The organism is Bacillus sp. PK3_68, assembly GCF_003600835.1.
Taxonomy (GTDB): Bacteria; Bacillota; Bacilli; order Bacillales; family Domibacillaceae; genus Pseudobacillus.
This window is the reverse complement of sequence record NZ_NQYC01000001.1, coordinates 1,147,312-1,262,654: the sequence shown is the minus strand read 5'-3', so window position 1 is coordinate 1,262,654 and position 115,343 is coordinate 1,147,312. Positions and strand designations below refer to the sequence as shown.

Genomic DNA, 115,343 nt, shown 5'->3' with positions numbered 1-115,343 from the left:
GCGTGGATTCTTCGGTTGCCGCCCTTTTATTGAAGGAGCAGGGCTACGATGTCATCGGGATTTTTATGAAAAATTGGGATGACACAGATGAATCTGGCGTCTGCACAGCAACAGAGGATTACGACGACGTCATACGTGTGTGCAATCAAATCGGCATTCCTTATTATGCCGTTAATTTTGAAAAGCAATATTGGGAAAAGGTATTTACGTATTTTCTCGATGAATATAAAGCAGGACGTACGCCAAACCCGGATGTAATGTGCAACAAAGAAATTAAGTTTAAAGCCTTTCTCGAGCACGCCATGAGTCTCGGAGCGGATTATTTGGCAACAGGCCACTACGCACGGGTAGATCACAGCGGCGAAGAAGTGAAAATGCTTCGTGGCGTGGATGAAAATAAAGATCAAACATACTTTTTAAACCAGCTGCAGCAAGATCAGCTTGAAAAAGTGCTTTTCCCAATTGGGGATATCGATAAGAAGCGTGTGCGTGAAATTGCAGCAGAAGCAGGCCTCGCGACAGCGGCGAAAAAAGACAGTACGGGCATTTGCTTTATCGGAGAACGCAATTTCAAGGAATTTCTAAGCGGTTATCTGCCGGCACAGCCAGGATTGATGACTACAATGGACGGAGAAGTAAAAGGCCGTCATGATGGATTAATGTATTACACGATCGGACAGCGTCACGGCCTTGGTATTGGCGGATCGGGCGAGCCTTGGTTCGTAGTGGGAAAAGACCTAGAAAAGAACATCCTATATGTTGAACAAGGATTTCATAATGACTTGTTGTATTCCAATTCATTGATTGCTGATCAAGTAAGCTGGGTCTCAAATCAGCCAAAGCCGCAGTCGTTTGAATGCACGGCAAAATTCCGTTATCGCCAGCAGGACAACAAAGTGACGGTTCATTTACTTGAAGATGGAAAAGTAAAAGTGGACTTTCATGAGCCTGTCCGGGCGATTACGCCGGGACAAGCCGCTGTTTTCTATGATGGAGAAGAGTGTCTTGGCGGCGCAACGATTGACCAAGTGTTTAAAAATGGAGAAAGACTGACATATGTCGGGTAAAGAGACAAGATAAAACCTTTAAAGCGGTGTTCTGCTTTAAAGGTTTTATTTTTTGCTCAATACATCCAGAATTTTAGGCCGTAATCTTCTGAATCAGTGAAAATAAATAATTTAGCTCTTTGTCTCATATTACCTGTCATAAGTCGATTTACTAGAGAAATTATCAATGAGCGTTTAAGGATAGACAAACAAGCGCTGCGCTTGCCTTCATTAAAAATGAAGACAGGGACTGATTCGTTGAGCTGTCTTCGTTTCTTTTTCAAGCTAATCTCTTCTGTTAAGAACGATGCGGCTCTGTGGTATAATTTTGATGAATATAACTATAGAGGTGACCAATGGACAAGAACTTACAAGGTATTGAATATTTGCAGCAAGGAAAAGTGGAGGAAGCGTTAAAGCTATTTTCAGAGCGAATTGAAGAAGCTCCGGAAGATCCGACGGCATATATTAATTTTGGTCATGTGTTATCGACAGTTGGTGAGCTTGAGCGGGCTGAGCGATTTTATAAAAAAGCTATTGAAGTAGAGCCAGCAGCAGGTGCTGCGCATTATGCACTCGGTACATTCTATTATGAGCAAGAAAGACTAGAGGAGGCGTGCCGTGAATTTGAACAAGCGGTTAAGTCAGGAATAGAAGAGAGCGACGCCTTTTTTATGCTTGGCATGACGTTTGCTCAGCTAGATCAACCCGTCCTTGCCCTTCCATATTTACAGCGTGCAGTGGAGTTAAATGAAGCTGATACAGAAGCCCGCTTTCAACTGGGCCTTTCTTTAGCGAAGGTGCAAGCCTATGATGAAGCGATCCGCCAGCTAGAGAAAGTGGTTGAAGAAGATCCGGGGCATGCGGATGCTTACTATAATCTTGGTGTTGCCTATGCGGGACATTTGAAAGATGCAGAAAGAGCTTTAGCTATGTTCAACCGTGCGCTTGAAGTTCAGCCAGATCATATGCTGGCTGGCTATGGAAAGAAAATGATAGAAAAAGCTAATGACATATAAGGAGTGCCTCCGATGGAACAAGGCTCAATGGATTTGTTTGCAAATGGAGAAAAATATGTAAAAGGGCGGCATCTGGTGACGATTTTCCATAATGAAGAGAACTTTTACTCAGTTATGCGGATTCGAGTCACTGAAACGAATGATGTCTGTGAAGATAAAGAAGTGGTTGTTACAGGGTACTTTCCACAAATCCATGAACATGAAGTGTACTCTTTTTATGGCGTGTTTAAGGAACACCCTAAATTTGGCCGTCAGTTTCATGCGCGGCATGCTCAAAAGGAAATCCCGCAGACGAAGCAAGGGGTTGTCACATATTTATCGAGTGACTTGTTTAAAGGAATTGGGAAAAAAACAGCAGAAACCATTGTAGAAACGCTGGGAGAGGGAGCGATCTCCAAAATTCTCAATGACCCTTCTTCGCTTGAAGAGGTGCCACGACTCCCTGCAGACAAGGCCCAGTCGCTTTATGAAACGCTTCTTGAACATCAAGGGCTTGAGCAAATTATGATCGCACTTAGCCAGTATGGTTTTGGCCCACAGCTTTCCATGAAAATTTATCAGGCTTATCAGCAGCAGGCCATTGAAGTGATCCAAAAAAATCCCTATCAACTTGTGGAGGATATCGAAGGAATTGGCTTTGGTCGGGCAGACGAGCTTGGTGCGCAAATTGGTATTGGGGGTGAGCATCCCGACCGTATTAAAGCAGGAATTTTGTTTACTGTCGAACAGCAGTGCATGCAGGAAGGTCACTGCTATTTGGAAGCAGAACCGCTGTTAAAAGAAGTGAAGGCGCTTCTTGAAAAGAGCGGAAAAGAGCAAATCGCCTTTGAGGCGATAGCGAAGCAGCTGATTGTTTTGGAGCAAGAGGAAAAAGTGGTCGGGGAAGATAACCGTGTGTTTCTGCCCTCTTTATATTTTTCGGAAAAAGGCCTTGTTACAAATATTGAGCGCTTGCTTAAGCAAACAGAGTATGAAGACCAGTTCCCTGAATCAGAATTTCTGTTGGCACTTGGCGATTTGGAGGAAAGAACAGGCGTACAATATGCACCATCACAAAAAGAAGCCATTCAAACAGCATTGATGTCGCCAATTATGCTGTTGACGGGAGGTCCAGGCACGGGAAAGACGACGGTCATTAAAGGCATTGTGGAGCTTTATTCGGAATTGCATGGCTGTTCGCTGGATCCTAAAGCGTATGGAAAGGATGAACCGTTTCCAATTAAGCTTGCCGCACCAACAGGCCGGGCAGCAAAAAGGATGGCTGAGTCAACCGGTCTGCCCGCGGTAACCATTCATCGCCTGCTCGGGTTCAGTGGACAGGAAACGATGGAAGGGGAAGAGGGACGGGAGGTTCCAGGGCGGCTGCTGATCGTGGACGAAGTATCAATGGTGGATATCTGGCTGGCTCATCAATTGTTTAAAGCATTGCCGGATGATATGCAAGTCGTGCTAGTAGGGGATGAAGACCAGCTGCCTTCTGTAGGACCTGGCCAAGTATTAAAGGATTTGCTCGCATCCGGTGTGATTCCAACTGTAAAGTTAACAGATATTTACCGCCAGGAAGAGGGATCTTCGATCATTGAAATGGCCCATGAAATTAAAAGCGGTTTGTTGCCGTCTAATTTGACGAAGCAGCAAAAGGACCGTTCTTTTATCCCCTGCCATGTTCAGCAAATCCCTGATGCAGTAGAGCAAGTTGTAAAAAGCGCCATTAGGAAAGGTTTTACAGCCAAAGATATCCAAGTGCTTGCTCCGATGTATAAAGGGCCGGCAGGCATTGATCGGCTCAATGAAATTTTACAGGAAATCCTCAATCCCAACCCGGATGGTTCCCGTAAGCAAATTGACTTTGGAGACATTCATTACCGGATCGGTGATAAGGTTCTTCAGCTCGTTAATCAGCCGGAACAAAATATTTTCAATGGGGATATCGGAGAAGTAGTATCGATCTTTTTTGCAAAAGAAAATACCGAAAAGCAAGATATGGTGATCGTCTCTTATGAAGGAAATGAAGTCACCTACACGAGGCAGGATTTGAATCAAATTACGCACGCTTTTTGCTGCTCTATCCATAAATCTCAAGGAAGTGAATTTCCGATCGTTATTTTGCCGGTAGTGAAAAGTTACTACCGCATGTTGCGTCGCAATTTGCTTTATACCGCGATCACTCGCAGCAAGCAATTTTTGATCCTGTGCGGGGAGGAAGAGGCATTTCGAATTGGGATCGAGCGCAATGACGACCTGATGCGTAAAACAGCGTTAAAAGAAAAGTTAATAAAGGTGTTAGCGGATGACTGTGCAGAAGAAGAAGCGGCTGATTCAATCTTGCTAACGGAAGAAACTATGATGGCTATTGATCCAATGATCGGGATGAAAACCATTACACCGTACGACTTTTTATAATTGAGCATGTATAAAAGTGGGAAAAGCTGGGCACCCTGTTTGCAAAAAACGTGCGAGGTGACGCCCATGATTACATGCCCAAACTGTCAAAGCAAAGAAATTGGAAAAATTGGCACAACACAGTATTATTGTTGGAATTGCTTTATTGAGCTCTCCGTCGAAAAAAATGTGATCTCTGTTCATCAAGTTGAAGAAGATGGTTCCTTAAGCTCTCTCAACGATCTATTCGAAGAAGAAAAAAGAAGAATGGGGTAATTGGAAAAGCAGAGCCGACTGTTCTGGGGCGACAAGCATAAGCTAATCTGACGAATGGGCGTTTTTTAGCCACTCAGTCAGATTGGCTTATGACCTCGAGCCCCAAGAGGCGGAGCTAGACAAAGAAAAGCGGAAGCGACCCGATTAGCCAGCTAGACGGCTGGAGGACTCGACAAGGAGTCGTTTTTTGACTCCGTCAGAGAGACCGAAGCCGGCGTACGGGCTGGCCGCTGAGCGCTCTGGCCGGCATCATATAGATTTGGGCTGAAAAAGCTTGTGAAGGAATTCCTTCACAAGCTTTTTTAAAAGAAAGTCTGTTGAGGCAATGGATCGATCTTCTTAATTGGATGAATAAACAAATGGCATCTAGCTGCAAACTAGATAAAACGGTTTATTAAAGGATGTCGGATCCGATGGAAAATAAATTGAAGTTGAAGTGGCTGTATTTAGCTTGTGCAGGACTGCTAATGTTGCTGACGGTGTATGTTTTGTATTTGTTAAATCCTGTGTTGAGTCCGCTGTTGCGGGGAGTGCTCGTGAGTCTTATGCCTTTTTTATTAGGCGGATTTATAGCCTATTTGCTGCATCCGCTTGTAGAAAAAATGGCTGAGCGGGGCGTGTCTAGAACCATGTCAATCTTGCTTATTTATATCTTGTTTTTTGGCATCATCGGTATTTGCTTATTTCGAGGTGTACCTTTATTTATCGATCAGCTTAGAGAATTGTCACAAAGTGCTCCTGAGCTGTCAAAGATGTATGAAGAACAGATCATTGCTCTTGAAGCAGAAACATTGACTTGGCCGGATGGAATACAAGAAAAGATTCATAATCGCATTGTCAGCTTTGAACTTTGGCTTTCAGGCCTTGTGGAAGCATTTATGAATGTGCTCATGAAAATGGTCAATTTCCTTCTGCTGCTAGCCGTTGTGCCTTTCATCTCTTTTTATTTATTGAAAGACATCGATCGGGTAAAAAAAGCCGCTTGGACCTTTACACCAAAAAGGTGGAGAACAAGGGCGTTGCGGTTTATCAAAGAATTGGACAGATCATTAGGAGGATATATCAGAGGCCAGCTGTTGGTCTGCTTAGTTATCGGGGCTGTGGCAGCTCTCCTCTTCACATTCATAGGTCTTAAATATGCTATTTTGCTCGGCTTGATCATCGGAATTACGAATGTCATCCCGTATTTTGGGCCAATTATTGGGGCTGTTCCAGCTGTTTTTGTGGCATTAACTATATCCGGGAGATTGGCTATCTATACAGCAATTATCGTGCTTTTTTTGCAGTTTATCGAAGGGAATGTGCTGTCCCCGTGGGTCGTCGGAAAAAGTGTCCATCTCCATCCATTATTCATTATCGGGGCCCTGTTGCTTGGTGGGGAGGCAGGAGGGATTATCGGCCTTATTATTGCTGTGCCGGTTCTCATCATTTTTAAGGCAGCCTTTATGGCGGAAAGGCGAGTGAAGGTCCGTTTGCAAAAAGCTCCGCATTGACAAACAGGTTCAGAGTTTTTTATAATTCGATATATCTCAACAAATATAAATCAATGATGGATCGAGTATGTTATAGTCCACCTAAGTGCCGAGCATGTCAGAGAGGAGTTTCCATGGCTGGAAGAAGCTCCAGGTGAAGGGTAACGGAAAGCTAGTCCGGAGAGCAGCTAATCCCTGCCGTTTGCCGCGTTAAGGCCTTTGAGAGATGAACTGGCAAGCTTTGGTTCATAATCAGGGTGGTACCGCGAAAAGCTTCGTCCCTGTCCGGGGAACGGGGCTTTTTTTGTTGCCTTGAAATGACCGATCCCATTCATTATTTAACAGGAGGAATTGTATATGAAAACGTTGACTGGTGCTCAAATTCGTCAGATGTTTTTAGATTTCTTTCAGGAGAAAAATCACCGTGTGGAGCCGAGTGCCCCACTCGTACCCCATGATGATCCAAGTTTGTTGTGGATCAACAGCGGTGTAGCCACTTTAAAAAAATATTTTGATGGCCGAGTGATCCCTGAAAATCCGCGAATCGTCAATGCTCAAAAGTCCATCCGGACAAACGATATTGAAAATGTCGGAAAAACAGCCCGCCACCATACTTTCTTTGAAATGCTTGGGAATTTCTCAATTGGAGAGTATTTTAAAAAAGAAGCGATTCATTGGGCTTGGGAATTTTTAACTGATGAAAAATGGATGGCTCTTGAGCCCGACAAATTGTCCGTGACTATTCATCCGGAAGACGATGAAGCCTTTGTTATCTGGCATGAAGAAATAGGGCTGCCAGAAGAGCGAATCATTCGATTGGAAGGGAATTTCTGGGATATAGGTGAAGGGCCAAGTGGACCAAATACGGAAATCTTCTATGACCGTGGCGAGTCATACGGAAATGATGAAACGGACCCAGAGCTTTATCCAGGCGGGGAAAATGAGCGTTATTTAGAAATTTGGAACTTAGTATTTTCTCAATTTAACCACAATCCTGATGGAACCTATACGCCACTTCCAAAGAAAAATATCGATACTGGGATGGGGCTTGAGCGGATGACATCTGTTATCCAAGAAGTGCCGACAAACTTTGATACAGATTTATTTATGCCAATTATTGAAGCAACAGAAGCTATCTCCGGCGAGAGATACCGTACAAGTGAGGAGAAAGATGTGGCATTTAAAGTAATTGCTGATCATATTCGTACGGTTGCTTTTGCTGTAGGAGATGGAGCCCTTCCATCCAACGAAGGCCGCGGTTACGTACTTCGTCGTTTGCTCCGTCGTGCTGTCCGTTATGCGAAGCAAATCCACATTAACCGTCCGTTCATGTTTGAGCTTGTTCCGGTTGTCGGTGAAATCATGAACGATTTCTATCCCGAAGTGAAAAATAAGCAAGAATTTATTCAACGTGTAATTAAAAATGAGGAAGAGCGTTTCCACGAAACATTGCACGAAGGATTGGCTATTCTATCAGCGGTTATCCAGTCGGCTAAAAACAACGGTTCAGACACCATTGCAGGAGCTGATGTGTTCCGTTTGTACGATACGTACGGATTCCCTGTTGAATTAACAGAAGAATACGCTGAAGAAGAAGGCATGAAGGTTGACCATGAAGGTTTTGAGAGAGAAATGGAGAACCAGCGCGAACGTGCCCGGGCAGCCCGTCAAGACGTAGGTTCCATGCAGGTCCAAGGCGGCGTGCTTGGTGACATTACTGTGGAAAGTGAATTTACTGGGTACGATGAATTAACCGCTGAAGCAACAGTGGAAGTTATCATTGCCAACGGTGAAATGGTAGAGAAAGCACAAACGGGTGAAGCTGTTCAGCTTGTGTTAAGCCGGACTCCATTCTATGCGGAAAGCGGCGGACAAACAGCTGATAAAGGAATTATTGAAGCGGATGGTGTACGCGCTGCTGTTCAAGATGTGCAAAAAGCACCAAATGGTCAAAACATTCAACACGCTATTATTGAAAGCGGCACATTGACAACTGGCCAAAAAGTGACTGCACGCGTCAATGCTGCTGCCCGTAATAAAATTATTAAAAATCACACAGCGACCCATCTTTTACACCAAGCCTTAAAGGATGTTTTAGGGACGCATGTAAACCAAGCGGGATCCCTCGTTGAGCCTGAACGCCTTCGTTTTGACTTTTCTCACTTTGGGCAAGTGACACCGGAAGAGCTTGAGAAAGTTGAAGAAATTGTCAATGAAAAAATCTGGAACAGCCTGCCTGTTGGCATTGCCCACAAGTCCATTGATGAAGCGAAGAAAATGGGAGCAATGGCGTTGTTCGGAGAGAAGTATGGAGATATTGTCCGTGTCGTTTCCGTCGGTGATTATAGCTTGGAGTTATGCGGTGGCTGCCATGTGCCGGATACATCGGTCATTGGTTTGTTCAAAATTGTCTCTGAAAGCGGCATCGGGGCCGGCACACGCCGGATTGAGGCGGTTACTGGAGAAGCGGCGTACAAATTCTTGAACAGCCAGACGGCTCTTCTAAAAGAAGCAGCCAATAAACTGAAGGCCAATCCGAAAGATATTTTAACGAAAGTGGATAGTTTGCAGGCAGAAATAAAAGAATTGCAACGTGAAAATGAATCACTTTCCCAAAAATTGTCCAATATAGAAGCAGGCAGTCTCCTTGATCGTGTACAAGAAGCCAATGGAGTGAAGTTCCTCGCTGCCCGTGTGCAAGCAGCAGATATGAACAACTTGCGCTCAATGACAGATGAATTAAAGCAGAAGCTTGATTCGGGCGTTATTGTGCTCGCTGCATCTACTGGAGATAAAGTAAACATCGTTGCTGCCGTAACAAAAGATTTGGTTGAAAAAGGATATCACGCCGGCAAACTTGTGAAAGAGGTCGCTACACGCTGTGGCGGAGGCGGAGGCGGACGCCCGGATATGGCACAGGCGGGAGGAAAAGATCCTGAAAAAATAGAGGAAGCGCTCAATTTTGTGGAAGAGTGGATGAAATCCATTTGATTCCATGAAAATTTATTGTACAATGGAAATAACTTGTACAAGAGGGAGTTTTCACTTTCAAGCCTAAAGCGAGGTGCTATTAATGAGCTCTTTTGATCAGACGATGAAATTTAATTTTCCAGAAGAACCGTTTGAGCAGAACGTGGAAGAGGTACTTTTTAAAGTATATAAGGCTCTTCAGGAAAAAGGATATAATCCGATCAACCAAATTGTTGGTTATTTGCTTTCCGGCGATCCCGCATATATTCCAAGGCATAACGATGCGCGCAATTTGATTCGCAAGCTCGAGCGTGATGAAATTATCGAAGAACTTGTGAAAACGTATTTAAAACAGCAGCGAGAGGAATAAACTTTTATGAGAGTTATGGGGTTGGACGTCGGTTCAAAGACAATCGGCGTTGCCATTAGCGATGAATTGGGCTGGACCGCGCAAGGCGTGGAAACGATTCGTATCAATGAAGAGAAGTATGATTTCGGCTTAGGACGCATTGAGAGCTTATGCAAAGAATATGGAGTTGAAAAGTTTGTCGTTGGACTGCCTAAAAATATGAACAATACGATAGGTCCACGCGGTGAGGCTTCCCAATCTTTTGCAAAAAAATTAGAGAAGCGCTTTTCGCTGCCAGTCGTTCTCTGGGACGAACGGCTAACCACAATGGCAGCGGAAAGAGTTTTGCTTGAAGCAGACGTGAGCCGAAAAAACGCAAAAAAGTGATTGATAAGATGGCTGCCACTATGATTCTACAAGGATTTTTGGACAGCCAAAAATAATGAGGTGAAGAAAATGGACCACGGAGAAAAACAAATTACGATTATTGATGAAAACGGCAATGAACAGCTATGCGAGGTACTTTTCACGTTCGATTCTGATGAGTTTGAAAAGTCCTATGTGCTTTATTTCCCTGTTGGAGCAGAAGAAGATGACAACGAAGAGATCGAAATTCATGCTTCTGCCTTTATTCCTGGTGAAGACGGCGAAGATGGTGAACTTCAGCCGATTGAATCTGATGAAGAATGGGAATTAATTGAGGAAATGTTGAATACATTTCTTGATGAGGAAGAAGAGGAATAATCAAGCAATCAAAAAAGACCGGGGCTGCCCCGGTCTTTTTTCAATTCTATCTTTTCTCAAAAGATGTAGTATAATAAAAAAGCAAAGAAAGGCTCGTTATTTGTTGAAAGGGGTAAGTGTATGTCGAAACAATCATATATCCAGCCGCCTGGCAAAAAGAGACGGTTAAAAAAAGCTATTTTTTTGCCATTATTTTATTTCTGCTACTGATTGGCGGACTGGCAGCGGGCGGATACTTTTTCATTCAATCCGCATTAGAGCCTGTTAACAAAGCAGATCATACTCCTGTTCAGGTTAATATTCCAATTGGATCTAGCCTATCAGTGATCGCTGAAAAGCTGGAGCAAAAAGGGATCGTTAAAAATGCCGAAGTCTTTAAATATTACGTAAAATACAAAAATGAAGATAACTTTCAAGCTGGAGAATATTCCTTTACACCTAGCATGACAATGGATGAGTTAATCAAAAGCTTAAAAACAGGAAAAGTGATTGGGCAAGGTCAAGTGAAGATCACCGTTCCAGAAGGTTATCAACTAACCCAAATTGCTGCTGTTATCGGCAAGCAAACGGGCCATTCGGCAAGTGATGTGCTGAAAGTAATGAATGATCGGGTGTTTATTCAGGAAATGATGAAAAAGTATCCAGAGCTGCTCACTGAGGAAGTACTTGCTAAAAACATTAAGTATCCGCTTGAAGGTTACTTATATCCCGCTACTTATCACTATGGGAATAAGAATAAGCCGGTCAAAGAAATAGTGGAAGATATGCTCGAAAAAACAGATAGTGTGCTTGTTCAGTATCGGACAGCTATGGCTGCAAAAAAAATGAGCACTCATAAATTGTTGACTCTCTCTTCCTTAATCGAGGAAGAGGCTACGGAAAAAGCGGACCGCCATAAAATTTCGAGCGTATTTTATAATCGTCTGGCAGCGGGTATGCCGCTACAAACAGACCCAACAGTACTGTATGCACTCGGCAAACATAAAAAACGTGTTCTGTATGAAGATTTAAAAGTGAATTCTCCATATAATACTTACAAAGTAAAAGGATTGACACCAGGACCGATTGGCAATAGCGGTGTCTCATCTATGGAGGCAGCTTTAAATCCTGAAAATACGGATTTCCTTTATTTCCTTGCTTCTCCTGCAGGGGATGTATACTATGCTAAAACTTTAGAAGAGCATAGCAAATTAAAGGAAAAATACATTACGAACTACCAAGAACAGCAAAAGCAATAGACAGAAGGATCGCTTTTCCTATGCTATTGTGATAAAATAGTTCAAGTGTTTTTGGGAAAGACAAGTTAATGAAATACCATCAAGCAGAAAGCTGACAGGCTTTCTTCTTTTTCTTGTCAATGGAAATGTGGCTTCCCCATTATTTAATTTGAACAGGAAAGTTTTTTGTGATAGCCATGCCTGCCTCATAAGGATGGAGAAAGGTTCGGTTGCAGGAGATCGTCGCAGTTACATAAGGCACAGTCAGGCCTTTTGGAGAAGGGGTGTATTATGGACAATATTATTCATCATTATATAGAATCATTGATTAAAAGCCGTGCCCCATTATTTATTGAAATGGAAGCTTTTGCTAAGGAACATGGAGTGCCAATTATGGAGCCAGCCGGCATAGAAGCCATGCTGCAAATCATGCGTATTCAGCAGCCAAAGCGGATTTTAGAAATAGGAACGGCTATAGGCTATTCAGCCTTGCGGATGGCTGCAGCCCTTCCAGAGACAGAGATCATCACCATTGAAAGGGATGAATCGCGCTATCAGCAGGCTATTGATTATATCCATCGTTCAGATTGCAAAAGCCGGATAGAGGTGTTATTCGGTGATGCGCTCGATTTAATCGCAGAGGCAGGAAAAAAGGGTCCGTACGATGCGATTTTTATTGATGCTGCTAAAGGACAGTACACTCGATTTTTTGAGGGGTATTCCGCTTTTTTAGTGCCAGAGGGCACGGTATATACAGACAATGTGTTGTTCAAAGGCTATGTTGCCGGCATCCCGGTAGAGTCAAAACGAATGATTAATTTAGTAAAGAAAATTCAATCTTACAATGAGTGGCTGATGAATCATCCGGACTTTGATACGGCAATCATCCCGGTCGGAGATGGTTTAGCAGTTAGCCGCAAAAGAGGTGGGAAATAACGTGAAAAAACCAGAATTGCTTGTTACTCCGCATAACATAGAAGCGATTGAGCTTCTTGCAGAGGCAGGAGCTGATGCATTTGTTGTTGGCGAGCAGCGCTATGGATTGCGCCTTGCGGGAGAGTTTGGCAGAGAAGAAATTAAAAAAGCAATTGAGAAGGCTCATAGCAAAGAAAAGAAAGCTTATGTGGCAGTTAATGCTATTTTTCATAATGAAATAGCTAATGAACTGGATGAGTATATCGCATTTATCAAAGAAGCAGGAGCCGATGCCATTATTTTTGGAGACCCTGCTGTACTAATGGCTGTTCGTGAAGTAGCACCTGATATGCCGCTGCATTGGAATACAGAAACTACAGCAACAAATTACTTCACTTGTAACTATTGGGGAAAACGCGGGGCTGTGAGAGCTGTTCTTGCCCGTGAATTAAGCATGGATGAGATGATTGATATAAAAGAGCACGCGGAAGTTGCCATTGAGGTGCAAGTACATGGCATGACATGTATGTTTCAATCTAAACGGCCGCTTTTAGGCCATTATTTTGAGTATCAGGGGAAAGTGATGGAGATCGAAAATCGCAGAGAAGCGAAAAACATGCTTTTATACGATAAAGAGCGCGGAAATAAATATCCGATCTTCGAAGATAAAAACGGTACCCATATTATGAGTCCCAATGATATATGCATGATCGACGAGCTTGAGGAAATGGTAGAAGCGGGGATTGACAGCTTCAAAATTGATGGGATCCTGCATTCACCGGAATATTTACTGGAAGTGACGAGGCTTTATCGCCAGGCTATTGATTTATGTGTAGAGGATTCTGAGCAGTACGAAGAAGTGAAAGAAGAATTACTCGAGAAAATTGAAGAGTTACAGCCGGAACACCGCCCATTAGATACAGGCTTCTTCTTCAAGGAAACGGTTTATTAAAAAGGAGGAACAAACGTGAGTGCGGTTATAAACGATAAGATTTCAACCGTCGTTGACGGCAAGCGGGTTATTGTGAAAAAACCAGAATTGCTGGCGCCAGCAGGCACACTTGAGAAATTAAAGATCGCTATTCATTACGGAGCAGACGCTGTGTATATTGGCGGTCAAGAGTATGGCCTTCGTTCAAATGCGGGAAACTTTACATTAGAAGAAATGAAAGAAGGCGTGGAGTTTGCTCGAAAATATGGGGCCAAAATATATGTAACAACTAACATTTATGCGCACAATGAGAACATAGACGGGCTCGAAGACTATTTGCGAGGATTGCAGGAGGCTGGCATCACCGGTATTATCGTCGCAGATCCGCTTATTATTGAGACATGCCGGCGTGTTGCACCAAAAGTGGAAGTCCACTTGAGCACACAGCAATCTTTGTCTAACTGGCGTGCAGTTCAGTACTGGAAAGAGGAAGGGCTGCACCGGGTTGTTCTTGCTCGAGAAACAACAAGTGAAGAAATGCGTGAAATGAAGGAAAAGGTTGATATTGAAATTGAAACATTTATTCACGGTGCAATGTGTATTGCTTATTCAGGCCGCTGTGTTCTGAGTAATCATATGACGGCCCGTGATTCAAACCGGGGAGGATGCTGTCAGTCATGCCGTTGGGACTATGACCTTTATTCACTTGAGGATAACGGCGAACAGGCTTTATTTTCTGAGGATGATTCGCCTTTTGCGATGAGTCCAAAAGATTTAAAGCTTGTTGAATCGATTCCAAAGCTCATTGAGTTAGGCATAGACAGCTTAAAAATTGAAGGCCGTATGAAATCCATTCACTACATTGCGACAGTGGTTAGTGTCTATCGAAAGGTAATTGATGCTTACTGTGCCGATCCAGATCATTTTCAAATCAAGCAGGAATGGCTCGATGAACTTGAAAAATGTGCGAACCGCCCAGCAGCTCCGGCTTTCTTCGAAGGCACTCCTGGCGTAGAAGAGCAGTTATTTGGTGTTCATGGGAAAAAAGCTTCATATGATTTTGCCGGACTTGTTCTTGATTATGAAGAAGAGACAGGAATCGTTACTCTGCAACAACGGAACTTTTTCCGCCCGGGAGACGAAGTCGAGTTCTTTGGTCCGGAAATTGAAGGTTTCACACAAACGGTAGAGGTGATATGGGATGAGCAGGGGAATGAGTTGGATGCCGCTCGCCACCCGCTGCAAATTGTCCGTTTTAAAACAGCAAAACCAGTGTACCCAAATAACATGATGCGAAAGGGGCTTGAATAAGTTTCATGGACCAAAAGCCAGTTGTCATCGGTGTTGCCGGCGGTTCCGGTTCCGGCAAAACGAGCGTTACAAAGTCAATTGCCGAGCATTTTAAAGGACATTCTGTTATGGTTATTGAGCAAGACTATTATTATAAAGATCAAAGTCATCTGCCATTTGAAGAACGGCTGAAGACGAACTATGATCATCCCCTTGCTTTTGATAACGATTTACTCATCAGTCATATTGAAAATTTATTGGAATACAAAGCAGTCGAAAAGCCGGTGTATGATTATGCTCGGCATACACGTTCGGCTGAAACGATCCGGATGGAGCCGAAAGATGTCATTATACTTGAAGGCATTCTCGTACTGGAGGATGAGCGTCTGCGTGATTTAATGGATATTAAGTTATTTGTTGATACGGATGCAGATTTGCGCATTATTCGCCGGATGATTCGGGACATTAAGGAGCGGGGACGTACGTTTGAATCTGTCGTTGATCAATACTTAAATATAGTCCGGCCGATGCATAACCAGTTCATTGAACCAACGAAGCGCTATGCAGATATTATTATCCCGGAAGGTGGCCAAAATCATGTAGCCATCGACCTCATGGTAACAAAAATTCAAACGGTTCTTGAACAAAAAGCCATTTTATAGTATCTTTTTATGAAACAGACATAATCTTTTAAAAACAAAGGCTGTCTCAACCATTGGAGCGGGCTTATGGCGCGCTCATATATAGAGGAAAACGCTTTCCCTATATATGAATGCGGCAAAAGCTGCTCTAAATGAGGCAGCCTGCTCATGTTTACTTGTTTTCCTCACCAAGGAAGGCAGCGAGATGAAAAGGAGTGGAAGGGACTTGTCAACAGAAAAAGTATACCCAATGACTAAAGAGGGGAAAGAAAAGTTAGAACAAGAACTAGAATATTTAAAAACCGTTAAGCGCAAGGAGGTTGTAGAAAGAATTAAAATTGCCCGCAGTTTCGGGGATTTATCGGAAAACTCCGAGTACGATTCAGCGAAGGAGGAGCAAGCCTTTGTTGAAGGGCGCATCGGCACAATTGAGGCAATGATTCGCAATGCGGAAATCATTGAAGAGGATAACAGCAACGTCGTTTCTTTAGGAAAGACAGTTGTATTTATTGAGCTGCCGGATGGTGAAGAAGAAGCTTATACAATCGTTGGTAGTGCAGAAGCCGACCCATTCGAAGGGAAAATTTCAAACGATTCTCCGATTGCGAAAAGTCTGCTTGGCAAAGAAGTGGGCGATGAAGTCATCGTGCAGACACCTGGCGGAGAAATGAAAGTGAAAATCGTCTCAATTAAATAATGAATAGAAAAAAGCGCTAAAGACAGTAGGTCTTTAGCGCTTTTTTCGGTTAAAATAACTTCATGTTCAAGTAGAGACATGATAAAATGTGAATGATGCCAAAGAGAGAGGAGTCGTAACATGGCACAGCCATCACGTACAGAAAGAAAATCTAAACGAAGAAAAACAAATCGAATTTTAAATACCGCCATTGCTGTTGTCGTTCTTTTAATTGTTGTTGTTGCGTTCACTATTTTTTCAGGCGGTGGAAAAGAAGAAGCTGCACAGCCGCCTAAGCCGAAAACGGAGACGCAACAATCTTCGGCTAATAAGCAAGATGAGCCGTCATCTGACGTAACAGATGAGGAAGAAGACACAACAGACCAAGACACAACAGACGAAGAGAAGAAAGAGGATGAGCAAGAGAAGAAAGAAAATGATCAAGAAGGAGTCATCGAAAAAGAGAGCGATGAGCCAAATGTTGAAAAAGAAATAGAGAACCCAAATTGGACAGGCGTCGGCACTTCGCAATCAGGACAGCATACTTCTTCATTTGATAGCAATTCAGTGGATTGGAAAGAGAAGAAAGAAGCGTTATCTTATGCAACAGGTATTCCTCAAGAAGAAATGATCGTCTGGTATATTAGCGGAGATGGCCCTCAAGGAGCAATCGGAACCATTTCGCCAAAAAGTGACCCGAACAACGCCTATCGTGTATATATAAACTGGGTGGACGGCGAGGGTTGGAAGCCGGTAAAAATGTACAAGCTAAAGCATAATGATAAAGGGCGGTAAGTTTTGAGAGGGGACGCGCATTGGCGGGTCTCCTCATTTTTTGTCTATCAGGCCAAATAGGAAGTTCTGTTTTTCTTACTTGGCTTTAAAGTGAACGACAGCTGAAAAGTGCTTATGACCATCTGCATCAATTTGCATCTGATGGCTGACCGAGTGGACACCTAACAGAATAGCTCGGTTTTGTTCGATTTTTTCAGCAATTTTTTTCTCTAGAGAAGCGAGGGTAGTCGCTTCAAAAAATTCAATTTTATCTTCAATTAAGTCGAGTTGAAACTGCATGCTCTTTCCCCTTTCAAATTAGTTTAGTTTCTTCTTATGTATACAAGATAAAAGGAAGAAGTGGCAAGCAGTTCTGTGAAAAAAATGCTAAAATGAGACAGGTACATGGAAAGAACGGAGGAGAAGAAAGTGAAAATAGCAATTATTGGAGCAATGGAAGAAGAAGTGGTAATTTTGCGCGAGCAAATGGAAAATCGTCAAGTGGAAACGATAGCTAATAGCGAGTTTACAACTGGAACATTGAATGGGGCTGAGGTCATTCTGCTGCGCTCTGGTATTGGAAAGGTCAACGCTGCAATGACGACAGCCATTTTACTGCATCATTTCCGGCCGGACGCTGTGATCAATACAGGTTCAGCGGGTGGGCTAAATCCTGCGCTTAATGTAGGGGATGTTGTAATTTCTACAGAAGTGCGCCACCATGATGTAGACGTGACGGCGTTTGGTTATGAGTACGGCCAGGTACCACAGCTTCCTGCTGCTTTTGAAGCGGATGAAAAGCTGATTAGCATTGCCGTGGGCTGTGCGAGCGAAGCTGGAGAGGAACATGTAGTGAAAGGGCTGATCGCGACAGGAGATGCATTTATGAGCGATCCAGCGCGTGTGCTTGAGGTAGGAAAGAAATTTAATGGGTTGCAAGCTGTTGAAATGGAGGCAGCGGCCATTGCTCAGGTAGCTTATCAATTTGGTGTTCCATTTGTAATTATTCGTTCGATCTCCGATATTGCGGGCAAAGAATCCGATGTGTCATTCGAGCAATTCCTGCCAAAAGCAGCCCGCCATTCGGCCAATCTTGTCGTGGGGATCGTCAATCAATTGTCCCGTCAATGAAATGTGAATAATTTGTGAAAAGCGTGCTACACTACATTCCATTTGTGGTACATTAATAGTAAATAGCTTTTTGAGTATGTAAGGAGTGAAGAAGAATGGTCATGATGATTATGGGATTGCTGCTTGCTACAATTATGGGAGTGCTAGTATCCATTACAATTGATTAAAACAGAAAAGCGGAAGGCGCTTGCCGAGCAGCGTATAGAAGACTGGACAGCTTCGCAGGAGATAAAGGAAACACGAAGAGCGAAAGCGATTCGATGTGGACTTATCGAAGGAAGGAGCAGGAAGTCTACTAGCTGCTAAGCGCCTGCAGCTGGACAAGAAAAGCGGAAGCAGCCTGTTTGGCCCGATAGGAGGTTGGAGGCCTCGACAAGGAGGCGCTCTTTGGCTCCGCCCGAGAGGACGAAACCGCCGTACGGGCTGGCTGCTGCAGCTGGACAAACAGAAAGACAGAGCTGTCAGCTTATCGCTGAAGGATGATCTCGATAGATATTTTTATTTTTCTAAGAGCGGCTTCTCTCGTGGAAGCCGCTCTTAGTTCTCTAATGCCCCCTACCTTTTTCTTCACGATAGAACTCATGGAACATTTTCATAAGGGCACGCTTTTCAATTCGTGATACGTAGCTGCGGGAAATGCCAAGCTCTTTAGCGATCTCCCGTTGGGTTTTTTCTTCATTTTGATTTAAACCAAAGCGAGCAATGATCACCTCTTGCTCGCGTTCATCCAGGACTCGTAAAAATTTCAATACTTTTTTCAGCTCGATTGTCAGCAGAATATGCTCCAACACATCCTCATCTTCCGACTTTAGAATATCGAGCAGGTTGATTTCATTTCCTTCTTTGTCGTGTCCGATTGGGTCTTGAAGGGAGACGTCTTTTTTTGTTTTCTTCAAGGCACGCAAATGCATTAAAATTTCATTTTCAATACATCGCGCGGCATATGTAGCTAATTTTGTCCCCTTTCCTCCTGAGTAGCTCTCAATCCCTTTAATTAAACCAATCGTTCCGATTGAAATAAGATCTTCGGAATCCTCTCCAGTATTTTCAAACTTCTTCACAATGTGTGCGACAAGCCGAAGATTGTGCTCGATCAACTTGTTGCGGGCCTCTGCATCGCCTTTTGCCATTTTCTCTAAGTAGATCCTTTCTTCTTTAGGAGACAAAGGCTGCGGGAAGGCGTTATTTTTTACATAGGAGACAAAGAAAATTAATTCTTTTACCGCGTAAGATAGAGCAGCAAGAATGCCGAGCATTGAACCTCCTCCTTTGGTAAATCCGCTGTTGTCCTAAGTGTATGAGAGAGGGGCCGCTGATTTGCCTGTCCTCTTGAATTTTCGAAGAAAAGGCGAGGAATGTCATATGAAAGAGAAAAAGGAAGGCGAGAAAAGCAGATGGTTTTTACTAATGGCAATAAAAAACCCCGGGGATTTCCCGGGGAGGTTTAAACCTTTTTTAGTTTAAAAGGGCTAATCATCAATAAGGATAAGCACATAATAATAACCATGAATGAAGGCATGGGAAGATAAGGAATAGCTAAATAGCTAAGGGTGAGCAAGCATCCAGCTGCTGTGATCGGCAAGCCGTGAAAATAGCCGTTGTTCTCAGAAATATTGAAGCGAGCTAGCCGAAAAGCTCCACAGCCGATGTAGAAGACCGTGAAAAAGGATCCAGGAAAGCCAAACTCAGATAAGATTCCTATATAAAGTAACAGAGCGGGAGCCACCCCAAAAGAGATAATGTCGCACATCGAATCCAACTGCTTGCCTAATTCAGATTCAATATTCATTCTGCGGGCAACCATTCCATCAAAACGATCAGCAAGGGCCGCTATGAAAATAAGCAGCAGGCCAAGATGGTACTGAGCGTGCATCGTCATTAAGATAGAAAAGCCGCCTAAAGCTAAATTACCTAATGTTAGCACGTTGGCTGTTTGAGCTTTTGCTTTCTTTATAGTGATATCTATAACTTGAGAAATAAACAAATTTACACTCTCCTCGAATTTAGCAGGAAATCTGCTGATAGTTTATTATATAATAATATTTTGATGATGATCTATTATACCATAAAGTGGATAGGATTTTTTAAATTTTTGGAGGTTGAATCGTGCAACGCTACTTATATCGCTTTTTTATTGAACTGACAAATAAGAGGTGGTCTTCACGACTCCTTGAACGATATACAAGTTCTTCCCTAAGTAAGCCGATGATCCGCCCTTTTATGAAAGCATACAGGGTCAATGAGCAAGAAATGGCTCATCCGGTTGAACATTATCAAACACTTCATGATTTCTTTATGCGCCAGTTGCTGCCGGACGCAAGGACGATTGATTATGGAGACGATCATGTTGTGAGTCCTGTCGATGCGCTGCTTGCAGAAAAAGGTATGATTACGAGCGGCCATGAAATAATGGTGAAAGGAAAGCCTTATTCTGTGACTGAAATGCTTGGTAACAGTGGAAAAGCAGCTGGTTATGAGAAAGGGACATTTCTCGTTTTTTACTTGAGTCCAAGCCATTACCATCGAATTCATAGTCCGATCAACGGCCGGGTCGTTCAAAAATGGACGCTTGGCAAACACTCTTATCCTGTCAATAGTCACGGTTTAAAATACGGCAGAAAACCTCTTGCTAAAAATTATCGAGAAATTACGGAGCTGGAATTTGATTCTGGAAAAATGGCGGTAGTAAAAGTAGGAGCCATGTTTGTAAATTCGATTGAACGCTCTCATCACGGGCTAACTTGGAGACAGGGGGAAGAAGTCGCTTATTTTAATTTCGGCTCGACGGTTGTTCTTTTGTTTGAGCCCGGGACATTTGCATGGAATGAGCGGCTGAGTGTGCCTTGCGAAATAAAGGTTGGTGAAAAAGTGGGCACACTCGTATAAAAAAGCACTGCTTAAGCAAGTGCTTTCTATTAGTGTGCTTTTACTTGATAGTAAAGAGCTCTCTTTTTTAATTCATCTTCAATCAACAAGATAAAGTCACGGCTAAGCTCGAGCTTGCGTGCTTTTGCATAAGCTTCCAATAATAAATCATCTGAAATGCGGTTCATTCTTTATTCACCTCCAAAAAAATAAGTGGTCTATAATAGATGAAGTCGCATAAGATGTTAGGTTCAAGTAGTTTACTACCCCACTTTACTAAATATAAACAAAAAGAACAAGTGTTCCTTTATCCACAGGATGAAGTGGATAAAGTGTGGATAGGTTGTGTTTAAGTAGGTGGAAAGGGTAAAAAACTAAAGGGATAATGTGTATAAAGTTATCCACAATAAAGAGATGAAAAAAATGTCGGAAAATATTTCTTATTTATTGTAAAAATTTAAATATTGTTGATGTACGTTTTATTTTGTCACAATAGCTAAAATCCGCTATGATAAAGGCAATGAAAGCCAAAAGAACGGGGTGCAGGGATTGTTAAAGAAATTTTTGCCAAGCAGGTATGTAAAAAGCATTTTCCATATTACACCGGAGTATCTGAAGTCCAAAGGAATGAAAGCCATCATTACCGATTTGGATAATACATTAGTAGCTTGGGATCGACCGGATGCTACACCAGAATTGTTAAACTGGTTCGATGAGATGAAAAAAGCAGGCATTAAAGTACTAATTGTTTCCAATAATAATCAAAAAAGGGTTAGTGCTTTTTCGCAGCCAATTGAGATTCCTTATATTTTTGAGGCTCGCAAACCAATGGGAAAAGCATTTCGAAGAGCTGTTAAAATCTTAGGAGTGAAAAAGGAAGAAACAGTTGTTATTGGCGATCAGCTGCTAACGGACATATTTGGCGGCAACCGCAATGGTTTTTATACGATTTTAGTGGTGCCTGTTGCCCAGACAGATGGCTTCTGGACAAAATTCAACCGCCGGATTGAACGGCGGATCATGAATGCCTTTAAACGAAAAGGTTTAATTCAATGGGAGGAAAGTAAGTGAATAACGAAAACATCATTTGTATAGGATGCGGGATCAGCGTGCAAACAGAGGATCCTGCAGGACTTGGCTACGCACCGGCTTCAGCTCTTGAAAAAGAAGAGATCGTCTGCCAGCGTTGCTTTCGCTTAAAGAATTATAACGAAGTGCAGGATGTCTCATTGACAGATGACGACTTTTTAAAAATTTTAAATACACTGGGACAGACAGACAGCTTAATCGTAAAAATTGTTGATATTTTTGATTTTAATGGAAGCTGGCTTCCGGGGTTGCATCGTTTTGTTGGAAAAAACCCTGTCCTATTAATCGGCAACAAAGTGGATCTGCTTCCTAAATCAGTGAAAAAAAATAAGCTAGTTCATTGGATGAAGCAGCAAGCAAAAGAGCTTGGCTTAAAGCCGGTCGATGTGCTGCTGGTCAGCGCAGCTAAAGGAGCTTCTATGAAAGAAGCCATGCAGGCAATCGACGGTTATAGAGACGGGAAAGACGTATATGTGGTCGGCTGTACAAATGTAGGAAAATCGACGTTTATTAATCGAATCATCAAGGAGGGGACGGGAGAGAAAGATGTCATTACTACCTCCCATTTTCCAGGCACGACGCTGGATATGATCAAGATCCCGCTGGATGACGGCCATTTTCTTGTTGACACGCCGGGGATCATTAATCATCATCAAATGGCTCACTTCGTAGATAAAAGGGATTTAAAATACATTACACCGAAAAAAGAGATCAAGCCAAAGATCTTTCAGCTGAATGAACAGCAAACGTTGTTTTTTGGAGGGCTGGCCCGCTTTGATTATCTTGCGGGCGGCCGCCGTTCCTTTACTTGTTATTTGTCAAATGAATTAACGATTCATCGCACAAAATTAGAAAAAGCAGATGAGTTGTACAACGTGCATGCCGGGGAGTTACTGACTCCGCCACGGAGGGAAGAAATAGAGACATTTCCTCCATTGATACGCCATGAGTTTATGATTAAGGAAGACAAAGTGGACATAGTCTTTTCTGGGCTCGGATGGGTTACTATCAATGAACCAGGGGCCAAAGTGGCTGCTCATGTGCCGAAAGGTGTCAATGTATTTTTGCGGAAATCTTTAATTTAGGGGAGAGAAGCAATGAGAAAATTATTTGGTGTCATCGGTGATCCAATTGCCCATTCGATGTCCCCTGCCATGCACAATGATGCGTTCACTCGCCTCGGCATTGATGGCTACTATCATCCTTTTCATATAACGCCTAATGACTTAGCCACGGCTGTTCAGGGAATGAAGGTAATTGGCATACAAGGATTTAATGTAACGATTCCTCATAAATCAGCGATTATGCCTTTGCTTGATCAAGTCGATCCATTGGCAAAAGCAATTGGAGCGGTGAATACGGTTGTTCGTGAAAATGGAGGATGGACAGGGTACAATACAGATGGAGCAGGATTTGCCCGTGGACTTCGAGAAGCCTATGGAGCGCCTCTTGAAGAAAAACGGGTGTTGCTTATCGGAGCAGGAGGGGCAGCACGTGCGATTTATTACACGCTTGCTTCAGAGAACGTAACCCGGATTGACATGGCTAACCGAACGTCTGAAAAAGCAATGAACCTTGTGGAGAGCTGTCCTTATCCTGTGAAAAGCACAGTAAAAACAATCAATGAAGCAGCAGAACAGCTGGGAGAGTACGATATTATTATCCAAACGACGTCGATCGGAATGTCGCCGCTTATCGGGGAGAGTCCTATTTCAGTTGAAAAGATCAAGCCGGGGCATTTGTTTCGGATATTATTTATAATCCCTTGGAAACCAAGCTTTTACAAGAAGCGAGAAAGCAAGGAGCTCGCATCCAAAATGGACTAAAAATGTTCGTTTATCAAGGAGCGCTTGCTTTTGAAAAATGGACAGGCCAAACGCCTGATATCAATAGAATGGAAGAAATTGTACGTCATCAATTGGGAGGCAATTATGTTAACAACTAAGCAAAAATCTTTTTTACGCTCGAAAGCCCATCATTTAGATCCAATTTTCCAGGTGGGGAAAGGCGGAGTAAATGAAAATATGGTTAAACAAATCGCCGATGCGCTTGAAGCGCGTGAACTGATTAAAGTGAGCGTTCTCCAAAATTGCGGGGAAGACAAGCGTGAGGTAGCAGAGGAGCTAGCTAAAGGAGCCCGTGCTGAGCTTGTGCAGGTGATTGGCAGCATCATTGTGTTATATAAAGAATCCAGAGAAAGCAAAAGGATTGAACTGCCGCGATGAAAAAACAGACGGGCATTTTAGGTGGCACATTTAACCCGCCGCATCTTGGTCATTTGATCATAGCCAATGAAGTGCTGGAGGCTCTTCATTTAGATGAGATCCGCTTTATGCCTAACTATGTTCCGCCGCACAAGGAGATTGATCATCGTATCAGTGACGAAGATCGTATTTGCATGCTGCAAGCAGCTATTGATGGGCAACCATATTTCTCCACGGAATTAATAGAAATTGAGCGGAAAGGAACCTCTTATACGTTTGATACGATGAAAATGTTAAAGGAGAGGGAGCCTGAAACCGAGTTTTACTTTATCATTGGTGGTGATATGATCGAATACCTGCCCAAATGGTATAAAATTGATGAACTGAGCCGTATGATCACATTTGTTGGAGTGCGCAGGCCGGGATATTCAGTAGAGACGCCATATCCAGTGCGGCTTATTGAAGCACCGGAAATCCACCTTTCTTCTACGATGCTGAGGCAAAGAGCGGCGGGCGGAGGAACATTGCGTTATTTATTGCCCGAACAGGTCATCGATTATATAAAGGAGAATCGTTTATATGAAACGTGAGGAGGCGCTTTCGCTAGTAAGAAAGCAAATAACAGAACATCGCTACGTTCATACGCTTGGTGTAGTAGAAACGGCCATTATGCTGGCTGAAAAATACGGAGCGGATGTTGAAAAAGCCGAACTCGCTGCCATTTTTCACGATTATGCAAAGTTTCGTCCAAAAGAAGAGATGGCGACGATCATTGAACAGCAACAGATGGACCCGCAATTGCTGGCCTTTCATTCGGAGCTGTGGCATGCTCCGGTAGGCGCTTATTTAGTGCAAAAAGAAGCTGGTATAGAAGATGAAGAAGTATTGGATGCTATTCGTTATCACACATCGGGAAGAATAGGAATGACTTTGCTTGAAAAAGTCGTTTATGTTGCGGACTATATTGAGCCGGGGCGTCACTTTCCGGGCGTGGAAGAGGTACGCGAATTAGCAAAGAATAATTTAGACGCTGCTTTAATTCAAGCGTTAAAAATACCATTCAATTTTTAATGAAAAAAAATCAGCCGGTTTATCCGGATACCTTTCATACGTACAATGATTTAACGATGAAAAAAGAGGGGGCTAATTAATGGGTCAACCAGAACTTTTACAACGAGTTGTTAATGCAGCAGATGACAAGCGAGCGGAGAATATTGTCGTTTTAGATATGCAGGGAATTTCATTAATGGCGGACTATTTTATGATCTGTCATGGGAATTCTGATAAGCAGGTACAAGCTATTGCCCGTGAAGTTAAGGAGCAGGCGGAAGAGCTTGGCTACGGAGTGAAACGGATGGAAGGATTTGATGAAGCGCGATGGGTATTGATTGACCTTGGCGATTTGATTATCCATGTATTCCATCGAGAGGAACGGCTTTATTATAATCTTGAGCGGCTTTGGGGAGATGCGCCTGAGCTGGATGTGGAGAGCGAGTTGCTTTCATGACATATGAACGTTTTGCCAGTGTGTACGATTTTTTAATGGAAGACGTTCCCTATGATAAGTGGATGGATTTTTTTCAGCAGCATACATCCGGGCTATCTGGGAAAAGCGTGTTAGACCTTGCTTGCGGTACGGGCGAATTTACCTGGCGTCTAGCAAAAGCAGGATGGGATGTGACGGGCGTCGATTTATCGGACAGCATGCTGCTCGCAGCCCGGCAAAAAGCAGAGAAGAAACAGCTGTCTATCCCTTTATTTCAGCAGGACATGCGTAACTTGGAAGGGCTTGGACAATTTGATGCGGTAACGATTTTTTGCGATTCTCTTAATTACCTAACAGAAGAAGAGGACATAAAGCTTACACTTCGAGCGGTACAAAGACATCTGAAGCCGGGTGGATTGCTGTTGTTCGATGTCCATTCTTTATATAAAATGCGTCGCATTTTTAAGGACGGGACTTTTACAGCTGTTGATGATACCGTCTCTTATATCTGGAATTGTTTCGACGGCGAGCAGCCAGATAGCATTGAACATGAACTTACTTTCTTTGTCCGTGAAGAAGGCTTGGAGTTATATGAGCGGTTTGATGAATGGCATGTCCAGCGTTCGTTTGCAAGTGAACAATATAGAGGATGGCTTCAAGAAACTGGGTTTACCGACATTGAAATAACGGCTGATTTCACTGGGCAGCCTCCAAAAGAAACGAGCGAGAGAATATTTTTCGCTTGTAAAAACAGTCCCGCCTGTTAGTGAAGCAAGAATCCAGTGATATAGCTTTTCATTCTCAAACTGGAGGAACAAATGCATTTTCGTTCCTCCAGTTTTATGTTTTAAAATTATTATTTCATAAAATAAAGAGGATTTACTTACTAGAGAGCGAATAGTATTAAGGGATTCCAAATTGCGCTGCTGTTTCTTGTTTATCTTCGGCAAACTTCTCATGAGTCGCTTGAAAAAGTTTTGTGAACATATCTCCGGTTTCTGCTTCTAACACAGCAATTCCTTTTCCTGTTACGCCTCCTTTTACACATACTTTTTCCTCTAATTGAGCAAGAGTGTATTCCTTTTGTTTAAATAGTTCTCCCAATCCAGCGAGCATCGATTCCGCTAACTTTTCTGCTGTTTGTGGGTCCATTCCCGTAGTCTCTGCCCCCTCAATAAACTTTCTCGTTAAAAAACTAATAAATGCCGGACCACAGCTCACGAGGTCTGAAGCAGCGCGGGTGACAGACTCGTCGATTTCTACGGCCTCTTTGCACAGTTTATTCATCCGCTGCTCCATTTCTTTTTTCCAATCTTCTTCGCATTTCTCTCCATACGTATAAAGTACGGTTCCTGATAACACTTTATTTGTAATACTTGGAATCATCCGCATGCATGAACAGGGAAGGACGGATTCAAGCTGAGCGGTGCTAACCGGGCTTGTAATGGATACGACGCATTGTTCAGAACGAAATAAATGCCGGACCTCTTGAAGAAGCGGGTGTATATCATGCGGCTTGACACAGATAAATAAAAGATCGCATAAATCAACAAGCTCAGAAACGTTCCCGCAAACATGTATATCAGGATGTCTTTTTGAATGCGTTCAGCTTTTTCCCTCGTCCGGTTCATAATCAATAAATCAGAGGCAGACGCAGCTCTAGATGCAATTAAGGCATCAATTAAAATTTCCCCCATATTGCCTGTTCCGGCTACTCCTATCTTCATTCAGCATTCCTCCTTATGCAAGTTGCTCTTACAATGTATGAAAAAAATTGAAGTTTATGAGAAAGAGGTGAAGACGATGGATGTAAAAGCGTTGATTAGCAAGTATAAAATGTACTTGTGGGCAGGAGGAGCCCTCGTTGCATTTGGCCTTTATCAGCTGACTGAAGAAGCGCCCTCACCGGAAGAGCCGATAATGAAAGAAATGGTACCGGCCGAACAAAAGGAGGTTTCCTCGCCGCCAGTGCCTTCACAAGAACAGCAGGAGCCCTCCATTGTGATGGTTGATATGAAAGGGGCTGTCGTGGCTCCCGGAATTTATTCGTTGAAAAGTGGAGAACGGATTAACGATGCTGTAGCGAAGGCAGGCGGCTTTCAAAAAGAAGCGGACCGGACAGCGATTAATCTGGCCCAAAAACTGCAAGATGAAATGGTTATTTACGTACCAAAAATCGGAGAAGAACCGCCGGAAGAACTAGCAGCTGTCATTCCACCGCAGGAAAGCGCACAAGGACATTCATCAGACAGCAGCGGAAGTGCGGTTAATATAAATGAAGCCTCCGTTGAGGAGCTCCAACAGCTGCCCGGTATTGGAAAGGCGAAAGCACAGGCGATTATTGATTATAGAGAGACGACAGGATCATTCTCAAAGCCAGAAGATTTAAAAAATGTGTCAGGTATCGGAGAAAAGACGTTTGAAAAGATGGCTTCGCTCGTTGTCATACAGTAAGAGGGATTGACGAAAGCTTTTTCTTGCCGCTACACTAAAGAAAAATAATATTGCTAAAGAAAGAGTGAGAATGAATGAGCAGAAAGAGTTGGGATGAATATTTTTTAGACATTGCAGAAGTAGTTTCCACCCGTTCAACATGCAACCGTCTCCATGTGGGCTGTGTGATTGTGAAAGATAAGCATATTATTGCAACAGGGTACAATGGCTCTATTCATGGCCATGACCATTGCGATGAAGAGGGCTGCCTTTTGTCAGATGAAAAGCGCTGTATCCGGTGTCTGCATGCGGAGTTAAATGCTGTACTTCACGCAGAAAGAGATAAGCTTAAAGAAGCCGCTGCATATGTTACTCATGAACCTTGTGAAAATTGTGCAAAAACATTGGCGCAAGCCGGAATCAAAAAAATTGTCTACAGAAATGCCTATCCAAACAAGTGGAATCAGCATTTTTTGAAAGATATTGAAGTTGTCCATCTTTCTTAAAAAATTGTAAGGAGATATCATGCGTGGAAAGCTTATTTACATGGCAGTCGGCCTGCTTTCAGGTTTGATATGGGGGCTTCCTGTTCTAGGAAGCATCCGTTTTCTGCTGTCTGCTACTGCTTTCTTTTTTATCTTTAAATTTGATCGAGGAGGAAGAGTAGCTTTTTTAGTTGTGTTGTTCTTGGCTTTTTAGTGGGTCAATTCTCTGAAGAACGGAATGTAACAGCTTTTACTGGAAAAGAAGAAAGCTGGTCTGTGTTATTCTCTGATGAAACATTGATCGACGGTGACCGGCTGAAAGCAACCGTAACCGCAGGAAATAAGGAGAATTTGCGTCTTCTTTATCGGCTGGCTTCCTCTGCGGAGGCAGAAGAACTTCAGGGAATATTGTTACCAGGTACGATATGTCGTGTTTCTGGAAAACTTGAAGAGCCAGAAGGGAAAAGAAACCGCAATGGATTTGACTACCAATTGTTTCTCAAGCGTAACCATATCTTTTGGCAGCTTGAAGTTGATCGCCTGTCGTTATCGTCGTGTGTAAAAAAAGAAAAATCTGTTAAAGAGCGCATCATCCATTGGAGGCTAAAAGGGATCAATCATTTAAAGACAGCTTTTCCTGAAAGCTTGCAGCCGGTTGCTGCTGCCTTATTATTTGGTGACCGCTCATCAACAGAGGAGGATGTAATGGAGGCTTATCAGCGCCTCGGTGTTATTCATTTGCTTGCTATCTCAGGCCTTCATGTTGGTTTGATTACTTCCCTTGTTTATTATGCGATGATACGAATCGGTATTGTGAAGGAAACGGCACAGCTTATCTTGCTTATCTCGCTTCCGGTCTATGCACTCTTAGCTGGCGGGTCTCCTCCCGTAATCAGAGCTGTGTTGATGACTCTTCTCATATTATTAGCCGTGCGGTTCCATCATAAATTCACGGCCCTTGATGCCCTCAGTACAAGCTTTATTCTCGTTATTTTGTACGATCCTTACTTTATTTACCAAGCAGGCTTCCAACTTTCTTACCTCATTAGTTTTGCTCTGCTCCTCTCTTCGAAAGTGATTTTATCTTCTTCCGTCTCTCCCTTAAGAAATATGCTCATTGTCACGTCTGTTTCTCAAATAGCCGGTTTGCCAGTGTTAATGTATCACTTTTTTGAGGTTTCCCTCTATTCTTTTGCTGCTAACTTATTTTTTGTCCCTTTCTATTCCTTTTTCGTTTTGCCGTTCCTTTTCATTGCTTTTTTGTTAAGTATCATATTAGGTCCTGTTGATCTCTTATTAGAGCCGCTCCGCTTTTTGCTTGAGCAAGTAGATCGAGCAGCAGTGAAGATTAGCCAGTGGCCAGGAGCTGTTATGACGACTGGCCGGCCAGACGACTTTTTACTTATTTTCATATGTCTTTTCGTTGCTGCAGGCTTTCTCCAATGGGAAAAAACTTTAAATGGGAAGCGGATTAGCGCCTTTCTGGTAGTCATCATTGGTGTGCCCGTTATGCTTCCTACGTACTCTGCAACGGGAGAGGTGTCCTTTGTCGATGTCGGGCAGGGAGATGCCATTTTAATTACCCTTCCGTTTAACAAAGGAAATTATCTAATCGATACAGGTGGGTTGCTGCCATTTCAAAAAGAAGAATGGCAAAGGCAAAAGAGAAATTTTTCGATTGGAAGTGATGTTCTTCTTCCTTACCTAAAAGGGAAGGGAATTACCCGCATTGATAAATTAATTCTTACGCATAGCGACTATGACCATATAGGAGCTGCGGAGGAGCTGCTCGGTCATATTGCTATTAAGGAGATAGTCATTAGTCCAGGATCAGAATCCAAACCTGTCATGAAACAAACGATTGAACGGGCTGCCATGCATAGGGTTTCTGTTCGCTATGGAAAGTATATGGAAAGCTGGCAGGAGGGAGAGGCTTACTTTCAAATTGTGTCCCCTGCAGATAATCATTATGAAGGAAACGACGATTCAATCGTGATTTATGCAGTAATAGGTGAAAAGAAGTGGCTCTTTACCGGAGATATGGAGGCAGAAGGAGAAACACAGCTTCTCAAAAAATTTTCTATGGATGTAGATGTATTAAAAGTCGGACATCATGGAAGTCGGTCTTCAACAACAGCCCCTTTTATAACCAACATGAATCCTGAAACAGCTGTTATTTCTCTTGGGAAAAACAATCGGTATGGGCATCCTCATAAGGAAGTTATTGAGCGGCTTCAGGACCAGGGAGTTGCAGTTTGGCGAACAGATATTCACGGGGAGATTGTATATGCGTATAAGAATGGAGAAACAGGCACATTTTCAGCCGTCTATCCGTAAAATATATAAAGAAAAATGACTAGCTCGGTAAATAGAAAAAGCCCGTCAATTGTCGGGCTCTTGCGGCAGTTATCCAATGAATTTGATAACCTGTGCGATAATGAAGATGATGGCGAAAAACGCGAAAGAAACACCAAAAGCAACGCCAGAGTCTATTGCGTCATTACGTTTTGATTGGACATTTTTTTCAAATTCGTTCACAACTACCCCTCCTATTTCATCTATAGTATAGACGAACCTTTATAAAAAATCCAGACTGTCCTTGCTAATTCCTGCATTGACAAGAGTTAACTGCAATAAGATTCACAAATCCGGTGAAAATACAACTAACATGATCACCGTCTGCAAAGCTGTTTCCTGGGGCAGCGTTGCTGGCGTTTATATAGATCACGGGGGAGCTTCTTTGGAAGTTTCCCCTTGTCAAATGGGAATAGCTTTTTTAACATGAGAGTATCATACATGAAAACGGAGAGAAAAGCCATTGATGCCCATTTGGAAAAAAATCGATCAAAAACAATTGTCAGCAATTTACTTGCTGTATGGAACTGAAGAGTTTTTAATTAATGAAACCAAGCACAGGTTGATTCAGTCGGTGCTGACAGAAGAAGAGATGGATTTTAATTTTTCGGTCTATGATTTAGAAGAAATCCCCGTGGAAACAGCTCTTGAAGAAGCAGAAACTTTTCCCTTTATAGGAGAGAAAAAAATAGTCATTTTAAACAATCCAACATTTTTGACGGCTGAACGATCTAAAGATAAGGTTGAGCATAATACGAAAAAGCTTGAGGAATACATAGCCGATCCGGCACCGTATACGATATTGGTCTTTTCAGCTCCTTATGAAAAATTAGACGAGCGCAAAAAAGTCACAAAGCTGCTTAAAAAAAATGCAGAAGTGATGGAAGCAAATAAATTGAATGAAAAGGAGCTAAAAGCTTGGCTTCGCGCTCGTGCAAATGCCAGTCAGGCGCACATAGACGAAGAGGCGTTAGACCATCTCCTCGCTATTGCGGGTACAGACTTGATGATGCTTGCTTCAGAGCTTGATAAATTATCTCTTTACACTTCCGGAGAGCAGCCAATCACAGTAGAAGTGGTGGATCGTCTAACAGCTCGCTCTTTAGAGCAGGATATTTTTGCTTTGGTTGATAAAGTAGTAACGGGGAAAGTGGAGAAAGCTTTTCGTATTTACTATGACCTACTGAAGCTGAATGAGGAGCCAATTAAGATCCTGGCAGTGATCGCTAATCAATTCCGGTTGATTTATCAGACGAAGGATTTAGCGAGAAAGGGATATGGTCAGCAGCAAATAGCTAGCTTTCTAAAAGTCCATCCCTTTAGAGTGAAGCTTGCTGCTGGTCAGGCCAGAAATTTTTCAGATGAGCAACTGGCCTCGATCATGATGATGCTCGCCGACAGTGACCTGCAAATGAAAACGAGTGCGATGGCGAAACCGCTTATTATTGAGATGTTTTTATTTAAGCTTCAAAGCTTGATGAAAACAAGCAGATAAAGGATACTTACTGAAGTCAACAGTGTCACCCACGGCCCGGAGATGATACTCGGCTAAATAAAAAAATCCTTCAAGATTCCTCTTGAAGGATTTTTTTATTTAGCGAAACGTTAATTGATTATGCGTTTAGCTTTTTCAATAAACGAGACTTTTTACGGTTTGCTGCATTTTTATGGATTAAACCTTTAGCGGCAGCTTTGTCAAGATTCTTTGCTGCTTCAGCGAAAAGATCTTTTGCGTTTTCCTCGTTGTTGGCAGCTGCTGCTTCAAATTTCTTTACAGCTGTACGCATTGCAGATTTCTGTTGGTTATTGCGCTCTGTGCGCTCTTGGATCGTTTTTGTGCGTTTGATAGCAGATTTAATATTTGGCATTCCGGTCACCTCCTAAAAGCGATCGAGATTCTATCTTTTACTCGACTTCCATTTTTCCTTATAAGAACAAAAGTTATTCTATCAAACAGAAGGTGAGATTGCAATAGTTACATTTGTAATTTGTGTCAAGGAATGAACTTTTACACAGTCGGGCAGACTAAAGTAAAAGTTTATTTATAAGGGGGAAGACATAGTGAAAGAATCATCACTTGATTTAAGTCAGTATGCGGTAAGGACAGATCTGGTTGTAGAAGCAAAAGCCATGGCCGAGGAGCGGCAGGGAAAGACTAGGCAAGTCGTTGGTGTACTAACAGAAGAACGGAAAATGAATGACATAACAGTCACTTCCGTTACGATCGATGAAGAGGGAGAAAAGGCGACAGGGAAAAAGGCAGGACTTTATTTGACAGTAGAATCCCAGGGTATCCGCACCCACGACACGAGTCATCAGCATGAAGTAGAGAAAGTGCTGGCGAATGAATTTGCCGCTTTTCTAAAAAAGAAAGGTATTCAAGAAAACGCAAGCTGCCTTGTTGTGGGCCTGGGCAATGAAGATGTGACACCTGATGCTCTCGGTCCTCTTGTATGTAGAGAGATCATGGTAACGAGACATTTATTTGAGTTGCAGCCGGACCAAGTAGAGGAAGGGTACCGGCCAGTAAGCTCTCTCATTCCTGGAGTGATGGGAATAACGGGGATTGAAACGAGTGATATTGTATTTGGAGTGGTTGAAAAAACCAAGCCGGATTTTTTAGTAGTTATTGATGCGCTTGCCTCACGATCGATTGAGCGGGTTAATGCCACCGTGCAGATCGCAGATACCGGTATTCAACCAGGAGCAGGAGTAGGCAACAAAAGAAAAGAACTTAGCGAAAAAACACTCGGCATTCCAGTTATTGCAATTGGCGTTCCTACTGTTGTAGATGCTGTTTCAATTACGAGTGATACGATTGACTTTATCTTGAAACATTTAGGAAAAGAAATCCAGGAGGGAGACAGACCTTCCGGTGCGCTCGCGCCTGCCGGTTTTTCTTTTGGTAAAAATAAACTGACAGAGCAACACTTGCCTGATGAGGAAAATCGCCGTTCGTTCCTTGGCATGATCGGTATATTGCCTGAAGATGAAAAACGGCAGCTTATTCGGGAAGTGTTGTCCCCGCTCGGCCATAATTTAATGGTTACACCAAAGGAAGTAGATTTATTTATTAAGGATACAGCGAATTTATTAGCGAACTGTTTGAATGCGGCCTTACACTCAGCAGTTGACCAAGGAAATACCGGTTTCTTTACAAAATAGGTATTGTTGCTGGTGTTCAGCGGCATCGAACCGTCTCCGCTTTTTGTTGTTCAGCTGCAGGCGCTAGCACGTACGGTGATTTCGAAATTTCTACAGGAGTCAAAAAGAGACTCCCATAGAAATTCCTCCAATCTCCTATCGTACTAATCGAGCGCCTTCCGCTTTTCGTTGTCCAGCTACGCCTCCTTGCTCCTCGAGGTCATAAGCCGATCTGGCTATGTGGCTGAAGAACGCCACTTCGCCATTTCGTCTTATGCTTGTCGGGGCAAAGCAGTCGGCTCCGCTTTTCTTCATAAAATTGTTCTGCTTTTTCTGATGAAGTCATACGATAGTACAAGACTTTTGCAGAAAGGGTGGAGCAATGAAGGAGAACCAGCCGTATGACCTCTTTTCAATTAATTTGTCGACGATCTTAAAGGGAATGATGATTTTTACGATCTCTCTCCTCACACTTTTTTCAGTTGCCGGTTTATTAACGTCCTTTACTTACAACTATCGAATTTCTTCTCATTCAGTTAATGAAGCAGCTGAACACATATCTGGCGGTGCGCTTTACTACTTGTATACGATGGAGAACAAATTGTTTGCGACGCACGCGCCTGAAGATGCTCGGCCTCCATCGCTGAGCGAGCTCGCCTTTCGTTACGCGACGAATGTCCGTTTCCAGGACCCGCGCAGCTTTCTGGGAAGAGAAGTACCGGGGTTTTCTATTTATGATGGAGAAATATTGGTAGCTGGGGAAGGTACAGACTATACAAATATGCCAATTGAGTCGGAGCCGCCGGATGAGGCATTAGATAAGGGAAATGATGCAGTAATAACCCCGGCTAAAGAGATTCCAAAAGAAAAGGATAGCCCGCCGCCTTCCCTGACAACGAACGGAAAAAAGAAGGTATACGTATATTTCACTCATACGAGAGAGTCCTACTTGCCGTATTTACAGGGGGTTTCTTCTGCTGATTCAGCTCACCATTCAGCCTTAAACGTCACGAAAGTTGGCGAAATGCTGCAGGAGGCACTGGAGTCTAAAGGAATTGGGACAACAGTAGACAAAACAGACATTGTCGCTAAGCTGAATCAGACGGGAAAAAAATACAGCCAGGCTTACCAGGAATCGCGTACTGTTATGGCTTCTGCACAATCTAATAATCGTGATTTACAGTATTTTATCGATATTCATCGTGATTCTCAACGCAAGAAGGTAACGACTGCTACTGTGAATGGCAAGAGCTATGCAAAGCTCGTATTTGTTGTCGGTGCCGAGCATGCCAACTATGAAAAAAATGTAAAACTGGCAACGGAATGGCATAACTTACTAGAGAAAAAATATAAGGGATTATCTAGAGGAGTTATTTTAAAGCAAGGGAAAAATACGAATGGAAAATTTAATCAGGATTTATCTGAAAAAGCAATGCTAATTGAGTTTGGCGGAGTAGACAATACATTCGAAGAGCTCAATCGAACAGCAGAGGCCTTTGCAGATATATTTGCAGATTATTACTGGCAGGCGGAGGCAGTACAATCCCAGTAAACGCCAGTAAGAAAGGATATTCTGATGAAAACTTTTCTGATGAAAACTTGCCTTATGCTCGCTATTTTCTTTATAGGTGTATTAATCGGCTCTTTCCATAATAATAAAAATTGGCAGGAGCCGTCTCCTTATAAGCAAATGGTTGCTAATCAAAAAGAAGAGCCCGCTTTTTCTTTTTTGAAAAAGATGAAGCCGAGGTTGATTTGTATATAAAAAAAGAAAGACTAAAAGAGGAAGAACAGGTGAATGTATTTTCAAAAGTTGGACAATCATTAGCTGAAGCGGTGACTTTTGCTGCCGCTTCGTTATTTAGTAGTTAGAGCCCGCTGGCCGTTTTTCACGGCAGCGGTTTTTTCTGATTAAGAAAGTAAACCGTGTTTCTGTGCACTTTCGTCTCCCCTTCACTTTCGCACTCTTTAAAGCTGACTAAGATGCTTTCACTTTTGTAAATTGTCAATTGCTTTTCTGGCTGATATAATCAATGCTAGTATACATGCGCCGACTAACAGGAGTGAAGAAAAAACATGAATAATGAAGAGAAACAATTAAGACAAGAGCATATCAGAAACTTCTCGATTATTGCTCATATTGACCATGGGAAGTCTACTTTAGCCGATCGGATATTGGAGTATACGAATGCTCTGTCTTCCCGGGAGATGAAAAGCCAACTGCTCGATTCAATGGACCTTGAGCGTGAGCGGGGCATTACGATTAAGTTAAATGCTGTGCAATTGAATTATAAAGCGAAAAATGGAGAAGAGTATATTTTCCATTTAATCGATACACCAGGACACGTCGATTTCACTTATGAAGTGTCTCGCAGCCTTGCCGCCTGTGAAGGGGCAATCCTTGTAGTAGATGCAGCACAAGGAATTGAAGCCCAAACACTGGCGAATGTCTATCTCGCTTTAGACAATGACTTGGAAATTCTACCGGTCATCAATAAGATTGATTTGCCGGCAGCAGAACCGGAACGCGTTCGTCAAGAAGTGGAAGATGTCATTGGTCTGGATGCTTCAGAAGCGGTTCTTGCCTCCGCAAAAGCTGGTATTGGGATTGAGGAAATTTTAGAGCAAATTGTTGAAAAAGTGCCCGCTCCAACAGGTGATTCATCAGCTCCATTAAAGGCGCTTATTTTTGATTCTTTATATGATGCTTATCGAGGCGTTGTTGCCTATATCCGCGTCGTAGATGGTTCAGTAAAAGCAGGGGACAAAATTAGAATGATGGCAACTGGTAAAGAATTCGAGGTCACCGAAGTGGGGGTCTTCACGCCGAAAACAACCGTACGCGATGAATTGACTGTCGGGGATGTTGGCTTCTTGACTGCTGCTATCAAAAATGTAGGCGATACGCGGGTGGGGGATACGATCACTTCAGCCCATAATCCAGCAGTTGAAGCGCTGCCTGGATATAGAAAGCTGAATCCGATGGTTTATTGCGGGCTTTATCCGATCGATTCATCAAAATTCAATGACTTGCGCGAAGCTCTGGAAAAATTAGAGCTAAATGACTCCGCCCTTCAATTTGAGCCGGAAACATCACAGGCGCTTGGATTTGGCTTCCGTTGCGGGTTCCTTGGACTCCTCCATATGGAAATTATCCAAGAGAGAATCGAGCGTGAGTTTAAAATTGATCTGATTACCACAGCACCGAGCGTTATTTATAAAGTGCGGATGACCAATGGCGAAGAAATAAACGTAGATAACCCTTCCAATATGCCGGATCCGCAAAAAATAGATGCGGTGGAAGAGCCATACGTGAAAGCGTCGATTATGGTGCCAAATGACTATGTTGGCGCGGTCATGGAGCTTTCCCAGAATAAGCGCGGTATTTTTATTGATATGCAGTATATGGACGAAAACCGGGTAAATGTGATTTATGAAATCCCGCTTTCGGAAATCGTTTACGATTTCTTCGACCAATTAAAGTCCAGTACGAAAGGCTATGCTTCCTTTGATTATGAACTTATTGGATACAAAACATCCAAGCTTGTAAAAATGGATATTTTACTCAATGGCGACAAAGTGGATGCGTTAAGCTTTATCGTCCATCGTGATTTTGCTTATGAGCGTGGCAAGGTAATTGTTGAAAAGTTAAAAAGTTTGATTCCAAGACAGCAATTTGAAGTGCCTGTACAGGCGGCCATCGGCCAGAAGATTGTGGCGAGATCCACCATTAAATCGATGGGTAAAAACGTTCTTGCTAAATGTTACGGCGGAGATATTTCCCGTAAGCGTAAATTGCTTGAGAAGCAAAAAGAAGGGAAAAAGCGCATGAAGCAAGTTGGCTCGGTTGAAGTACCACAAGAGGCCTTCATGGCAGTCTTGAAAATGGATGACGATAATAAAAGTAAATAGGAAAAGAGAGAGGGAAAGCACAAATGCTTCCCCTTTTTCACGTTATTGAACAAACAAAGAGGAGTTTTCTTACATGATACGTTCCGCATACATTCACATTCCCTTTTGCCAGCAAATTTGCCATTACTGCGATTTTAATAAAGTCTTTTTAAAAAACCAGCCGGTGGACGACTATATAAGGGCGTTGGCTGATGAAATGAAAATGACCATGGAACAGGCCCCCTCTGATCAGCTGGATACCATTTTCGTCGGCGGAGGAACGCCTACGGCTCTTAATGCTGCGCAACTCGATAAGCTGTGCCAAGCTATCCGAGATTATTTGCCTTTTGCAAATGGGGAGTTCACATTTGAAGCAAATCCAGGTGACTTAACGGCTGAGAAGTTGAGAATGCTGAGAAGTTACGGAGTAAATCGCTTGAGTCTTGGTGTACAGTCCTTCAATGATGAATTGCTTCGTGCCATCGGACGTACGCATTCAAGCAGTGATGTGTTTGCTACGATAGAAGATGCAAGAGCATCTGGCTTCGACAATATTAGCATTGATTTAATATATGCCCTACCGAATCAGACGCTTGCGGACTTCCGGGACACTTTAAAGCAAGCACTTAGCTTGCAGCTTCCGCATTATTCCGGCTACTCATTGATTATTGAACCTAAAACTGTGTTTTATAATTTAATGAGAAAAGATGCCTTGCCGCTTCCGAAAGTGGAAACAGAAGCAGCGATGTATGAATTGCTTGAAGAGGAAATGGCCGCTTCAGGTCTTCAGCAATACGAGATCAGCAATTTTGCCCGTCCTGGGTTTGAAAGCCTTCATAATCTTGTATACTGGAATAATGAACAGTATTACGGATTTGGCGCCGGTGCTCATGCTTATATAAACGGAGTTAGGCGATCCAATCATGGGCCGCTGAAAAAGTATATGACTCCCATACAAGAAGGGCAGCTGCCTTTGCTGCATGAAAGCAAGTTAACTGAAAAAGAGAAGATGGAAGAGGAGATGTTCCTTGGGCTCCGCAAAATTGCGGGGGTGTCAGTTTCTCATTTTGAAAACAAGTTTGGTATCTCTCCGTTTTCCTTATTTAAAAAGCCGATTGAGGAAATGATTGGGAGAGAATTGCTCGTGGTAGAGGATAATGAATTCCTCCGACTGACAGCGCAGGGGAAACTTTTAGGAAACGAAGTGTTTCAAGCATTTTTGCTCACTGAAGAGAATGAATAACAGAGCGGTGTAATAAGTGCTCTGTCGTTGACATTAATCGCTGATTTTGATAATTTATTTATAGATTTAGCACTCCTGACAATCGAGTGCTAACAGAGGTGATCAACGATGTTAACCGATCGTCAACTTTTTATTTTGCAAATAATTATTGATGATTTCATTCGATCTGCACAGCCAGTTGGCTCCCGCAGCCTCGCGGAAAAAGAAGAAGTAACGTTTAGCTCAGCTACCATTCGCAATGATATGGCAGAGTTGGAGAATCTCGGTTTTATAGAGAAACCTCATACATCTTCAGGGCGTGTGCCGTCAGAAAAAGGATACCGTTATTATGTGGATCACTTGCTGCGGCCGAAAAAGTTGAACTATCAGGAAGTGGAAACAATCAATTCCATTTTTGTGGACCGCATCTATGAATTGGAGAAAGTTGTTCAGAAATCGGCAGAAATCCTATCGGAGCTGACAAACTATACGGCAATTGTGTTAGGGCCTGAGTTGAAAGATAATAAGCTAAAAAAACTGCAAATTGTGCCACTCGGCCAAGATACAGCAGTTGCGATTATTGTCACTGACACGGGTCATGTTGAAAATCGGACGTTCTCCTTGCCTGAACGAGTAGATGCTTCCGATATTGAAAAAATGGTCAACATACTAAATGAAAAGCTTATTGGTGTTCCGCTTTCCGAGCTCCATGATAGATTATATAAAGAAATTGTTGTGCTGCTGCGTCGGCATATTCGTAACCACGATGCATTATTATCTATGTTTGTAAAAGCAGTAGATTTGCATGCCAATGAAAAGCTTTTCTTCGGTGGGAAGACGAATATGTTGAATCAGCCAGAATTTCACGATGTAGAAAAAATTAGACTTGTGATGAACATGATTGATCAGGAAGAGGGAATATACCGACTGATCAGTGGTGTTCCAGCCGGTATTCAAGTGAAGATCGGAAAAGAAAATAAAAATGCTGCTATGCGGCATTGCAGTTTGATCACCGCTTCTTATTCCGTTGGAGATGAACCAGTTGGTACCATTGCTATTCTTGGTCCGACAAGAATGGAATATTCGCGTGTCATTAGTCTTGTAGACTTTTTAAGCCATGACATGACAAAAGCTTTAACAAATTTGTATCATAGTTAAAGAAAGTATGAAGCAGGCGGAAATTAGCGTGTTTATGCTAATTTCCTTCTCTTTATGCAAAAAGGCGGAATCAAACCGTCTATTCTTTAAAGGAGGTGAAACACGAATGGCAGAAGAGAAAGAACTGAAGAAAGAAGAAAAGCAAGAAATGGAACAACAGCCTTTAACAGAAGAAGCTCCTGTGCAAGCAGAGGATGCTCCAGCTGAGGAGGAACAATCTGCAGCAGACGCTTCTCTTGAAAAAATAAATGAGCTTGAGCAAAAACTTGAAGAAGCTGAAAACCGTTATTTGCGCTTGCTGGCTGATTTTGATAATTTTCGCCGCCGTGCACAACTAGACCGTGAAGCAAGTGAAAAATATCGTGCTCAAAGCTTAATTTCTGATCTTCTTCCGCTGCTGGACAATTTCGAACGCGCATTAAAGGTGGAAGCGACAAATGAACAGACCCAATCCGTACTCCAAGGAATGGGAATGGTGTATAACGGTCTGGTTTCCGCGCTTGAAAAAGAAGGCGTCGAGGTGATTGAAGCAGTTGGCAAAGAATTTGACCCGAACTTTCATCAAGCTGTTATGACAGACAGCGATGACCAATACAGCCCTAATGAAGTGATTGAAGAGTTTCAAAAAGGGTATAGGCTGAAGGATCGCGTTATCCGTCCGTCGATGGTAAAAGTAAATCAGTAAACCAGTACATATTTTCAAAGGAGGCAAATCGCAAATGAGTAAAATAATTGGTATCGACTTAGGAACAACAAACTCATGTGTAGCGGTTCTTGAAGGTGGAGAACCAAAGGTTATTCCAAACCCGGAAGGTAACCGGACAACACCATCTGTTGTAGCATTCAAAAATGGTGAGCGCCAGGTAGGGGAAGTGGCTAAACGCCAAGCGATTACAAATCCTAATACGATTATTTCTATTAAGCGTTACATGGGAACAAACCATAAGGTTGAAGTAGAAGGAAAAGAATACTCTCCTCAAGAAATCTCAGCAATGATTTTACAATATTTAAAATCATATGCAGAGGATTATCTGGGAGAGAAAGTTGAAAAAGCTGTTATTACTGTTCCAGCTTACTTTAATGATGCCGAGCGCCAGGCAACAAAAGATGCGGGGAAAATTGCCGGTCTTGAAGTTGAGCGGATTATTAACGAGCCAACAGCAGCAGCTCTTGCTTATGGAATGGATAAAATGGATGAGGATCAAACCGTGCTTGTTTATGACTTGGGCGGCGGTACATTCGACGTATCGATTCTTGAGCTTGGTGACGGTGTATTTGAAGTTCGTTCGACTGCAGGCGATAATCGCCTTGGAGGAGATGACTTTGACCAAGTCATTATCGATTATTTAGTCCAAGAGTTCAAAAAAGAAAACGGCATTGACTTGTCAAAAGATAAAATGGCGATGCAGCGTCTAAAAGATGCAGCGGAGAAAGCGAAAAAAGACCTTTCAGGTGTTACTTCTACTCAAATTTCCCTGCCGTTCATTACAGCAGGCGAAGCAGGGCCGCTTCACTTGGAATTAACGTTAACTCGTGCAAAATTTGATGAGCTATCAGCTGATTTAGTTGAGCGCACAATGGGACCTGTGCGTCAGGCGCTTTCTGATGCAGGCATTTCAGCATCTGAGCTTGACCGTGTTATCTTGGTTGGTGGATCTACTCGTATTCCTGCTGTTCAGGAAGCGATTAAGAAAGCAACAGGAAAAGAACCTCATAAGGGGGTCAACCCAGATGAAGTAGTGGCAATGGGAGCTGCGGTACAGGGCGGTGTATTAACTGGCGACGTTAAAGATGTTGTTCTTCTAGACGTTACACCACTTTCACTCGGAATTGAGACGATGGGCGGCGTATTTACTAAGTTAATTGAACGTAATACAACTATTCCAACATCTAAGTCCCAAGTGTTCTCAACGGCAGCGGACAATCAAACAGCGGTTGATATTCATGTTCTTCAAGGGGAACGCTCTATGGCTTCTGCCAACAAAACACTCGGTCGCTTCCAACTGACTGATATTCCGCCAGCACCACGTGGTATTCCACAAATTGAAGTAACATTTGACATTGACAAGAACGGAATTGTAAATGTCAGTGCGAAAGATCTTGGCACCGGCAAAGAGCAGAATATTACTATTAAATCTTCTTCCGGCCTATCTGATGAAGAAATCGATCGCATGGTAAAAGAAGCGGAAGAAAATGCAGAAGCGGATAAGCAGCTGAAAGAAGAAGTAGAATTGAAGAACGAAGCCGATCAGCTCGTATTTACGACTGAAAAAACATTGAAAGAGCTGGAAGGCAAAGTAGATGCGGCTGAAGTAGAAAAAGCGGAAAAAGCAAAAGAGGAATTAAAAGCCGCGCTTGAGAAAAATGAATTGGAAGACATCCGCACGAAGAAAGAGGTGCTTTCAGAAATTGTGCAGAACTTATCAGTAAAATTATATGAAGAGGCAGCGAAACAGGCACAGCAAGCTCAAGGAGGAGAAGAGCAAGCATCTGGTCAAAAAGGCGATGATGTCGTTGACGCTGAGTTTGAAGAAGTAGACGATAAGAAATAATTGCCATACACGTCTGCCTTTCAGACATTGAAAAGTCAAAGTCAGGGGTTTCTTGACTTTGGCTTTTTTCAATGAATAATATTCACTATTGCTAAGCAATTATGTTAAAATAGCCTTTATGTGAAATGAATCGGGGAGTGGGCAATGATATGAGTAAACGAGATTATTATGAAGTGCTCGGCGTTGAAAAAGGCGCCTCAAAAGATGAAATAAAAAAAGCATACCGAAAGCTCTCTAAAAAATACCATCCGGATATTAACAAAGAAGCCGGTTCAGATGAAAAGTTCAAAGAAATAAAAGAAGCTTATGAAATATTAAGTGATGAACAAAAGAGAGCACAGTATGATCAGTTCGGCCATACAGATCCTAATCAGGGCTTTGGCGGACAGGATTTTGGCGGCTTCGGCGGCTTTGAAGATATTTTTAGTACATTCTTTGGCGGCGGTCGCAGAAGAGATCCAAATGCTCCGCGTCAGGGAGCTGATTTGCAATATACGATGACCATCAGTTTTGAAGAAGCGGTGTTTGGCAAAGAAACAGACATACAAATTCCAAAAGAAGAAACGTGCGACACTTGTAAGGGCACAGGTGCCAAACCAGGAACAACCCCTGAAACATGTAACCATTGCCATGGGACAGGAGAGCTGAATGTCGAGCAGAACACACCGTTCGGCCGCATTGTCAATCGCCGTGCGTGTCCTTATTGTCATGGCACAGGCAATATTATTAAAGAAAAATGCTCCACTTGCGGCGGTGATGGCGTAGTTACAAAGAATAAGAAGATCCATATTAAAATCCCGGCAGGCATCGATGATGGCCAGCAGCTTCGTGTAGCAGGCCAGGGAGAACCAGGGGTTAATGGTGGTCCGGCGGGCGACTTATTTATCGTTTTCCGTGTGCTCCCTCATGAATTGTTTGAACGGGAGGGGGATGACATTTACTGTGAGATCCCGATTACTTTTGTTCAATCCGCGCTTGGTGATGAAATTGAGGTGCCAACCATCCACGGCAAGGTTAAACTGAAGGTGCCAGCTGGCACGCAAACGGATACGAAATTCCGTCTGCGTGGAAAAGGGGTGCCGAATGTGCGTGGGTATGGCACGGGAGATCAACATATTCGAGTGAAAGTCATCACGCCAACAAAGCTTAGTGAAAAGCAGAAGCATTTGCTGCGTGAATTTGCTGAAGTAAGCGGAGAAGTGCTGGATGAACAGGAAAAGAGCTTTTTTGATAAAGTAAAACGTGCGTTAAAGCGCGACTAAATGAGAATGGAGCTGGCAAGACGTGAAGTGGTCTGAGATTAGTATTCAAACAACAAATGAAGCCGTGGAACCAATTTCAAACATTTTGCATGAAGCAGGTGCAAGCGGAGTTGTGATTGAAGATCCAGTTGAACTGATAAGGGAAAGGGAAGATCAGTTCGGTGAAATTTATGAGCTCAATCCTCATGATTACCCGGAAGAAGGCGTAGTTATTGTTAAAGCTTATTTGCCTGTCAACAGCTTTCTCTCTGAAACAGCGGAAGAAATAAAAGAATCCATTAAAAACTTGGCTAGTTATGACATTGATATTGGCCGCAATGAAGTAAAGATTACGGAAGTTTATGAAGAAGACTGGGCTACAGCCTGGAAACAATATTATAATCCGGTTAAAATCTCTGAAAAATTTACAATTGTGCCCACATGGGAGCAATATGAACGAGTCAGTACGGATGAGTTAATCATTGAACTTGATCCCGGCATGGCGTTCGGTACAGGTACACATCCGACAACTGTTATGTGTCTACAAGCATTGGAGCGTTATGTTAAAGCTGGAGATTATGTTGTAGATGTGGGCACTGGCTCAGGCGTGCTTAGTATTGGAGCCGCCCTGCTCCAGGCAAAGAGAGTTACGGCTCTTGATCTTGACGAAGTTGCTGTAGAAGCAGCAAAGGAAAACATTCAATTGAATCAAGTGGACGACATAGTAACCGTATTGAAAAACAACTTGCTTGACGGCATCGATGAACAGGCGGATGTCATTGTAGCGAACATACTTGCTGAAGTCATTCTTTCTTTTACGGGAGATGTAGCTAAAAAGGTAAAGCCGGGCGGCTACTTTATTTCGTCAGGAATTATCGGGCAAAAGAAAGAGCAGGTAAAAGAAGCTGTGCAAGCAGCTGGGTTTGATGTCGAAGAAACACTTTTGATGGAAGATTGGGTAGCCATTATTGCTAAAAAGAAATAGAAAATAGCATAAAACATATAGGCAAATTTGACCGGTCGGCCGTTTGGCCACGGCCTGAACGATATTTTTGCAGACGGGGTGACAACTGTGCAGCGATATTTTTTAAATGATAAGCCAGGAAATGATAAAAGAGTAACGATTGAGGGGGAAGACTTCTATCATTTAGCGCGCGTAATGCGTGCCAAGGAGGGAGACTGTGTATCTGTCGTTTTTCCGGATGGGGAGTCAGCGGTGGTGGAGCTTGAAGAACTTTCCACTGACCGTGCCCTTGCTTTTGTCGTAAAATGGCTGCATGATGAGAAAGAGCTGCCGGTTGCTATCACGATTGCGAGCGGCCTGCCGAAAGGGGATAAACTGGAACTCGTCATTCAAAAGGGAACCGAGCTTGGGGCAAGCAGGTTTGTCCCTTTTCATGCGGATCGCTCCATCGTTAAGTGGGATGAGAAAAAGGCAGCCAAAAAGACAGAACGCTGGGCAAAAATTGCCAAAGAAGCGGCTGAACAATCTCAGCGGAACCGCGTGCCGGAAGTAAATGTGCCGGTGGATTTTCAACAGTTAATTCGAATCGGACAAGAGTATTCGTTTAAATTATATGCATTTGAAGAAGAAAGCAAAAAAGGAGAGAAGACGGCGTTCCATCACCTGTTGAGCAACATGCAACAGGGGGATGAACTGCTAATTGTCTTTGGACCAGAAGGCGGAATATCAGAGCAAGAGGCAGAAGAGCTAAAGAGCAACGGATTTATCCCTTGTGGACTCGGCCCTCGTATTTTACGGACCGAAACAGCGCCTCTTTACGCCTTGTCTGCTATCTCCTACCATTTTGAACTAATGAGGTGATGACCATGCCTACAGTGGCATTCCAAACACTTGGATGTAAAGTAAATCATTATGAGACCGAAGCCATCTGGCAGCTGTTTAAGAGCCAGGGCTATGACCGTGTAGAATTTGAATCAACTTCTGATGTGTACGTCATTAATACGTGCACAGTAACTAATACAGGCGATAAAAAAAGCCGACAAGTCATCCGGCGTGCTGTCCGCAAAAATCCCGATGCAGTTATTTGTGTAACTGGCTGTTATGCCCAAACTTCTCCGGCGGAAATTATGGCTATTCCCGGAGTAGATATAGTCGTTGGGACGCAAGACCGCGTAAAGATGCTCGAGTACATTGAACAATATAAGAAAGAACGCCAGCCTATTAATGGTGTCGGCAATATTATGAAAAACCGAGTATATGAAGAACTCGATGTTCCGGCTTTCACAGATCGTACGCGCGCTTCTTTGAAAATCCAAGAAGGTTGCAACAATTTCTGTACATTTTGCATCATTCCATGGGCGCGTGGCTTAATGCGTTCCCGAGACCCGGAAGAGGTCATTCGCCAAGCTCAACAACTTGTGGATGCCGGCTACAAGGAAATCGTACTCACGGGTATTCATACTGGTGGTTATGGTTCGGATATGAAAGATTACAATTTAGCTATGCTGCTGACGGATTTAGAGGAGAAGGTAAAAGGCTTAAAGCGTATCCGCATTTCTTCGATTGAAGCGAGCCAGCTTACTGACGAAGTCATCGAAGTGATTGACCGCTCTAAAATTGTCGTTAGACATTTGCATGTACCGCTTCAATCCGGCTCAAATACAGTTTTAAAAAGAATGCGTCGTAAATACACGATGGAATTTTTCGCTGATCGCTTAAACCGTCTTAAAAAAGCTCTTCCTGGATTGGCTGTTACTTCAGATGTCATTGTCGGTTTTCCAGGTGAAACAGAAGAAGAGTTTATGGAAACATATAATTTTATTAAAGAGCACCAATTTTCCGAGCTTCATGTTTTCCCATACTCCAAGCGTACAGGTACGCCAGCAGCTCGCATGGATGATCAAATCGATGAAGAGGTCAAGAACGAACGTGTTCACCGTCTGATCGAGCTTTCTGACCAGCTCGCAAAAGAGTACGCTTCCCGTTTTGAAGGGGAAGTGCTGGAAGTCATCCCTGAAGAACCATTTAAAGAAGACGGAGCAGCAGAAGGATTGTACACAGGGTATACAGACAACTATTTAAAAGTTGTTTTTCCTGCAACAGAGGAAATGGTTGGTCAAATTGTGAAAGTGAAAATTACAAAAGCAGGTTATCCATTTAATGAAGGACAATTTGTTCGTGTGATGGATGAAGAGCTAGAGCCGACCGTTTAATATAAAATCAAAGCCTTTCATACAAATTATGTATGAAAGGCTTTTAATTTTCTTGAAAAAGGGTATGTTAAAAGGAAAATAAATAGAAAGCTATTAAAGAAACTCGCCATTTTGCTCATTCGATGGTACGATAGAAGAAGAGGTACGTACAACTTGTTGAAAAGGAGATTAGTCACTTGATAACAGATCAATTTGGGGATATAGCAAAAGCGATTGACCATACTTTACTAAAAGCAGAAACAACGAAAGAAGAAGTGAAGAAGCTTTGTGAAGAAGCAAGGGCTTATGAATTTGCGTCTGTGTGCATCAACCCTGTCTGGGTAGCGTATGCGGCCGAGCAGCTCAAAGATACGAAAGTTAAAGTATGTACAGTTATTGGGTTTCCACTAGGAGCTACAACAACAACCGTAAAAGCGTTTGAAACGAAAGAAGCCATCGAAAATGGAGCAACGGAAGTGGACATGGTTATCAACATCGGCGCGTTAAAAGCGGGAGATGACGAGACGGTTTTAAAAGACATCCAAGCGATTACTGCTGCTGCGCGGGGAAAGGCTTTAACTAAAGTCATCATTGAAACGAGTTTGTTAACAGACGAGGAAAAAGAACGGGCTTGCCGTCTGTCTGTTGAGGCGGGAGCTGACTATGTGAAAACATCTACCGGTTTTTCTACAGGCGGAGCAACAGAAGAAGATGTCCGTCTCATGAGAAAAACAGTCGGTCCAGACGTTGGTGTAAAAGCTTCTGGAGGGGTGCGTAGTCAAGAAGATGCTGTTAACATGATTAAGGCAGGAGCCACAAGAATTGGGGCCAGTTCAGGTGTAAAAATTATTCAAGGATTAAAGGGAAATTCAGACTATTAAATTCCGAATAAACATATCGGTGGTTGAAAAGGAATTTCTTGACCGACATACTGGCTTGTATTATAATTATTTGGTACATGGAATTTCCGTTACGGAACATGTAATCGTAAGTGTTCGGAGGGAGGGAAAGAGATATGTCAAAAACAGTTGTTCGTAAAAACGAATCGCTTGAAGACGCTCTACGTCGGTTCAAACGTGCTGTTTCCAAAACTGGAACTTTACAAGAAGCAAGAAAACGTGAATTTTATGAAAAACCAAGCGTAAAGCGTAAAAAGAAATCAGAAGCGGCTAGAAAACGTAAGTTCTAATGAGAGAGAGGGTATTACTTTGAGTCTTCTCGAGCGTTTAAACGATGACATCAAGCAAGCGATGAAAAACAAAGAAAAAGAAAAATTAACTGTGATCCGCATGTTAAAAGCTTCCTTGCAGAATGAAGCCATTAAAGCAGGCAATGAAGGATTAACAGAAGATCAAGAGTTGGCAGTTCTTTCTCGTGAAGTGAAACAGCGCAAAGACTCCCTCCATGAATTTGAAAAGGCGGGGCGTGCTGACCTCGTTTCAAAAATTCAAACTGAACTGACTTACGTGAACTCATATATGCCAAAACAGCTTTCAGATGAAGAGCTAGAAGCAATTGTTCAGGAAACAATCGCTGAAGTAAATGCTTCCTCTAAAGCAGATATCGGCAAAGTAATGGGCGCTTTAATGCCGAAGATAAAAGGCCGGGCTGATGGCGGTCTCGTCAACAAGCTCGTTCAGCAAAAACTTTCATAAAAAAAGATGACAGGATTCTTCCTGTCATCTTTTTTTGTCGTTATTTATAGCAGATAGTAATCTACTTAAAACAGATGGTGAGTTTGTCTCTTGCCTCCTCACACGCCTTCTGCTTTTTCCCTTGCTCAGCTACAGCGTCTAGCTCGCACAGCGGTTTCGGTCTTTCGAGGCCGCCTCCTTGTCGATCCCTCCAACCTCCTATCGGGCTAATCGGGCTGCTTCCGCTTTTCTTGTTATATTTTTGAAACTTTTCCTTTACACTATACGTATAGAAGAAAAAGGAATCCTTGAGGGGGTGAGTTTGATAAGAAAGTGGTCTGCTTTATTGTTTGGCTTGTTGCTCTTTTTTACAGGACTGAGCTTTCCGGTTTTTTCGCAGACTAAGGAGAAGCCTGTATATGTGGTACCTGTTCATCATGAAGTAGAAAAAGGGCTGTATGCCTTTATGAAGCGTTCGTTTCAAGAGGCGGAGGAAAATGGAGCTCAATTAATTGTTCTTGATATTCACACACCGGGCGGGGCGGTGGATGCAGCCGGGGAAATTGGCAAGCTTTTAGATGAGACAGATACGCGAACCGTCGCTTTTATTAACGACCGAGCATTATCGGCAGGAGCTTTTATCTCTCTGCATACGGACGCGATTTACATGGTGCCTAATGCTCAAATAGGGGCAGCTGCTGTCATTGATGAGCAGGGCAATATGGCTGATAAGAAAGCACAAAGCTACTGGCGCTCTGCTATGAAAAGTGCTGCACAAACGAACGGTCTTGATCCTAAATATGCAATTGCTATGGCAGATCCGGATATAGATTTGCCGCAATATGGTGCCGAAAAAGGCAAACTATTAACCTTTTCATCAAAGGAAGCACTGGAAACTGGCTACTCCAAAGCGACTGTCAGTCAATTGAAGGAAGTTTTGCAGCATGAAAAGGCAGCGGAAGCTCCGGTAGTGGAAGTAAAAGAAAGCTGGGCGGAAAAGGTAGCCCGCTTTGTGACGAATCCCATCATCGTTCCTATTTTACTAACACTAGCCAGCTTAGGTCTGGTTCTTGAGTTATATTCACCTGGCTTTGGCTTGCCGGGTTCCATCGGTCTTGCTTCTTTGTTGTTATTCTTCTATGGCCACCTGGTTGCTGGCCTTGCAGGATACGAGTCTCTGCTTTTATTTATTATTGGAGCGCTTCTCGTTATAGCTGAGCTTTTTCTTCCGGGCGGGATTGCTGGCATATTGGGGATATCTGCAGTAGCTGCAAGTATTTTACTTGCTGGGGATAATGTAAAATGGATGGGACTGTCTCTGGTGATTGCTATGGTCATCTCTATAACGGTTATGATTTTAATGGTAAAGGTGTTTGGTAAAAAGATGAAATTTTTCAAAAAAATCATTTTAACGGATTCTACGAGCACGGAAAGCGGCTATGTATCAAATGTGAACCGGTCAGAGCTTCTTGGCAAAACCGGTGTTACAAAAACGCCTTTTCGGCCAGCAGGTACAGTCATTATCAATAATGAGAGAATAGATGCTATTAGCGAGGGCGGCTTCATTGAAGCAGAAAAAGAAGTAACCGTAGTAAAAGTGGAAGGAGCACGAATTGTCGTGCGGGAAACTGAATAATAAGGGGGCAGAATAATGGATCTTAGCTTTGCATTTATTATTGCAGCAGTTATCATTGGCATTATCATTTTATCGGTGTTTTTTACATTTGTTCCTGTTATGCTGTGGATTTCAGCCTTAGCAGCGGGAGTAAGAGTTAGTATTTTTACACTCGTAGGGATGAGGCTTCGCCGGGTTATCCCAAGTCGTGTGGTCAATCCAATGATTAAAGCGTCAAAAGCAGGACTCAATGTTACAACGAATCAATTGGAAAGTCATTACTTAGCTGGAGGAAATGTTGACCGAGTAGTAAATGCCTTAATCGCTGCACAGCGGGCCAACATTGAATTGTCTTTTGAAAGATGTGCGGCAATCGATCTCGCGGGCCGTGATGTACTTGAAGCTGTACAGATGAGTGTTAACCCAAAGGTAATTGAAACACCGTTTATCGCCGGTGTGGCAATGGATGGGATTGAAGTAAAGGCGAAAGCACGTATTACGGTTCGGGCTAATATTGAGCGGCTCGTTGGGGGAGCTGGAGAGGAGACAGTCGTGGCCCGTGTCGGAGAGGGGATTGTATCGACGATCGGATCCAGTGACAACCATAAAAAAGTTCTTGAGAACCCGGATATGATTTCTCAAACAGTTTTAAGCAAAGGGTTGGATGCGGGAACGGCGTTTGAGATTTTGTCCATTGATATTGCCGATGTAGATATCGGTAAAAATATCGGAGCTGAGCTGCAGAGAGAGCAAGCGGAAGCAGATAAGAATATTGCTCAAGCAAAGGCAGAAGAACGCCGTGCGATGGCTGTGGCGAACGAGCAGGAAATGAAAGCCCGGGTACAGGAAATGAGAGCTAAGGTAGTAGAAGCCGAGGCGGATGTGCCACTAGCTATGGCCGAAGCCCTACGAACAGGCAATATTGGTGTGATGGATTATATGAACTACAAAAACATTGATGCAGATACAGGCATGAGAGGATCAATCGGCAAAATGGCCGGCGGTAACAAAGATGGAAAAGATCAAGGTCAGTAAAGCCTGTTTTTAAAGGAGGTCCGTAATGGAATCCATTATTATAGCTATCATTATCGGAGTCATCTCGGTTGTGACTAACCGGTTAAAGGGTGAAAAAAAAGAGGAGAAAAAAACGGCAACACAACCGAAACATACAGATTCTCCTTCTGCCACCGATATTTTTACACAGGTAAAAAAGGCGAGTCAGCCTCGTGAAACAAATCGTCCGGAAATAAAAGAAAAGTATGAAGAAATAAGAAAAAAAACCGCCCGCAGCGAAAGAACGGACGGCCGTCTCCGCCGCTTTCAGGAGGAAAATAAAAGAGAAACAGTCTCCGCTGAACCTCACTTTGAAGCGGAAGCCGATGATTTAGTAAAAGGAATCATTTTAGCAGAGATCTTAGCTCCGCCTAAAGCGTTGAGGCGGAAATAAACTGACATGTTCCCCCTTCTCCTTTCATACATTTGAAAGGAGAGGGGGGTTCTTTTTTTATGACAAAAAAGTGGGGAGAGCAAATGAAGAGCTGGCTGACAAAATCGCTGAATCTACCCGAAGATGTCATGATGGACCTTCCCCGGATCACGATGATCGGTCAGCTTCATATCTATATTGAAAATCATAGAGGACTGCTTGCTTTCTCTGATAAAGAAGTAAGATTAATGCTGACGAAGGGGCAACTGTTAATTAAAGGACAGTCATTTACGATTAAAACTATTTTGCCGGAAGAAATATTAATTGAAGGAAAAATCGAAAAGCTCGTTTATTTGGATGGGTAAGGGGGAAAAAGCTTGAACAATCAGTGGCTTGCTTTTTTTCAAGGAATCATTTTTGTAAAGGTGCAAGGGCAAGGAGCAGAACGTTTTATTAATCGCTTAATTCGTTCCCGCGTTCCCATTTGGAATGTAAGCAGACAAAGTGAACAGGCTGTTTCATTTTCCTGTTCACTTCAGCATATTCACAAGGTGAGAAGGGCCGCACGTACATTCGAAGGGGACATATACTTTTATAGGGGAGAGGGCTTCCCTTTTTTGCTGAAAAGGCTGTGGAAAAGTTCAGGGTTTTTAATTGGAGCGATTGCCTTTCTTGTTGTTATTTTATTATTATCGAACGTTGTCTGGCGGATAGATATTCGTGGAGCCAGCCCGAAAATGGAACACCAAATCCGTAAAGAGCTGGCTGACATTGGTATTGAGAAAGGCCGGTTTATCTTTAGCATGGATGATCCAGAAACGGTCCAGCACAAACTATTGAACCGTATCGAAGGAGTAACATGGATCGGTGTAGAAGTGAAAGGCAGCACGTTTCATTTCCGGGTCGTAGAAAAAAATGCCCCCAAGGAAAAGAAGCGGAATGGCCCTCAGCATCTCGTCGCGGCAAAAGAAGCGGTTATAGTAAAGCTGTTTGTGAAAAAGGGACAGGCTGCTGTAAAAAGAGATCAGTTTGTTCATAAAGGCCAACTGCTTGTTTCTGGACTAATCGGCACAGAAGAGAAATTAAAAGAGGTAGCTGCTGATGGGGAGGTGTTTGGGGAAACCTGGTACAAAACTACAGTAGAAATGCCTATAGAAACTGAGTTTCAAGTGCTGACCGGACAGCAGGTGAAAAAGCATATGCTTCAAGTAGACACCTTTAGATTCCCTATATGGGGATTTAAAAATCATTCTTTTGCTAATCATAAGGAGGACGAGCAAGTGCACTCTGTTTCCTTCCTCGGAATGAAATTACCGGTCAGCTATGTAGAAAAAACATACTATGAAAGCAGACGAACGAGCCGTTCTTATACAGAAAAGGAAGCGCAGATTCGTGCTCGGGAAATTGCACGAAGGGATCTAGAGGCAAAACTTCCTGAGAAAGCAGAGATTCATGGTGAAAAAATTTTGCAGAGACAGTTTACGAATGGTAAAGTTAAATTATCTATACACTTCCAAGTACTAGAAAATATAGCCGTAGCCAAACCAATCACTCAAGGAGACCAAAAGAATGCCAGAAGAAAAAAACATAATGAATATCCAACTCGAGAACCCGAATGAGGCAGCAGCATTATTCGGTGTATCGGATAAAAATCTGACTATTTTAGAGGAAGAATTTGATGTATCTCTTATAACAAGAGGGGAGACGCTTCACATAGCTGGTGCAGAAGCAAACACCGCATTAGTCAGAGAAATTATCTACCGCTTGCTCCTTATTATTCGCAAAGGCATCAATATTGGAGAGCGGGATATTATGAACGCTGTGCAAATGGGGAAAAATGGGACGATTGAATACCTAGATGAGTTATATGACCAGGAAATCACTAAGAATGCGAAAGGAAAACCTATTCGAATCAAAACGCTTGGCCAGCAGGAGTATGTAACAGCTATCCGTAGGCAGGATCTTGTATTCGGCATTGGCCCGGCAGGTACGGGAAAAACTTATTTGGCGGTAGTTATGGCAGTCCATGCATTAAAAACCGGGCAGGTTAAACGAATTGTACTCACAAGGCCAGCCGTAGAAGCAGGAGAAAGCCTCGGGTTTTTGCCTGGGGACTTAAAGGAAAAAGTAGACCCATATCTACGACCGCTTTATGATGCTCTCCATGACGTATTGGGTACAGAGCAAACGCAGCGGCTCATTGAGCGGGGAACAATTGAAGTAGCGCCACTTGCCTATATGCGTGGCCGAACGCTTGACGATGCATTCGTTATTTTAGATGAAGCCCAAAATACAACGAAAGCCCAAATGAAAATGTTTTTAACGCGGCTTGGCTTTGGGTCAAAAATGGTCATTACCGGCGATCGAACACAAATTGACTTGCCGAAAGGAGCACAATCAGGACTCGTTTCAGCAGAGCAGATTTTGAATCGAGTGCCCTCTATTTCTTTCGTTCACCTGGAACAAAGCGATGTCGTTCGTCATCCGCTCGTTGCCCGTATTATCCAAGCTTATGAAGAACTTGAGAATTGACAGGCAGTCTGAGGGCTGGCTGTTTTTCTTTTCCTAGAGCCGCACATGATTTTTTCGGAGAAACCTGTTATGATTTTACGTACAAGAGAGTGATACTCACCAAAAATACAATGATCACTCTGTCCATTGGCAGATGGAATGTTAAGGAAAGAATGGAGGAAAGAGATGAGTCTGATTATAGATATGGTAGATGAAACGGAAGAGTTAAAGGCAGAGGCTTTCCAACTCGTCGAGGCATTGTTAGAATTAACAGCCGAGAAGGAAGCGGTAGCAGAAGACAGTGAGGTCTCAATAACTTTTACGAATAATCCGAGAATCCAGGAGATTAATCGTGAATACCGTGGGAAAGATACACCAACAGATGTTATTTCTTTTGCATTAGAAGAGATGGGGGAAGAGGAAATAGAAATCAGTGGAGCGGAAGGCTTGCCGCGGGTATTAGGAGATATTGTTATTTCTGTCGAGCGGGCAAAAGAACAAGCGGTTGAATATGGGCACAGTTTTGAAAGAGAGCTGGGCTTTTTGGCAGTCCACGGGCTTCTCCATCTGCTTGGCTATGACCATATGACTGAGGAAGAAGAAAAGGTTATGTTTCAAAAGCAGAAGGAAATTTTAAATGAATACGGATTACAGCGGTAGAAAAAACTTTCAGTGGAAACGGTTCCTATCTTCTTTTCGGTTTGCGTTGAACGGCTTGCGCATTGCACTAAAAGAACCTAATTTCCGGTTCCATTTAACCGCTGCAGCAGCCGTCGTAGCCGCAGGTTTTTTTTTCGCATTGTCGCCGATAGAGTGGTTATTCATTCTAGTTATGATCTTTGGGGTTCTGACGCTTGAGGTAATCAATACAGCGATAGAGAAAACAGTTGATTTAGTAACGAAAGACTATCAGCTGCTGGCAAAACAAGCGAAAGATTTAGCTGCAGGAGCTGTTTTGCTGTTTTCCCTCCTCGCGGTGTTAGTAGGGATGATCATTTTTCTGCCAAAGGCATTGGAGTTGCTTTAGACAATTTGAACTTTTCTGAAAATTTTTTGCTAAATGGATTACAATTAAGCTATTTTATATTAAAATAGAAAGTGAAGGAGCATAAAAATTGAAACGAGAACAGTTAATTAAGGAAGCGGCAGTCGCAAGAGAGAATGCCTATGTTCCTTATTCAAAATTCAAAGTAGGAGCGGCACTTTTGACGAAGGATGGCAAAGTCTTTCGCGGATGCAATATCGAAAACGCTGCCTACAGCATGTGTAATTGCGCAGAAAGAACAGCTTTGTTTAAAGCGTGGTCAGAAGGGGAAAAAGAATTTACAGCGCTTGCGGTTATCGCTGATACGGAGCGTCCGGTGTCTCCGTGTGGTGCTTGCCGTCAGGTGATCTCCGAGCTTTGCAGTCCTGATATGAAAGTAATCTTGACAAACTTGCAGGGTGCTGTGCAGGAAACAACAGTTAGAGAATTATTGCCAGGAGCATTTTCACCGGAGGATCTACATGAATAAAAACGAAACGAACTCAACATATAAATCAGGCTTTATTTCAATCATTGGCCGTCCAAATGTAGGGAAGTCTACTTTCTTAAACAGGGTGATTGGCCAAAAAATCGCTATCATGAGTGATAAGCCGCAGACGACGAGGAACAAAGTCCAAGGTGTTTACACAAAAGAGGATGCCCAAATGATTTTTATCGATACTCCAGGCATTCATAAACCAAAGCACAAGCTTGGAGATTTCATGATGAAAGTGGCTGTTAATACGTTGAAGGAAGTTGACCTTGTGCTTTTTATGGTCAATGCCGAGGAAGGTTACGGCCGTGGTGATGAATTTATTATTGAAAAGTTAAAAGGGATTCACACACCAGTTTTTCTTGTTGTTAATAAAATTGACCGAGTGCATCCGGACCGGCTGCTGGAGTTGATTGATCAGTACAAAAGCTTGCATGCGTTTGCGGAGATCATTCCAATCTCTGCTCTCGAAGGAAATAACGTAGAGCGTCTTCTTGGTCAGATTGAGGAAAATCTTCCTGCTGGGCCGCAGTACTATCCAGCTGATCAGGTAACCGACCATCCAGAACGCTTTATTGTATCAGAGTTGATTCGGGAAAAAGTGCTGCATTTGACGAGAGAAGAAGTGCCGCATTCTATTGCGGTTGTGATTGACAAAATGGAGCGCCGCGGGGATAAAGAAATTATTAATGTCATGGCTACCATTATTGTAGAGCGAGATTCGCAAAAAGGAATCGTTATTGGCAAGCGAGGAGCTTTACTAAAGGAAATTGGCCAGCGAGCACGACAGGATATTGAACACTTACTCGGATCCCAAGTATTTTTGGAGCTGTGGGTGAAAGTACAGAAAGATTGGCGCAACAAAGCGTCTAATCTTCGCGATTTTGGATTCCGTGAGGATGAATATTAATCAGTGGATAATTAGAAATTTTTGCTCCTCATAATCAAAAGGTAATCGGTGAAGCTATTAAGGAAGCCAAGGGTAAATGCCAGTTTCAATTAAGAAAGGCGGGAAAAAGCATGTTGGATTTTACGTGGAAAGTCTTTTCTGAGACAGGAAGTGTTGAAATGTACCTTCTATATAAGGAGATTGAAAAAGGCGGCAAGTATCCCCCGTTTGAACAGGAGCAGCAATTGGCTAGTCCCGACTTCCCGGTTGCCGGAATGACGAATTGAGGAGGACGAAAGGACGGCCTTCTCATGCTTCAAAAGATTGAAGGGATCGTAATTCGAACATCCGATTATGGAGAAACCAATAAAGTAGTAACGATTTTTACACGGGAGAAAGGAAAAATTGCTTTCATGGCGCGAGGAGCTAAAAAGCCCAACAGCCGTCTTTCTGCCGTTACTCAGCCATTTACACACGGCAGTTTTTTAGTTCAGTCAGGTAGCGGACTTGGCACGCTGCAGCAAGGTGAGATGCTTTCATCCATGAGGCATATCCGTGAGGACTTGATCATGTCTGCGCATGCTGCTTACATGGCTGAACTGCTTGATAAAAGCACGGAAGAAAAGAAGCCGAATCCATATCTATATGAACTCTTTGAGCAGTGCCTTCACTATTTGAATGAGGGGTATGACGCGGAGATTTTAACGGCTATTTTCGAAATGAAAATGTTGCAAGTCATCGGCCTGCGTCCCGAGCTATCCAGCTGTGTTAATTGTGGGAGCCGGGACGGCCGATTTGCTTTTTCTATCCGAGAAAACGGTTTTCTATGCCATCGCTGCTTTAAAATCGATCCTTATTTATTGCCGTTATCACAGGCCGCTATTAAGCTTTTACGGTTATTTTATTTTTTCGATTTGAACAGGCTGGGTAATATTAATGTCAAGGAAGAGACGAAGAAAGAATTGCGAACGGCCATTTCTCTTTACTATGATGAATATTCTGGTATTTATTTAAAATCACGCAGGTTTCTTGATCAAATGGAGAGAATGCAGTCTTTTCTACATAAAGAGCAAGAAGAGGATTGACAAATTGTCTGTTTTCGATTAAGTTTTTTATATTCAATTGAAATCAATAATTAGCTGCAGTGAAGGAATAGAGTACATGGTTTCCTCTTTTACAAGCGAACCCGGGATGGTGAAAGCCGGGGAAAGAGCATCATGGAAAGGCGGTCTGGAGCAGCGCTTTGGAAAAGAGGCCGTAAGTTACGGCAAATAGGGTGGAACCGCGGGTAACTCTCGTCCCTATGTACAATTATGTGCATAGGGACGAGAGTTTTTTATTTGTCAAAGAAGCAAGCGAGCGCTTTTAGTAAGAGCGTGGAAAGCTGCTAATCACCAACTACAGAAAGAGAGGCATAGCTATGAATATTCAAGAAATGATTTTAACCTTGCAAAAACATTGGTCCGATCATGGCTGTATTTTAATGCAGGCTTATGATGTCGAAAAAGGAGCCGGTACGATGAGTCCGTATACTTTTTTACGCGCGATTGGTCCGGAACCGTGGAACGTTGCCTATGTGGAACCGAGCAGACGTCCGGCAGATGGTCGTTACGGGGAAAATCCGAATCGTCTGTATCAACATCATCAGTTCCAAGTTATTATGAAACCTTCACCGGATAACATCCAAGAAATGTATTTGGATTCTTTAAGAGCTCTTGGTATTGAGCCGCTTGATCATGATATCCGTTTTGTGGAAGATAACTGGGAAAACCCATCCCTTGGTTGTGCAGGACTCGGTTGGGAAGTATGGCTGGACGGCATGGAAATCACGCAATTTACGTATTTTCAACAAGTCGGCGGTCTGGAGTGTAAGCCGGTTTCCGTGGAGATTACATATGGGATCGAACGGCTTGCATCTTATATTCAAGAAAAAGAAAATGTCTTCGATTTGGAGTGGACGGAAGGTTTTACTGTAAGAGATATTTTTTATCAGCCTGAATACGAGCATTCGAAATACACATTTGAAACGTCAGACGCTGATATGTTATTTAATCTATTTACTATTTATGAAAAAGAAGCAAAGCGCCAAATGGATGAAGGGTTGGTTCATCCTGCTTATGATTACGTTTTAAAATGCTCTCACGTTTTTAATGTCCTTGATGCCAAGGGAGCCATTTCAGTAACAGAGAGAACAGCTTATCTTGGACGCATGCGCAGTATGGCTAGACAAATCGCCAAAACATTCTATGAAGAGCGTGAGAAACTAGGATTCCCAATGTTAAAAAAGAAAGGAGAGGCGGAATATGAATAAGAGAGATATATTATTAGAAGTTGGCTTGGAGGAAATGCCAGCCCGCTTTGTAACTGATTCGATGAATCAGCTTGGCAGCAAAGTGGAAGAATTTCTTCAGGAGCAGAAAGTCGCCTATGAAGGCATCAAGCTTTATTCAACGCCGCGCCGCTTGGCAGTTTTAGTCGAAGGCGCAGCAGAAGCGCAAGAAGACATTGAAGAAGAAGCGAAAGGGCCGGCAAAGAAGATTGCTCTTCAAGAAGACGGTTCCTGGTCAAAGGCAGCGATGGGGTTTACGCGCGGACAGGGAGTTACCGTTGAAGATATTTATTTTAAAGAAATCAATGGCATAGAATATGTTCATGTTAATAAATTTATTAAGGGCCAACCGACGATCGATTTACTGCCAAAACTGCGCGAGATCATTTTAGGTCTTCATTTTGGGAAAAATATGCGCTGGGCTAATAATGATCTTCGATATATTCGACCGATCAAGTGGATTGTTGCTTTATTTGGCTCAGAAATTATCCCTTTTCAAATTACGAATGTATCGACTGGCCGGATAACGAAAGGACATCGTTTCTTAGGTGATTCAGTTACAATTACCATTCCAGCTGAATATGAAGAGCAGCTGAGAAATCAGTTCGTTATTGCTGATCCGGCTGAACGAAAAGCGATGATTCGCCACCAGCTTTCTCAGTTAGAACAAGAAAAGTCATGGGTCATTCCAGTCGATGAAGAGTTATTGGAAGAAGTGAATAACTTAGTGGAGTATCCGACTGCTTTATCGGGTTCATTCAATGAGGATTTTCTTGAGTTGCCTGAAGAAGTGCTCATTACTTCGATGAAAGAGCATCAGCGGTACTTTCCGGTAAAAGATCAGAAGGGAACATTGCTCCCTCACTTTGTTACTGTTCGAAATGGAGACAGCCGCTCACTTGATACGGTAGCACGTGGAAACGAAAAAGTTTTAAGAGCTCGTCTCGCCGATGCTGACTTTTTCTATAAAGAAGATCAAAGCAAGGATATTGATTTCTTTTTAAGTAAACTTCAAGCGATTGTGTATCATGAAAAAATTGGCACACTGGCTGAAAAAGTAAAACGGATTCGCCGATTAGCTGCTAAGCTAAGTAAATTAACGGGAGCTTCTGAAGAAGAGCAAGAAAAAGTAGACCGTGCCGCGGAAATATGTAAATTTGATCTAGTTACGCAAATGGTTTATGAATTCCCGGAGCTGCAGGGAATTATGGGCGAAAAATATGCCGAGCAAAAAGGAGAAAAGCCAGAAGTTTCCCGAGCTGTCAACGAGCATTACGAGCCGCGGCATGCCGATGATAAAGCACCGGAAACGTTCACTGGCGCCGTTGTTAGTCTAGCGGATAAATTAGATACGATCGTGTCCTGCTTTGCGGTCGATATTATTCCAACGGGTTCTCAGGACCCTTATGCCTTGAGAAGACAGGCAGCGGGGATTGTTCTGATTTTAGAGGAAAAGCATTGGAGCGTTTCTCTTGAGACGGTTCTACAAATAGCTATCAGTGTAGTGAAAGAGGATCATATTGGCGAAAAAACAGCTGACTTACTCTTGGAAGAGTTAGTTGCTTTCTTTAAGCTTCGCATTAAACATAGCCTGCAAGCAAGAGACGTCCGCTATGACTTAATTGATGCGGTACTTGCGGGGGCTGTCGGTTCTTTGCCTTCTCTTTTTGCAAAGGCAGCTGTATTAATGGCACACAAAGAAGAAGATGGCTTTAAAGAAACGGCAGAAGCGCTTAGCCGTGTGGTCAACATTGCTAAGAAGGCTGAGGAACATGGAGCGGTCGATGAACAACATTTTGTGAACGAGGAAGAGAAAGTGTTGCATAGAGAATTTCTTCGTGTCCAGCTTGGACTGCAAGAGTCACAGACAGCTGAGCAGCAATTTGCTCTGCTTGAAAGCTTAAAGGCACCAATTGAACAATATTTTGATCACACAATGGTCATGGCAGAAGAGACAGATGTAAGAGAGAATCGCTTAAATCAAATGAGAGAGCTCTCGAATCTCATTTTGACATTCGCTGATTTCAATAAAATCTTAGTGAAGTAAAGGCCCTGCTGTTTTCCTGCTTCAATTGATCATTCATCTATACCAGCGCAAAACACAGCAGCCGCATGAAACTTTTCTTTTCATTCGGGTTAAATAGTATATAATATTTATTATATGGTATAACACTTTTGAAAACTGAAGCACAGACGCTTGCATACTCGGTTGTAAAGATCAAAGGGGTAATTGAGCCATTGGTGTCTGTGCTGCTATTGCGCATTAGGTGGTGAGGGAGATCGAACTTAATAATCGTCAGGAAAAAATCTTGAAAATTGTTAAAGAAAATGAGCCAATTACTGGTGAGAATATAGCTGAACGATTAAACTTAACGAGAGCAACATTGCGACCGGATTTAGCCATTCTAACAATGGCGGGTTTTTTGGATGCAAGGCCTCGTGTCGGCTATTTTTATACAGGTAAATCTGGTACTCAGCTTCTTACAGAAAATTTAATGAAAATATATGTGAAAGACTATCAGGCAGTACCTGTTGTCGTACGCGAAAATGTATCTGTGTATGATGCCATCGTTACGATGTTTTTAGAGGATGTCGGCACGCTGTTTGTAGTGGATGAAAACAGCCATTTAGCCGGTGTACTGTCGCGAAAAGATTTGCTGCGAGCAAGCATTGGCAAGCAGGAATTAAATGCTATTCCAGTCAATATTATTATGACAAGAATGCCAAATATTACTGTGTGTGAAAGAGATGACTTGCTTGTTGATGTGGCTAAGAACTTAATCGAAAGACAAATAGATGCGGTGCCGGTTGTCAAAAAATCACCCACAGGCTATGAAGTAATCGGACGCATTACAAAAACAAATATTGCCAAAGCATTTGTCGCATTGGCAGATGACGAGTGATGCAGCTAGGAAAGGAGGTTCTATTTTTTGCTGAATGACCCAATCATCTACATCGTTTCTGATTCAGTAGGCGAGACAGCAGAGCTTGTAACGAAAGCGGCTGTCAGCCAGTTTAATGGATCGCATGCTGTGATTAAACGATTTCCCTATGTCGAGGACTTATCCACTATCGATGAAGTAATCGACTTAGCCAAGATTGAGCGAGGGATTATTGTATATACGCTCGTAAAACCGGAAATCAGAACCTATATGAAGCAGCAGGCCCAAAAAGAGAAGATTGTTATTTTTGATTTGATTGGTCCGCTGATGGATGAGCTTGAATCTTTATATGGACACCAGCCTTTAATGGAACCGGGACTTGTAAGAAAATTGGATGAAGAGTATTTCAAAAAAGTAGAAGCGATTGAATTTGCAGTGAAATACGATGACGGCCGTGATCCGCGTGGTTTATTGAAGGCGGACGTTATTTTAATCGGAGTGTCACGAACATCAAAAACACCGCTCTCTCAATATCTTGCTCATAAGCGGTTGAAAGTAGCCAATGTCCCTCTTGTGCCGGAGGTGGATCCTCCAGAGGAGCTATTTGATCTTCCATCAGATAAATGTTTTGGCTTAAAGATTAGCCCTGACAAACTAAACCAAATCCGAAAGGAACGGTTAATTTCACTTGGTTTGAATGACAGTGCAAGTTACGCTGATCTTGAGCGAATTAAAGCAGAAATTTCTTATTCTGAAAAGATCATGAATCGCATTGGTTGTGAAGTGATCGATGTAACGAATAAAGCGGTGGAAGAAACAGCTAACATTATTTTGAGCAGGCTTGGCAAACGGAAATAGACGTTATTTACTGCAGCTCCTTCTTTCTTTTACAAGCTGAAATTGAATTGAAGGGTCGCGGTTTATACGGAAATCGAGAAAAGGAGGCTTTTCATTTTTAGAAGAGCTTCTTTTTCTTTAACCTGTGAAAAATCAATGGTTTTTTTGAATGAAATGTACTATAATAAAAAATTGTGATAAAAATGTATTTAAAAAAGGTTTAACACCTAAGGTAAAGGAATAAACTAATTGTATGCCACTTGGAAGGATATTTGCCGGACGGCAGATTATTGTTCGTTTTTTTTATGTTATTTCTCATTTGAGAAGGATTCTAATCAAGATTGTAGAATTATAATGCATAGGGCAAGAGAAATATGAAGGGATTTGTCGATTCTCTCTCTTATGCCGGATTGGAAATAACTAGGCACTAACAAAGGATCAGGCTGAGTGTTGCAGGCAAAGCAGCTTAGGAAAAGCAAATAATAGAAAAAGCTGCAGGAAATTTAGTTTTTTTATCGAACAATAGTATAGCTGGTGATGTATGTGACAGGAAAAATTCCTGAGGAAACCATTCAACAAATCAAGCAGTCACTGGACATTACTGAAGTAATCGGTGATTACGTTCAGTTGAAAAAACAAGGAAGAAACTTCTTCGGACTATGTCCATTTCACGGAGAAAATTCACCGTCTTTCTCTGTATCCCCCGATAAGCAAATATATCATTGTTTCGGGTGCGGAGCTGGAGGAAATGTTTTTTCTTTTTTAATGGAAATAGAAAATATCTCTTTCCAGGAAGCAGTTAGCAAGCTGGCTGCCCGTACAGGAGTAGCACTTGATCCTGCGCTTACAGGTGATAATCGCAACCGATCCTTTTCTGAAGAGCACGATCAGATAATAAAGGCTCATGAGTTATTGGCAAAATTCTATCATCATTTGCTAATGAATACAACAGAAGGCCAGGAAGCATTAGACTATCTGGAGAAGCGAGGGTTTTCAAAAGAACAATTGGAAACATTTCAAATCGGCTGGTCGCTTCCAAATTGGGATTTCACCGTTAAATTTCTTCAAAAGCGCGGATTTACTTCTGAATGGATGGAAAAAGCAGGTCTCATTATCCGAAGAGAGGAGGATGGAACCTACTTTGATCGCTTTCGCGGTCGAATTATGTTTCCTCTTCATGATGAGAAAGGAAAAGTGGTTGCTTTTTCTGGCCGGTCTCTTCATGATGAAAAGCCCAAATATTTAAATAGCCCGGAAACGCCTATTTTTAATAAAAGCCGCCTCTTGTATAATTTTCATCGAGCACGGCCAGCTATTCGTAAGCAACATTATGCGGTTCTCTTTGAAGGATTTGCAGATGTAATTGCTGCTGCAAGTGCTGGGATAGAAACAGGAATTGCGACAATGGGGACGTCATTGACTGATGCCCATATCCAGCAGATCAGGCGAACGGCCGATCAGGTTATTATTTGCTTTGATGGTGACTCGGCGGGAATACAGGCTGCTTTCCGTGCTTCTAATTTACTAAGTGATAGTAGCTGTGATATTAAAGTCGCTCTCATTCCAGATAAAATGGATCCGGATGATTATATAAAAACACATGGCGCCGAGAAATTTCGGAATAGCGTCATCGACACAGCTATGACCTTAACTGCCTTCAAAATGGAATACTACAAGCAAGGGAAGAATCTACAGGATGAAGGACAAAAGCTGCGTTATATCGAAGAAGTAGTAGCGGAAATTTCTAAATTAAAAAAAGCGGTAGAGCGCGATTATTATTTAAGACAGGTCGCCGAGCAATTCTCGCTTTCACTTGAGGCACTAAAGCAACAGGAAAAACAGCTTTTCTTTAAGGAAAGGAAGAAGCATTCTTCAAACGAGCGGACGTTTCAGCAAGCGCCAGCTTTACAAGCGCCTGTAAAGCTGTATCCTGCGTTTCAAACTGCAGAGCGGAGGCTCATTGCACATATGTTGAAAGATATAGATCTTGCTTACAAAGTAAAGGATTTGCTGAATGGCGGAACATTTAATATTGATGAGCATCAAGCTATTTTTACGTATTTACTTGGCTTTTATGAAGGAGGCAATGTACCGGATTCAAGTGCATTTATCAGTTTTCTCCCAAACGCCAATTTGCGCCGCCTCGTTTCGGATATAGAAATGATGATGGTCAGTGAAGTGATAAATGATGAAGCAGTGTACGATTATATAAAAGAAATAGCGCAATATCAAAAAGTGTTGGAAATAAAAGAAAAAAAGCAACGGCAGGTAGCAGCGGAGAAAGCAAAGGATTATCAAACAGCCGCCCAGCTTGCCATGGAAATTGTAAAGTTAAAAAAAGAATTAACTAAATAGGAAAAACACTGAGGCAAGGATTTTGGAAGGAGGGGGACGACTAATGGCTGAAAAGTCTACACGTTCCAAAGAAACTGAAGTAACATTGGAAAGAGCGAAAGAACAGATTGTTGAGATAGGCAAAAAGAGAGGCAAATTATCCTATGACTTCGTGGCTGATAAGCTGTCACCATTTGAAGTGGAGTCTGACCAGGTGGATGAATTTTACGAGTACCTTGGTGAGCAAGGAATCGATATAACAAATGATGAAGATGAGGAAGAAGATCCGAATCTTCACGAACTTGAAAAAGAAAGTGAAGAATTTGACCTTAATGACTTAAGCGTTCCGCCAGGAGTGAAAATTAACGATCCAGTCCGCATGTACTTGAAGGAAATCGGTCGTGTAGATCTTCTATCCGCTGAAGAAGAAATTGAACTGGCTACCCGGATTGAAGAGGGTGACGAAGAGGCAAAACGCCGTCTTGCTGAAGCCAACCTCCGTCTTGTAGTCAGCATAGCAAAGCGCTATGTCGGGCGCGGCATGCTCTTTCTTGACTTGATTCAGGAAGGAAACATGGGCTTAATTAAAGCTGTTGAAAAGTTCGATTACCGCAAAGGATTTAAATTCAGCACGTACGCTACCTGGTGGATTCGTCAGGCGATCACAAGAGCGATTGCTGATCAGGCAAGAACCATTCGGATTCCTGTTCATATGGTTGAAACAATTAATAAGCTAATCCGTGTTCAGAGACAACTCCTTCAGGATCTTGGCCGCGAACCGTCTCCTGAAGAAATTGCTGAAGAAATGGATTTAACTCCTGAAAAGGTACGGGAGATCCTGAAAATTGCGCAAGAACCTGTTTCTCTTGAAACACCGATTGGGGAAGAAGATGATTCCCACTTAGGCGATTTCATTGAAGACCAAGAAGCAACTTCTCCTTCTGAACATGCTGCCTACGAGTTGCTGAAAGAACAGCTTGAAGATGTTCTTGATACGTTAACAGACCGAGAAGAAAATGTGCTGCGCCTTCGATTCGGATTAGACGACGGACGCACTCGGACACTTGAAGAAGTCGGCAAAGTGTTTGGGGTTACCCGTGAACGGATCCGACAAATTGAGGCAAAAGCTTTGCGTAAGCTTCGCCATCCAAGTCGCAGTAAACGATTAAAAGACTTTCTTGAATAATACATGTTCAGCCGCCGGGTAGAATGCGAATGCCGGCTGGAATGTTTTATTCTTGCTCCGATGGTTTACTTCTTTTAAAGAAGTAAACTTTTTTTTATTTTTCATTAAAAGCAGGTATTTAGAGAATTTTCTCGAATGTGTTATGACAGGATGTGACCATGGATGAAAGATGAAAAAAAACACATAATTATTAAAGAAATTTATTTTTGGAAAGAAAATCATATGTTGCCGGATCATTATTGCGATTATTTGTTGACACTTTATACTCAAGGAGAAGAGCTGCCCGAAAACGCTGTCAAAAAATCAAGTTCAAAGCGGCTAACCGTCATCAGTTTGCTTGCTTCTCTTTTTTCGTATTTATTTCTTTATTTGTTCTATATTTTACTGAATTGTCTTTCCCTTTGCAAATGACGATTTTGGCAGCTTTTGTCGTTTTGTTGATCAGTCTAGCTATTTATTTTTCTAAAAAAGGTTTTTTTCTTCCGTTTTTATATGTAGCTGCAGCTGTTTTATTTTTAATTTTGACAGTCGAATGGCATGAGAAAATCTGGGGAGAGAACTCTAATACCCTTTATGGTTTGCTATTTTTACATTGTATAATTTGGTGGATAACAGGCAGGAAACTAGGCCAAATTTATTTTACGATCTCTGCATGGCTTGGCATAATATTGTTGATTGTTTTTATTTCCATATAATATAAAAAAACTTAAAAAAAAGAAAAAAGGGAAGAAAATGTGTCTAATTTACGACAAACGGGTAAAAACTTCTATGTAAGGGCTTTTCGTCTTCTTCATTTTCAAGTAGAATAGTAAGTGTTTGTACTTTCTATTTGTTATTTGTGTACATAAGGGAGGTTAAGAAATGAATCGTAATCCAATCATTCCGTTCTTATTGATTGCTGTGTTTGGCCTCGGTCTGATTTTCTTCCTTTCTTTAGAAGGTCTTGATAACTCTAAAGAAATGGCGAAAGAGGAGAAGGGTGAAGAGCAAACAGGTGATCAGACAGCGGGCGGCACTTTTGAACCAGAAGGCTTTTACAAGCAAACTTGTGCTGGTTGTCATGGCGGCAACTTTGAAGGTGGAGCCGGTCCTTCTTTGAAAGGTATTGGCGACAAATTGTCCAAAGATGAAATTAAAGAAATTATTACAAACGGTAAGGGCGCTATGCCTCCAGGCCTTGTGCAAGCTGAAAATGCTGATGCTATGGCTGACTGGGTCAGCAAAATTAAATAATGCAAGAGAAGTTCTTTGCCGGACGGCAAAGAACTTTTTTATTAGACATTTTCATATAGAATGGAAGCGGAATATTAAAATAAAAGTGGTGACACGATGAATATTAATCAATTATCAAAACGCTTAATGGCTGTAGCCTCTCGAATACCGCAACAAGCTGTTATAGCTGATATCGGCTCTGATCATGCTTATTTACCCTGTTACGCTGTCAAAAAGGGGCTGGCTGTCAAGGCTATTGCCGGAGAAGTGGCGGTCGGGCCTTTACAAGCTGCCAGACAGCAGGTGAAAGAAGCAGGGCTTGAAGAGAAAATAGCTGTGCGAAAAGGAAGCGGGCTCGAAGTCATTGCAGCTGGCGAGGTGGATTGTGTCACGATTGCCGGCATGGGAGGAACATTGATCACCTCTATTTTGGAAGAGGGAAAAGAGAAACTGCCGGGTGTGAAACGACTCATTTTACAGCCTAATCTTCGTGCCGATCATATTCGCAAGTGGTTATTAACGAACGGATGGGAATTAATCGAAGAAGAGATCATGGAAGAGGATGGAAAAATATATGAAATTTTGATCGCCGAAAAAGGGGATGCTGAAAGACCTTACAGCAGCCAAAAAGAATTGGAGTTGCTTACAGGCCCAATGCTTCTCCAGGAGAGAAGCGATGCATTTCTTAAAAAGTGGAAAAGAGAAGCAGCCCAGCTGGAGGTTGTCCTGGAAAATTTGAAAAAAGCGGGGAATCAGAAAGCGGCTGAGGAAAAAAGAAGAAGCATACTTCAGGAGCTTCAGCTAATCAAGGAGGCAATCGATAGTGAAGAAAACGAACGGCCATGAAATTATTCAATTGTTTGAACAGTTCTCTCCAAAAAGGTATGCAATGGAAGGGGATAAAATCGGCTTGCAAGTCGGCCGCTTAAATAAACCGGTTGAACGTGTTCTTGTTGCACTAGATGTATTGGAGGAAGTAGTAGATGAGGCGATAGAAAAAGATGTGCAGCTAATTATTGCTCATCATCCGCTAATTTTTCGCCCGTTAAAATCTATTGTGACAAGTGATCCAGCTGGCAGAATCCTTGAGAAATTAATTAAGCATGATATTGCTGTTTATGCGGCCCACACAAATTTGGATGTGGCCAAAGGTGGGGTGAATGACCTTTTGGCAGAAGCTCTTGAATTAATGGACACGGAGGTACTAGTGTCGACGCTTGAAGAGGATTTAAAAAAGCTCGCTGTTTTTGTACCAAAGGATTATGCAGAGAGTATGCGTGAGGCGCTCGGTCAAGCGGGAGCTGGATTTATCGGAGAATACAGCCATTGTTCATTTTCGACAGACGGAATGGGCCGATTCATGCCGGGGGAACAAACTAATCCATATATTGGCCAATCAGGACAGCTGGAAACAGTAGAGGAAGTAAAAGTTGAAACGATCTACCCGAAGAGCCTGGAAAAAGCAGTGCTGTCTGCTATGCTAAAAGCACACCCATACGAAGAAGTAGCTTACGATATCTATTCGCTTGATAATGAGGGAGAACGACTTGGTCTGGGAAGAATCGGCAAATTAAAGGAGTCGATGACTCTGCATGAATTTGCTGAGCATGTGAAAGACAAGCTGGATGTTAAAGGGGTTCGTGTGGTCGGTCAACTAACCGATCCAGTAAGGAAAGTTGCTGTTCTTGGAGGAGATGGAAACAAATATTTCCAATCTGCCAAGTTTAAAGGGGCAGATGTATATGTCACGGGTGATTTTTATTACCACACTGCTCATGATGCTCTTGCAGCTGGTTTAAATATAGTAGACCCCGGACACAATGTAGAAAAGGTAATGAAAACGGGGACCGCCAATAAAATGACTGCGCTAGCTGCTGAGAAAAGCTTTGATGTGGAGTTCATCCCTTCTGCTATTCATACAGATCCATTTACATTTATATAAAAGCAAACAGGCTGATTCCTCCTGAAGGATCAGCCTGTTTAGTCACAACTACTTGCTATTAACGAGTCGTCAATGTGGATCTTTTCACCTTTGGTAAAATTTTATTCAACGGGACTTTTTTCTCTCGAGTCCACGTGCTTTCGTCATTCGGATCAAATTGTTCTAAAAACTGAATAACTTCTTTTACAATCGGTGTTGGAGTAGACGCTCCAGCAGTTACAGCTGCCGTCTTCGCATCCTTTATCCAGTCGATTTCGATTTCGGAAACATCGGCTACCCGATAAGCCGTTGTGCCGGCAATTTCCATAGAGACTTGAGCTAGACGGTTGGAATTGTTGCTCTTAGGGTCTCCAACAACAATTAACACATCTGCTTCACCCGCTTGTTCTGCTACCGCTTCCTGACGGACTTGGGTAGCGAGGCAAATTTCTTTATGCATCTCTGCGTGCGGATATTTTTCCTTAATTTTGTCCATGATGTCAGCTACGTCCCATTGGCTCATCGTCGTCTGGTTAGTAACAATTATCTTAGGGCTCTTTATCACCAACTTGTCGACGTCTTCAGGTTTCTCAACTAAATGAATGATCTCAGGGGCGACGCCTAATGCACCTTCTGGTTCAGGATGGCCTTTCTTTCCGATATAAATGATCTCATATCCTTCTGCTTTCTTTTCGCGGATTAAATCGTGTGTCTTTGTAACATCAGGGCAGGTAGCATCAATAGTCACAAGATTCTTCTTGCGGGCAAGCTCTCTTACTTCCGGAGAGACGCCATGGGCAGTAAAGATAACTGTTCCTTTATCGACTTTTTCAAGTATTTCTCTTCGGTTGCTGCCTTCGAGTGTAATGATGCCTTCTTCTTCGAATGCGTCTGTTACATGCTTGTTATGGACAATCATTCCAAGAATATAGATCGGACGCGGCAAGCTTTTATCTAGAGCGGCGTTCCGGGCGATGACCATCGCATCTACTACGCCGTAACAATATCCTCTCGGGGCGATTTTAACTAGTTCCATAAAAAAACCTCCTATTTTTATAATCGGAGTAAAAAGTGTACGAATTCATTATATAGGAGGAGGCTGAACTTTGGAAGTAAACAACCGTTTCTTAAATGTAAAGTTTCGGTGTGGATGATTTAGATGTTGGCTTTGAAGTAAGCTCATCATCTCTTTCCGACTGTGATTCGATTTGTTCTGCTACCGGCTTCTCTTCTGTTTTTGAAGTTTCTGATTGCTGTTTTTCTTTCTTTTTTACTGGCTCTTCAGATGGGCTCTCGGTTTTGTTCTCTTCTTCTGCATCAGGCATAGACTTCAATCCTTTATACAGCTTCCACATAGAGGGCAAATTTTTTACCATGGGACCGTACTGTTCAACGATTGGCCCTATTTGCTGAACAGTTTTCAGTACTTGCTGCGTGTTAGCCAACATCTGTTGTAAATTCAGAGGATTGGTTAACTTTTGGGCAGCTGCGCCTGCGCCTTGGCGCTCAAACCCAGTTAGGCCAGGGCCTCCCCCTGTCCCTTGTCTTAGAAGCCCGAGTAGCCCCCGTCCGGTTCTTCTCGGCATACCAGGAGGCGGAGGAGGAGAGAAGCCTCTCATCGGAGGTGGATAGTAATAGCCGGGCGGAGGACGATTGCCGCGTGGAAAAGGGATCATAACTAATTCATCCTTTCATATATTTTTCTTCTTCGTTATTGTATGCGCTAAAAAGCAAAAAGGTTTGCTTTGAAAATGAACGAATCATCCGGAGCCCTTTGATTTATAGAAAGTTTTGATATAATATCAGAATGGAGAAAAAGGCTTATTCAAGCCAAAAGGAGTGTCACACTTGGCAAATCATCAATTCGAGAAATACGGGTTTCAACCGTTTATTAATAAAGGAATAGAGCAATTAGGTTTTTACGAGCCAACAGATATACAAACAAAGATGATCCCGCTTATTCTAAAAGGGGAAAGTGCGATTGGACAATCCCAAACGGGAACAGGGAAAACGCATTCTTATATTTTGCCGATCCTTCAGCAAATAAATCCGGCTAAAAAAGAAGTACAGGCTGTTATCACGGCACCGACGAGGGAGCTTGCTAATCAAATTTACCAGGAGATTCTAAAGATTACTCGCTTGTCTGAGGAAGAAATTACAGCTCGCTGTTATATTGGCGGGACAGATAAGCAGCGAGACATTGAAAAGCTGAGAAATCAACCGCACATTGTTGTGGGGACACCTGCAAGAATTAATGACTTAATCCAGGCGCAGGCGCTATCTGTTTATAAATCTAAGGTGCTTGTAGTGGATGAAGCAGATTTGATGCTTGACATGGGATTTATTGTTGATGTGGACCAGATTGCTTCTAGAATGCCTGAGCAATTAAACATGTATGTTTTTTCAGCAACGATTCCTGAAAAGTTAAAGCCTTTTTTGAAAAAATATATGGAAAATCCAGAATATATTCATATTCAGCCTAAACATATTTCAGCAGAAAATATCAATCACATTCTCGTGCCGAAAAAAAGCCGGGAAAAGATTGACTTGCTGTTTGATATGCTGCAAGCATACAACCCATATTTAGCCGTAATCTTTACTAACACAAAACAAAAAGCTGATGAAGTGGCAGACGCCCTGCTGGAAAAAGGCTTAAAAACAGGCCGGATACATGGGGACTTATCACCGCGTGACCGGAAGAAGATGATGAAGCAAATACGTGATCTAGAATATCAATTCATTGTTGCCACGGATCTGGCGGCACGGGGAATTGATATCGAAGGGATCAGCCATGTCATCAACTACGAGTTGCCAAAGGATCTAGATTTTTATATTCATCGGGCAGGACGGACCGCGAGAGCAGGCTCTTCAGGAATATGTGCAACAATCTACACTCCTTCTGATGAAGATGCTCTTGTCCGATTAGAGAAGATGGGTATTACATTTAGCCATGCGGATTTGCGCAGTGGCGAATGGACCGAGCTTGTTGACCGTAATCAACGGAGAAAACGTGAAAAAGCAGCAGACGAAATTGATGCTAAAGCAAAATCAATTGTTCGCAAACCAAAAAAAGTAAAGCCGGGTTATAAGAAGAAAATGCAAAGAGAAATGGTGCAATTTAAAAAGCGTGAGCGCCGTTTAGAAACAAAGCGTACTAAGAAGAAGTAAGAGGTGAATGAAAAGGCCTGCTGCAGCAGGCCTTTTTTGCTGAAAAAGATGTATTTTTCTAGTAAAATAATGAGCGGTAAAGGAGAGATAGATATGTTGAAAATTGGATCCCATGTGTCAATGAGTGGGAAAAAAATGTTACTTGGGGCAAGTGAGGAGGCCGCTTCTTACGGTGCAAATACATTTATGATTTACACGGGAGCTCCACAAAATACGAGAAGAAAAAAAATTGAAGAGCTGAATATTGAAAAAGGCTGGTTTCATATGAAGGAAAATGCCATGGTCGATATCGTTGTTCACGCTCCATATATTATCAATATTGGCAACACAATCAGTGCGAACACATTTGAACTTGGTGTTACTTTTTTACGCTCTGAAATAGAGCGGACAGCCGCTCTTGGAGCCAAACAGATCGTGCTTCATCCAGGCGCTCACGTTGGGGCAGGAGCAGAAGCGGGTATCAAAAAGATTATTGAAGGGCTAAATGAGGTGTTAACAAAGGATATTGATGTGCAAATTGCCCTGGAAACAATGGCTGGCAAAGGATCGGAATGCGGAGTTACTTTTGAAGAGCTGGCAACGATTATGGACGGAGTATATTTAAATGATAAATTATCAGTTTGTTTTGATACATGCCATACCCATGATGCTGGTTATCCTATAAGAGAGGATTTTGACGGAGTGCTTGATCAATTTGACCGCATTGTTGGAGTAGAACGGATCAAAGTTTTGCATATTAATGATAGTAAGAATGAGCAGGGAGCGAGAAAAGACCGTCATGAAAATATCGGCTTTGGACATATTGGGTTTGAAGCACTCAATTATATTGTCCATCATCCTCAGCTAACAGAGATTCCAAAGATACTGGAAACACCTTATGTAGGTGAAGATAAAAATTCTCGCAAGCCACCTTACAAGTTTGAAATTGAGATGTTCAGACAAAACGCATTTGATGAAAATGTGCGTCAGAAAATATTGACTGTTAATTAACAGTTCGCACTTTTTACGAGAGTCTGTTAAAAACAGGGTGGTTTTGGGTAAAGGCTTAGTCTTGTAAACCCAGATAATCTTTTCCTGCTGAAAATTAGAGAGCACACTTTCAGCAGGAAAAGACAACTGCTTATCTGGAATAAATAAGCGCATGTTGACTTGGACATTGTTAAGAATCGAAAGCCCTGTATCTTTGTTATTGTAAAAAAGTTGTGAGTAGTTTGTTTAGTTTTTTGGCAGTTTGTTCATTGGTAATGGCGGCGATTTCCCTCAACAGATTTGCCCTCTCATATTCATTAAATAAATCGACTTTCTGGCTTTGCAAGCGGCGTGCGATTTTTTCAGCCTCTTCTCTTCTCAATGGGATATCAAGTCCTTTCGCATACTTTAACAGTTCATCCCCTGTCATCGTTTGAGCTTTTTGGTTAATTAAGTGCTGTAAAAATTTCATTGGCAGTCACTCCTTTTCTTCTATGTTTAATGTATGAAAGAAAGAAAAGAAGGTGATTCAAGAACACCGTTGTTCCAAAGGAATACTTTACAATAAAAGGAATGATGTTATGCCTAAGCAGCATAAAAAGGAAAAAAAATCTCATGTTTTCTATCGGCTTGTGATGATTCTTGTCGGGGCAGCCTTTGCAGCAGCATCTATTGAATTGTTTCTTGTTCCCAACAATATTATTGACGGTGGCATTATTGGCATCTCACTAATTTTAAGTTATTTGTTTAAGCACCCCCTGCTGAATTTCTCTACATTCGTCGTTTTATTAAATATCCCTTTTTTATATTTTGGTTATAAGCAAATTGGGAAAACATTTATGTTTTCTTCTCTCTTTGGCATCGTATGTCTTGCCGTATTAGAACATAGCTTTCAACAAATAGGCCCATTTACTGATCAGCCCGTCTTAGCAGCAGTGTTTGGCGGCCTGCTTCTTGGATTAGGGGTAGGACTCGTTATCCGTCATGGAGGAACGCTTGATGGGACAGAAATACTTGGTATTTTGATGATGAAAAGGCTGCCTTTTTCAGTTGGCGAATTTGTGATGTTTATTAATGTATTTATCTTTGGATGGGCCGCTTTTGTGCTAGGTGCAGAGAATGCCATGTACTCAGTGATGACATACTATATTGCTTTTAAAGCCATTGACACAGTCATTCAGGGTCTCGAAGAAACGAAAGCTTGCATTATCATTTCGGATTTTTACGAAGAAATGGCTGATGTGATCCTTCATCGTCTTGGACGGGGAACAACAAAATTAAAGGGGAAAGGCGGGTCTACTGATTCGGATAAAGAAGTTCTCTATGTAGTGGTTACACGGCTGGAAGTGACCAAGTTAAAAAGTATTATTAACGATGTTGATCCAGATGCTTTTCTCACAGTGATGAATACACATGAAACGAGAGGAAGCCACTTTAAGACGGCTATTCACTAGGAGCATTCGGAACTGTTCTTGAGCAGTTCCGATTTACTTTTTTCAGCAGATAGTGTATACTTCATTTTGTTTATAAATCGTAATCATTCTTATAAAGGAGACACTTCAATGAATCAATCACCTGTCATTGAAATCAAAAACGTGTCCTACCGTTATGACCGGGATAATGTGTTAGAAAACATTCAATTATCTGTCCCTAAAGGGGCTTTTTTAGGTTTAGTAGGTCCGAATGGCTCGGGAAAATCGACTTTACTCAAACTTATTTTAGGTTTGTTAAGAGTAAAAGAAGGGGAAATCTTTCTGTTTGGCACATCCCAGAAGAATTTTAAAAACTGGGACCGTATTGGATTTGTTTCACAAAAGGCAAATTCCTTTAATACCGGCTTCCCTGCCACGGTCTATGAAGTAGTAGCGAGTGGGTTAACAAAAAAACTGGGGCTTTTTCGTTTGCCTGGCAGCAAAGAAAAGCAAGCAATTAAAGCAGCAGTAGCAGCGGTAGGAATGGAGCAGTTTCTTACACGGAACATTGGAGAGCTTTCTGGGGGGCAGCAGCAGCGCGTATTTATTGCCAGAGCCATTGTGTCCAAGCCGGACATTCTTATTCTCGACGAGCCGACTGTTGGTGTGGACAGTAAAAATGTCGAATCATTTTATGAAATGCTTTCTTATTTAAATAAGAAAATGGGCATTACCCTTTTATTGGTAACGCACGATATTGGCATTATTAGTGATAAAGTGACGCATGTAGCCTGCTTAAATAAGTATCTGCACTTTCACGGCAGCATGAAGCAGTTTGAAACGCTTGACGAAGAGGACCTATCGGATTTATATGGTCATGGAATCCATTTGCTTGATCACCATCATGATCATCAGGAGGCAGATGTATGATTGAAGCGATCAGTCAATATGAATTTCTTCAAAATGCCTTTTTAACAGGTATGATTATCGGTGTGATCGCACCGTTGCTCGGTGCTTTTATCGTTGTGAGAAGGCTGTCGCTGATCGCTGATGCGCTCAGTCATGTAACACTGGCCGGTATTGCTGCCGGACTCTATTTTGGCCAGACGTTTACTTTTCTTGCTTGGTTAAATCCAATGTATTCCGGCATGGTGTTTTCTGTGATTGGTTCCTTGTTCATTGAACGGCTCAGAACCGTCTATAAACATTATCAAGAGTTGGCCATTCCAATTATTTTATCCGGGGAATAGGCATAGGCGTTATCTTTATCTCATTGGCAGATGGATTTAACACAGATTTGTTTAGTTACTTATTCGGAAGCGTCAGTGCTGTCAGCCGTGAGGATTTGTGGCTGATCTGTCTGATCAGTATCATCGTTATCGCAACTGTATACTTATTGTATAAAGAACTATTTTTATTATCATTTGATGAGGAGCATGCGAAAGCTTCCGGTATCCCAGCGAAATCCATTCATTTTGTGTTTATCATTCTTGTTGCTCTCGTGATAGCGGCGTCTATGCGTATTGTAGGTGTGCTACTTGTGTCTGCGCTTATGACTTTGCCTGTGGCAGCTGCTATACGGATGGCAAGAGGGTTCAAACAGACTATCGTTTATTCTGTTCTGTTTGGTGAGATCGCCGTGATCACCGGACTGATCAGTGCCTTTTATTTGGATCTCGCTCCCGGTGGAACGATTGTAGTGGCATCTATTCTCATTTTACTGATTGTCATTTCAGCTAAAAAATTCATAAAGGCGGGATGAAAAAGATGAATTTAACTGAAGCGGTCGAGCTTTTGAAAGAAAAGGGCTATAAACAGACAGGCAAGCGCGAAGACATGCTAGAATTGTTTGCACGAAAAGATAAATATTTAACAGCAAAAGAAGTGCTCGAAGAAATGAAGGACAGTCATCCTGGCCTCAGTTTCGATACGATTTACCGAAATTTGGCGCTGTTCGTGGAAATGGGGATTCTAGAGGAAACGGAATTATCCGGTGAACGGCATTATCGTTTTACTTGCTCACATCAAGAGCATCACCATCATTTCATTTGTTTAGCCTGCGGGAAGACCCGGGAAATACATTTATGCCCGATGGATCACATTCATGGGCTGCCGGGCTATGAAGTTTCAGGCCATAAATTTGAGGTGTATGGCACATGTCCGGCGTGTTTGCCAGCCGCCCAATGAACAGCCAATTGGTGTTCTGTATTCGTTTGTCTTTATAAAAAAGATGCAGCAAAGGTCAAAGCTGACTTTTGCTGCATCTTTTTTAGTTATCCTTCATTTATCGAATGGCTTTCTCCGAGTGAATCCATTCATTTACCCATTGTTCTGCCTGTACCCAATTATTCACTCGAATAACACCTTCTGGAACGGGATCTTGGTTATAAGGTGTGTTAAACAACAGGACGGGAATACGTAGCTCTTCATGAATGCTGACGGCATTGTCGTGTTTATCTTCAAAAAAGATATCAACTTTATACTGCTTCGCTGCTTTAATTTTGTCATGAGAGCCAATCAGCTCAATGTGATCATATAAGATATCTTGCTTTTTAAACCACTGTTCGGTTACATCCATCAAGTGACTTCTGCGGGCGCTAATGAAAAAGAGCTGAAATTCTTCTTTCCATTTTACCAGAACCTCTTTAGCTCCTTCTGCAAGAGGAGAGTTCGAGTAAATGATCGGCTCTCTTTTGTTAAACCAATTACTGAAGCGTTCCGCCGGGATGCCTAGTGCTTCAGATAAATCGTATTTTTTTATATCATCAAGTGTAATATTTAAAGAAAAATCTTTATTGATGAATGGAATTAAACTGGTTGGGCATGTAACGGTTCCATCAATGTCAATGCCAAAACGCTTTTCTTTCATATTCTTTACTCCTTACATTGGGAAATCTTTATCAAAGTGTACCATATTTTGGCGCAGATTGTTATGAAAGACAAGGCCTGACTGAATAATTTTAAAGTAAAAGCCAATACTATAAAAGCTCCTTAAATGATAACAGTGAGGGGATGAGTAACAATGGACAACAAGTTCGACAAAGATCCGATGCCAACAGGCGAAACAGGAATGTACAAAGAAACTGGACTGTATAGAGAGGAAACAGGTGCTGAATTGGCTGAGCCTGTTCCTGTGCGTCAAGAAAATCAGGTAGACAATAATCGTGAGGGTCAGGTGAATAGAACGACTGGCGGGCGCGGAATTGGATATGCTGGTTTAATCGTTTCTGTTCTCGCGTTATTTATTATGCCTGTTCTATTTGGTATTGTTGGTATTGCTCTTGGCTTTTTCGCAAGAAGCAGGGGAGAGCAGACCCTTGGTGCCTGGGCAATTGGCATAGGAGCCGCTGCAGTAATTATGGGCCTGTTTGTTTTACCCTTTTTTTAGATAACAAAAAGCCTGGCAAATGCCAGGCTTTTAAATATTTTGCGCTTCAGCTGCTTGCTTCTGATAATATTCCTCAGCAATTTTGTCAATTTCTTTCTTTAGTTCCTCTACCATCGTTTCTTCCGGCACTTTACGAACGATCTGGCCTTTTCGGAACAATAATCCTTCTCCACGGGCACCAGCGATACCGATATCGGCTTCACGTGCTTCTCCTGGTCCGTTAACGGCACAGCCAAGCACGGCTACTTTAATTGGAGCTTTGATTTTTTGGATATATTCTTCCACTTCATTAGCGATGCTAATCAGGTCAATCTCGATCCGACCACAAGTTGGACAGGAGATTAAAGTAGCAGCATTGGAAGAAAGGCCAAAAGATTTCAGTAGTTCTCTCGCCACTTTTATTTCCTCGACAGGATCAGCGCTCAAAGAAATGCGAAGTGTATTGCCAATGCCTTTGCTTAAAATAGCTCCAAGGCCGGCAGCGCTTTTTACTGTTCCTGCAAACAAAGTACCAGACTCTGTAATACCGAGGTGAAGCGGATAATCAAATGCTCTGGCAGCTTTCTCATACGCTTCGATAGCTAAATTAACATCTGAAGCTTTCATGGAGACGATGATATCATGAAAATCAAGATCTTCCAGAATTTTAATGTGATGCAGAGCACTTTCTACCATGCCATCCGCTGTTGGATAACCATATTTTTCTAGGATGCGGCGCTCCAAACTTCCGGCATTTACGCCGATGCGAATTGGAATGCCTTTTGCTTTAGCTGCATTAACTACAGCTTCTACTTTTTCACGGCGGCCGATATTACCAGGATTAATCCGTATTTTGTCTGCTCCGCCTTCAATGGCTTTCAAGGCGAGCTTATAGTCGAAATGTATATCAACTACTAATGGAATATTAATTTGCTTTTTTATATCTGCAATGGCATTTGCCGCACGCTCATCAGGACAAGCAACACGAACAATTTGGCATCCTGCTTCTTCAAGGCGATGAATCTGTTGGACCGTCGCCTCTACGTCATGAGTTTTAGTAGTTGTCATACTTTGAATAAATAGTTCATTGCTTCCGCCGATGGTTAAGTTTCCGACTTTCACCGGGCGTGTATTTGAACGGTGGATAATTTCACTCAATGGTGATTCGCCCCTTTTCATTCTGATAAAAAGCTGCTTCAATCATCAATTGTACCAGTAATCGGGCAGATCTGACAAGAAAATGACAATGGAAAAAGACTTTCCTCTTATCGAATAGTTATAAGCTCTGCTTTCAGGCGTTCGATTGTTTTGGCTGGTCCGGTACGGAGAGGAATGAAAGGCGTCAATTCCTTTTAATTGTTCAGCTTATGTTCCTTTTTGATACAGTGGAAATTTATAATGTTCACCTATGCGGATGTTATCAGGAGAAACGCCCTGGTTTAGCTCTTGAAAATCTGCGATTGCAGTTTCAATATCCGCGGGAAGCTTGCCGTTATGAAGGGACGCTAGAATAGACAGAACCGTGTCACCGGTTTTTACCTCTCTTTCTTCATAAGGTAAGGCCGGCAAATAGTTGCTTTCTGCGTTTGCTTCTTTTTTTGGCTTTTCTTCTATATGGGGCAGCGAGCCGTTTGTGAAATCATTCCAAATGCCAGCTGTGATGATCATAAAAGCGATAAATAGCAAAAAATTTCTCATCTTTCCACCTCTTTTTACCAATATATGCTTGTCCAAAGGAAATAGAACAAAAAAAGAGGCGGAGATGAATTATTTTGCCACGGGCTGTTTTTTCGATTTGGGCAGCGGGATGGAAGAAACAGCAAGAAAGAGCATAATGGCAGTGATCAACCAGTCGATAAGAAAGCTAAAAGAAAGTATAATGCCTGCCAAACGCAGGAGAGTAAAAACTATAATAGCAGGTGTCATTGCATAAGCGGCCAAGCGCCAGCTTTGCCGGTAAAATAATTTTCTCCCCGTTAATTGCTTGAAAAGCATGCCGAAGGCCGCAAAAATAGATGCCTTTATAAAACTAAGGCAAGAGGTGAACAGATAGTAGAGAATAAAGAGAACCGGTAAGAAAATAGCCGAATATGCTTGCAGAGAATGAGCATATTGGATGACTTCTTCCTTGTCTATGGCTGTTATACCCGGAATGTCGTAGGAAACTGTTTGCAGTTGGCCACCTACAGATAAAACCAGTTCTTCTTTTAAAAGCCCGATAGCCTGATCCTTTTCTGCTAAATCGTTCGCGGCAACGGTGCCTGTTGAATCAATAATAATGTCAGTCGTTCCTTTCTTTATCCACTTCGTTTCAGGAGAAGGGGATGTAAGCTGGCCGTGTTCAATGGTGAATGACGAAACCTCTTGTTGAATGACTTCTCGAAAAGAAGAAAGGCCGCTCGTTGCCAGCAGGCTGAATTGAATAAAAAATGGCAAAGAAGAGATAAGCATTAATAGGAAAATGTAAGAAATGGTTTTGCCTATTCCCTGAAAGCGAAAAAAAGAAATCGTTTTGGGAGAGTATAGACTTTTCCACAACTGTTGAAAAATATTCATAGTAAGAATCCTCCTTCTCGTTATTCTATTCTGATTTCTTTCTAATTTTCAAGCCTAGCTTTAATAGCTCGGCTTTTTTTGTAACGGAAATGTAACATAACCCCTCTAATGTTAATCAATTGTAAATTTTTCGTATAGGTCATTTACTTCTTCCTTGCGATTTATTAATAATTGTAGAGGATTGCAAGTTTTGTCGAATTCATCTAATTAGGAGTTGAAAAGATGGGGATTAACGTCCAAGAAATGATATTCCAGTTTCTGGGAGGACTCGGTATATTTTTATATGGGATAAAGTTAATGGGGGATGGACTACAGCAGTCAGCAGGAGATCGTTTGCGCGACATTCTTGACCGGTTTACAACCAATCCGCTCATGGGAGTTTTGGCAGGAATTCTTGTTACGGTCTTAATCCAGAGCAGTTCTGCGACTACCGTGATCACGGTCGGATTGGTGAGTGCTGGTTTTATGACGCTAAGGCAGGCAATCGGAGTGATCATGGGAGCTAACATTGGCACGACAGTAACCGCCTTTATTATTGGTATTGACGTCGGGGCCTATTCCCTGCCTATTTTAGCGCTTGGGGCTGTATTTATCTTCTTCTTCAAAAGTAAAAAGCTGCACAACATAGGAATGATTCTTTTCGGATTCGGTTCATTATTTTTTGGCTTGGAGCTAATGAGTGATGGAATGAAACCACTGCGTTCGTTAGATACGTTCCATGATTTGACCGTTAACATGAGTTCGAGTCCTATCTTAGGTGTAGTAGTCGGAACCATATTTACCGTTATCGTTCAAAGTTCAAGTGCTACTATTGGAATCTTACAGGGGTTGTTTGCAGAGAATCTGTTGGATTTGGACGCAGCCTTACCGGTTCTTTTCGGAGACAATATTGGTACGACGATCACAGCCGTCTTAGCTTCAATTGGCGCTTCTGTAGCGGCAAGACGAGCGGCTGCTACCCACGTATTATTTAATATTATTGGAACGATCATCTTTTTAATTATTCTTCCTTTATTTACACAGTTTATCCTTTATTTAACAAGTGCCTTGAATTTAGAGCCGAAGATGGTGATCGCCTTTGCTCATGGTACATTTAACGTGACAAATACGTTAATTCAGCTTCCTTTCGTTGGTGTACTTGCAATAATTGTGACAAAGCTTATACCAGGTGAAGATACAGTCATTGAATATAAAGCGAAGCACCTTGATCCTATCTTTATTGAGCAATCTCCTTCCATTGCGCTAGGCCAGGCAAAGGAGGAAGTCATCCGCATGGGGCAGTTTGCTGTTAAAGGAATGGAAGAAGTGCATACGTATTTAAAAACAAAAAATCAAAAGCACGCTGATATGGCAACCCAGGTGGAGGATGCTTTAAATAATTTAGATAAAAAAATTACAGATTATTTAATCCATTTGTCAGGTACCTCACTGTCAGAAGCCGAGTTGGAGAAGCATAATACATTAATCGATGCCGTACGTGACATTGAGCGAATTGGTGACCATTGTGAAAATATTATTGAGCTGATTGATTACCAACAGGCAAATAAAGTAAAAATTACCGATCAGGCAATGGCCGATTTAGAAGAAATGTTCTTATTAACAATTGCAGCTGTCAACAAGGCAATTAAAGCGTTAGATGAAAACGACTTGAATTTGGCTAAAGAAGTAACTCAAAAGAAGAGTTAATTGATAAAATGGAAAGAAAGCTGCGCAAACAGCATATTTTACGCATGAATGAAGGGCTCTGCACAGGACAAGCTGGCATTGTATTTGTTGATATCATTAGCAATCTTGAACGAATGGGTGATCATGCCGTTAATATTGCAGAGGCGATCCTTGGCCTTAGGGATGTATAAAGAAAGTTGATGATAATAATAAGCGGTCGTCTTTCTGAAAGGGTGTTACAGAAAGCACGACTGTTTTTTCTTTAAATCCGATAAGCTTTATTATTGATTAGCGCTTTCACTTTTGTTAATCTTATAGTTGAAGTCTGCGAAACAAATATTACATAGGGAGGAATTTATTATGGCATTTCAATTACCTGAATTACCTTACGCATATGATGCATTGGAGCCTCATATTGACAAGGAAACAATGAATATCCACCATACGAAACACCACAACACATATGTTACAAATTTAAACAAAGCTCTTGAAGGACAAGATGAATTAGCAAACAAGTCAGTGGAAGAAGTAATCGCTAACTTAGATGCTGTTCCAGAAAGTGTGCGCACTGCAGTACGCAATAATGGCGGCGGCCATGCGAATCACTCTTTATTCTGGCAACTTCTATCTCCAAATGGTGGCGGAGAGCCAACTGGCGAATTAGCTGATGCCATTAGCAGCAAATTCGGCAGCCTTGACAAGTTTAAAGAAGAATTCGCTGCTGCAGCTGCAGGCCGCTTTGGTTCTGGATGGGCATGGCTTGTTGTTAACAACGGCGAATTAGAAGTAACAAGCACACCAAACCAAGATTCTCCAATCATGGAAGGGAAAACTCCAATCCTTGGTTTAGACGTTTGGGAGCATGCATACTACTTAAATTACCAAAACCGTCGTCCAGATTACATCAACGCTTTCTGGAATGTTGTTAACTGGGATGAGGTAGCTAAGCGTTATAAAGAAGCGAAATAATTATGAAGCGAACCGATTTTTTCGGTTCGCTTTTTTTGAATAACTTTCTCCTTTTCTCCAAACGCTATAAAGGGAAAGGGGGATGCATCTTGTCGATCATTCGAAAGAGATTCCGCCACTTAGCGCTGTCAAAGGATCTTGGACTGCTGCTGCTTATTGGCGGCTTATATTCCCTGAGTGTGGCGTTGTCCAATACGTTTGTAAATATTTTTTTATGGAGGCAGTCTGGCCAGTTTATCGATTTGGCTGTTTATAATTTGACGGCAGTGATCTTTGAATTGTTGTCTTACATTGCTGCCGGCCAGTGTGCAAAAAAAGTAGACCGTGTCGTTGTATTAAGAATGGGTGTGTTATTTCTCGGCTTCTTTTATGTAGCCGTGCTGTTTATCGGCAACCAAGCATCGGATTGGATCATACTGCTTGGCGCGCTGCTCGGTGTCGGTTATGGGTTCTACTGGCTTGCTTACAACGTGTTGACATTTGAAATTACAGAACCGGAAACGAGAGATTTTTTTAATGGCTTTTTCGGTTCTTTACTTTCAATGGGCGGAATGATTGGCCCGATAGTAGCCGGTTTTATCATCAGCCGTTTTGCTTCTAATACCGGGTATTTCATTATCTTTGGCGCTTCTCTTGGCTGTTTTTTTATCGCTGTTTTATTGAGTTTACTATTAAAGCGTCGCCCTTCAAGCGGCCGCTTTCAGCTGCTGGAAGTTTGGAAAGAAAGAGACCGTCATCCGGATTGGAAACGAGTGCTGAATGCCCACTTTTTTCAAGGATTGAGAGAAGGGGTGTTTGTCTTCGTTATTTCAGTCTTTGTTTTCGTTACAACTGGAAGTGAACTCGCTCTTGGCACGTATGGATTAGTTTACTCTGGCGTTTCCTTCTTCAGTTATTCACTGGCTGTTAAATTAGTAAAGAAACAGTATCGGAAAAAAGTGATTTTTGCGGGCGGAATTGTGCTTTTTCTGTCGCTGTTTCTCATTATAGTGGATATAACGTTCACTAGGCTGCTGATTTATGCGGCGATTATCGCTATCGCTTATCCATTTTTGCTTGTACCTTACTTGTCCATGACCTACGACGTAATAGGCCGAAGTAGAGAGGCCGCAGAAAGAAGGGTAGAGTACATCGTGGTCAGGGAAGTATTTATTAATGTTGGTCGCATTGTTTCCATTTTGTCTTTTATCGTGGCCATCACACTGTTTGATGAAAGAGAAAGTATTCCGGTGTTGCTCGTCATTCTCGGAGCCGGACATAGTTTGATTTATCTATGCATTAGAAAAGTGAATATGCAGACTGTTAGAGACTTGGTTAATTAACCCAAGTCTCTTTTTAGGCTTGGATGTAGAAAAAAAACAAGAAGTTGTTTAAAATGGAAAAAGAGAATAATAGATTTTTAAGAGAGAGGATAATGTAATGGTGAAAAAAACAAAGAGAAAGAAGAAGACACATGTTCCTTTTCGGATGAACATGATGTTTTTTGTTGTCTTTTTGCTTTTTTCGATCTTAATTTTCAGACTGGGGATTGTGCAAATTGTCCAGGGGGAAGATTATCAGCGGAAAATTGAGCGAACAGAAGACGTGACAGTAAATGCAAGTGTACCGCGTGGGAAAATCTTTGATCGCAATGGCCAGATTGTGGTGGATAATGTTCCGCAAAATGCCATCACCTATACGCGTAAAAAAGGGGCTTCACAAGAGGAAATGCTGAAAACAGCAAAAAAACTCGCGAAGCTGATTGACAAAGAGACGGATCAAGTGACTGAACGGGATAAAAAAGATTACTGGCTTATCAAAAATGAGGAAAAGGCAAAGAAGAAAATTACCAAAAAAGAGTGGGAAAAGGCCAACCAAAACGAAATTTCATCAAAAAAACTTTATCAAATGCAACTTGACCGGATTACGGATAAAGATTTAAAGACATTAACAAACGAAGATTTAGAAGTGCTTGCCATTTATCGTGAGTTTACTTCTGGTTATGCGATGACTCCACAAGTTGTTAAAAATAAAAATGTAACGGAAGAGGAGTATGCAATCGTTAGTGAGAACTTGGCATCTCTTCCAGGAGTGAATACAACAACTGACTGGGACCGAGCATACTCTTATGATGAGACGCTCAAAACAGTACTTGGAAATATTTCTTCTTCCCGTGAAGGTCTGCCAAGAGAGATGGTCGATTTTTATCTTTCCAGGGATTATAGCCGAAATGATCGCGTGGGTAAAAGTTATATTGAGTATCAATATGAAGAAGTACTTCGGGGCCAGAAGACTAAAGTAAAAAATGTAACAGACAAATCTGGGAACATTCTTGATTCTGAGATCGTTCGGAAAGGACAGCGCGGGAACGATTTAATCTTAACCATTGATATGGACTTGCAAGTTGCTGTAGATAAAATCATCGAAGAAGAATTAGGAAAGGCGAAGAGACAGGGAGGCCATCCGCTTCTGGATAGGGTTTTTGTTACAGTAATGGATCCGAACACTGGGGAAATATTAGCTCTTTCCGGGAAAAAGTATGAAGTGAATAAAGGAAAAGCAGAAATGCTTGATTTTGCACTAGGAAACCTTACCACTTCTTATACGATGGGCTCTGTCGTTAAAGGAGCAACCGTTCTAACGGGATATATGACTGGGGCTATTCATCCGGGAGAATATATTGTTGACGAGCCTTTACGATTTGCAGGATCAGGAGGCAAGACAAAAAGTTCCTGGTTTAACCGGGGTGGCGCTATGGGGATTAGTGATCAATATGCGTTGATGCGCTCTTCCAATGTGTATATGTTTAAGACGGCCATGAAAATTGGCGGTGCGAAATATCGTCCGAATGGTCCGTTAAGAATTGACCCGGATACTGTACCGACAATGCGCCGTTATTTCAGCCAGTTTGGCCTTGGGGTGCGCACCGGCATCGATTTACCAAATGAACAAATTGGTTTTCAGGGAGAGATAACGCAGCCTGGTCTGGCCCTTGACTATGCAATTGGTCAATTTGATACGTATACACCATTGCAACTCGCCCAGTATGTTTCTACCATTGCGAATGGTGGTTATCGCATGAAGCCGCATATTGTGAAAGAAATTCGTCAGCCAACAGCAGAAACAGGCAAGATTGGTCCGGTTACAGAAGAGATCCAGCCGGAAGTACTTAATCGCCTAGATGCAAGTTCAAGTGAAATTAAGCATGTGCAAGAAGGTTTTCGAATGGTAATGAGTGGTTCACAAGGAACAGGTAAAAAGTATTTCTCTAGTGCTCCATATAGTCCGGCTGGCAAATCAGGAACGGCAGAAGGACAATATGATGGTCCGAAGCGAGAGCAATATTTAGAAAATGGACAGCCGTTGCCGATGACCTGGAATATCAACCTTGTAGGTTATGCACCTTATGATAAGCCAGAAGTGGCTTTTGCCGTTGTTGTGCCATGGGCTTATCAAAGCGGTGGCAGCTCATCATCAATCAATTATATTATTGGCCGAAAAGTGCTTGATAAATATTTTGAATTAAAAGAGCAAAAAGCAAAAGAAGAAACGTCCGCTGTCGTTGTTGAAAAGGACGTTCGCTCAAAAGATGAAGAAGATGGCGAAGTGGAAGAAGAATAAAATCCTGTTATATCTACAAAAGGCACCTCCAATTGTCAGACAGATCTGGCAGCTGGAGGTGTTTTTTATTTGGAGAAAAGTAAGTACCCATGGTGTAAACGACTTGTTATTAAGCTATTTTTGTATTCATCATTTGTATCTTTATTGTTGAATAATGACGATTTACAAAACGTTAACATTCTATTAAAACCCGTTTAACAGTTTTCAGATAATCTGATTACTGTAAAGAACAACAAAAACTTACAAGTTGGTAGGGGGAGAACGGAATGAAAAAGATAAAAGTGTTGACAGGTTTAGCAATGATGAGCACAGCGCTCGTGCTGGGAGCATGCAACAGCACAGGCGGTGAGGGAAATGCTGAACAATCAGCAGAAGAAAATAAACAAATGCAAGGAAACATACAAATTGACGGCTCCTCTACTGTTTTCCCAATCATGGAAGCTGTTTCTGAAGAATATATGATGGAACAGCCAGACGTAAAAGTAACTGTTGGTTACTCGGGTACAGGCGGCGGGTTTGAAAAGTTGATTGCTGGTGAAACACAAATGAGCAACGCATCTCGTCCGATTAAAGATGAAGAAAAGGCAGCATTAGAGGAGAAAGGAATAGACTTTACAGAATTTAAATTGGCTTATGACGGTCTTTCCGTCGTTGTAAATAAAGATAATGATTGGGTGGACAACCTGACAATCGAGGAATTACAAAAGATTTGGGTTGATAACGGCAAACCAAAAAAATGGTCTGATATTCGCAAAGGATGGCCAGATGAAGAAATCAAACTTTACTCTCCGGGTACAGACTCTGGTACGTATGATTACTTTGATGAAGTGATTCTCGATGGTGCGCAGATCGACAAATCAGCGGTATTGTCTGAAGACGACAATGTGCTTGTACAAGGAGTAACAGGAGAGAAGAGCGGGATTGGGTATTTTGGATATGCTTACTACTTAGAAAACAAAGACAAGTTGAAAGTTGTTCCGATTGACGCTGGAAAAGGTGCAGTGGAGCCGACAAACGAAACAATTGAAAGCGGCGAATATGCTCCATTATCCAGACCATTATTCACATATGCTGCTAACAAGGCAGTTGCAGAAGATAAAGCAGTTTATGATTATTTGAAGTTCACGATTGAGAATGCAGGCACATTATCGGAAGAAGTTGGCTATGTCAAGCTTCCAGAAGAAGAGTATAAAAAAGGCTTAGAAACACTAGAAGGTTTAAAAAAATAATCCGAGAACAGTTGAAAGCACAAGCGGGATAGAGAAGCTCTACCCGCTTGTGCAAGGTTGAAAGGAGTTTTCATCTTGAAAGCGAATAACGAACGAAAGAGCCCAGTCCAGAGCCTGCTTGAGAAAAAATATCAAAATGGCTTTCTGAGCAAGAGCGAAAAAGTGATTCCAGTTCTTCTCTTTTTAATGGCGGCTGTCTCTGTTGTCACCACAATCGGAATTGTCCTGACCTTAATTGTTGAAACGTTTACCTTTTTTAAGCAAATACCATTAGCTGAGTTTTTAACAGCAAAAGAATGGTATCCATTCTCTAAGACTGATGCAACATACGGAATTCTGCCTTTATTTATAGGTACATTGAAAATTACTTTAATTGCTTCCTTAACAGCTGTTCCCATCGGTCTTGCTGTTGCTATTTATTTAAGTGAATATGCGTCAGAAAGAGTTAGAAAGGTAATGAAGCCGACATTAGAGGTGCTGGCAGGAGTACCGACAATTGTCTACGGGTTCTTTGCATTAACATTTGTTACTCCATTGCTGCGATCTATGTTTCCTTCATTGGAAATGTTCAATGCCGTCAGCCCAGGGATGGTAGTTGGTATGATGATTATTCCGATGATTGTATCGCTTTCAGAAGATGCCCTTTCCTCCGTCCCCGAATCAGTGCGCCAAGGGGCTTTAGCACTCGGAGCGACCAAGTGGGAAATGACTTGGCGGGTTGCTTTTCCCGCAGCATTATCAGGAATTATCGCATCCATTGTACTGGCCGTCTCCCGTGCCATTGGTGAGACGATGATCGTTTCTATTGCAGGAGGTTCGACACCAACGGCTTCACTGGATTTGACGACTTCGCTACAAACCATGACCTCTTACATTGTTCAAGTCAGCACGGGTGACGCCGGATTTGGCACAACTATTTATTACAGTATTTATGCAGTCGGCTTTACGCTGTTTCTTTTTACACTCGCTATGAACATGCTGGCACAGAGAATTTCCAGAAGGTTCAGGGAGGAATATTAATGGAGAATGTACAAAAAAATATACGCACAGATGAGATGGTTGAAAAAATTCCGATTCGTCTCTTGAAGAATAAATTATATAAAGGCTTGTTTTTCTTTGCTGCCTTTTTTACTTTCATTCTATTAATTGTGCTGCTTGCACAAATTTTTTCGCAGGGGGCTTCCCACCTTTCATGGGACTTCTTGCAAAACTTTGCTTCCAGACGACCTGAGCAGGCAGGCATAAAAGCTGCTTTAATTGGCACAGTGTGGATGATGGCCGTCGTTGTGCCTGTTTCTTTGCTGCTTGGTGTTGGTACAGCTATTTATTTGGAGGAATATGCGAGTAAAAATCGATTAACTCGTTTTATTCAAATGAATATTTCCAATTTGGCTGGCGTGCCTTCTGTTGTTTTTGGTTTATTGGGATTAACGATCTTTGTGCGAATTCTCTTTTTTGGAAACAGTGTCCTGGCAGCAGGCTTAACGATGAGCTTGCTCATTCTTCCTGTTATCATCGTTGCTTCTCAGGAAGCGATCCGGGCAGTGCCAAAAGAATTAAGAGAAGCATCCTACGGACTTGGGGCTACGAAGTGGCAAACGATTTTGCGAGTGGTCTTGCCTTCTGCTATCGCAGGTATTCTAACCGGAAGTATCCTTGCTTTCTCTCGCGCGATTGGAGAAACGGCTCCGTTAGTTGTTATTGGCATTCCCGCATTTGTTGCGTTTCTACCCAAAAATGTGTTTGACCAGTTTACGGCTTTGCCTATGCAGATTTATAACTGGACGAGCAGACCGCAGGAGGAGTTTCACTTCCTTGCAGCTGCCGGGATTATCGTCTTGCTGGTTATTTTGATTCTAATGAATTCGGTCGCTGTGTGGATCCGCAACCGTTATGAGAATAAGCGCTAAATAGACAGTTAAAATGAATGAGGAGGAAACAAGATGGCACTAGTCGCCTTTAAAACAAAAGAGAAGAGAATCAAAGAACAAGCACCTGTTGAGCGTCAAACCGTTTATAGTACAAAAAAATGCAATCTCTGGTATGGGAATCATCATGCATTAAAAAATATTAATCTTGATATGAAAGAAAGAGAAGTAACAGCCATTATTGGTCCTTCAGGATGTGGAAAGTCAACTTATATTAAAACATTAAACCGCATGGTTGACCTCGTTCCCAATGTTAGAACATCCGGAGCCATTGAATATCGAGGAAGAAATATTTTTAGCAAGGACTTTCATGTTGAAGAATTGCGTACGAGAGTGGGCATGGTGTTTCAAAAACCAAATCCGTTTCCAAAATCAATTTTTGAGAATATTGCTTTTGGATTAAGGATTCATGGAATCAAAAATAAACAAATCATTCATGAAACGGTCGAGAAGAGCTTGCGCCAGGCAGCCATTTGGGATGAAGTAAAAGACAGGCTTCACGAATCTGCTTATGGTTTATCCGGCGGTCAGCAGCAGCGTCTTTGTATTGCCCGCAGCCTTGCGCTAGAACCGGACGTTTTATTAATGGATGAGCCGACTTCGGCGCTTGACCCGGTTTCTACTTTAAAAGTAGAAGAACTGATCCAGGAGTTAAAGGAAAAGTATTCTATTATTATTGTCACGCATAATATGCAGCAGGCTTCACGGATTTCTGATAAGACAGCTTTCTTCCTTAATGGAGAAGTAATCGAATATGATGACACATATGCTATTTTTAACCATCCAAAAGATAACCGCACAGAAGACTATATTACAGGACGGTTCGGCTAAGTGCCTGATAAGCTAATCTCCTTTCCTGAAATACATGAGGGAAAAGCGCTGTTGTTAGGCAATGAAGAAAGTAAAGGCTGCCCTTTGAGGGGCAGCCTTTACTTGGTTGTTAAAACAACAGCTATTTCTTTCATTGACATTGAGGGGTGAACCGTATGTTCACCGACTTGAAGTTTTTCCGCATAGCCATTTTCAGTTAAATAATCGTTGAATTTTTCACTGTCTTCTACTATTCCGGCTTTTTTTAGAATTCGGCCGACTTCTGAAGAGGACATGCCGGATTCAATGCGTAAGGTATAGTTTTTTTTACGGCTTGTGCTTTCTTTTTTTGCCTGTTCTGTTGCTTTCTTACCCGTATTATTTCCTGAAGTTACCTGGTTTAATTTCTGCTCAAGTTGTTCTTTTTCTTGCTTTTGCTGTGCCGCTTCTTTTGCGGTCCATACGACATATTGTTTTTTTTCAAGACTTTGGACCATTTCTTTCTCGGGCAATGATGATGAACCAGCTGCTTCCCTGTAAATGAGTAAGGCAAGGGCGGAGGCAAGAAGGCCGAACGCAAAGGCTCTCATGGTTTGCTTATTCATGCTATCATCCTTTCCCTTCATTCCTATACGGGGCTAAAATCTGCCGGACTTGCGAAAGAGTCAGGGAGGATTGCCTGGAGATCTCTTCCATTTTAGCTCCTTGATAGTAGAGGGAGATGACTTGATTTTTCAAAATTTCGTTTATGCCAACAGTCGTTTCGCTAGTGGAGGCTGTTTCTTGAAAAGAGGTGGCAGGCGTTCCGATTAACAGCTCTTCTTCAAGGACTTTTATCTTTTTCTTTAATTGATAGGTCTCTTGCAAAAATTGCATAGACAAGTCTTCTACTTCTTTTTCAAGCAGGCGCGAGCGATCTTTCAGGAAAAAAGATAACAAAAGAAAGCCGATGCCTGCTACAGCCAGCCCAATGATTAGTCCATCCATTTTTATTCACCTCATTGCTTATTATAACGTGAATAAAGGTACATTCAAACCAGTTATTTGTTGTGCAGGACGTCTTTGTTTCGGACTCATGAAGAATTTTTTATTACACTGCTGAATAGTAAAGTCAGACTAGCATTTATAGAAGAAAAGTGCTATTATAGAAAAGTCGTAAAGAAGATACAATTGTATTGAAAAGTTTGGAGGGAAAAAAAGATGCGCGTAAATATCACTTTAGCATGCACTGAGTGCGGTGATCGTAATTATATCTCTACTAAAAACAAGCGTAACAATCCTGATCGTCTTGAACTGAAAAAATATTGTTCTAGAGAAAAACGTGTTACTGCACACCGTGAAACAAAGTAAGCAGCGGGGATTTATTTCCTGCTGTTTTTTTGTACATAAAAAGCCGAGCACCTAAAGAATGGAGGCGGACCCTTGATGAATAAACAAATGGTAAGGCAGCGAGTAAAAGAAGAACTGTCGAAGTTAGACAGGCTTGCCTATGAACAATTGTCTTTTCAAATTGCCCGTCGATTGTTTTCTTTAAAGGAATGGAAGGAAGCGAAGACAGTAGCAGTGACGGTTTCTAATGCGCCGGAAGTAGATACATGGCAAATTATTCGACAAGGCTGGCTGGAAGGAAAAAGGATGGTGGTGCCAAAGTGTATACCAGCGGAGAAAAAGTTGAACTTTTACAAGCTGACATCATTTACTGAATTAGAAATGGTTTATTTTGATCTGTACGAACCCATTCCTTCTTGTAATCAGCTGGTAGAGCGCTCGCTGATGGATCTGATTATTGTACCGGGTCTTGCTTTTTGCCGATCTGGCAGCCGTCTCGGTTTTGGAGGGGGCTATTATGACCGCTTCCTAGCAGGATATAATGGAAACACTGTGGCACTTGCTTTCTCTCAGCAATTGATGGAGCAACTTCCAAGAGAACCTCATGACTTACCAGTACAACAGATCATTGCGGAAGAAGAAGTCATTGTTTGTGAATCGGAAGCCAAGTAGTCTACGCTTTACATTCGCTTTTTCCATTCGTTATAGTTACTGTAAAAGAAAACGAATAAAGGCAGTGGTGAAATGGGTTCTTATGAAAATAACTTGTTTTGGAAGCTGGCATATTTCCTGGTTGTAGAACAAGATTATCAAATTGTTCAAGTGGATGAAAATCGTCAGGAAATGTTATTTGAAAACTTATCTAATAAGCCGGCACAGTTTATTCGAATGATATATAGTGACCTGGACTGGAGCAGCAGAATGCGCCGTGATATAGAACAAGTAGCAGCTATGGGAGAAAGCATTAGAAAGCAGTTGGGCAAGCGGGAGCTAACAGTAGTCAATTTGTATTTATCTCTCTATCCGCCAGTTGACGAATACGAATCTTATTTAAAAGAACCCGTTTACTTTCCAAAAGGAAAGCGGACAAAAGTTACATCGGTCTTGTTTGCTCAGGGACAGATGCGTGAAGCAGCAGACTCATTTAGCCGCTTATTTCCCGGAGGGTTAGAGCCCGCTTTCTTTGAGCCGGGTTCTGAGGAAGAAACCGTTGCCTATAAAAGGGCCGCTCTTGTTCATTCGGTGAAAAGGAGCGAGGAAGATAAAAAGGTCTTTCATTTTTCTACGCCGTTCTTTTCCTATATATTTATTGCCGCTCAAGTTATCGTGTTTTTTTTGTTAGAGCTAACCGGAGGCAGCACCAATTCAGAAAACCTAATCCGTTTTGGAGCGAAGTTCAACCCGCTCATTCTTGACGGAGAGTGGTGGCGTTTCTTTACTCCTATCTTTTTACATATAGGCTTCTTGCATTTGCTGATGAATACCTTTGCTTTATATTTTCTTGGAACAGCTGTAGAACAGATATATGGACGATCTCGCTTTCTTTTCATTTATTTATTTTCAGGGTTCATGGGCACGCTAGCCAGCTTTGTGATGAATTCTAATTTGTCAGCCGGTGCGAGCGGAGCCATCTTTGGCTGCTTTGGAGCTCTTCTTTACTTTGGTGTCATTTATCCGCGTCTATTTTTTCGAACAATGGGCACGAGTATCATTGTCATTATTTTAATCAATCTCATCTTTGGCTTTTCAGCATCAGGAATTGATAACGCTGGACACATTGGTGGTTTAATCGGCGGCTTTCTAGCTACTGGTGCCGTTCATTTTCCAACAAAGAAAAAGCCAATGATGCAGCTTGCTTTTCTCGCAGCAGCTTGTTTATTATCGGCGGGTGGTCTTTATTTGGGCTTTTCTGAATAAAAAGCATGAACGGATAACAAGTTAAAGAGCGAGGATTAGGCAACAGGAAAACTTAGCAAGGGAGCCGTTGATCAAGTTGAAAATGATGTGGGATGTACAGCAGCTTTTGAAGCGGTACGGTATTTTCATTTATGTTGGTGACCGTCTGGCTGACTTGGATTTGATGGAAGCAGAACTGAGGGACTTGTATGATTCCCAATTGCTAGAAGTAAGAGATTTTCAGCAGGCGCTGCTCGTTATAAGACAGGAACGTAGACTTGAAAAGGAAAAGCGCAGCCGCCAATAATCTTCGACAGAGAGGGACCTTTTGAAAAGGTTCCTTTTTTTGTAAAAATGAAACTTTTATCCTTCGTTGGTCGTATGATAAAAGGCTAGAGGATGGGGTGTCAAACTATCATTCTACAAAATCTCTATTTTCTCACGTTTGCTTTTTTGTAAAAAAAGTATTAAGATTAGCTATGATGTTTTTATAGTGGACGGTCTTTATACAAAGCAGTAATCTGTACGGTGCGTATTAAGGAGGTTATTGGATGAAAGGAACCTTACGCAACAATGTATCTTTAATCGCTGTTGTCGTTTTGTTCTTATGGATTAAAACGTATATTATCTATCAAACGAGCTTTAAAATTGAAATTGAAAATACATTGCAAGCATTTATTCTCTTTATTAACCCATTGAGCTTTATTATGCTCATTATGGGGATCAGTATGTTTTTTAAAAGTGATAAAGCTAGAAACCGTTATTTAATCATCACGAGTTTCTTGTTGACTTTCTTGCTTTATGCGAACGTAGTTTTCTATCGTTTTTTCAACGATTTTATCACTATGCCTTTATTATTTCAAACAAGCAACTTTGCTGACTTGGGCAATAGTGTGACAGAAGAGTTTAAATGGTATGATATTTTCTATTTCGCCGATCTTATCGTGCTTATGGTGATCTTAAAAGTAAAACCTAAATTAGTAAGTTTTCGTTCCATGACAAAAATGAATCGTCGGGCCTATTTTTTAGCAGCGGCCGCGATGTTCTTTTTAAATCTGGGTCTTTCTGAAATTGAACGTCCGCAGCTTTTAACAAGAACATTTGACCGTGAAATGCTGGTGAAGAATATAGGGACATTTAACTACCACATTTACGACGTCATTTTACAATCGAAGTCCTCTGCACAGCGGGCACTTGCTGATGGCAGTGAATTGGCGGATATTGAAAACTATTCAGATGCCAATTATGCCAAACCAAATGATGATTTATTCGGCGTGGCTAAAGGCAAGAATTTAATTATGGTATCTGTCGAATCCACACAAGAATTTGTGATGAATAATAAAGTAAACGGCCAGGAAATTACACCGTTTATGAATCAATTTGCCAAACAAAGCTTATACTTTAATAACTTTTACCACCAAACAGGACAAGGGAAAACCTCAGATGCTGAATTTTTAACAGAAAACTCGCTTTACCCGCTAAGCCGTGGGGCCGTTTTCTTTACCCATTCAGGCAATGAGTTTAATTCCATGGCAGAGAAGTTAGGGGAGAACGGCTATTTCTCTAATGCAATGCATGCCAATAATAAAAGCTTTTGGAATCGGGATATTATGTATAAGTCTTTAGGATATCAGCGTTTTTATGAAGCTGGAGATTATGAGATCAATGAGGACAATAGCGTGAACTGGGGAATGAAGGATGGGCCGTTTTTTGAACAGTCCGTACAGCATATGAAGGAAATGCCGAAACCATTTTATTCAAAATTGCTTACGTTAACGAACCATCATCCGTTCTATTATGACGAGGAAGACCAGTTCATTGATGAATTTACTTCCAACAGCGGTACGCTAAACCGCTATTTTGTCACTGTACGTTATACGGATGAAGCATTGAAGAAATTTGTGGAGGATTTAAAGGCTTCCGGGCTTTATGAAAACTCCGTCATTGTTCTTTACGGTGACCACTATGGGATCTCTGAAAATCACAATGAAGCAATGAGCCAGTACTTAGGAAAAGAAGTTACGCCATTTGTTTCAACACAGCTGCAGAAAGTGCCATTCATGATTCACATTCCTGGTGTGAAAGGAAGAGTGATTGATAAGGTAGGCGGCCAAATTGATGTTCGTCCAACACTTCTGCACTTGCTTGGAATCGAAACAAAGGATGATTTGCAGTTTGGACAAGATTTATTGTCTGAGGACCATGAAAATCTCGCTGTGTTCCGTGATGGCCGGTTTGTAACGAAAGATTATGTCTACGCAGACAATAAATGTTGGGATAAAGCAACGGAACAGCCAACTGACAAAAACTACTGCACGCCATATATAGAAAAAGCGGCAACCGAATTGAATTATTCTGACCGAATCATTTACGGTGATCTGCTTCGTTTCTATGACCCAAATTCAGCTAAAAAGTAAGATAAATTAAAAAACCCTGCCGACAACCGGCAGGGTTTTTTTATCTGGGATGACTATCAAGGAAAGTGATTAAAGGAAATAAAAAATCCTCTGCTGTAAAAAACAGGAGAGGATTTCGTCTAAAGAGTGAATTAAGCAGCAGGATACCCTTGATGGATAAGTGTCATGATTGTAAACCATCCGAATACTCCTAGAGTGCCGAGTCCAAAAATAATGCCTAAAAGGTTTTTGTTTTTTAAAGCGTTTACTGTGCTGAACAAGGCAAGAAGAGTTATGAGAGTAAAGATAATCACTAAGCCGTACATAAGTCAAACTCCTTTCCTGGATCACTTGATAATGATCGACTAAAGATAATTATGTAAAATCAGTACATATTCATCACTATTCTATAGTTTTTTTTAATGTTTGTCGAGTTGAAAAATCATAGTTCTTTAAAAAGACACGATTCGCTGGTACGATAAGTATAGTCATAAGGAAAGGCGGGAGAAGGTAGCATGAACTGGACGCAATTGCCGTTAGGCGCACTGCAAACTAATTGTTATATATTATCTAATGAAGAGAGGGAGTGCATTGTATTTGATCCGGGAGCAGAGGGAGAGAAGTTGGTTGAATGGTTAAATCAAAATCATTTAAAGCCCCTTGCTATTTTGCTTACACATGCCCATTTTGATCATATTGGGGCAGTTGAGCAGGTGAGGAAGGCGTTTGATATTCCTGTTTATTTACATAAAGAAGAAGCAGAATGGCTAACTAATCCGGATTTAAACGGTTCTGCCCGTTTTCAATTGGGGAAAGTTAGCGGTCAGCCAGCCGATCATCTTCTAACAGATGAGAAGTCATTAACAGTAGGCCCGTTTTCTTTTCAGCTGTTTCACACACCTGGCCACTCGCCGGGGAGTGTCTCTTATTTTTTTGATGAAGGAAATGCTGTATTCGCCGGGGATACGTTATTCATGGGAAGCATTGGACGGACGGATTTACCGGGCGGGAACCACGAGCAGCTAATTCACAGTATTCATAATCATTTATTGACCTTGCCAGAAGAAGTGATTGTACTTCCTGGCCACGGACCAGCAACGATGATTGGTGATGAAATGGAGCGCAATCCGTTTTTAAACGGCTTCTAAAAAAAGTGAAGGCTGTCTTACGCCGGCCGGACCTTCTTCTCTTGAATGGAGAAACAGGTTTGTGCCCTAGTTTGGACAGCCTTTTTGATATTGGGCAAAATAAAAAAACCGGTCATTATAGACCGGCTGACAGAACCATGAATTAATGGCCTGCTCCAGGAGTTACCATAAAGGTAGTCCAGTAAGTGTATCCACAGAAGAATACAGTTAAGTATGCTGCAAAAAGGTACACGTACATACGTTCAGTTAAATTTAAATAGCCTACAATTAAGAAGAATCCGGTCTGGCCAAGGAATAGTAAAGCCGTTTTATGCATATCGCCAAGATAGAACATGACAGCAAAGATTCCAGTCCAGAATGCTAATACGCGAAACATGCGGTCCATTATGTATCCCTCCTTTATTCGTCACTCCATCAATATCTTATTATAATGGAATGAAGATAGTATTGTAAACATACTTTCAGTCACTTTGTGAAGATTGCGTGATATCTCTATCTTATGGTGCCGTTTATTTTGTATTTTACTCTAACCCCGTCACTCGCCAGTAATAAATAGCTTTCAGTAAAATTAAAAAAGCAGGAGGGGTTTTTCGAATGTTGTCGAATATGGTTAATGAACGAGAATGAAAGGTGGTGAAATAAAAAGAAATGGTTATTGAAGAAGCTGTCGAAAAGCTTTTGCAGGAGGCCCTTGCTCTCCGTTCGACGGATATCCACTTTATCCCCCGTAAGCACGGTTACTTCGTCCAAATCCGCTCCCAAGGCGAGCTTATTCCTCATAGTCAGTTCTCCATACGTGAAGGGGAAAGACTGATTTCCCATTTTAAGTTTATGGCCTCGATGGACATCGGAGAAAAAAGAAAGCCGCAAAGTGGTGCATTTCAACTTGAAATTTCAAGCTTTTTGGTCTCTTTGCGCATCTCTACTTTACCCACTGCCCTTTCAAAAGAAAGCCTCGTCATTCGCCTTCTTCCTCAACAGGAGGTACCCGACCTGCTTCAACTTTCCCTGTTTCCAAACTCTGCTAGAAAATTGCTTGCTCTTTTAGCGCATTCTCATGGATTAATTATTTTTACCGGCCCGACCGGCAGCGGTAAAACGACTACCCTTTATTCTTTGATCCAGCACAGTGCTAGCGAGCATGGCCGCAACGTCATTACTCTTGAAGACCCTGTGGAAAAACAAAATGATCAGTGGTTGCAAGTGCAAGTGAATGAAAAAGCAGGAGTAACTTACTCAACGGGATTAAAAGCTATTTTAAGACATGATCCTGACGTGATTATGGTAGGAGAAATTCGTGATGAAGAAACGGCCAGAATTGCTATCCGTGCTTCACTTACAGGCCATCTCGTTTTGACTACCTTGCATACGCGCGATGCAAAAGGAGCAGTGTTCCGACTGCTTGAATTTGGTTTAAAATGGCATGAAATTCAGCAAACGCTGATAGGTGTAACAGCCCAGCGTCTTGTTAATCTTCTGTGCCCAGCATGCGGAACCAACTGCTCTCTGCACTGTGTTTCGGAAAAACAACGAAAACAGGCTACTGTGTATGAAATATTGAGCGGGTCGGATCTGCAGGCTGTACTAAATGAAGCAAAAGGAGAGCCGTGCTTTTACCACTATCCATTATTAAAACACTTATTAAGAAAGGGGATCGCTCTTGGATATCTCTCTCAAACTGAATATGATCGCTGGGTATTGGAGGAAAAGAAAAGCGGGGAAGTATCAAGGGGAATTCATTCTCAGATTGGGAGAGATGTTGAACCAAGGGTTTACGATGAGTCAGGCCCTTGAGTTTTTGTTGATGAATTTTGACCGCAATCATCACAAATCAATTCAGAAAATCCGTTCTGAGTTAAATGACGGGACATCTTTAAATGAGATTCTTCACATGCTTAACTTTCCATCAATGATTTGTCTGCAAGTGTACTTTGCCGAAAAACACGGTCGTTTGCCGGAAACGCTAATATATGCGGGGGAGCACTGGAAAAAGACCGAGGAGGCAAAGGAAAAGCTAGCGAAGCTTCTTCAGTACCCGATATTCTTGTTGTTTCTTTTATTTATGCTGTTGCTTCTTTTAAATCAATTTTTAATGCCGCGATTTGAAGAGCTGTACGCTGCTCTCAGCTTTGCCCCGAGCGGAAGTACCCTCTTGCTTATTGCTTTTTTGCAACAGGGCCCCTCCTTCATTCTACTAGCTGCTGCTGGTTTGGCAGTTGCTTCTCTATCTTTCTTTTTTCATTATCAAAGACAAACTCCTCGAAGTAAAATTAATTGGATGGTGAAAATCCCAGTTCCCTCTACTTATTTCACTTTATTTCTTACCCGTTTATTCGCTAAAGAAGTTTCTTATTTGCTACAAAGCGGCTTTGCTGTTAATGAAGTGCTGCTGATTTTACAAGAGCAGACCATGCATCCGATATTAAGACAGGTTGCTTTAGAAATGAATCTTCATTTAGTGACTGGACAGTCCCTTGCTGAGTCAGCGGAGCAAGTCTCAGGTTTTGTTCCCGAGCTGCCCCGTATTCTCCGACATGGGGAAACGAATGGGCGGTTAGCTCAAGAGTTGCTCTTATTTAGCCAGTTTTGCGATGTGATCATCGAGAAAAAGATAAAAAGAGGACTAGCCGTTTTGCAGCCAGCTATCTTTTTGTTTGTCGGCCTCGTAGTTGTCGCCATTTACTTGTCAGTGATGCTGCCTATGTTTCAAATGATGGGTTCTATTTAAAGAGGGAGGATGAGCCGGTGAAAATAAATCGTCTAGTAAAAAATGAATCAGGGTTTACATTAATTGAAATGATGATTGTTTTATTAGTCATTTCAGTATTGTTATTTATCGCTATTCCAAATGTAGCAAAACAGAGCCGCAATATTAATAGCAAAGGATGTACAGCATTTAAACATATGGTGCAAGGACAGGTGCAGGCTTACCGGATTGATTTAAAGAAATTTCCATCATCCGTCGGGGATATGGTAGAGAGCGGTTATTTAAGAAGCGATGAAACAGCTTGCCCAAATGGAGACCAATTAAAGATTGGAGCCGATGGAGAGGTATCAATTGTTAAATAAAATAGAACGGTGCGCAAGATCAGATGAGGGCTTTACCCTTGTTGAAACGATGGTCATTCTCACAGTTATAGTCGTTTTACTATCGGTAGCTGTGCTTCCTTTTCCAAGGGTAGCTGCTGACTTTGAAAAACAACAATTTCTCAATCAACTGCAGGCAGACCTGTTTCTCGCTCAGTCGTATGCTATTGCCAAGCAAGAGGTAGTGGAAGTGAGGTTTATTTATACGGAAAATCGCTATACCATTCGGCCGCTGACTGCTCCTACGAACTTGTTTGTTCAAAGGAGCATGCCTGATACTATTCGATATGTGGATGGATCGTTAGCCAAATTATCTTTTTTGCCGAATGGGAATACAAGCAGCTTTGGCACCGTTCATTTTGAATACCTTGATCGTCACATTTCGTTGATTTTTCAAATTGGCAAGGGGAGATTTTATGTTAAAGAACAATGAAGGGGGCTTTACACTTGCAGAAAGCTTACTATCTTTAATGGTCATAGCCATGCTAGCCGCTTTTATACTGCCATTGATGGGGCAAATGACAGGACAATCCAAAGCCCTTTGGGAGAGGCAAAAGGGGATGAGGCTTTTATATGAAGAGGGGGCAAAGCAAATGATTGAAGGAGAAGACTTTCACGTGGTCTATGAGAGAGAGGGAGAGAAATATGATATTTCCTGGGAAACGAGCATTGGATCAGCTTGTTTTGAAGTATCGGGAGAAGTCTACTGTATTAAGAAACAATAGGGGGTTTACAATCGTAGAGTCTTTGTTCGTTTTACTCATCTTTATCAGTATTGCTGCTCTCTTCCCGCTTATATACGGAGCAGTATATCAGACAGAAGAACAACTTAAGCCGGAAAGAAGGGCAGAGTGGGAGCTGTTTGTACTGCAGCTTAGAAAGGAAATAAATGTTTCCCATTCTCTTCAAATAAGCGCGCAAAAACTGACGTTTATTCAAGGAACAGATGTTATTTCAATTGAAAAATATAATGATGGCGTAAGAAGAAGAGTGGGTGGCAGAGGGCATGAGATGATTCTTCAGCAAGCTTCATCCATACAATTTTATCCATGTGGTTCACTGTTGTGCGCGGAGGCAGGCTTTAAAAATGGTGAGAAAGAAAAGGCACAATTTCATATATTTGCAGGAGAGGCTATATGAAAGGTGTAATCACCAATGAAAAGGGAGTCATTCTTCCTTATACACTTCTACTTTTCACTATTGTTTGCACAGCTGCCATTTTCGGAACGGGTATTTTTGTGAGCAAGCAGAAGACAGCTTTGTTTTTGACAGATTATTATGAAACAAAAGTGATAGAATCAATGACCCTTCAGGAAATTCTTCCCTTGTTGGAACAAGGAACCTCCCTGTACGGCGAGTATCGTACAAATCGCGGAAAAGTCGTTTATGCCGCTCAGCCCAACGAGGGAGAAGAACTAGTAGTGGTTCATTTAAAGACCAATAAACCGGATTCCCGCTTTTCAACAAAAGTTATTTACAGCATGACGGAGAGACGGATTATCCAATGGGTTGAATAAACAGCGTTTAAAATAAGGCAAAACTGGAAAAAATGACACCGACTACAGGAGGCGGTGTATATGAGCGACTATGTAAGATATTTTGTAGAAACGTTTCTCGGTTATTTTAGTGAACCGAAAAAAGTAAGGAAAGAAAAGCGACACCAAAAGCGGGCTGGCCGTGCCAACTTTTCTTTTAGGTGGTTCGGCCTGCTTCCATTAGCGCTGCGCCAGCTCTTTCATAAAAAGTGATGGCCAGCGCTTTTTATCTATGAGTGCAAATAGATTACACCGCCATTAATAATATCTACATGAATCTTCGGAGAATACTGTTTTTCCAATGCGGCCTTTTCAATAAAATAAGCTTCGGGCTTCTCCTCATCTTCATAAAAATAATCAAGTAAGACCAAATCCTCTTCCCATTCTTTCTTAGCTTTTACCGCCCAATCATGAGTTTCTTTTTCAAGTCGGGATGTCAAAAAACGTTGAAGCCTTTTGACGCCGCTTTTCGGCTTGATTAAAGGAGTAATGGTAAAAGAAAAGTCAGGGATTTTTGATACTAATAGCTTCCGATTGAGTACATTCATAAATTCTTCTTGAATTGCTCCATTAATTAAATTGAGGCCCAGTGAATGAAAGATATCTTTTTTGTGATTTGCTTCATAGGAGACCTTTATATTAACTAAGAGCCAGGGCTGAAGCGGCTGCTGGCTGCCAGACTCTCTCTGTTCGTAAAGTCGGATGAAACTTGTATGTTTCTTTGCTGATTCAAAAATTTGCTGTAAGCGCGGTGTACCGAAATGCACGCTTTCTCCTTCAATATTCGGAGGCGCTTTTGCCTGATCGGTAATCAGTGTTAACGAAAGTGGTTCTGCCTTCATTCCAGTTTTTTCGGCATAATGCCAGTAAAAGGGCCGGTTCATTAGTTCCTTATCAATCTCAGGAGTCAGCTTTACACAGAGGGCTCCTTCTGTTTCTTGTAAAAATGTGCATTCAGCTGCTCTAAAATAATTTTCAAGAAATAGATGAATTTCGTTTTTCACTAAATGATTCCTCCTCTTCATGCCACTCGTTAGCCAGATCAATGACAGCTTCAAGGTTTTTCATCTTGACGCGCAGCTCTCCTTCCGTTCTTGAGTTTTGAAAAATATCAGCCAAGTGTTCCTGCATATTGGGAATGTCCATTTTCTCTAAAATATCATCTAATTGTCCGACAGCTTGTTCAAATAAATGGATTTTTTCATAAAGAAGCTGCAGAATTCTGTCTTCAATCGTATCTTCAGTGCTGAAATTGTAAATGCGTACATCTTTCGTTTGCCCGAAACGATGAACACGGCCAATTCTTTGTTCAAGGCGCATCGGATTCCAGGGAAGGTCAAAGTTAATGACATGGTGACAAAACTGCAGGTTTAATCCTTCTCCGCCAGCTTCTGTAGCAATTAAGACTTGTGCCTGCTTTTCAAAAAGTTGTTTCATCCAATCTTTTTTCCCGCGCTTAAAGCCACCACGAAAAGGAACGGACGAAATGCCGTTTTGTTTAAAGAACCATTGCAAATATAATTGAGTGGCTCGATATTCAGTAAAGATAATGACTTTATCATTAATAGATTGAACGAGTTCAAGCGCTTTTTCCGCTTTTGAGTTTCGTGTTACATTTTGGATGTGGGACAAAACGTTTTGGAAACTCTCCGGAAAATCAAGATGATCTCCGTACAGCTTTCTAGCCATGTTCTTCAAGGTAAAAAAGACTGCCTCTTTGCTGCTGCAAGCTTCCCGTTGCAAAGTAAGCAAAGAAAAGGAAGATCGTACATCGTCAGGCTGGCTGCGAACGAAATACTCAAGAGCCTGATAGAGGGAACGTTCTTCTTCTGTGAACGTTACTTTTACTGATTCTACTTTTCTCGCTGTCCATTCCACCCCTGTATCCTGCCGGCGGTTACGAATCATCACTTTATTCATTAGCTTGATTAAATGATGATGATTTTGTACCTGGCGGTCGCCCTTTTTAAACCGCTCTGTAAATTGTCCTTCGCTACCAAGATGGCCGGGCTTTAATAATGAAACAAGATGAAACATTTCATCAAGACGGTTTTGAATAGGTGTTGCCGTTAAAAGCAGGCAAAACTTCTTTTTTAAATGACGGACAAACTGATAGTTTTTGGTTTTATGGTTTTTTAATTTATGAGCCTCATCGATAATGACTAAATCATAGTCTTGTTCATAGATCTTTTCTTTGTGAGGGCTTCGCTTCGCCGTGTCGATAGACGAGATGACGATGTCATGCTGATCCCACGCATAAAATTTTTTCTGAGCGATAGCAGGAATATAAAACTTACTATTTAATTCATTGGCCCATTGGGAGACAAGGGAAGCTGGAGCTAAAATTAACACTTTTTTCACGAGGCCACGGATCAAGTATTCTTTTAATACCAATCCGGCTTCAATCGTTTTTCCCAGCCCTACTTCGTCCGCTAAAATCGCTTTTCCATTCATTTCTTCCACTACTCTTCTAGCTGCTTCAAGCTGATGGGGCAAGGCCGTAAGCTCTGGTAAAAAGCTAGGAGCTAACAATCCTTCAAAATTCGGCACCATCATTCGTGTTTCCATGTTTACAGTTGATTGAAAGAGCGGCCAATTGCCCCACGGCCCGTCTTGTTCTATTCTTTTCTCTAATTCTTCTTCCCAGGCGTGATTAAAATAGATTTCCACATTCATTTGAAAAACTCCTTTATAAAATATGTTGCCGAAACCTTACCTTTAATGGTAGGATGTAATTGAACAAAATATTATGTCATTTTACAAAAAAGCGAACATTCTTGATTCGTATGAATCAGATGTTCATAGTATGCCCATTTATTAATTAAATATAGCGAATGAAGGCGAGGGGAGAGACTGTTCATACAGCGCCGAAGGAGCAAACAAGCTTTTTGTGAATCTCTCAGGCAAAAGAACTCTTGCTGGACGCGACTCTGGAGAGCGTTTCGTAACGAAACCACCAAAGAAGACAGCCTGTTCATCAGGTTAAACTTTCAGGTTCAAGGACAGAGAACAACTTTTATAAGCTGTTCTCTGTCTTTTTTTATGCAAAAATAATGGGCTGAACCGCGAGAATGACAATGAGAGAGGGGTAGGGAAATGGGAGAGTTAAAGCGCACGCCATTGTTTGAATGGTATAAGCAGTCTGGAGCAAAAACAATTGACTTTGGAGGATGGGAGCTGCCTGTTCAGTTCTCAAGCATTAAGGAAGAACATGAAGCTGTCCGGACAAAAGCAGGACTTTTTGACGTTTCCCACATGGGTGAGGTTACTGTAAAAGGAGAAGGCGCATTGGCTTTCCTCCAAAAGATGATGACGAATGATTTGTCAAAGCTGCAGCCGAACCAAGCGATGTATACAATTATGTGCAATGAAAAAGGCGGAGCTGTTGATGATTTGCTTGTTTACATGCTTGCTGAAGAAAATTACCTGCTTGTTGTCAATGCTGCTAACACAGATAAGGATTTTGCCTGGCTAAAGAAGCATCAGGCAGGAGACGTGCAAATCGAAAATGTATCAAAAGACTGGGCACAGCTTGCCATCCAAGGGCCAGCCGCAGAAGGAATCTTGCAAAAGCTTGTATCTGACTTGGATTTGGGCGAAATCAGGCCTTTTAAATTCCGTCAAGAAGTCAGAATCAATGGGGTGCCTGCTCTTGTGTCACGCACTGGTTACACGGGAGAAGACGGCTTTGAAATTTACAGTCGCAGTGAGGAGGCCCCTAAGCTGTGGCAGGATCTTCTAGAAGCAGGTGAAGAAGATGGGCTTCTTCCATGTGGTCTTGGTGCCCGTGATACTTTGCGGTTTGAAGCAAATCTAGCGCTGTACGGTCAAGAACTGGCAGAAGACATTTCTCCAATTGAAGCGGGCTTAGGCTTTGCTGTGAAAACAAATAAAGATGATTTTATCGGGCTGGAAGTTCTAAAGGAACAGAAAGAAAATGGTCCGGAGCGAAAACTGATTGGTCTTGAAATGATTGACCGGGGGATTCCGCGCCATGGATATACTGTTTTTTCAGGCGAAGAACAAGTTGGTCATGTGACAACCGGCACTCAGTCGCCGACTTTAAAGAAAAATATCGGGCTCGCTTTAGTAAAAGCAGAATGTGCTGTACCTGGTAAAGAACTGCTGGTGGAAGTCCGCGGTAAGAAGCTGGCAGCTAAAACTGTAAAACCGCCATTCTATAAACGTTCAAAATAAAAGAAGAGGGAAGGGAAAACATTATGAAGCATCGTTACTTGCCGATGACAGAAACGGACAAAAAGGAAATGCTTGCAGCAGTGGGTGTCCAAACAATAGACGAATTGTTTGCGGATATTCCTGAAAAAGTACGCTTTCAAGGATTATATGATATTAAGAAAGCGAAAGCGGAACCAGCACTCAAAAAAGAATTAAGCTCACTGGCAGCAAAGAATATAAATGCCAAGCAATATGCTTCCTTTTTAGGAGCGGGCGTATATGATCATTATACCCCTTCTATCGTGGATCATGTAATTTCCCGTTCGGAGTTTTACACAGCGTATACACCGTACCAGCCGGAAATCTCCCAAGGAGAGCTGCAGGCGATCTTTGAGTTCCAAACAATGATTTGTGAATTGACAGGTATGGATGTGGCCAACTCTTCTATGTATGACGGAGGTACAGCGTTGGCGGAAGCGGCTATGCTAAGTGCGGGCCAGACGAAAAGAAAGAAAGTGCTCGTGTCAGAAACCGTTCACCCAGAGTCGCGCGATGTGTTAAAAACATATGCTAAAGGTCAGAACATTGAGGTAGTCGTTATCCCTCATAAAAATGGCGTAACAGATATTGAGCAATTAAATACATTGGTGGATAACGATACAGCAGCTGTTATTGTTCAATATCCTAACTTCTTTGGAGCTATTGAGTCACTTTCTGAAGTGGAAAAAGCAGCTCATAGCGCAAAAGCAATGTTTGTCGTTTCTTCTAACCCGCTTGCTCTCGGTGCGTTGACGCCTCCTGGAAAGCTTGGAGCGGACATAGTGGTCGGCGATGCGCAGCCATTCGGCATTCCAGCTCAATTTGGCGGGCCGCACTGCGGATATTTTGCGGTGACGAAAAAGCTGATGCGTAAAGTTCCGGGTCGCCTCGTTGGCCAGACGCATGATGACCAAGGACAACGCGGCTTTGTATTGACGCTTCAAGCACGTGAGCAGCATATTCGCCGTGACAAAGCGACTTCCAATATTTGTTCCAATCAGGCGCTTAATGCTCTTGCGGCCAGTGTAGCAATGACAGCTTTAGGCAAAAAAGGAGTACGAGAAATAGCGGTACAAAACTTGCAAAAAGCATTTTTCGCGAGAGAAACATTAAAGCAGCACGGCGTAGACATTGTATTTGACGGGCCTGTATTTAATGAGTTTGTGGTCCGCCTGAATAAGCCAGTAAAAGAAGTAAATCAAAAGCTGCTCGAAAAAGGCATTATCGGCGGCTATGATCTTGGCCTTACTTATGAGGGACTGGAGAACTGCATGCTTGTTGCTGTGACAGAAATGCGGACAAAAGAAGAAATTGAACTCTTTGCAAAAGAATTGGGGGATAGCCATGAATAAGAAGGACCAGGAGCTTATTTTTGAATTGTCTCAGCCGGGGCGGATTGGCTATAGTCTGCCTGAGTTGGATGTGCCAGAAAAAGATTTATCTACCCTTTTGCCGGCAGGATACTTGCGGGAAGAAGAGCCGGAACTTCCAGAGGTTTCTGAACTGGATATTATGCGTCATTACACAGCACTTTCAAATAGAAATCATGGAGTGGACTCTGGATTTTATCCGCTCGGTTCTTGCACGATGAAATACAATCCAAAAATCAATGAAGACGTTGCTCGTTTGGATGGCTTTGCCCACATTCATCCGCTTCAGCAAGAAGAGACTGTGCAGGGGGCGATGGAGCTGCTGTATGATCTTCAAGAACACTTAAAAGAAATTACGGGCATGGATGAAGTGACACTTCAACCAGCAGCTGGAGCTCAGGGTGAGTGGACGGGATTAATGATGATCCGTGCTTTCCATGAAGAAAATGGAGAGTTTAACCGTACGAAGGTCATTGTGCCTGATTCTGCTCATGGCACAAACCCGGCTTCTGCAACAGTTGCCGGGTTTGAAACAGTGACGGTAAAATCAGGAGAAGACGGTTTGGTTGACTTAGAGGATTTAAGACGGGTAGCTGATGAAACAACAGCCGCGCTCATGCTGACAAATCCGAATACGCTCGGCTTGTTTGAAGAGAATATCTTGGAAATTGCAGAGATTATTCATGGCGTCGGCGGCAAGGTGTATTATGATGGTGCTAACTTAAATGCGGTGATGTCAAAAGCTCGGCCTGGGGACATGGGATTTGATGTCGTTCACTTAAATCTTCATAAAACATTTACCGGTCCTCATGGCGGTGGCGGTCCGGGTTCCGGTCCTGTCGGTGTCAAGAAGGACTTAATTCCTTATTTGCCGAAGCCAGTGCTGGTTAAAGAAGAAGGAGTCTATCGTTTTGACTATAATCGTCCGCAGTCTATTGGCCGCGTGAAGCCTTTTTACGGCAACTTCGGAATCAACGTTCGTGCTTACACGTATATCCGCTCAATGGGGCCAGACGGCTTAAAAGCAGTAACAGAATATGCCGTGTTAAATGCCAACTATATGATGCGCAGGCTTGCTCCTTACTTTGATCTACCATTTGATCGTCATTGCAAGCATGAGTTTGTATTGAGTGGCAAGCGCCAGAAAAAACTCGGTGTGCGCACGCTTGATATCGCTAAGCGTCTGCTTGATTTTGGCTTCCATCCGCCAACAATCTACTTCCCGTTAAATGTGGAAGAATGTATGATGATTGAACCGACAGAAACAGAGTCAAAAGAAACACTTGATGCGTTTATTGACGTCATGATCCAAATTGCGAAGGAAGTTGAAGACAACCCGGAAATCGTTCAGGAAGCACCGCATACAACGGTAATTGGCAGGCTTGATGAAACGGCCGCCGCTCGTAAGCCGGTTCTTCGCTACGAAAGAGAGCTGCAGAACGTTTAATTTAATAGAAAAAACTGCCTCTTTGAGGCAGTTTTTTACTTGCTTTTCACTTTTCCAGTCCAGCTTTTAAAGCCGCCTTGCAGGTGATAAAGGTCACGGTAGCCTTTTTGTATAACGTTTGAGCCGCTCTGCCGCTGCGCAGGCCGCTTTGGCAATACAGATACACTGGCTTGTCTGGGCGGATTTCTTTCATGCGCGTTTTCATTTGTGTAAGCGGAATGTTGCGTGCGCCTAAAATATGGCCGGCTTCAAATTCGTTCGGTTCACGGACGTCAATGAGCTGAGCTTTACGGTAACCTTTAATGAACTCTTCCTGCGAGAGCGATTGGACCGCTTTTTTCCGGGAAAAATACATATATAAAGTATACAGAATAATGGCGCCTAAAATGGCAGCTATTGTATAAAGCAATGGATACACCCCTTCCTTGTAAACATGCACTGTTATCTATTATAAACGTGGGGAAAGGAAGAATCAAAAGAAATAAACGAGTGATAACTCTTTGTTTTTGTCTCTGCTTTTGATACACTAAGTGGGTGAATTTATCATAAAAAGGGCGGCAATCATCATGGAAAAAGAGATTTGGAAATTTGTTGATTCCGGACGCCAAACAGCAGAGTTCAATATGGCAATGGATGAGGCGCTGCTGGAATGGCATAGCGAGGGAAAAATCCCGCCAGTTATTCGTTTTTATGGCTGGGAACCGGCTGCGTTGTCAATCGGCTATTTTCAAAAAGCGACAAAAGAAATAGATCTGGATGCGGTAAAACAGCATGGCCTCGGTTTTGTCCGTCGTCCAACCGGCGGAAGAGGCGTGCTTCATGAGCATGAACTGACGTACAGTGTGATCGTGACGGAAGAGCATCCGAACATGCCTGCAGGTGTAACAGAGGCATACCGAGTCATATCTGAGGGGATTTTAAAAGGATTCCATCATCTTGGACTGGAGGCTTACTTTGCTGTTCCCCGGACAGACGAAGAGAAGAACAGTTTAAAGAACCCGCGCTCTTCGGTCTGCTTTGATGCACCTAGCTGGTATGAACTTGTAGTTGAAGGCCGGAAGGTAGCAGGAAGTGCACAAACAAGGCAAAAAGGTGTTATCTTGCAGCACGGGTCTATTTTGTTGGATCTTGATGAAGACAAATTGTTTAGCTTATTTACCTATCCAAATGAGCGCGTGAAAGAGCGGATGCAACGGGCGTTTAAAAGCAAAGCGGTTGCCATCAATGCGATCAGTCCCCATAAGGTGACTTATGATATGGCTGGGACAGCCTTCAAAAAAGGATTTGAGGAAGGGCTTGGAGTAGAACTTCAGCCATATGAGTTTACTGCAGAGGAAATTGCTTATATTGAACAGCTCGCGAAGGAAAAATACGCTTCAGATGAATGGAATTTTAAAAGATGAATCATCAGGCGGAAGAGAAACTAGCCTTTAGGCTTGTTCTCTTTTTTTGCGAAAAAAAGAAAATAAGTGGAACAAAGAGCAAGCTTGAAAATTTTTCTTATGCCGGTAATATTGCTGTTTTCCTTAGTGAAACCTCGTTTTTATTGCTGAAGGCAGCCGTTTTTCGGCTTGACAAAAAAATGTTTTTAACTCAATATATAGTAATGTATCAAGAAAAACAAACACAATATATTGTGTTTGTTTAGTTTTTAGTCACAAAGCATGGGTATATAATGTTTGAATGACCGTGAAATATGTAGAAGAAAAGGAGCTGTGATTATGTCTGTTGCGTCACAAAAGAATATGTCCCTCAACATCGACAGATTGAACAAAGACATCAGCGTCTTCCCTCAAGTTCATCCTGTCACCTCTGATATGAAAATCACTCATAAAGGGGTTTCACGTCTTGTAATGATCGACCGCTATTCGTTTAAAGACACAGAGAAAGTCACGTTAACGGAAGGCGATTTTGTTGTGTTAACGATTAAAGAGGATCCAAAGTTCCCGGCACGGGGAATTGGCTTCATTACTAGCATTGACTGGCAGAAGAAAAAAGCAGAGGTGCTTGTCGATGAAGAATTCCGTGGGGCCCTAGATGACCCCGCAGAACAGGAAACAGGCCTCATTCGCCGTCCTCTTGATGTGATTGAAAAGCCTCTGGAAATTTATTACGAGCAAATTGCTAAGCGAAACGCAACAGGTCTTGCCTCTGTAGAAAAAACTGAAGAGAAGCGAAAAGAGTGGTTCGAGAAATTTTATCAAGAGCTTGTGAACTTAAACTTTATTCCAGCGGGGCGTGTTCTTTATGGAGCGGGAGCACAGACGGATGTAACTTACTTTAACTGTTACGTTATGCCGTTTGTTCCTGATTCACGCGAAGGCATTTCTGAACATCGTAAGCAAGTAATGGAAATTATGAGCCGCGGCGGCGGTGTCGGCACGAACGGTTCTACCCTTCGTCCGCGCAACACGCTTGCCAAAGGCGTTAACGGAAAATCATCCGGATCTGTTTCTTGGTTGGATGACATTGCGAAACTGACACACCTTGTTGAGCAGGGCGGATCGAGACGCGGTGCTCAAATGATTATGTTAGCCGACTGGCATCCAGATATTGTAGAATTTATCATTTCCAAAATGCAAAATCCGCGTATTTTACGCTATTTGCTTGAAAATACAGAAGACGAACAGATCAAAAAAGCGGCGAAGGACAAGTTGAACTTCAAACCGCTCACTGAACGCGAAGAAGCGATGTATCAGGGCGTTGTAAATTATAAAAACATCCCTGGCTATGGTGGCTTCAGTGCTGAAATTATTAAAGAAGCAGAAGAGAAGTTACGAACAGGCGGAACATATACTGTCCATAATCCTGAATTTTTAACAGGAGCTAACATCTCCATTTGCTTAACGAAAGAATTCATGGAGGCAGTCGAGAAAGATACGGAATATGAATTGCGCTTCCCGTCCGTAGAAACGTACAGCAAAGAAGAAATGGCCTATTACAATGAAAATTGGCATAAAGTCGGCGATGTACGCGAATGGGAGAAACAAGGACATGCCGTGCGTACATACCGTAAGATCAAGGCTCGCGAACTATGGAACTTGATCAATGTTTGTGCAACATACTCCGCGGAACCAGGCATTTTCTTTATTGATAATGCTAACGACATGACGAATGCTAAGGCATATGGCCAACAAGTAGTAGCGACAAATCCATGTGGAGAGCAACCGCTCGCACCGTTTTCCGTCTGTAACTTAGCGGCAGTGAACCTGGCAGAAATGGCAGACAAAGAAACAAAAACAGTTAATTTTGAAAAGCTGAAAGAAACCGTCCGCACAGGAGTAAGAATGCAAGATAATGTGATCGATGCGACTCCTTACTTCTTGGAGGAAAACAAAAAACAAGCACTTGGCGAGCGCCGTGTCGGCTTGGGCGTTATGGGACTTGCTGACTTATTAATTTACTGCGAGAAAGAATACGGCTCACCAGAAGGAAACGAGCTCGTAGATAAAGTATTCGAAACGATCGCTACAACAGCCTATAGAACTTCTGTTGAATTGGCTAAAGAAAAAGGCAGCTTTCCTTTCCTTGAAGGAGAGACAAAGGAAGAGACAAACCGTTTACGCCAGGCATTTATCGACACAGGTTATATGAAAAAAATGCCAGAAGACGTCCGTGAGTCTATTCTTGAAAATGGTATTCGAAACTCACACCTTCTAACGGTTGCCCCAACAGGTTCCACTGGAACGATGGTGGGAGTGTCTACTGGTTTAGAGCCTTACTTTTCCTTTACGTACTATCGCAGCGGACGTTTAGGCAAGTTTATTGAAGTGAAGGCAGATATTGTAAAAGAATACTTAGATCGTCATCCGGAGGCGGATCCAGACAAATTGCCAGAATGGTTTGTAACGGCTATGAGCCTTGCTCCGGAAGCACATGCGGATGTTCAGTGTGTCATTCAGCGTTGGATTGACAGCTCGATTTCGAAAACAGTAAACGCTCCGCGCGGTTATACAGTCGAGCAGGTGGAAAAAGTGTACGAGCGTCTTTATAAAGGTGGCGCAAAAGGCGGTACCGTATACGTAGACGGCAGCCGTGATTCACAAGTACTGACATTGAAAGCGGAAGAAAACAGCTTTGATGAACAAGAGGAAACAAAAACAAAAGAACATGAGAATCATGTCGTGCTTGTTGATACCATTCAAGAAATTCGCTCTACTAATGTGACTATCGGTAGTGAGGTCGGCAATACATGTCCAGTCTGCCGTAAGGGAACAGTAGAAGAAATGGGTGGTTGCAACACATGTACGAACTGTGGCGCTCAATTGAAATGCGGCCTGTAAAAAGTTAATTTGTTTGAAACAACCCCCCACTCTGTGGAGGGGTTGTTTTTTATTAGTGATTTGTTTCCTTTGGAAGGAAGAAGGGGCTTTCTTTATAGGAAATCATACATAGTGAATTTTGAATGGGCAAGAAAGCTATCGATTCTGAACGGAACTTTAAGATTTTCGTCTAGTCCAAGCTTTCGCCGCTTACACATATAAAAAGAAAATAAAAGAGGAGAGAAGGGAGTATGAGAATTGACGGCGTTTTTTCTGGCGGCGGAATTAAAGGATTCGCACTCGTCGGCGCTTACGAGGCAATCGAAAGCCAAGGCTTACGGTTCGTAAGAGTGGCAGGGACGAGTGCCGGAGCAATTATGGCCGCTTTGATTGCAGCGGGTTACACGAGTGCAGAGTTAAAGAGGGCAATAAAAGAAGTAGAGGGAGAGGATCTGCTTGACGATACATTATTTGATCTACCGTTTGTTCGCTGGCTGAAGATTTATTTTACACTTGGCTTGTACAAAGGGAAAAAGCTGGAACAATGGCTGGATGGCTTGCTTAGGCAAAAAGGAATTCGTTCCTTCGGCGACCTGGCACCAGGAGCCTTACGAGTTGTAACCGCTGATATTACAAACGGGCGGATACTTACTTTACCTGATGACTTGCCTGCTTACAGAATTAACCCTCATTCTTTTCCGATTGCCCGGGCGGTGCGGATGAGCTGTACGCTTCCTTATTTCTTTCAGCCTGTCAAACTGTCTGTACCAAATGGCAAAGCACTCATCTTGGACGGCGGAATGCTGAGCAACTTTCCGCTTTGGCTGTTCGATGAAGAAAAAAAGCAAAAGCGCCCTGTACTTGGGATTAAGTTAAGTACACGAACGATGCAAATGCCGAGACAAGTAACCAATGGAGCGGATTTATTTGGTGCCATTTTTCATACGATGAAGGACGCCCACGATGCGCGGTATATTTCTAAAAGGCATGCAAGAAACATTGTGTTTATTCCGGTAGAGGGTACCGCCGTAACGGATTTTAGCTTATCAGACGAAAAAAAAGACGCCCTCATTCAAATAGGGCGCGGATATACAGAGGCATTTTTAAAAAGATGGTGTTACTGACAACCGGGAGTTAAGAAGATGCCCGGTTATTTTTTTTGCCTTTCTTTCCTTCAATCACCGTTAAATGCTTCGTTCTTTTTCGGCGAAACGGTTTTTTCTTTTTCGAGGAAACCGTTGAGGGAGAAGAAGGTTTTGGGCGCTTTTGCTTTTGCAGTCTTTTCTTTGACTCTTTTGCTGCTTTAGCAAAGGCCTTGTCTTCCGTACCACCGCCAAGTCTTTTGCGAATGACTAGACGGTAAATGAAATAAATAACTACAGCAGTAACCGCGAGAATAATAAGCTGCCGTGCCAAAGCTCCAGGTGAATAAAGCAGCATGGAAATTAAGCCAATGGCAGCGAGTCCCATGAGTGTATAGGCAATGACTGACCGGATTGTCAAAAAAGCCACCTCCTAACGAGCTGTTAAATAAGCTGTTATTTACATATTAGACAATTTCCTCTGTACTTAATCCCC

Annotated in this window: 123 protein-coding genes, 6 pseudogenes and 2 riboswitches (2 of these 131 only partly in view); of the genes and pseudogenes, 105 read left to right on the top strand and 24 right to left on the bottom strand. The window is 42.2% G+C overall.

The window, feature by feature from the left end; genetic code table 11:
• From mnmA to CJ483_RS06565, 16 genes and pseudogenes are all read left to right on the top strand, one after another.
• Positions 1-1,067, top strand: partial view of a tRNA 2-thiouridine(34) synthase MnmA gene (mnmA, locus tag CJ483_RS06640; protein WP_120033268.1) — the 3' portion only. The gene continues 49 nt to the left of window position 1, outside the view; the window shows 1,067 of its 1,116 coding nt (coding positions 50-1,116); the start codon falls outside the window, past its left edge; it ends in the stop codon at positions 1,065-1,067.
• Positions 1,068-1,402: 335 nt separating this feature from the next.
• Entirely contained in the window at positions 1,403-2,065 is a 663-nt protein-coding gene (locus CJ483_RS06635; protein ID WP_120033264.1) for a tetratricopeptide repeat protein, read from the top strand.
• Between the two features lie 12 nt (positions 2,066-2,077).
• Positions 2,078-4,468 carry an SF1B family DNA helicase RecD2 gene (gene recD2, locus CJ483_RS06630; RefSeq protein WP_120033261.1) on the top strand — a complete coding sequence of 797 codons (2,391 nt, stop codon included), beginning with the start codon at positions 2,078-2,080 and terminating at the stop codon, positions 4,466-4,468.
• A 66-nt stretch (positions 4,469-4,534) separates the two neighbouring features.
• Positions 4,535-4,723 (top strand): hypothetical protein, encoded by a 189-nt coding sequence (locus CJ483_RS06625; protein ID WP_120033258.1) that lies wholly within the window; start codon positions 4,535-4,537, stop codon positions 4,721-4,723.
• Between the two features lie 413 nt (positions 4,724-5,136).
• Positions 5,137-6,216: an AI-2E family transporter gene (locus CJ483_RS06620; RefSeq protein ID WP_120033255.1), complete on the top strand. Its 1,080-nt coding sequence runs from the start codon at positions 5,137-5,139 to the stop codon at positions 6,214-6,216.
• Between the two features lie 336 nt (positions 6,217-6,552).
• Positions 6,553-9,186 (top strand): alanine--tRNA ligase, encoded by a 2,634-nt coding sequence (gene alaS / locus CJ483_RS06615; RefSeq protein WP_120033252.1) that lies wholly within the window; start codon positions 6,553-6,555, stop codon positions 9,184-9,186.
• An 82-nt stretch (positions 9,187-9,268) separates the two neighbouring features.
• Positions 9,269-9,535, top strand: a complete 267-nt coding sequence (locus tag CJ483_RS06610) for an IreB family regulatory phosphoprotein (RefSeq protein WP_041097404.1) — start codon at positions 9,269-9,271, stop codon at positions 9,533-9,535.
• Positions 9,536-9,541: 6 nt separating this feature from the next.
• Positions 9,542-9,957: pseudogene (ruvX, locus tag CJ483_RS06605) on the top strand (Holliday junction resolvase RuvX).
• Positions 9,958-9,961: 4 nt separating this feature from the next.
• On the top strand, positions 9,962-10,258 hold the full coding sequence (locus tag CJ483_RS06600) for a DUF1292 domain-containing protein (protein ID WP_259455581.1): 297 nt from the start codon (positions 9,962-9,964) through the stop codon (positions 10,256-10,258).
• A 116-nt stretch (positions 10,259-10,374) separates the two neighbouring features.
• Complete coding sequence (mltG, locus tag CJ483_RS06595) at positions 10,375-11,496, top strand: endolytic transglycosylase MltG (RefSeq protein WP_120033249.1); 1,122 nt, start codon at positions 10,375-10,377, stop codon at positions 11,494-11,496.
• Between the two features lie 270 nt (positions 11,497-11,766).
• Positions 11,767-12,411, top strand: coding sequence for an O-methyltransferase (locus CJ483_RS06590; RefSeq protein WP_120033246.1), 645 nt, complete (start codon positions 11,767-11,769; stop codon positions 12,409-12,411).
• A 1-nt stretch (position 12,412) separates the two neighbouring features.
• Entirely contained in the window at positions 12,413-13,342 is a 930-nt protein-coding gene (locus CJ483_RS06585; protein WP_120033243.1) for a peptidase U32 family protein, read from the top strand.
• A gap of 27 nt (positions 13,343-13,369) precedes the next feature.
• Positions 13,370-14,632: a peptidase U32 family protein gene (locus CJ483_RS06580; RefSeq protein WP_481747736.1), complete on the top strand. Its 1,263-nt coding sequence runs from the start codon at positions 13,370-13,372 to the stop codon at positions 14,630-14,632.
• A 5-nt stretch (positions 14,633-14,637) separates the two neighbouring features.
• Complete coding sequence (udk, locus tag CJ483_RS06575; RefSeq protein ID WP_120033237.1) at positions 14,638-15,273, top strand: uridine kinase; 636 nt, start codon at positions 14,638-14,640, stop codon at positions 15,271-15,273.
• Between the two features lie 205 nt (positions 15,274-15,478).
• Positions 15,479-15,949: a transcription elongation factor GreA gene (greA, locus tag CJ483_RS06570; RefSeq protein WP_120037833.1), complete on the top strand. Its 471-nt coding sequence runs from the start codon at positions 15,479-15,481 to the stop codon at positions 15,947-15,949.
• Positions 15,950-16,069: 120 nt separating this feature from the next.
• Positions 16,070-16,723: a YrrS family protein gene (locus CJ483_RS06565; protein ID WP_120033234.1), complete on the top strand. Its 654-nt coding sequence runs from the start codon at positions 16,070-16,072 to the stop codon at positions 16,721-16,723.
• A gap of 75 nt (positions 16,724-16,798) precedes the next feature.
• Here CJ483_RS06565 and CJ483_RS06560 read toward each other — a convergent pair whose 3' ends face one another.
• Positions 16,799-17,002 carry a DUF2536 family protein gene (locus tag CJ483_RS06560; RefSeq protein ID WP_120033231.1) on the bottom strand — a complete coding sequence of 68 codons (204 nt, stop codon included), beginning with the start codon at positions 17,000-17,002 and terminating at the stop codon, positions 16,799-16,801.
• A gap of 129 nt (positions 17,003-17,131) precedes the next feature.
• On the opposite strand from CJ483_RS06560, the gene mtnN reads away from it, so the two are divergent.
• Positions 17,132-17,833: a 5'-methylthioadenosine/S-adenosylhomocysteine nucleosidase gene (gene mtnN / locus CJ483_RS06555; RefSeq protein WP_120037831.1), complete on the top strand. Its 702-nt coding sequence runs from the start codon at positions 17,132-17,134 to the stop codon at positions 17,831-17,833.
• Between the two features lie 262 nt (positions 17,834-18,095).
• Positions 18,096-18,374, top strand: coding sequence for a hypothetical protein (locus CJ483_RS06550; RefSeq protein ID WP_120033228.1), 279 nt, complete (start codon positions 18,096-18,098; stop codon positions 18,372-18,374).
• A gap of 4 nt (positions 18,375-18,378) precedes the next feature.
• Here the strand turns inward: CJ483_RS06550 and sigK are convergent, their stop codons facing one another.
• Positions 18,379-19,089 (bottom strand): RNA polymerase sporulation sigma factor SigK, encoded by a 711-nt coding sequence (gene sigK / locus CJ483_RS06545; RefSeq protein ID WP_120033225.1) that lies wholly within the window; start codon positions 19,087-19,089, stop codon positions 18,379-18,381.
• Between the two features lie 188 nt (positions 19,090-19,277).
• Positions 19,278-19,817, bottom strand: a complete 540-nt coding sequence (gene pssA, locus CJ483_RS06540; protein WP_120033222.1) for a CDP-diacylglycerol--serine O-phosphatidyltransferase — start codon at positions 19,815-19,817, stop codon at positions 19,278-19,280.
• A gap of 122 nt (positions 19,818-19,939) precedes the next feature.
• On the opposite strand from pssA, the gene CJ483_RS06535 reads away from it, so the two are divergent.
• Positions 19,940-20,719 (top strand): phosphatidylserine decarboxylase, encoded by a 780-nt coding sequence (locus tag CJ483_RS06535; RefSeq protein ID WP_120033219.1) that lies wholly within the window; start codon positions 19,940-19,942, stop codon positions 20,717-20,719.
• A gap of 29 nt (positions 20,720-20,748) precedes the next feature.
• Here the strand turns inward: CJ483_RS06535 and sda are convergent, their stop codons facing one another.
• Positions 20,749-20,886, bottom strand: a complete 138-nt coding sequence (gene sda / locus CJ483_RS06530) for a sporulation histidine kinase inhibitor Sda (protein ID WP_120033216.1) — start codon at positions 20,884-20,886, stop codon at positions 20,749-20,751.
• A 361-nt stretch (positions 20,887-21,247) separates the two neighbouring features.
• On the opposite strand from sda, the gene CJ483_RS06525 reads away from it, so the two are divergent.
• The 9 genes and pseudogenes from CJ483_RS06525 to CJ483_RS06490 all read left to right on the top strand — a co-directional run bounded on the left by CJ483_RS06525 (position 21,248) and on the right by CJ483_RS06490 (position 26,244).
• Entirely contained in the window at positions 21,248-21,769 is a 522-nt protein-coding gene (locus CJ483_RS06525; protein WP_120033213.1) for a YqeG family HAD IIIA-type phosphatase, read from the top strand.
• On the top strand, positions 21,766-22,872 hold the full coding sequence (gene yqeH, locus CJ483_RS06520) for a ribosome biogenesis GTPase YqeH (RefSeq protein ID WP_120033210.1): 1,107 nt from the start codon (positions 21,766-21,768) through the stop codon (positions 22,870-22,872). Before CJ483_RS06525 ends, yqeH begins: the two co-directional genes overlap by 4 nt.
• 12 nt (positions 22,873-22,884) lie before the next feature.
• Complete coding sequence (aroE, locus tag CJ483_RS06515) at positions 22,885-23,613, top strand: shikimate dehydrogenase (RefSeq protein ID WP_259455580.1); 729 nt, start codon at positions 22,885-22,887, stop codon at positions 23,611-23,613.
• 2 nt (positions 23,614-23,615) lie between these two features.
• Complete coding sequence (locus CJ483_RS25705; RefSeq protein WP_481747710.1) at positions 23,616-23,732, top strand: hypothetical protein; 117 nt, start codon at positions 23,616-23,618, stop codon at positions 23,730-23,732.
• Positions 23,719-24,012, top strand: a complete 294-nt coding sequence (gene yhbY, locus CJ483_RS06510; protein ID WP_120033207.1) for a ribosome assembly RNA-binding protein YhbY — start codon at positions 23,719-23,721, stop codon at positions 24,010-24,012. Before CJ483_RS25705 ends, yhbY begins: the two co-directional genes overlap by 14 nt.
• Entirely contained in the window at positions 24,009-24,581 is a 573-nt protein-coding gene (locus CJ483_RS06505) for a nicotinate-nucleotide adenylyltransferase (protein ID WP_120033204.1), read from the top strand. Before yhbY ends, CJ483_RS06505 begins: the two co-directional genes overlap by 4 nt.
• Positions 24,571-25,142, top strand: a pseudogene (gene yqeK, locus CJ483_RS06500) (bis(5'-nucleosyl)-tetraphosphatase (symmetrical) YqeK). The gene CJ483_RS06505 and the pseudogene yqeK overlap by 11 nt, the downstream one beginning before the upstream one ends.
• Positions 25,142-25,498 carry a ribosome silencing factor gene (rsfS, locus tag CJ483_RS06495; protein WP_120033201.1) on the top strand — a complete coding sequence of 119 codons (357 nt, stop codon included), beginning with the start codon at positions 25,142-25,144 and terminating at the stop codon, positions 25,496-25,498. The pseudogene yqeK and the gene rsfS overlap by 1 nt, the downstream one beginning before the upstream one ends.
• Positions 25,495-26,244 carry a class I SAM-dependent DNA methyltransferase gene (locus tag CJ483_RS06490; protein ID WP_120033197.1) on the top strand — a complete coding sequence of 250 codons (750 nt, stop codon included), beginning with the start codon at positions 25,495-25,497 and terminating at the stop codon, positions 26,242-26,244. The genes rsfS and CJ483_RS06490 overlap by 4 nt, the downstream gene beginning before the upstream one ends.
• Positions 26,245-26,380: 136 nt before the next feature.
• Here CJ483_RS06490 and comER read toward each other — a convergent pair whose 3' ends face one another.
• Together comER and CJ483_RS25455 are read right to left on the bottom strand one after the other, a co-directional pair.
• On the bottom strand, positions 26,381-27,058 hold the full coding sequence (gene comER, locus CJ483_RS06485; protein ID WP_342754533.1) for a late competence protein ComER: 678 nt from the start codon (positions 27,056-27,058) through the stop codon (positions 26,381-26,383).
• Positions 27,059-27,117: 59 nt separating this feature from the next.
• A pseudogene (locus CJ483_RS25455) lies at positions 27,118-27,174 on the bottom strand (hypothetical protein); the annotation flags it as partial.
• A 106-nt stretch (positions 27,175-27,280) separates the two neighbouring features.
• Between CJ483_RS25455 and CJ483_RS06480 the strand changes: the two are divergent.
• The 4 genes from CJ483_RS06480 to CJ483_RS06470 all read left to right on the top strand — a co-directional run bounded on the left by CJ483_RS06480 (position 27,281) and on the right by CJ483_RS06470 (position 30,732).
• Positions 27,281-27,931: a helix-hairpin-helix domain-containing protein gene (locus CJ483_RS06480; protein ID WP_182916985.1), complete on the top strand. Its 651-nt coding sequence runs from the start codon at positions 27,281-27,283 to the stop codon at positions 27,929-27,931.
• 74 nt (positions 27,932-28,005) lie between these two features.
• On the top strand, positions 28,006-28,416 hold the full coding sequence (locus tag CJ483_RS06475; RefSeq protein ID WP_120033191.1) for a deoxycytidylate deaminase: 411 nt from the start codon (positions 28,006-28,008) through the stop codon (positions 28,414-28,416).
• A 19-nt stretch (positions 28,417-28,435) separates the two neighbouring features.
• Positions 28,436-28,609: a hypothetical protein gene (locus CJ483_RS24430; RefSeq protein WP_182916984.1), complete on the top strand. Its 174-nt coding sequence runs from the start codon at positions 28,436-28,438 to the stop codon at positions 28,607-28,609.
• A complete protein-coding gene (locus CJ483_RS06470; protein WP_120033188.1) occupies positions 28,609-30,732 on the top strand; it encodes a DNA internalization-related competence protein ComEC/Rec2 in 2,124 nt (707 codons plus the stop codon). Before CJ483_RS24430 ends, CJ483_RS06470 begins: the two co-directional genes overlap by 1 nt.
• A 69-nt stretch (positions 30,733-30,801) precedes the next feature.
• On the opposite strand, the gene CJ483_RS06465 is transcribed toward CJ483_RS06470, so the two are convergent.
• Complete coding sequence (locus CJ483_RS06465) at positions 30,802-30,933, bottom strand: YqzM family protein (RefSeq protein WP_049663293.1); 132 nt, start codon at positions 30,931-30,933, stop codon at positions 30,802-30,804.
• A 283-nt stretch (positions 30,934-31,216) separates the two neighbouring features.
• Here CJ483_RS06465 and holA point away from each other — a divergent pair, with 283 nt between their 5' ends.
• The gene (holA, locus tag CJ483_RS06460) at positions 31,217-32,245 is read left to right on the top strand and encodes a DNA polymerase III subunit delta (protein ID WP_120037829.1); all 1,029 of its coding nucleotides are present in this window, start codon (positions 31,217-31,219) and stop codon (positions 32,243-32,245) included.
• A gap of 118 nt (positions 32,246-32,363) precedes the next feature.
• Here the strand turns inward: holA and rpsT are convergent, their stop codons facing one another.
• The gene (gene rpsT / locus CJ483_RS06455; RefSeq protein ID WP_120033185.1) at positions 32,364-32,618 is read right to left on the bottom strand and encodes a 30S ribosomal protein S20; all 255 of its coding nucleotides are present in this window, start codon (positions 32,616-32,618) and stop codon (positions 32,364-32,366) included.
• Between the two features lie 193 nt (positions 32,619-32,811).
• Here rpsT and gpr point away from each other — a divergent pair, with 193 nt between their 5' ends.
• The 37 genes from gpr to CJ483_RS06265 all read left to right on the top strand — a co-directional run bounded on the left by gpr (position 32,812) and on the right by CJ483_RS06265 (position 69,428).
• A complete protein-coding gene (gene gpr, locus CJ483_RS06450; protein WP_481747709.1) occupies positions 32,812-33,915 on the top strand; it encodes a GPR endopeptidase in 1,104 nt (367 codons plus the stop codon).
• 361 nt (positions 33,916-34,276) lie between these two features.
• Complete coding sequence (spoIIP, locus tag CJ483_RS06445; RefSeq protein WP_120033177.1) at positions 34,277-35,446, top strand: stage II sporulation protein P; 1,170 nt, start codon at positions 34,277-34,279, stop codon at positions 35,444-35,446.
• 24 nt (positions 35,447-35,470) lie between these two features.
• On the top strand, positions 35,471-35,659 hold the full coding sequence (locus CJ483_RS06440) for a hypothetical protein (RefSeq protein ID WP_120033174.1): 189 nt from the start codon (positions 35,471-35,473) through the stop codon (positions 35,657-35,659).
• A 311-nt stretch (positions 35,660-35,970) separates the two neighbouring features.
• On the top strand, positions 35,971-37,806 hold the full coding sequence (gene lepA, locus CJ483_RS06435; protein WP_120033171.1) for a translation elongation factor 4: 1,836 nt from the start codon (positions 35,971-35,973) through the stop codon (positions 37,804-37,806).
• A 73-nt stretch (positions 37,807-37,879) separates the two neighbouring features.
• The gene (gene hemW, locus CJ483_RS06430; protein WP_120033168.1) at positions 37,880-39,028 is read left to right on the top strand and encodes a radical SAM family heme chaperone HemW; all 1,149 of its coding nucleotides are present in this window, start codon (positions 37,880-37,882) and stop codon (positions 39,026-39,028) included.
• 108 nt (positions 39,029-39,136) lie between these two features.
• Positions 39,137-40,165, top strand: coding sequence for a heat-inducible transcriptional repressor HrcA (gene hrcA, locus CJ483_RS06425; protein ID WP_120033165.1), 1,029 nt, complete (start codon positions 39,137-39,139; stop codon positions 40,163-40,165).
• Between the two features lie 106 nt (positions 40,166-40,271).
• Positions 40,272-40,850, top strand: coding sequence for a nucleotide exchange factor GrpE (gene grpE / locus CJ483_RS06420; protein ID WP_120033161.1), 579 nt, complete (start codon positions 40,272-40,274; stop codon positions 40,848-40,850).
• 34 nt (positions 40,851-40,884) lie between these two features.
• Positions 40,885-42,717, top strand: a complete 1,833-nt coding sequence (gene dnaK, locus CJ483_RS06415; protein WP_120033158.1) for a molecular chaperone DnaK — start codon at positions 40,885-40,887, stop codon at positions 42,715-42,717.
• A 149-nt stretch (positions 42,718-42,866) separates the two neighbouring features.
• Positions 42,867-43,979 carry a molecular chaperone DnaJ gene (gene dnaJ / locus CJ483_RS06410; protein WP_120033155.1) on the top strand — a complete coding sequence of 371 codons (1,113 nt, stop codon included), beginning with the start codon at positions 42,867-42,869 and terminating at the stop codon, positions 43,977-43,979.
• A gap of 22 nt (positions 43,980-44,001) precedes the next feature.
• Positions 44,002-44,943, top strand: a complete 942-nt coding sequence (gene prmA / locus CJ483_RS06405; protein WP_120033152.1) for a 50S ribosomal protein L11 methyltransferase — start codon at positions 44,002-44,004, stop codon at positions 44,941-44,943.
• 87 nt (positions 44,944-45,030) lie between these two features.
• Positions 45,031-45,783: a 16S rRNA (uracil(1498)-N(3))-methyltransferase gene (locus CJ483_RS06400; protein ID WP_120033149.1), complete on the top strand. Its 753-nt coding sequence runs from the start codon at positions 45,031-45,033 to the stop codon at positions 45,781-45,783.
• A gap of 5 nt (positions 45,784-45,788) precedes the next feature.
• Positions 45,789-47,135, top strand: a complete 1,347-nt coding sequence (gene mtaB, locus CJ483_RS06395; protein ID WP_120033146.1) for a tRNA (N(6)-L-threonylcarbamoyladenosine(37)-C(2))-methylthiotransferase MtaB — start codon at positions 45,789-45,791, stop codon at positions 47,133-47,135.
• Positions 47,136-47,311: 176 nt separating this feature from the next.
• Complete coding sequence (gene deoC / locus CJ483_RS06390; RefSeq protein ID WP_120033143.1) at positions 47,312-47,995, top strand: deoxyribose-phosphate aldolase; 684 nt, start codon at positions 47,312-47,314, stop codon at positions 47,993-47,995.
• A gap of 134 nt (positions 47,996-48,129) precedes the next feature.
• Positions 48,130-48,303, top strand: coding sequence for a 30S ribosomal protein S21 (gene rpsU, locus CJ483_RS06385; protein ID WP_041097322.1), 174 nt, complete (start codon positions 48,130-48,132; stop codon positions 48,301-48,303).
• A gap of 19 nt (positions 48,304-48,322) precedes the next feature.
• A complete protein-coding gene (locus CJ483_RS06380; protein WP_120033140.1) occupies positions 48,323-48,769 on the top strand; it encodes a GatB/YqeY domain-containing protein in 447 nt (148 codons plus the stop codon).
• A gap of 301 nt (positions 48,770-49,070) precedes the next feature.
• On the top strand, positions 49,071-50,384 hold the full coding sequence (locus CJ483_RS06375) for an NfeD family protein (protein ID WP_481747708.1): 1,314 nt from the start codon (positions 49,071-49,073) through the stop codon (positions 50,382-50,384).
• A 15-nt stretch (positions 50,385-50,399) separates the two neighbouring features.
• Positions 50,400-51,398 (top strand): flotillin-like protein FloA, encoded by a 999-nt coding sequence (floA, locus tag CJ483_RS06370; RefSeq protein WP_120033137.1) that lies wholly within the window; start codon positions 50,400-50,402, stop codon positions 51,396-51,398.
• A 25-nt stretch (positions 51,399-51,423) separates the two neighbouring features.
• Positions 51,424-51,810, top strand: coding sequence for a hypothetical protein (locus CJ483_RS06365; protein ID WP_120033135.1), 387 nt, complete (start codon positions 51,424-51,426; stop codon positions 51,808-51,810).
• Between the two features lie 59 nt (positions 51,811-51,869).
• Positions 51,870-52,154: a sporulation protein YqfC gene (gene yqfC, locus CJ483_RS06360; protein ID WP_120033131.1), complete on the top strand. Its 285-nt coding sequence runs from the start codon at positions 51,870-51,872 to the stop codon at positions 52,152-52,154.
• Positions 52,155-52,166: 12 nt separating this feature from the next.
• On the top strand, positions 52,167-53,408 hold the full coding sequence (gene yqfD / locus CJ483_RS06355; protein WP_120033128.1) for a sporulation protein YqfD: 1,242 nt from the start codon (positions 52,167-52,169) through the stop codon (positions 53,406-53,408).
• A complete protein-coding gene (locus tag CJ483_RS06350) occupies positions 53,359-54,321 on the top strand; it encodes a PhoH family protein (RefSeq protein WP_120033125.1) in 963 nt (320 codons plus the stop codon). The genes yqfD and CJ483_RS06350 overlap by 50 nt, the downstream gene beginning before the upstream one ends.
• 165 nt (positions 54,322-54,486) lie before the next feature.
• Positions 54,487-54,960: an rRNA maturation RNase YbeY gene (ybeY, locus tag CJ483_RS06345; RefSeq protein ID WP_120033122.1), complete on the top strand. Its 474-nt coding sequence runs from the start codon at positions 54,487-54,489 to the stop codon at positions 54,958-54,960.
• Positions 54,938-55,327: a diacylglycerol kinase family protein gene (locus tag CJ483_RS06340; RefSeq protein WP_120033119.1), complete on the top strand. Its 390-nt coding sequence runs from the start codon at positions 54,938-54,940 to the stop codon at positions 55,325-55,327. Before ybeY ends, CJ483_RS06340 begins: the two co-directional genes overlap by 23 nt.
• Positions 55,328-55,415: 88 nt before the next feature.
• Positions 55,416-55,814 carry a cytidine deaminase gene (locus CJ483_RS06335; protein ID WP_120033116.1) on the top strand — a complete coding sequence of 133 codons (399 nt, stop codon included), beginning with the start codon at positions 55,416-55,418 and terminating at the stop codon, positions 55,812-55,814.
• A complete protein-coding gene (gene era / locus CJ483_RS06330) occupies positions 55,807-56,727 on the top strand; it encodes a GTPase Era (protein ID WP_120033113.1) in 921 nt (306 codons plus the stop codon). Before CJ483_RS06335 ends, era begins: the two co-directional genes overlap by 8 nt.
• A gap of 110 nt (positions 56,728-56,837) precedes the next feature.
• Complete coding sequence (locus CJ483_RS06325) at positions 56,838-56,993, top strand: YqzL family protein (RefSeq protein ID WP_120033110.1); 156 nt, start codon at positions 56,838-56,840, stop codon at positions 56,991-56,993.
• 24 nt (positions 56,994-57,017) lie between these two features.
• Complete coding sequence (gene recO / locus CJ483_RS06320; protein ID WP_120033107.1) at positions 57,018-57,791, top strand: DNA repair protein RecO; 774 nt, start codon at positions 57,018-57,020, stop codon at positions 57,789-57,791.
• A gap of 335 nt (positions 57,792-58,126) precedes the next feature.
• Positions 58,127-59,017, top strand: coding sequence for a glycine--tRNA ligase subunit alpha (glyQ, locus tag CJ483_RS06315; RefSeq protein WP_120033104.1), 891 nt, complete (start codon positions 58,127-58,129; stop codon positions 59,015-59,017).
• On the top strand, positions 59,010-61,082 hold the full coding sequence (gene glyS, locus CJ483_RS06310) for a glycine--tRNA ligase subunit beta (RefSeq protein WP_120033101.1): 2,073 nt from the start codon (positions 59,010-59,012) through the stop codon (positions 61,080-61,082). Before glyQ ends, glyS begins: the two co-directional genes overlap by 8 nt.
• 223 nt (positions 61,083-61,305) lie before the next feature.
• Positions 61,306-61,938: a transcriptional regulator CcpN gene (gene ccpN, locus CJ483_RS06305; RefSeq protein WP_182916983.1), complete on the top strand. Its 633-nt coding sequence runs from the start codon at positions 61,306-61,308 to the stop codon at positions 61,936-61,938.
• Between the two features lie 30 nt (positions 61,939-61,968).
• Positions 61,969-62,775, top strand: a complete 807-nt coding sequence (locus CJ483_RS06300) for a pyruvate, water dikinase regulatory protein (RefSeq protein WP_406909577.1) — start codon at positions 61,969-61,971, stop codon at positions 62,773-62,775.
• A gap of 522 nt (positions 62,776-63,297) precedes the next feature.
• Positions 63,298-65,109: a DNA primase gene (gene dnaG / locus CJ483_RS06295; protein ID WP_120033091.1), complete on the top strand. Its 1,812-nt coding sequence runs from the start codon at positions 63,298-63,300 to the stop codon at positions 65,107-65,109.
• A 43-nt stretch (positions 65,110-65,152) separates the two neighbouring features.
• Entirely contained in the window at positions 65,153-66,274 is a 1,122-nt protein-coding gene (gene rpoD, locus CJ483_RS06290) for an RNA polymerase sigma factor RpoD (RefSeq protein ID WP_120033087.1), read from the top strand.
• Between the two features lie 206 nt (positions 66,275-66,480).
• Positions 66,481-66,969, top strand: a complete 489-nt coding sequence (locus CJ483_RS24425) for a hypothetical protein (RefSeq protein ID WP_120033080.1) — start codon at positions 66,481-66,483, stop codon at positions 66,967-66,969.
• A gap of 166 nt (positions 66,970-67,135) precedes the next feature.
• Positions 67,136-67,507 (top strand): cytochrome c550, encoded by a 372-nt coding sequence (gene cccA, locus CJ483_RS06275; RefSeq protein ID WP_120033076.1) that lies wholly within the window; start codon positions 67,136-67,138, stop codon positions 67,505-67,507.
• Between the two features lie 96 nt (positions 67,508-67,603).
• Positions 67,604-68,332, top strand: coding sequence for a tRNA (adenine(22)-N(1))-methyltransferase (locus CJ483_RS06270; RefSeq protein WP_120033073.1), 729 nt, complete (start codon positions 67,604-67,606; stop codon positions 68,330-68,332).
• Positions 68,310-69,428 (top strand): Nif3-like dinuclear metal center hexameric protein, encoded by a 1,119-nt coding sequence (locus CJ483_RS06265; RefSeq protein ID WP_120033070.1) that lies wholly within the window; start codon positions 68,310-68,312, stop codon positions 69,426-69,428. Before CJ483_RS06270 ends, CJ483_RS06265 begins: the two co-directional genes overlap by 23 nt.
• Positions 69,429-69,486: 58 nt before the next feature.
• Here CJ483_RS06265 and CJ483_RS06260 read toward each other — a convergent pair whose 3' ends face one another.
• Positions 69,487-70,443, bottom strand: coding sequence for a 4-hydroxy-3-methylbut-2-enyl diphosphate reductase (locus CJ483_RS06260; RefSeq protein ID WP_120033067.1), 957 nt, complete (start codon positions 70,441-70,443; stop codon positions 69,487-69,489).
• A gap of 91 nt (positions 70,444-70,534) precedes the next feature.
• Positions 70,535-71,083, bottom strand: coding sequence for a VrrA/YqfQ family protein (vrrA, locus tag CJ483_RS06255; RefSeq protein ID WP_120033064.1), 549 nt, complete (start codon positions 71,081-71,083; stop codon positions 70,535-70,537).
• A 172-nt stretch (positions 71,084-71,255) separates the two neighbouring features.
• Between vrrA and CJ483_RS06250 the strand changes: the two genes are divergently transcribed.
• Together CJ483_RS06250 and CJ483_RS06245 are read left to right on the top strand one after the other, a co-directional pair.
• Complete coding sequence (locus CJ483_RS06250; RefSeq protein WP_120033061.1) at positions 71,256-72,575, top strand: DEAD/DEAH box helicase; 1,320 nt, start codon at positions 71,256-71,258, stop codon at positions 72,573-72,575.
• 93 nt (positions 72,576-72,668) lie between these two features.
• Complete coding sequence (locus CJ483_RS06245; RefSeq protein ID WP_120033058.1) at positions 72,669-73,565, top strand: deoxyribonuclease IV; 897 nt, start codon at positions 72,669-72,671, stop codon at positions 73,563-73,565.
• Positions 73,566-73,761: 196 nt separating this feature from the next.
• On the opposite strand, the gene CJ483_RS06240 is transcribed toward CJ483_RS06245, so the two are convergent.
• On the bottom strand, positions 73,762-74,016 hold the full coding sequence (locus CJ483_RS06240; protein ID WP_120033055.1) for a DUF2624 family protein: 255 nt from the start codon (positions 74,014-74,016) through the stop codon (positions 73,762-73,764).
• Between the two features lie 109 nt (positions 74,017-74,125).
• Between CJ483_RS06240 and CJ483_RS06235 the strand changes: the two genes are divergently transcribed.
• From CJ483_RS06235 to CJ483_RS06220, 4 genes and pseudogenes are all read left to right on the top strand, one after another.
• On the top strand, positions 74,126-74,998 hold the full coding sequence (locus CJ483_RS06235; RefSeq protein WP_120033052.1) for a YitT family protein: 873 nt from the start codon (positions 74,126-74,128) through the stop codon (positions 74,996-74,998).
• Positions 74,999-75,106: 108 nt separating this feature from the next.
• Positions 75,107-75,886 (top strand): metal ABC transporter ATP-binding protein, encoded by a 780-nt coding sequence (locus tag CJ483_RS06230; RefSeq protein WP_120033049.1) that lies wholly within the window; start codon positions 75,107-75,109, stop codon positions 75,884-75,886.
• A pseudogene (locus tag CJ483_RS06225) lies at positions 75,883-76,718 on the top strand (metal ABC transporter permease). The gene CJ483_RS06230 and the pseudogene CJ483_RS06225 overlap by 4 nt, the downstream one beginning before the upstream one ends.
• Before the next feature lie 5 nt (positions 76,719-76,723).
• Complete coding sequence (locus tag CJ483_RS06220; protein ID WP_120037825.1) at positions 76,724-77,143, top strand: Fur family transcriptional regulator; 420 nt, start codon at positions 76,724-76,726, stop codon at positions 77,141-77,143.
• 97 nt (positions 77,144-77,240) lie between these two features.
• Here the strand turns inward: CJ483_RS06220 and CJ483_RS06215 are convergent, their stop codons facing one another.
• Positions 77,241-77,825 (bottom strand): hypothetical protein, encoded by a 585-nt coding sequence (locus tag CJ483_RS06215; RefSeq protein ID WP_120033046.1) that lies wholly within the window; start codon positions 77,823-77,825, stop codon positions 77,241-77,243.
• A gap of 153 nt (positions 77,826-77,978) precedes the next feature.
• Between CJ483_RS06215 and CJ483_RS06210 the strand changes: the two genes are divergently transcribed.
• On the top strand, positions 77,979-78,344 hold the full coding sequence (locus CJ483_RS06210; protein WP_120033043.1) for a hypothetical protein: 366 nt from the start codon (positions 77,979-77,981) through the stop codon (positions 78,342-78,344).
• 30 nt (positions 78,345-78,374) lie between these two features.
• Here the strand turns inward: CJ483_RS06210 and ispG are convergent, their stop codons facing one another.
• The 3 genes from ispG to CJ483_RS06195 form a co-directional block, all read right to left on the bottom strand.
• On the bottom strand, positions 78,375-79,472 hold the full coding sequence (gene ispG / locus CJ483_RS06205) for a flavodoxin-dependent (E)-4-hydroxy-3-methylbut-2-enyl-diphosphate synthase (protein ID WP_259455787.1): 1,098 nt from the start codon (positions 79,470-79,472) through the stop codon (positions 78,375-78,377).
• 216 nt (positions 79,473-79,688) lie between these two features.
• Complete coding sequence (locus CJ483_RS06200; protein ID WP_120033037.1) at positions 79,689-80,021, bottom strand: LysM peptidoglycan-binding domain-containing protein; 333 nt, start codon at positions 80,019-80,021, stop codon at positions 79,689-79,691.
• A 69-nt stretch (positions 80,022-80,090) separates the two neighbouring features.
• The gene (locus CJ483_RS06195) at positions 80,091-80,879 is read right to left on the bottom strand and encodes a DUF1189 domain-containing protein (RefSeq protein WP_120033034.1); all 789 of its coding nucleotides are present in this window, start codon (positions 80,877-80,879) and stop codon (positions 80,091-80,093) included.
• Between the two features lie 222 nt (positions 80,880-81,101).
• Here CJ483_RS06195 and CJ483_RS06190 point away from each other — a divergent pair.
• From CJ483_RS06190 to pstB, 8 genes and pseudogenes are all read left to right on the top strand, one after another.
• Positions 81,102-82,735 (top strand): annotated as a pseudogene (locus tag CJ483_RS06190) (Na/Pi cotransporter family protein).
• 169 nt (positions 82,736-82,904) lie between these two features.
• Positions 82,905-83,513: a superoxide dismutase SodA gene (gene sodA, locus CJ483_RS06185; protein ID WP_120033031.1), complete on the top strand. Its 609-nt coding sequence runs from the start codon at positions 82,905-82,907 to the stop codon at positions 83,511-83,513.
• A gap of 89 nt (positions 83,514-83,602) precedes the next feature.
• On the top strand, positions 83,603-84,835 hold the full coding sequence (locus tag CJ483_RS06180) for an MFS transporter (RefSeq protein WP_406909551.1): 1,233 nt from the start codon (positions 83,603-83,605) through the stop codon (positions 84,833-84,835).
• 97 nt (positions 84,836-84,932) lie between these two features.
• Positions 84,933-87,113 (top strand): peptidoglycan D,D-transpeptidase FtsI family protein, encoded by a 2,181-nt coding sequence (locus CJ483_RS06175; protein WP_120033025.1) that lies wholly within the window; start codon positions 84,933-84,935, stop codon positions 87,111-87,113.
• A 266-nt stretch (positions 87,114-87,379) separates the two neighbouring features.
• Positions 87,380-88,342 (top strand): PstS family phosphate ABC transporter substrate-binding protein, encoded by a 963-nt coding sequence (locus tag CJ483_RS06170; RefSeq protein WP_120033021.1) that lies wholly within the window; start codon positions 87,380-87,382, stop codon positions 88,340-88,342.
• Positions 88,343-88,417: 75 nt separating this feature from the next.
• Positions 88,418-89,362 carry a phosphate ABC transporter permease subunit PstC gene (pstC, locus tag CJ483_RS06165; RefSeq protein ID WP_120033018.1) on the top strand — a complete coding sequence of 315 codons (945 nt, stop codon included), beginning with the start codon at positions 88,418-88,420 and terminating at the stop codon, positions 89,360-89,362.
• Positions 89,362-90,252, top strand: coding sequence for a phosphate ABC transporter permease PstA (gene pstA / locus CJ483_RS06160; RefSeq protein WP_120033015.1), 891 nt, complete (start codon positions 89,362-89,364; stop codon positions 90,250-90,252). Before pstC ends, pstA begins: the two co-directional genes overlap by 1 nt.
• Positions 90,253-90,285: 33 nt before the next feature.
• Positions 90,286-91,101 (top strand): phosphate ABC transporter ATP-binding protein PstB, encoded by an 816-nt coding sequence (pstB, locus tag CJ483_RS06155; protein ID WP_120033012.1) that lies wholly within the window; start codon positions 90,286-90,288, stop codon positions 91,099-91,101.
• A 98-nt stretch (positions 91,102-91,199) separates the two neighbouring features.
• On the opposite strand, the gene CJ483_RS06150 is transcribed toward pstB, so the two are convergent.
• Both CJ483_RS06150 and CJ483_RS06145 read right to left on the bottom strand, forming a co-directional pair.
• On the bottom strand, positions 91,200-91,685 hold the full coding sequence (locus CJ483_RS06150) for an endolytic transglycosylase MltG (protein WP_182916981.1): 486 nt from the start codon (positions 91,683-91,685) through the stop codon (positions 91,200-91,202).
• Between the two features lie 4 nt (positions 91,686-91,689).
• On the bottom strand, positions 91,690-92,067 hold the full coding sequence (locus CJ483_RS06145; protein ID WP_120033006.1) for a hypothetical protein: 378 nt from the start codon (positions 92,065-92,067) through the stop codon (positions 91,690-91,692).
• A gap of 213 nt (positions 92,068-92,280) precedes the next feature.
• On the opposite strand from CJ483_RS06145, the gene rpmG reads away from it, so the two are divergent.
• The 5 genes from rpmG (at position 92,281) to CJ483_RS06120 (ending at position 96,722) form a co-directional block, all read left to right on the top strand.
• Complete coding sequence (rpmG, locus tag CJ483_RS06140; RefSeq protein ID WP_077247170.1) at positions 92,281-92,430, top strand: 50S ribosomal protein L33; 150 nt, start codon at positions 92,281-92,283, stop codon at positions 92,428-92,430.
• Positions 92,431-92,505: 75 nt separating this feature from the next.
• Positions 92,506-93,081 carry a 5-formyltetrahydrofolate cyclo-ligase gene (locus CJ483_RS06135; RefSeq protein WP_120033003.1) on the top strand — a complete coding sequence of 192 codons (576 nt, stop codon included), beginning with the start codon at positions 92,506-92,508 and terminating at the stop codon, positions 93,079-93,081.
• A gap of 72 nt (positions 93,082-93,153) precedes the next feature.
• Positions 93,154-94,326: a rhomboid family intramembrane serine protease gene (locus CJ483_RS06130; RefSeq protein ID WP_120033001.1), complete on the top strand. Its 1,173-nt coding sequence runs from the start codon at positions 93,154-93,156 to the stop codon at positions 94,324-94,326.
• A 76-nt stretch (positions 94,327-94,402) separates the two neighbouring features.
• Positions 94,403-94,612, top strand: coding sequence for a YqgQ family protein (locus tag CJ483_RS06125; protein WP_120032998.1), 210 nt, complete (start codon positions 94,403-94,405; stop codon positions 94,610-94,612).
• Positions 94,613-94,856: 244 nt separating this feature from the next.
• Positions 94,857-96,722, top strand: coding sequence for an LTA synthase family protein (locus CJ483_RS06120; RefSeq protein WP_120032995.1), 1,866 nt, complete (start codon positions 94,857-94,859; stop codon positions 96,720-96,722).
• Positions 96,723-96,853: 131 nt separating this feature from the next.
• Here CJ483_RS06120 and CJ483_RS06115 read toward each other — a convergent pair whose 3' ends face one another.
• Positions 96,854-97,027, bottom strand: coding sequence for a DUF2759 domain-containing protein (locus tag CJ483_RS06115; RefSeq protein WP_120032992.1), 174 nt, complete (start codon positions 97,025-97,027; stop codon positions 96,854-96,856).
• Positions 97,028-97,216: 189 nt separating this feature from the next.
• Between CJ483_RS06115 and CJ483_RS06110 the strand changes: the two genes are divergently transcribed.
• Positions 97,217-97,849: an MBL fold metallo-hydrolase gene (locus tag CJ483_RS06110; RefSeq protein WP_120032989.1), complete on the top strand. Its 633-nt coding sequence runs from the start codon at positions 97,217-97,219 to the stop codon at positions 97,847-97,849.
• A 142-nt stretch (positions 97,850-97,991) separates the two neighbouring features.
• Here CJ483_RS06110 and CJ483_RS06105 read toward each other — a convergent pair whose 3' ends face one another.
• Positions 97,992-98,234 (bottom strand): DUF2626 domain-containing protein, encoded by a 243-nt coding sequence (locus CJ483_RS06105; protein WP_120032986.1) that lies wholly within the window; start codon positions 98,232-98,234, stop codon positions 97,992-97,994.
• A 263-nt stretch (positions 98,235-98,497) separates the two neighbouring features.
• On the opposite strand from CJ483_RS06105, the gene comGA reads away from it, so the two are divergent.
• Genes comGA through CJ483_RS06070 form a run of 8 tightly spaced genes read left to right on the top strand, consistent with a single transcriptional unit; the run spans position 98,498 to position 102,684 of the window.
• On the top strand, positions 98,498-99,643 hold the full coding sequence (gene comGA / locus CJ483_RS06100; RefSeq protein WP_120032983.1) for a competence type IV pilus ATPase ComGA: 1,146 nt from the start codon (positions 98,498-98,500) through the stop codon (positions 99,641-99,643).
• Positions 99,606-100,577: a competence type IV pilus assembly protein ComGB gene (comGB, locus tag CJ483_RS06095; protein ID WP_259455785.1), complete on the top strand. Its 972-nt coding sequence runs from the start codon at positions 99,606-99,608 to the stop codon at positions 100,575-100,577. Before comGA ends, comGB begins: the two co-directional genes overlap by 38 nt.
• A 17-nt stretch (positions 100,578-100,594) precedes the next feature.
• Positions 100,595-100,918, top strand: coding sequence for a competence type IV pilus major pilin ComGC (gene comGC, locus CJ483_RS06090; RefSeq protein ID WP_406909549.1), 324 nt, complete (start codon positions 100,595-100,597; stop codon positions 100,916-100,918).
• Positions 100,908-101,369, top strand: coding sequence for a competence type IV pilus minor pilin ComGD (comGD, locus tag CJ483_RS06085; protein WP_182916979.1), 462 nt, complete (start codon positions 100,908-100,910; stop codon positions 101,367-101,369). Before comGC ends, comGD begins: the two co-directional genes overlap by 11 nt.
• Positions 101,353-101,661 carry a type II secretion system protein gene (locus CJ483_RS24420; RefSeq protein WP_182916978.1) on the top strand — a complete coding sequence of 103 codons (309 nt, stop codon included), beginning with the start codon at positions 101,353-101,355 and terminating at the stop codon, positions 101,659-101,661. Before comGD ends, CJ483_RS24420 begins: the two co-directional genes overlap by 17 nt.
• Positions 101,606-102,076 (top strand): competence type IV pilus minor pilin ComGF, encoded by a 471-nt coding sequence (comGF, locus tag CJ483_RS06080; protein WP_182916977.1) that lies wholly within the window; start codon positions 101,606-101,608, stop codon positions 102,074-102,076. The genes CJ483_RS24420 and comGF overlap by 56 nt, the downstream gene beginning before the upstream one ends.
• Positions 102,073-102,453 (top strand): hypothetical protein, encoded by a 381-nt coding sequence (locus CJ483_RS06075; RefSeq protein WP_120032971.1) that lies wholly within the window; start codon positions 102,073-102,075, stop codon positions 102,451-102,453. Before comGF ends, CJ483_RS06075 begins: the two co-directional genes overlap by 4 nt.
• A 60-nt stretch (positions 102,454-102,513) precedes the next feature.
• Positions 102,514-102,684 carry a YqzE family protein gene (locus tag CJ483_RS06070; protein WP_120032968.1) on the top strand — a complete coding sequence of 57 codons (171 nt, stop codon included), beginning with the start codon at positions 102,514-102,516 and terminating at the stop codon, positions 102,682-102,684.
• Between the two features lie 17 nt (positions 102,685-102,701).
• Here CJ483_RS06070 and CJ483_RS06065 read toward each other — a convergent pair whose 3' ends face one another.
• A complete protein-coding gene (locus CJ483_RS06065; protein WP_340853332.1) occupies positions 102,702-103,475 on the bottom strand; it encodes a YqhG family protein in 774 nt (257 codons plus the stop codon).
• Positions 103,447-105,147, bottom strand: coding sequence for a DEAD/DEAH box helicase (locus tag CJ483_RS06060; protein WP_120032962.1), 1,701 nt, complete (start codon positions 105,145-105,147; stop codon positions 103,447-103,449). The genes CJ483_RS06065 and CJ483_RS06060 overlap by 29 nt, the downstream gene beginning before the upstream one ends.
• Before the next feature lie 158 nt (positions 105,148-105,305).
• A riboswitch (glycine riboswitch) is annotated at positions 105,306-105,396 on the top strand.
• 3 nt (positions 105,397-105,399) lie between these two features.
• Positions 105,400-105,479: riboswitch (glycine riboswitch) on the top strand.
• Positions 105,480-105,567: 88 nt separating this feature from the next.
• Here CJ483_RS06060 and gcvT point away from each other — a divergent pair.
• From gcvT to gcvPB, 3 genes are read left to right on the top strand one after another with little or no spacing between them, the layout of a single operon-like run.
• A complete protein-coding gene (gcvT, locus tag CJ483_RS06055; RefSeq protein WP_120032959.1) occupies positions 105,568-106,668 on the top strand; it encodes a glycine cleavage system aminomethyltransferase GcvT in 1,101 nt (366 codons plus the stop codon).
• A gap of 23 nt (positions 106,669-106,691) precedes the next feature.
• Positions 106,692-108,038 carry an aminomethyl-transferring glycine dehydrogenase subunit GcvPA gene (gene gcvPA, locus CJ483_RS06050; RefSeq protein ID WP_120032955.1) on the top strand — a complete coding sequence of 449 codons (1,347 nt, stop codon included), beginning with the start codon at positions 106,692-106,694 and terminating at the stop codon, positions 108,036-108,038.
• Positions 108,031-109,503 (top strand): aminomethyl-transferring glycine dehydrogenase subunit GcvPB, encoded by a 1,473-nt coding sequence (gene gcvPB / locus CJ483_RS06045; RefSeq protein WP_120032951.1) that lies wholly within the window; start codon positions 108,031-108,033, stop codon positions 109,501-109,503. Before gcvPA ends, gcvPB begins: the two co-directional genes overlap by 8 nt.
• A 35-nt stretch (positions 109,504-109,538) precedes the next feature.
• Here gcvPB and CJ483_RS06040 read toward each other — a convergent pair.
• Positions 109,539-109,858, bottom strand: a pseudogene (locus CJ483_RS06040) (rhodanese-like domain-containing protein).
• Positions 109,859-110,069: 211 nt separating this feature from the next.
• Between CJ483_RS06040 and CJ483_RS06035 the strand changes: the two are divergent.
• The 3 genes from CJ483_RS06035 (at position 110,070) to CJ483_RS06020 (ending at position 114,889) form a co-directional block, all read left to right on the top strand.
• Positions 110,070-110,906 carry a lipoate--protein ligase family protein gene (locus CJ483_RS06035; protein ID WP_120032947.1) on the top strand — a complete coding sequence of 279 codons (837 nt, stop codon included), beginning with the start codon at positions 110,070-110,072 and terminating at the stop codon, positions 110,904-110,906.
• Between the two features lie 318 nt (positions 110,907-111,224).
• Positions 111,225-113,786: a vitamin B12-dependent ribonucleotide reductase gene (locus CJ483_RS06025; protein WP_120032941.1), complete on the top strand. Its 2,562-nt coding sequence runs from the start codon at positions 111,225-111,227 to the stop codon at positions 113,784-113,786.
• A 230-nt stretch (positions 113,787-114,016) separates the two neighbouring features.
• A complete protein-coding gene (locus CJ483_RS06020; RefSeq protein WP_120032939.1) occupies positions 114,017-114,889 on the top strand; it encodes a patatin-like phospholipase family protein in 873 nt (290 codons plus the stop codon).
• Between the two features lie 10 nt (positions 114,890-114,899).
• On the opposite strand, the gene CJ483_RS06015 is transcribed toward CJ483_RS06020, so the two are convergent.
• Both CJ483_RS06015 and CJ483_RS06010 read right to left on the bottom strand, forming a co-directional pair.
• On the bottom strand, positions 114,900-115,268 hold the full coding sequence (locus tag CJ483_RS06015; RefSeq protein ID WP_120032936.1) for an SA1362 family protein: 369 nt from the start codon (positions 115,266-115,268) through the stop codon (positions 114,900-114,902).
• Between the two features lie 46 nt (positions 115,269-115,314).
• Positions 115,315-115,343, bottom strand: partial view of a DUF1385 domain-containing protein gene (locus CJ483_RS06010; protein ID WP_120037821.1) — the 3' end only. 916 nt of this gene lie beyond the right edge of the window; only the last 29 of its 945 coding nucleotides appear in the window; its start codon lies off the right edge, out of view; the stop codon is at positions 115,315-115,317.

Coding starts and splice junctions, on each gene's coding strand:
- CJ483_RS06480 (WP_182916985.1), top strand. CDS start 27,281: ATGGATGTAAAAGCGTTGATTAGCAAGTATAAAATGTACTTGTGGGCA.
- holA (WP_120037829.1), top strand. CDS start 31,217: ATGCCCATTTGGAAAAAAATCGATCAAAAACAATTGTCAGCAATTTAC.
- cccA (WP_120033076.1), top strand. CDS start 67,136: ATGAATCGTAATCCAATCATTCCGTTCTTATTGATTGCTGTGTTTGGC.
- CJ483_RS06210 (WP_120033043.1), top strand. CDS start 77,979: ATGGACAACAAGTTCGACAAAGATCCGATGCCAACAGGCGAAACAGGA.
- CJ483_RS06060 (WP_120032962.1), bottom strand. CDS start 105,147: ATGAATGTGGAAATCTATTTTAATCACGCCTGGGAAGAAGAATTAGAG.
- yqfC (WP_120033131.1), top strand. CDS start 51,870: ATGACAAAAAAGTGGGGAGAGCAAATGAAGAGCTGGCTGACAAAATCG.
- CJ483_RS25705 (WP_481747710.1), top strand. CDS start 23,616: ATGTTCGTTTATCAAGGAGCGCTTGCTTTTGAAAAATGGACAGGCCAA.
- CJ483_RS06625 (WP_120033258.1), top strand. CDS start 4,535: ATGATTACATGCCCAAACTGTCAAAGCAAAGAAATTGGAAAAATTGGC.
- spoIIP (WP_120033177.1), top strand. CDS start 34,277: ATGAAGGAGAACCAGCCGTATGACCTCTTTTCAATTAATTTGTCGACG.
- CJ483_RS06120 (WP_120032995.1), top strand. CDS start 94,857: ATGAAAGGAACCTTACGCAACAATGTATCTTTAATCGCTGTTGTCGTT.
- CJ483_RS06565 (WP_120033234.1), top strand. CDS start 16,070: ATGGCACAGCCATCACGTACAGAAAGAAAATCTAAACGAAGAAAAACA.
- CJ483_RS06270 (WP_120033073.1), top strand. CDS start 67,604: ATGAATATTAATCAATTATCAAAACGCTTAATGGCTGTAGCCTCTCGA.
- CJ483_RS06365 (WP_120033135.1), top strand. CDS start 51,424: ATGGAATCCATTATTATAGCTATCATTATCGGAGTCATCTCGGTTGTG.
- era (WP_120033113.1), top strand. CDS start 55,807: ATGAATAAAAACGAAACGAACTCAACATATAAATCAGGCTTTATTTCA.
- pstA (WP_120033015.1), top strand. CDS start 89,362: ATGGAGAATGTACAAAAAAATATACGCACAGATGAGATGGTTGAAAAA.
- gcvPB (WP_120032951.1), top strand. CDS start 108,031: ATGAATAAGAAGGACCAGGAGCTTATTTTTGAATTGTCTCAGCCGGGG.
- CJ483_RS06440 (WP_120033174.1), top strand. CDS start 35,471: ATGAAAACTTTTCTGATGAAAACTTGCCTTATGCTCGCTATTTTCTTT.
- CJ483_RS06340 (WP_120033119.1), top strand. CDS start 54,938: ATGAATACGGATTACAGCGGTAGAAAAAACTTTCAGTGGAAACGGTTC.
- pstB (WP_120033012.1), top strand. CDS start 90,286: ATGGCACTAGTCGCCTTTAAAACAAAAGAGAAGAGAATCAAAGAACAA.
- CJ483_RS06195 (WP_120033034.1), bottom strand. CDS start 80,879: ATGAATATTTTTCAACAGTTGTGGAAAAGTCTATACTCTCCCAAAACG.
- hrcA (WP_120033165.1), top strand. CDS start 39,137: ATGTTAACCGATCGTCAACTTTTTATTTTGCAAATAATTATTGATGAT.
- CJ483_RS06110 (WP_120032989.1), top strand. CDS start 97,217: ATGAACTGGACGCAATTGCCGTTAGGCGCACTGCAAACTAATTGTTAT.
- CJ483_RS06325 (WP_120033110.1), top strand. CDS start 56,838: ATGTTGGATTTTACGTGGAAAGTCTTTTCTGAGACAGGAAGTGTTGAA.
- recD2 (WP_120033261.1), top strand. CDS start 2,078: ATGGAACAAGGCTCAATGGATTTGTTTGCAAATGGAGAAAAATATGTA.
- CJ483_RS06475 (WP_120033191.1), top strand. CDS start 28,006: ATGAGCAGAAAGAGTTGGGATGAATATTTTTTAGACATTGCAGAAGTA.
- CJ483_RS06170 (WP_120033021.1), top strand. CDS start 87,380: ATGAAAAAGATAAAAGTGTTGACAGGTTTAGCAATGATGAGCACAGCG.
- floA (WP_120033137.1), top strand. CDS start 50,400: ATGGATCTTAGCTTTGCATTTATTATTGCAGCAGTTATCATTGGCATT.
- rpoD (WP_120033087.1), top strand. CDS start 65,153: ATGGCTGAAAAGTCTACACGTTCCAAAGAAACTGAAGTAACATTGGAA.
- CJ483_RS06025 (WP_120032941.1), top strand. CDS start 111,225: ATGTCTGTTGCGTCACAAAAGAATATGTCCCTCAACATCGACAGATTG.
- CJ483_RS06235 (WP_120033052.1), top strand. CDS start 74,126: ATGCCTAAGCAGCATAAAAAGGAAAAAAAATCTCATGTTTTCTATCGG.
- sodA (WP_120033031.1), top strand. CDS start 82,905: ATGGCATTTCAATTACCTGAATTACCTTACGCATATGATGCATTGGAG.
- CJ483_RS06070 (WP_120032968.1), top strand. CDS start 102,514: ATGAGCGACTATGTAAGATATTTTGTAGAAACGTTTCTCGGTTATTTT.
- mtaB (WP_120033146.1), top strand. CDS start 45,789: ATGCCTACAGTGGCATTCCAAACACTTGGATGTAAAGTAAATCATTAT.
- CJ483_RS06200 (WP_120033037.1), bottom strand. CDS start 80,021: ATGAGAAATTTTTTGCTATTTATCGCTTTTATGATCATCACAGCTGGC.
- CJ483_RS06230 (WP_120033049.1), top strand. CDS start 75,107: ATGAATCAATCACCTGTCATTGAAATCAAAAACGTGTCCTACCGTTAT.
- recO (WP_120033107.1), top strand. CDS start 57,018: ATGCTTCAAAAGATTGAAGGGATCGTAATTCGAACATCCGATTATGGA.
- CJ483_RS06245 (WP_120033058.1), top strand. CDS start 72,669: ATGTTGAAAATTGGATCCCATGTGTCAATGAGTGGGAAAAAAATGTTA.
- CJ483_RS06590 (WP_120033246.1), top strand. CDS start 11,767: ATGGACAATATTATTCATCATTATATAGAATCATTGATTAAAAGCCGT.
- CJ483_RS06035 (WP_120032947.1), top strand. CDS start 110,070: ATGGAAAAAGAGATTTGGAAATTTGTTGATTCCGGACGCCAAACAGCA.
- ybeY (WP_120033122.1), top strand. CDS start 54,487: ATGAGTCTGATTATAGATATGGTAGATGAAACGGAAGAGTTAAAGGCA.
- vrrA (WP_120033064.1), bottom strand. CDS start 71,083: ATGATCCCTTTTCCACGCGGCAATCGTCCTCCGCCCGGCTATTACTAT.
- CJ483_RS06240 (WP_120033055.1), bottom strand. CDS start 74,016: ATGAAATTTTTACAGCACTTAATTAACCAAAAAGCTCAAACGATGACA.
- glyS (WP_120033101.1), top strand. CDS start 59,010: ATGAATAAGAGAGATATATTATTAGAAGTTGGCTTGGAGGAAATGCCA.
- yhbY (WP_120033207.1), top strand. CDS start 23,719: ATGTTAACAACTAAGCAAAAATCTTTTTTACGCTCGAAAGCCCATCAT.
- comGB (WP_259455785.1), top strand. CDS start 99,606: ATGTTGAACCAAGGGTTTACGATGAGTCAGGCCCTTGAGTTTTTGTTG.
- CJ483_RS06220 (WP_120037825.1), top strand. CDS start 76,724: ATGAATTTAACTGAAGCGGTCGAGCTTTTGAAAGAAAAGGGCTATAAA.
- aroE (WP_259455580.1), top strand. CDS start 22,885: ATGAGAAAATTATTTGGTGTCATCGGTGATCCAATTGCCCATTCGATG.
- CJ483_RS06350 (WP_120033125.1), top strand. CDS start 53,359: ATGCCAGAAGAAAAAAACATAATGAATATCCAACTCGAGAACCCGAAT.
- CJ483_RS06075 (WP_120032971.1), top strand. CDS start 102,073: ATGAAAGGTGTAATCACCAATGAAAAGGGAGTCATTCTTCCTTATACA.
- CJ483_RS06260 (WP_120033067.1), bottom strand. CDS start 70,443: ATGGAACTAGTTAAAATCGCCCCGAGAGGATATTGTTACGGCGTAGTA.
- comGA (WP_120032983.1), top strand. CDS start 98,498: ATGGTTATTGAAGAAGCTGTCGAAAAGCTTTTGCAGGAGGCCCTTGCT.
- glyQ (WP_120033104.1), top strand. CDS start 58,127: ATGAATATTCAAGAAATGATTTTAACCTTGCAAAAACATTGGTCCGAT.
- CJ483_RS06105 (WP_120032986.1), bottom strand. CDS start 98,234: ATGGACCGCATGTTTCGCGTATTAGCATTCTGGACTGGAATCTTTGCT.
- CJ483_RS06115 (WP_120032992.1), bottom strand. CDS start 97,027: ATGTACGGCTTAGTGATTATCTTTACTCTCATAACTCTTCTTGCCTTG.
- CJ483_RS06135 (WP_120033003.1), top strand. CDS start 92,506: ATGAATAAACAAATGGTAAGGCAGCGAGTAAAAGAAGAACTGTCGAAG.
- CJ483_RS06610 (WP_041097404.1), top strand. CDS start 9,269: ATGAGCTCTTTTGATCAGACGATGAAATTTAATTTTCCAGAAGAACCG.
- dnaJ (WP_120033155.1), top strand. CDS start 42,867: ATGAGTAAACGAGATTATTATGAAGTGCTCGGCGTTGAAAAAGGCGCC.
- CJ483_RS06490 (WP_120033197.1), top strand. CDS start 25,495: ATGACATATGAACGTTTTGCCAGTGTGTACGATTTTTTAATGGAAGAC.
- lepA (WP_120033171.1), top strand. CDS start 35,971: ATGAATAATGAAGAGAAACAATTAAGACAAGAGCATATCAGAAACTTC.
- CJ483_RS06150 (WP_182916981.1), bottom strand. CDS start 91,685: ATGAATAAGCAAACCATGAGAGCCTTTGCGTTCGGCCTTCTTGCCTCC.
- sigK (WP_120033225.1), bottom strand. CDS start 19,089: ATGCTCGGCATTCTTGCTGCTCTATCTTACGCGGTAAAAGAATTAATT.
- rpsU (WP_041097322.1), top strand. CDS start 48,130: ATGTCAAAAACAGTTGTTCGTAAAAACGAATCGCTTGAAGACGCTCTA.
- grpE (WP_120033161.1), top strand. CDS start 40,272: ATGGCAGAAGAGAAAGAACTGAAGAAAGAAGAAAAGCAAGAAATGGAA.
- CJ483_RS06635 (WP_120033264.1), top strand. CDS start 1,403: ATGGACAAGAACTTACAAGGTATTGAATATTTGCAGCAAGGAAAAGTG.
- rpmG (WP_077247170.1), top strand. CDS start 92,281: ATGCGCGTAAATATCACTTTAGCATGCACTGAGTGCGGTGATCGTAAT.
- CJ483_RS06620 (WP_120033255.1), top strand. CDS start 5,137: ATGGAAAATAAATTGAAGTTGAAGTGGCTGTATTTAGCTTGTGCAGGA.
- CJ483_RS06560 (WP_120033231.1), bottom strand. CDS start 17,002: ATGCAGTTTCAACTCGACTTAATTGAAGATAAAATTGAATTTTTTGAA.
- CJ483_RS24420 (WP_182916978.1), top strand. CDS start 101,353: ATGTTAAAGAACAATGAAGGGGGCTTTACACTTGCAGAAAGCTTACTA.
- udk (WP_120033237.1), top strand. CDS start 14,638: ATGGACCAAAAGCCAGTTGTCATCGGTGTTGCCGGCGGTTCCGGTTCC.
- gcvPA (WP_120032955.1), top strand. CDS start 106,692: ATGAAGCATCGTTACTTGCCGATGACAGAAACGGACAAAAAGGAAATG.
- CJ483_RS06215 (WP_120033046.1), bottom strand. CDS start 77,825: ATGAAAGAAAAGCGTTTTGGCATTGACATTGATGGAACCGTTACATGC.
- CJ483_RS06145 (WP_120033006.1), bottom strand. CDS start 92,067: ATGGATGGACTAATCATTGGGCTGGCTGTAGCAGGCATCGGCTTTCTT.
- CJ483_RS06130 (WP_120033001.1), top strand. CDS start 93,154: ATGGGTTCTTATGAAAATAACTTGTTTTGGAAGCTGGCATATTTCCTG.
- dnaK (WP_120033158.1), top strand. CDS start 40,885: ATGAGTAAAATAATTGGTATCGACTTAGGAACAACAAACTCATGTGTA.
- hemW (WP_120033168.1), top strand. CDS start 37,880: ATGATACGTTCCGCATACATTCACATTCCCTTTTGCCAGCAAATTTGC.
- CJ483_RS24430 (WP_182916984.1), top strand. CDS start 28,436: ATGCGTGGAAAGCTTATTTACATGGCAGTCGGCCTGCTTTCAGGTTTG.
- rpsT (WP_120033185.1), bottom strand. CDS start 32,618: ATGCCAAATATTAAATCTGCTATCAAACGCACAAAAACGATCCAAGAG.
- CJ483_RS06505 (WP_120033204.1), top strand. CDS start 24,009: ATGAAAAAACAGACGGGCATTTTAGGTGGCACATTTAACCCGCCGCAT.
- sda (WP_120033216.1), bottom strand. CDS start 20,886: ATGAACCGCATTTCAGATGATTTATTATTGGAAGCTTATGCAAAAGCA.
- alaS (WP_120033252.1), top strand. CDS start 6,553: ATGAAAACGTTGACTGGTGCTCAAATTCGTCAGATGTTTTTAGATTTC.
- CJ483_RS06175 (WP_120033025.1), top strand. CDS start 84,933: ATGGTGAAAAAAACAAAGAGAAAGAAGAAGACACATGTTCCTTTTCGG.
- CJ483_RS06020 (WP_120032939.1), top strand. CDS start 114,017: ATGAGAATTGACGGCGTTTTTTCTGGCGGCGGAATTAAAGGATTCGCA.
- rsfS (WP_120033201.1), top strand. CDS start 25,142: ATGGGTCAACCAGAACTTTTACAACGAGTTGTTAATGCAGCAGATGAC.
- gcvT (WP_120032959.1), top strand. CDS start 105,568: ATGGGAGAGTTAAAGCGCACGCCATTGTTTGAATGGTATAAGCAGTCT.